The following is a 115,343-nucleotide window of genomic DNA, read 5'->3' as shown; positions in this document are numbered from 1 at the left end:
ACGCTTAAGTAATAAATATTTCAATTCGATCTTTTTTTCAATGTTTTGTACTTAATCTACTGTTAAAAAACAAAAAAAATTACATAAGACGGACGTATTCTTAACATGAAAAATAAAAATTGTGGATTCTCGTTAATTGAAATTAGCGTGGTAATCATTGTAATTGCTGTAATTGCCTCTTTTGCCATACCCTCTTATCATCAATATATGGCTGCACAAGAAGCAAAAAAAGTCCCCAAAACACTCACACTTTACATACAAAAAGCCAAACATGAGTCTTTGTTATTTAGACAAAACATTATTTTGTGTGCCAGCACTAGCTTTAAAGAGTGTAATAACGATTGGAATAATGGTTATATGGTTTTTATCGATAAGAATAAAAATCGAGACTATGACTTAGATGAACCTATATTAGCCTTTGAGAACATGCAATTGAGATACGGCACTCTGTCATGGCGGGGGTTTGGTAATAGAAGAATCATTTTTGAAGGAAACTCAGGACTTCCTTTATCTTCAAATGGTACTTTTCAGTATTGTTCTGATCAATATCATAATCATCGTAAATTAACATTGAGTCGAATGGGACATCCTCGAGATGAACCTTTAGCAAATTGTTAAGAAAACTGTTCAGTCTAGGTTCTGGTCTTTTAAGTCAATTTTCTAGGTCTGCTTTTTTAATATACTTCTTAGAAGAAAATGTAAGCTTTAAATCATTGAGGGAGAAATCATTGTGACTGATATCGTAATTGTAAATGGCGCTCGTACCGCAATGGGTGGATTTCAGGGAGATTTATCTCCTTCGACAGCACCAGAACTAGGCGCAGTCACCATCCGTGAAGCTGTTCAACGCGCAGGCCTACAGCCTACAGATATTCAAGAAGTCATCATGGGGTGTGTATTACCCGCAGGTTTGAAGCAAGGCCCTGCACGCCAAGCGATGCGTCAAGCAGGTTTACCTGACTCAACGGGTGCCGTAACGATCAATAAGTTATGTGGCTCTGGTATGAAAGCAGTAATGCAAGCTACTGATATGATTAAAGCAGGTAGTGCCGAAATCGTAGTGGCGGGCGGTATGGAATCCATGACCAATGCACCTTATATTTTACCTAAAGCTCGAGCAGGTTATCGTATGGGGCATGGTGAAATTAAAGATCATATGTTTTTTGATGGTCTTGAAGATGCAGAAACTGGTCGCTTAATGGGGTCTTTTGCTCAGGATATGGCCAATACACGTGGATACACGCGCGAACAAATGGATGAATTTGCTATTCGCTCACTCAAACGTGCCCAAACTGCCATTACTGAAGGTTATTTTAAAGATGAAATTGTGCCTGTGACGATTTCGTCACGTAAAGGTGACGTTAAGATTGATCAAGATGAACAGCCTTTAAAGGCCAAAATTGACAAAATTCCTTCCTTAAAACCCGCATTTGCCAAAGACGGAACCATTACTGCTGCCAATGCAAGTTCAATTTCTGATGGTGCTTCTGCACTTGTGCTTACTTATAGTGAAATTGCCAAACAGCGTGGTTTACAACCATTAGCTAAAATTGTAGCCACCGCATCAAACTCTCAACATCCATCAGAGTTTACCATTGCTCCTGTAGGCGCAATCGCCAAAGTTCTTAAAAAAGCAGGTTGGGATGCTCAGGATGTAGATCTCTGGGAAATCAATGAAGCTTTTGCAATGGTCACCATGTGCGCTATTGATGATTTCAAACTTGATCCTGAAAAGGTCAATATTCATGGAGGCGCGTGTGCTTTAGGACACCCTGTCGGCTCAACAGGTTCACGGATTATTTTGACGTTGATTCATGCACTAAAACGTACAGGCGGAAAAAAGGGTGTTGCCGCACTATGTATCGGTGGTGGTGAAGCAACAGCAGTTGCTATTGAGTTACTATAATCTATTGTTATTGTATGATGTCACCAATCCCGCTAAGGCGGGATTTTTATAAATATACAAAATAAGACTGTTTTTTATTCAGTTTTAAAATTATAGTCACTCAAGTCACAATAAATAAAAATAACAGGGTTAAATCTTATGCAGTTCAATCATTATCTTAATTTCAACGGTAAAGCCGAAGCAGCATTTACCTTCTACCAATCGATTTTCGGTGGAGAGTTTTCAGTATTGACTCGATATGATGACCTTCCACCTCAGGAAGGAATTGTATTGTCAGATTCACAGAAAAGTCTAATATTGCATGTTTCGCTGCCTATCAACGAATTTACAGTACTCATGGGCTCTGATGTCAATGAGCAATTTTGTAGTCCAGCAAATGCCATCTTAAATAAAGGCAATAATCACTACATTTCCATTAATCTCGAAAATAATGATAACGAAGCCCGCCGCCTATTCAATCTACTTTCCATAGGTGGAGTTATTGAAATGCCGTTACAAAAAACCTTTTGGGGCGTACTGTATGGCGCTTTTAGCGACCAATTTGGAATTAAATGGATGGTTAACTGCCAGCTTCTGGATGAATGAAATCATATGCGTCTCACCTGACCTAAAGCGCAAGTTATAAAAGTTCCTTTTAAAATAAAGATTAGAGCTTTGTTATGAATATATTTTAGATAAAAATAAAAAATCAACATAAATCTTAAAAAATACTTAATAAAACCATCAAAAACCAATTCTTCATTGATAAATCTGGATGAACAAATCCGATTTCGATCAAATCACTCATAATCATCAAAATAAATCTTTGACTGTAGCGTCTAGTTATTTGTTAATTAGAGACAATTAAACATTTAAGACAAATAAATTAATTTATTGAATTATATCATTATTATTTTTAAGCTCTTTTTTAAAACTCAATAAAATTCTGTATCAAATTATTGCTAAAACAGTTTTTTTACTGACTATGCAACATAGAGCATTTACTATTATTTTAATTGTGTTATTTTTGTTGCATGGAGTGAAGATTAATTCCCTGTATGGAACTTACTTCTCCAAAAATTAGAACTGTAATTGCTTGGAAATAAGCAATAAATTACTTTTGTTGTTCAAGGAAAGATTAGAATGAAATTAAAACATTTAACCACAGCCATTATCATGGCATCGCTGCCTGCAACAGGGGTTTTTGCAGCAGCTTTGGATCGTTCAGGTCAATCCATATCGGCATTTCTACAACCTGGTAACTATTTTGAAGCTGGTATCTCAATTCTAGATCCTGATGTTTCTGGCAAAACCAAAGACAATTATCCTAATGCAGCACTGCCATTACTCTCAAACACGAGTACTGGTGAAATGGCAGATGACTATCAATTTTATAATGCAGCATTAAAATTACAGCTTCATCCAAACTTTTCTTTTGGCTTACTTTATGATCAGCCATTTGGAGCTAAAGCCACTTATTCAACTACAACCGCAGCACTACCTACGGTACTGCCTGGAGCCGCGGCTGCTTTAGCTGGTCATGGAGCATTCCATAATGGTAGCGAAGGGACTGAAGTTGATGTAACTACTCAAAATTTGTCGTTTATTCTAGGTTTTCAACCTACTGTAAACTGGAATATTTATGGTGGTGCTGCCTATCAAACCGTTAAAGGTAGCGTCCAATTACGAGGTACAGCTTATGGTGGAAATGCAACATTTGGTGGTTACAATGCCAACATTAAAGAAACGGGTGATGTGGGCTGGCTAGCAGGTGTTGCATTCCAGCTGCCTGAGATTGCGTTAAAAACGTCTTTGACTTATCGTTCTGAAATCGAACACTCAGTCAATGCCAGAGAGACTTTCAATTCTGCGGGAAGCTTTGGTGCATTAAACTTCTTAACACCAAATAAAACCGACATTACCACACCTCAATCAGCAAACTTAGACTTCCAGACAGGAATCATGGCTGACACGGTTGCTTTTGCAAATGTGCGCTGGGTGAACTGGAAAGATTTTTCAATCCGTCCAGATAAATTTGGTAAAGCAAGCCTGATTGCTGGTCAAAGTCCGACAGTTAATAAACCAAATGGTTTTGATCTGGTCGCTTATACAGATGATCAATGGTCTGCAAATGTAGGGGTTGGCCGTAAACTAACAGAGCAATGGGCGGGCAATATTTCAGTAGGCTGGGACTCTGGCGCAGGTAATCCAGTGACAACACTTGGCCCAACAGAAGGTTATTGGAATGTTGGTCTAGGAGCGCAATTTAGTCCAGCGCCAAACTATTTTATTGCAGGTGGTGTAAAATATTTTTGGTTGGGTGATGCCAAAGCACAATCTGGAGCACAATTTGGTACTTCTGAGTATGTCGCTGATTTTACCGATAATCATGCCATCGCTTATGGTTTAAAAATTGGTTACCGCTTCTAAAACTTGATTTAAAATATAATAAAAAAAGCACCCGAGGGTGCTTTTTTTATGAATTGCCCTGCTCTAAAGGTAAACCTGCATCTTTGGCAGCGCGGGTTCCTCCCATCAGAATGACATATTCGCGTGCAGCATCAAAACCATCAAGTAATTCCGCCGCACGTGGTGCTTTACTACCGCCACCGCATAAAATATAAATCGGCTGATCCGCAGCCACCTGAGTCAGACTATCGGACTTTAAATCATTAATAGGTTGATTTATTGCGCCTTTAACATGCCCTTCAGCATATGATTTTGCGTCACGGACATCCCAGATAATGGCATTTTCTGGGAACTCAAATGTCGTAATTTCTTGTTTACGGATCATTGCGCACTCCTTTGATGTAAACAACACTTGGCAAATGAAGAAAACATCCCTAGCATCTCAGATATTCTTTCACTTTGCAAAGGTCTAAGCTATGCCTTCTTTCGATATTGTTTCTGAATTAGAGTTATTTGAAGTTAATCACGCGGTTCAAAATACTCAAAAAGAAATCGCAACACGTTTCGATTTCCGTGGACAAGATGTTTCTATTGAACTGAATGAAAAATCCAAAGAAATTAAAATCAGTACAGAAAGTGATTTTCAGTGCGAACAAGTCTATAACATGCTGGAAAATCATTTCTATAAACGTAAAATTGATGTTCAAGCACTTGATCCGCAAAAAGCCACAGCTTCTGGAAAAAATGTAGTACAAGTAATCAAACTCAAAGATGGACTTGACTCAGATACCGCAAAAAAAATTAATAAAGCCATTAAAGAAAGTGGTATCAAAGTGCAATCTTCTATACAGGGAGACAAAATTCGCGTGACCGATAAAAAACGTGACACTTTACAACAGGTCATGGCTTTTCTAAAGGAACAACAGTTTGGTCTTCCCTTGCAGTTTAATAACTTTAAAGATTAACTTCAGCTCTGTTCTTTTTACACAGGATGCACTATGTCACAGGCCAATCGTTTATCAAAACTGGTGAAAACCACGTCAAAATTTCCGAAAAGTATTCGTAGTACACTCTGGAGTAAAGCCTTTGGTCGGATTGTACCCATGGTCGGAACCGCCAATATTCGTTATCTAGAAGTTGATCAAGACCATGTCGTGGTGCGTCTGGAAAATCAGCGCAATATGCAAAACCACATTAAAGGTGTACATGCTGCTGCGATGGCATTACTCGCTGAAACTGCGACAGGCTTTTTAACAGGGCTGCATGTCCCGGATAATCGAATTTTGCTCATTAAATCACTGCATGTCGATTATTTAAAAGTGGTACAAGGTGGATTAACGGCAACAGCAACTTTATCGCCTGAACAGCAAAAATTTATTGCAGATAATGAAAAAGGTGAATTATTGATTCCTGTGACGGTCATTGACGATGGTTCAAATGAACCGATTCATTGTGAAATGTTATGGGCATGGTTACCTAAACGTCCAAAATAATTTATATAATAACTAAAGCCCAAACATGTATTTGGGCTTTAGTTATTTTGATCTTTATTTTTGATCACTAAATAAAATGCTCTACGATTGCAACGATTTGTTTTAAATATTCAGCATCTACTTCATCAAAGCTATCCAATGTATCGCTATCAATATCCAATACTGCAACACATTTATTCTGCTTCATCACAGGTAAAACAATTTCAGATTTTGAATCAGAGCTACAAGCGATATGCCCTGGAAATTGCTCCACATCTGGCACGATCATAACGTTCTGCTGCTGCCATGCTGTACCGCAAACGCCCCGCCCTTTGGCGATCCGTGTACAGGCGATTGGTCCCTGAAATGGCCCCAAGACTAATTCATTATCCTTAACCAGATAAAATCCAATCCAAAACCAGTTAAATTGTTGCTTTAATGCCGCACAAATATTGGCAAGATTGGCGATCACATCACTTTCATCTGCAACAATGGCCTGAATTTGTGGAATCAGGCTTTGGTATTGTTCAGCTTTATTGCCCTGTTGTAGCGATAATTCTTCTGCCATATCATTGATCCAAATTAAAGTATTGTATCGGATGGAACCCTCCAAGCCTTATCTGTTTATGTGAAAAGTACATAGTTGAATATTTCTAAGTGTAAATAAAACTCATAAAAAAGCTCAGCATCATGCTGAACTTTTTGGAAACTTTAGTTTGTAAATTAAACTGCTAAAAATTTCTGCTTAACTTCTTCAGGAATTTGTCGTTTATTACCTTTTACATCCACCGCCACAAAGGTAAAAATTCCCTCCGTCACTTGTTTGGGTTGACGAGATTCATCGTGACTATCCCAAACTTCAATCTGGATCTGAATTGAAGTATTTCCCACTTTTAGAAGTTTGGTATAACAACTAATCACATCACCAACTTTAACAGGAACAAGGAAAGTCATCTGATTAATTGAAATGGTTGCACAACGTCCTTTACTAAAACGCTCTGCATGAATTGCGCCTGCCAAATCCATCTGCGAGACAATCCAACCGCCAAAAACATCACCACTCCAGTTGGTATCGGCAGGCATTGCAATGGTTTGAAGGGATAAAGTTCCTTCAGGCTTTTTGAGAGACTCTGACACATTAACTCCGAACTTGGGCTTGTAATTGCTGATCCAGCCACTGCTGTAACTCACTGGATCGAAGCGCGCCGCTTATTCTACCAATTTCGTCGGTTTTATTCATCAAAACCAGTGTCGGAATACTACGGACATGAAAAGCCTGACTTAAACGCGGTGAAGCTTCAGTATCAATTTTGGCGAAAATAACATGTGGATTCTGCGCTGCAACCTGAGCAAAATGAGGTGCCATCATCTTGCATGGCCCACACCAATCTGCCCATAAATCGATCAGAATGGGTAAATCACTATTGCTTACATAATGACTGAAGTTTTGCTCATTCAGCTCAATCGGTGCAAGTGGAATCAGCGCGGTATGGCATTGACCACATTTAGGATCTGCATTTAATTTTTCTTCGGCGACCCGATTTTTAGCACCGCAGCTTGGACAAACAATAATCATATTAAGTCACTCCAGTATGTTGATGTAAAAATTCTAATTGGGTTGCTACTGCTTTTTCAAACCATTTGCCATGATAAATATCAAAATGACACATATCCCATTCATGATAAGTCACAAACGGTGCAATATTGGTCGCAGCTTCACGACTCGAATCTATAGGAACCAGACTATCCAGTTTCGCGACAATGAATAAGACTGGAATACTAATATCGCGTACAGATTGAATCGGCCGATAACGAATCAGTTGAAATAATGCGCGGGCAGGAACTTCACCACTCCAATAGTAATCAGGATTTACAATCGATAAGTAGCCCTGATAGCTATCACTGGTTGGAAAAAAGGAAAGCTGTTGTTGTGCCACGACGGGCAAGGTTCGTGGGTTTAATCCAACCTTTGCCCCCATATAATCCTGACTAGATAATTTAAGAGCTTTGGGTAATTGCTGGATCGGATAAATTTTGGCAGTTTCGGCACCATCCACAAAAGGCACCTGTACCATAATGGAAGAAATATTTTTTAATTCACTGGCTAGATTGAGGACATAACCACCACTGAGCCCAGTTCCCCAAAGTACAATACGTCGCTGATCTACCCACTTACAAGCACTTATATATTGAATAACTGTTTTCCAGTCTTCGATCTGATCTTTGAGTGAAATAAGTTCTCTGGGCTTTCCTGTGCTTCCGCCCCAATAGCGATAATCAAATAGCACCACCGCATAGCCCGCCTGAGCAAATTTTTGTGCGTACTGAATCAATTTAAACTGGCGTAATGCGGCAAATTCATGTGCCATGATGATCACAGTAGGTTTCCGATCTGCTTTGGGACGATAGAAGTCAGCAGCTATGGTCTCTTGACCAATGGGTACATACAGCGGCTCAACTGTATAAGCAGGCATACGCGCTCCAATGCGTTATATTTTGGTTATCGGTCGTTATATATTTTAAAAGCACTGTTTAAAGTGACAGGGTGCTTAGTGCTATGATACAGCATAAACGTTTTTTTAAATTTTGGAGTGACGAAATGACGGATAATGTTGGTTTTGCAGGTCAAATTGGCCCAGAACATGTCGAGCAAGTGGTCGAAAAAGGCTTTAAATCCATCATTAATAACCGACCTGATATGGAAGGTGGTCCAGAACAACCGACCAGTGCTCAAATCGAAGAAGCTGCGCGTAATGTAGGACTTGACTATGTGTATCAGCCTGTCATTGCGGGTCAAATTACAGAGTTGGATGTGCGCAATTTTGCCAATCATTATCATGAATTACCAAAACCGATTTTAATGTTCTGTCGTACAGGTAATCGTTCGAATAATTTATATCAGTTGGCTAAACAAATGGACTTACTGGATGACTAAAGTTTTGTGTCTTAGCCTAATATTCTGCTGTATAACATTCACTGCTTGCAGTACTGTAAATGTACGCCCCACAGCCAGTGTGATGGTAGGAACTGGGATATAAAAAACAGCGCCGAAGCGCTGTTTTATGAAATTTATGGGCAAGACCCTGTGTTAATCCCATACGGACTCTTCAAATTAGGCCCATAACTACCATCAGTACTATAATCGGAATTCACTGAAGGTAGCCCTAAATTATAAGTAGTCCGATTTGGCAAAGATGCAACCGTAGTTGATGCTCCAATTTGTACATTTAACCATCGTGCATAGATCTTTGGATATCGAATTACAAAGTCAAATTTACCTTGGGCATCTGTTGTATAAGTAGCAGTAGCCCCGTTACCTCCAACAAATGTTGGAACTTGTACGGGTATACTATTGACCTCATTATTAGTAATCGCATTTAAAGATCCTATTGCACAATCTCTGACTGATGTTGTACTTAAATTAATAACAAAGTCGTCAGAAGTATCATCTGGTGTACTGTTATTATTCAAAGCAACGCCATTTTTGACATATACATTTGCGCTACTTAAATCATAATAATTCTGTCCCGCTGTTATCCATTGAGGCTTACCATCTGTTGTACCTTGTAGAAGTGCATTTCTCCAGACATATTGCCCTTTAGAATAAAAGGTTGGAGTTATATCCATCGTAACAGATTGATTATTCAATGGTTTTCCATCCTTATCAACCACACTTACTGACATATTCCGAGTGTAGTATATACCATCGCTTGAAGTCCCAACTTCAGTTGGATTTACACCAATTACAATCGATGCCACAGGGTTTTGAACAACCGCTTGTACAATATCTATAAGAGAAACTTGTGTTGCATTGGTATAGCCTGTTTCTTTAAAACTCGCACTTAAACGTAAATCATCTGTTGCAAAATTAGTTGCACTGTAGCCTGTATTACGAGCACTTTCATCAACTTTTATTTTAAAGACAGCTTGTCCATTCGCATCTGTAGTAAGCCCAGATGGACCCACTATAATTGCACCATTAACTACAAAGTTATCAATTCCGAGCATTACATATTGATTCGCAACACCACCACCATTTTGATCAACCAAAGTTACAGTAACATCTGAAGTATCATTACGAACATTAAGTGTCGGTTTCGCTGATGAGATACGCAATGAATATCGTGCAGGTAAATCAACGGCAGGTTGTGTTGGCTGTTTAAATGCATCTAAACGAGCAATCTGTTTTGCAATTGCACCATTAGCATCCTGATTACTCGCAGTTAATTCTATACCACTAGCAATAAGTAAATCTCCATCAACAGTTTGCCCATCAACTGCAACTGAAAAAAAAGCATTCCCTTGAGAATCTGTTTTTAATGTTTGCGGTGTACCACTTGTATTTGATGGAGCGCTACTTCCAGGATTACCAATAATAATTCCTGCTGAATTATTAACTGCTAATGTAATATCTTGGTTCTGTACTGGAAGATTATTTTTATCTAATAACGTGACCGTAATAATTGATCTATCACCACTAACGTTCAGGTTACTTTTTGAACTTGAAATTACTAAATGATTCTGATTAAGAACTTCAGCAACTTCAAAATTAATCGTGGTCTCTAATTTTTCCCCTTTAGGATTCGTTATAGCTCCTTTAACCTGAATACCAGAAGACAATAATGCAGATTTTGCTGAATCAGAAATATCTTTAGGAATGATAATTGAAATAGGAACCTCGCCATTTGCAGAAGTTACCACTGAATCGGCACTGAGTTTCACTCCCGCAACAATTGCTTCAGTATTTAAAGATAAATTCACTGGATAACCTGTGTTTGCACCTAATTCGTCTTTAACTGCAACATTGATTTGATAAGTTTTACCTAATTCCAATTCATTTTTGTCAGCAGTTAAACGTAAATTTACTGAATCTTTAGGAATTGTAACTTGAATAATTCCAGTCTGTTGAACACGATCACCATTATTTTGGTTTGTTCCAACAACTGCAAATCCAATTCCATTTTTAATTAGGTTAGCATCATATTGACCTTCAGCAACTTTTACCGTGAAAACAGCCTCACCTTTACTATTGGTCGTGAGTGTCGTATCAGACAAAGAAACACGAGAACCAGCTAAATTTGATAGTGCAATTGCTAGTGCTGTATTTGCAATGGTTTTGCCACTAGCATCTGTAGCAACTACCTTAACTTGAACTTCGCCACCTAATACAGAAACTGTTGGTTCATAAGTAAAGCTAAGGTTAACCAGATCAGGAATAATGATTGGAGGAGTGATTAATTGAACAGAACGTGTCGCAGAAATTGTTGAACCAGAAGCCTGAGCAACAATCGTTAAACCATTTGCAATCAGATTCTCTATTTCTTTAGTATTTTTAGGTGTTACATTAATTGTAAAAATTGCTTGTCCATTTGTATCGGTAACTTGAGTTGCATTTGCAATAACAGCACCATTTTGCAAAGGTGCAGTATTTATGCCCAAACCAATACCTTTATTTGCAAATGCTTTACCATCAGTTCCAATAGCATTTACTTTCACTATTAATGTTGTTGTTTTATTAACTTCTAATGTTTTAATGCCATCAGTATCAATATTTAAGGATTCAAGTGCAATTTCTGATGATGCTGTTGGCTCTTTAAAGTTTAAAGATAGCATTTGTGTTTTCCCATTTGCAGCTGTAGCCAACAGTTTTACACCTGCTAATGCTAATTGCTTTTGTTCATCTGTACCAGCATAGGTATATTTAAATTTAAAGGTTGCATAACCTTCAGCATTTGTTGTCTGTATTAGTGAACCATCCGCTTTTAATCCTAAAGCATCTAGTTGTTGATCAGATAAGCCCATACGTTTTAAAGAAATAGTTTGCCCAGATAGACCACCATCATCCTTGGTTCCATTAGCTTGGACTGTAATCGTAATATTTTGATTTTGTGAATAATCAAATGCTTTTACAGGATCAAATGATAAGTACCTAACCTCATCATCAGCCTGTGCTTTCGCTTTAACTTCAATCTTAATACTTTGACTAATATCGTTATCGGTTTTGAATGTTGCAGTAATGCCAGCTGCAACTAATGCTGCTACGGCTGCATCTGTCTTAGCATTAGTATGTAAAGTGTAAGTAATATATCCTTCGACCGAAGCACTAAAATCTCTTTCAGAACTACCATCAAAACCAACCCCGTTTGCATTTGCTTCGTTATTTAAATTTAAAGTTAGTTTTCCTTTAGTTGCCGCCTCACCCTTGTTATTAATACCTTTAACTCGAATTGTAACGGTATCATTTTGTGCATTAACCGTATATGAAGATGCAATTTCTAAACGTTGCAAAGCCAATTGATCAGTTGCACTGGTATCTGCCGTAATAACGCTGATCGTATCTTGGGCAAAGATTTCAGAGTTATCTGAATATATTGCTTTTAAATTAATGCCCTGTTGAGTTAAAGCAACTGGATAACTTGAATTTGCTTTTAATGTAAATACAGCATAGCCATTTGCATCAGTGACTGCTTCAGTTTGATCAATAGTCACCCCATACGCATCACTTTTATCCGTGAATACAAGTTTAACTTTTTTATTCGCAAGAGCTACATCATTACTGTTTTTGGCACGTACTTTAACAGTCGTTGTTCCATTTTGTGCAACAATTGGAGCATCTGCTTTAATTAACTCAAGTTTTTGGACAACTTGGGAAGTATCCTTAAAAGTAATAGATCCAGAGACTGTTTTTTCTGCTTTATTTTCATCAATCAGTTTAAAGCTTAAAGATTGTGATGTAGATACAAATTTTTGAATATCATCAGAACTCAAGTCAGAATTTGCAACAATGGTAAATTTTGCCTTTCCTTGACTATCTGTACTGATATTAGAGCCAGTTGAGATAGAAAATTTCCCTTGCATTTCTTGTGGAAGTGTTAAAGTGATCGACTCACCTGCTTTTACACCGCCATTTTTATCTGTCACTATTGCAGTAATATCTGCTGAACCTTTAGGTAAATTTAATACTACGCCTTGTTGAATATTAAGATTATAATTACTAACAATAGTACTGGTTTTCTTAATATTTAAGGTATAGCTTTGCTTGATAGTAGTACCATCCACGACAGCCGTTAATTGCACCTTACCAGACGACGCAATGAGAGTCGGAATACTGACTTCAAATATCGCAAAACCGTTGTCACCTGTCGTAACTAAAGAAGTCTTACTGGTAACACCTAGATTATCACTATCTGAAATTGCTAATCTTACCTGCTTATTAGCGATTCCACCTTTATCGGCATTCAGAACCTGCACCGCAATTTGTACAACGGAATTATCATTTGCCTGTTGTATAGTAGCACCACTAGTATCTTTTAACTTAATATCAATACTTTCAGCTACAGTAGAGCTATCAGTTGAGGAATTATTACTATTGTTGTTACTTGAATTATTATTGCTTGAATTGCTGCTTCCACCATAATAACCATCACTACCGCCACCACCACAAGCAACTAATGCTAAAGATGATCCTAAAACTGTCGATTTAACCCCTAATTTTCTCAAATTAGCTAAATAAGTCATAGTATTTTCCATTTTATATAATATATTTTGCCACCAAAAAACATGGATGACCTTTTATACGAAAATTTACTCAAATTAACATAATTTATCAATCTAATCCTGACATAATTTAATAAATCTTTTTATTAAGAAAATTAAAAAAACATGTAATTTTCTTAATATATTATTGCAACTGAAATATTTTAATATAAGACAATACTCAAACGGATTGAATATGTACGATCTCATCATTATCGGTGCAGGTACAGCAGGTATCAGTGCATATAAAGAAGCAGTTAAATATACCCAGAATATTTTAATCGTTAACGATGGCCCATGGGATACGACCTGTGCCCGCGTTGGTTGTATGCCAAGTAAAGTACTCATTTCATCAGCCAATCGAATGTATGATAGTCAACACATTAATCAGGTTGGTATTTCAGTTGAATCCTCATTTGACACTTCCCATGTCATGTCCCATGTTCGCGCATTAAGAGATCGTTTTACTACTGCGACTATAAAAGATGTACAAAGTTGGCCAAAAAACCATCGGCTATCAGGTAAAGCAACTTTTATGAATTCATACACTATCGAAGTCAATGGAAAACACTATCAGGCAAAATCTTTCATACTTGCTGTAGGCTCAAGACCAGCCACTAGTCAGGAATGGAAAGATCTTTTAAAAGAAAAATTTATAACATCAGATGAAATATTTGAGCTTAAAAAACTTCCATGCTCTTTAGCAGTCATCGGTAGTGGCGTCATTGCGATCGAGTTAGCCCAAGCCTTTTCAAGACTCGGTGCTAAAACGGCTATTTTTGCGCGTAGCAAACGCGTTGGTATTCTAACTAGTCCAAATTTACAACAATTGGCACAACAACAACTTTCTACAGAGTTAAATATTTACTTTGAAACATTGCCTAATTCTGTAAAGTTAACTGATCATCAAGTTGAGTTAAATTTCAAATACAATGGAACAGAACAAACAGAAAAGTTTGATTATTTACTTAACGCCACGGGGCGTTCCAGTTTATTAGATTCACTAAATTTGAATAAAATTGATCCACAATTTTCTGATGTGAAAAAACTTCCTATTCATCCAGAAACAAAGCAATTAGGTAAATTACCCATATTTATTGCTGGTGATGCTTATACAGATACCCCTCTTCAACATGAGGCAGCGCATGAAGGGCGGAAATTAGTACATAACTGTCTACACTATCCCAAAACCAAAAATATCAAAAATTTAACGCCCTTAGGTATAGTTTTCTGCTCTCCTGAAATGGCTATTGCTGGGCAAAGCTATCGTCAGTTACAAGATAAAAATATTGATTTTGTGACAGGTTACGTTTCTTATGAGAAACAAGGCCGTGCATTAGTATTAGGGAAAAATAGAGGTGGTGCCGAAGTCTATTTAGATAAAAAAACACAAAAACTACTTGGGGCAGAATTATTTGTACATTCAGCAGAACATTTGGCTCATTTACTTTGCTGGATGATTCAACAGGAAATCACATTAGATGAGATCTTAGAACAACCTTATTATCATCCAACGCTAGAAGAAGGCTTACGTACCGCATTTAAACATGCTCGTCGGCAAATTAAATCAAGCTGAATCAATTTAAAGTATGATCTCTAGCCTGAAAATGCAGGTGCGAACTGGGTAGATGAAACTGTACATCGATGTACCACGGGAGGCTGGGTATTGATTAGCTCACGTAATCCCGATGATATTCCATACTTTAACCAAGCTATCGTTCAGGAATTAACAGCTAATTAAGTTTTTGATTTATATTTATTCTCTTTATAAAAAAAAGCACCCCCTCTGCATAAGCGGAGGGGGTGCCTTAGATTTAAAAGCTGGCGATGACTTACTCTCACATGGCTAACGCCACACTACCATCAGCGCGAAGAGGTTTCACTTCTGAGTTCGGGAAGGGATCAGGTGGTTCACTCTTGCTATTGTCGCCAGCAAACTGTTGTGGTGTTTTGGGGTCTTATTCACATTACTTAATAATGTATGCCTTACTTACGAACCAAAGAATTATTAACGAATTGGAAATTGAGTCGGTATTGTAACTAGTTTATTGACTAAATCAAGTTTTCGTATCGAATTTATCTTGAATACAACAACTGTTTGGGTGTTGTATAGTCAAGCCTCACGAGCAATTAGTATTGGTCAGCTTCACATATCACTATGCTTCCACATCCAACCTATCAACGTCCTAGTCTTGAACGGCTCTTTAGGTGACATATAGTCACAGGGAAATCTTATCTTGAGGTAGGCTTCCCGCTTAGATGCTTTCAGCGGTTATCCCTTCCGAACATAGCTACCCGGCGATGCGACTGGCGTCACAACCGGTACACCAGAGGTTCGTCCACTCTGGTCCTCTCGTACTAGGAGCAGATCCTCTCAAATTTCCAGCGCCCACGGTAGATAGGGACCGAACTGTCTCACGACGTTCTAAACCCAGCTCGCGTACCTCTTTAAATGGCGAACAGCCATACCCTTGGGACCTGCTTCAGCCCCAGGATGAGATGAGCCGACATCGAGGTGCCAAACACCGCCGTCGATATGAACTCTTGGGCGGTATCAGCCTGTTATCCCCAGAGTACCTTTTATCCGTTGAGCGATGGCCCTTCCATACAGAACCACCGGATCACTAAGACCTACTTTCGTACCTGCTCGACTTGTGGGTCTCGCAGTTAAGCGCGCTTTTGCCTTTATACTCTACGCGTGATTTCCGACCACGCTGAGCGCACCTTCGTACTCCTCCGTTACTCTTTAGGAGGAGACCGCCCCAGTCAAACTACCCACCAGACATGGTCCTCGCCCCGGATTACGGGGCAGAGTTAGAACCTCAACATTACCAGGGTGGTATTTCAAGGACGGCTCCAATGCAACTGGCGTCACATCTTCATAGCCTCCCACCTATCCTACACAAGTAAGGTCAAAGTTCAATGTCAAGCTGCAGTAAAGGTTCACGGGGTCTTTCCGTCTAGCCGCGGGTACACTGCATCTTCACAGCGATTTCGATTTCACTGAGCCTCTGCTGGAGACAGCGCCGCCATCATTATGCCATTCGTGCAGGTCGGAACTTACCCGACAAGGAATTTCGCTACCTTAGGACCGTTATAGTTACGGCCGCCGTTTACTGGGGCTTCGATCAAGAGCTTCGCTTACGCTAACCCCATCAATTAACCTTCCAGCACCGGGCAGGCATCACACCCTATACGTCCACTTTCGTGTTTGCAGAGTGCTATGTTTTTAATAAACAGTTGCAGCGGCCTGGTTTCTGCGGCTGCCAACCGCTCAGGGAGCAAGTCCCATCACCGTCAGCAGCGTACCTTCTCCCGAAGTTACGGTACCATTTTGCCTAGTTCCTTCAGCAGAGTTCTCTCAAGCGCCTTGGTCTACTCGACCTGACCACCTGTGTCGGTTTCGGGTACGATTCCTGTGTAACTGTAGCTTAGAGACTTTTCTTGGAAGTATGGTATCAGCCACTTCACTGTACAAGTACAGCTTGATATCGACTCTCAGCATAGAGCACCCCGGATTTGCCTAAGATGCATGCCTACTGTCTTCCACCTGGACTACCAACGCCAGGCTGACTTAACCTTCTCCGTCCTCTCATCGCATTACACAGAAGTATGGGAATATTAACCCATTTCCCATCGACTACGCCTTTCGGCCTCGCCTTAGGGGTCGACTCACCCAGCCCCGATTAACGTTGGACTGGAACCCTTGGTCTTTCGGCGAACGGGTTTTTCACCCGTTTTGTCGTTACTCACGTCAGCATTCGCACTTCTGATACCTCCAGCATACTTCTCAATACACCTTCATCGGCTTACAGAACGCTCCCCTACCACGTAACTTAAAGTTACATCCGCAGCTTCGGCACATAGTTTTAGCCCCGTTACATCTTCCGCGCAGGCCGACTCGACTAGTGAGCTATTACGCTTTCTTTAAAGGGTGGCTGCTTCTAAGCCAACCTCCTAGCTGTCTATGCCTTCCCACATCGTTTCCCACTTAACTATGATTTTGGGGCCTTAGCTGGCGGTCTGGATTGTTTTCCTCTTGACTACGGACGTTAGCACCCGCAGTCTGTCTCCCGGATAGTACTCATAGGTATTCGGAGTTTGCATCGGTTTGGTAAGTCGGGATGACCCCCTAGCCGAAACAGTGCTCTACCCCCTATGGTATTCGTCCGAGGCGCTACCTAAATAGCTTTCGGGGAGAACCAGCTATCACCAGGCTTGATTAGCCTTTCACCCCTATCCACAAGTCATCCCCTGGCTTTTCAACGACAGTGGGTTCGGTCCTCCAGTTAGTGTTACCCAACCTTCAACCTGCTCATGGATAGATCGCCTGGTTTCGGGTCTATACCCAGCAACTAAACGCCCTATTAAGACTCGATTTCTCTACGGCTCCCCTATGCGGTTAACCTTGCTACTGAATATAAGTCGCTGACCCATTATACAAAAGGTACGCAGTCACCGAACAAGTCGGCTCCCACTGCTTGTATGCATGCGGTTTCAGGATCTATTTCACTCCCCTCACAGGGGTTCTTTTCGCCTTTCCCTCACGGTACTGGTTCACTATCGGTCAGTCAGGAGTATTTAGCCTTGGAGGATGGTCCCCCCATATTCAGACAAGGTTTCACGTGCCTCGCCCTACTCGTCATCATGATGTGTGCCCTTTCGTGTACGGGACTATCACCCTCTACGGTCGCACTTCCCAGAGCGTTCCGCTAAAACACACATCACTTAATGGGCTGATCCCCGTTCGCTCGCCGCTACTAAGGGAATCTCAATTGATTTCTTTTCCTAAGGGTACTGAGATGTTTCACTTCCCCTCGTTCGCTTCAATAACCTATGTATTCAGTTATTGATACCTACCTTATAGTAGGTGGGTTCCCCCATTCAGACATCTCCGGATCAATGGATATTTGCCGCCTCCCCGGAGCTTTTCGCAGGCTATCACGTCTTTCTTCGCCTCTGACTGCCAAGGCATCCACCACATGCACTTAATTACTTGACTATACAACCCCAAACAGTCGTTAATACCTACAAGTAGTATTACCAACATTACAGTTTGAAGTACTGTGCACTTAAGCACCGTACAGCTTCAATCTAAATTCATATACCAAAACGCTTGATTCAGTTAATTTGCTAGTTCTCAATTAACTCTAAGATCAGAATGACTTCTTCTCTCTTTGTTATTGAGTGAACAATTTATTTCAGACTCAATTCTCAATCTGTTAATGAATTAATGTAACCTCGTCAGCTACATTAAACTGTGATTAATCACAGAGCTTAATAAATCATTATATTTATTAAGCTCTATAATTTACTCTAGCCCGTACTCTCTTAAGTACGTGGTGGAGACTAGGAGAGTCGAACTCCTGACCTCCTGCGTGCAAAGCAGGCGCTCTACCAACTAAGCTAAGTCCCCAGCTTATATCATTTACGTATCTTTAACTCTGTACTCATTAATCTATTCGTCAGAATGGTGGGTCTGACAAGACTTGAACTTGTGACCCCACGCTTATCAAGCGTGTGCTCTAACCAACTGAGCTACAGACCCTGAGAAATAAAAAAAGAGATTAATAATCTCTTTTTTTATTTCGCAAGACAAGCGCAGCGCGTAGTGCATGACTTATCTCTGAAATTAAAAGAGAAAACTCGTTCCTTTTCTATCTTTCATTCAGATACCAGAAGAACAACTTGTTGTGGATTCTTACCAATCAACCAATCTTTTCGTTAAGGAGGTGATCCAGCCGCAGGTTCCCCTACGGCTACCTTGTTACGACTTCACCCCAGTCATCGGCCACACCGTGGTGAACGTCCTCTTTGCAGTTAGACTATCCACTTCTGGTGCAACAAACTCCCATGGTGTGACGGGCGGTGTGTACAAGGCCCGGGAACGTATTCACCGCGGCATTCTGATCCGCGATTACTAGCGATTCCGACTTCATGGAGTCGAGTTGCAGACTCCAATCCGGACTACGATCGGCTTTTTGAGATTAGCATCCTATCGCTAGGTAGCAACCCTTTGTACCGACCATTGTAGCACGTGTGTAGCCCTGGTCGTAAGGGCCATGATGACTTGACGTCGTCCCCGCCTTCCTCCAGTTTGTCACTGGCAGTATCCTTAAAGTTCCCACCCAAAGTGCTGGCAAATAAGGAAAAGGGTTGCGCTCGTTGCGGGACTTAACCCAACATCTCACGACACGAGCTGACGACAGCCATGCAGCACCTGTATGTAAGTTCCCGAAGGCACCAATCCATCTCTGGAAAGTTCTTACTATGTCAAGACCAGGTAAGGTTCTTCGCGTTGCATCGAATTAAACCACATGCTCCACCGCTTGTGCGGGCCCCCGTCAATTCATTTGAGTTTTAGTCTTGCGACCGTACTCCCCAGGCGGTCTACTTATCGCGTTAGCTGCGCCACTAATCCCTCAAAGAGACCAACGGCTAGTAGACATCGTTTACGGCATGGACTACCAGGGTATCTAATCCTGTTTGCTCCCCATGCTTTCGTACCTCAGCGTCAGTGTTAGGCCAGATGGCTGCCTTCGCCATCGGTATTCCTCCAGATCTCTACGCATTTCACCGCTACACCTGGAATTCTACCATCCTCTCCCACACTCTAGCTAACCAGTATCGAATGCAATTCCCAAGTTAAGCTCGGGGATTTCACATCCGACTCAATTAGCCGCCTACGCACGCTTTACGCCCAGTAAATCCGATTAACGCTCGCACCCTCTGTATTACCGCGGCTGCTGGCACAGAGTTAGCCGGTGCTTATTCTGCGAGTAACGTCCAGTACCTGGTAGTATTAATACCAGTACCCTCCTCCTCGCTTAAAGTGCTTTACAACCATAAGGCCTTCTTCACACACGCGGCATGGCTGGATCAGGGTTCCCCCCATTGTCCAATATTCCCCACTGCTGCCTCCCGTAGGAGTCTGGGCCGTGTCTCAGTCCCAGTGTGGCGGATCATCCTCTCAGACCCGCTACAGATCGTCGCCTTGGTAGGCCTTTACCCCACCAACTAGCTAATCCGACTTAGGCTCATCTATTAGCGCAAGGTCCGAAGATCCCCTGCTTTCTCCCGTAGGACGTATGCGGTATTAGCATCCCTTTCGAAATGTTGTCCCCCACTAATAGCCAGATTCCTAAGTATTACTCACCCGTCCGCCGCTAAGATCAGTAGCAAGCTACCTCTCTCCGCTCGACTTGCATGTGTTAAGCCTGCCGCCAGCGTTCAATCTGAGCCATGATCAAACTCTTCAGTTAAAATCATTTCGCACCTTATTAAAGACAAGGTGCCAATTCTGGCTCATCAATTACTGACAAATTCTCTCAAATAAACTTCGAGTAATTTAAACCAATCAATTAATGATAATATTTCGATCAATCAATTAGTAAAAATCCACACAAGTTGTTCTTCTATATTCTTAATGATCTTCTTCATGCTTCGTCAGCATCAAGCTAGGTCGGCTATATTACTCTCAATCTCTTAAAAGTCAACAGGCAATTTAGATATTTTTAAAACTCATTTTACTCAACCAAAATATCAATCAAATCCCTCAAGACCCAACCAACACCCTGTTTTTCAACAAGTTTTTATCCGCTTCACCGCCGATGAGTGCGCATTCTACAGCATTCTACAACCAACGCAACCCCTTTTTTTAAAGATTTCACTCCTTCGTCTATGTTTTGATCATATTTGACGGGTTTGATTGTTATTTGCACCAATCAGCTTAATTTAGAAAACAATTCAGCATTTTTTATTATTTTCGTTAAAAATATTTAGAACTTTTTTTAAACAGCTAATTTAAGTAGAATTAGACGACGGTTGCATATTTATAAGTTTTATTGACATGTTTTACAGTATAAGAAGAAGTTTAGCTGTTGCTATGGTCATCCTAATGGCCTGTGAAACTGTGCCCGCTGTTTCTGTCCATAATGCTTATAGCCTGACTTTAGCCATTTTAAGTTATAGTAAATGGCCAAATAATATTACACCAACCTTATGTGTCATTGATAATCCTGTTGCAACGGCAGCGTTTCAAAGCCAAGTCAAACAATCTGCTTATGAATATCATATTCAAGGGCTGAGCGCGGTCAATTTTTCGAAATCTCAATGTCAGGCGGTTTATTTTTCTAATCTCACGCCCCAACAACAGCAAAATTTAGTGAATGCTTATCCTCAAAGAAACCTATTATCTTTTAGCAATAATAATCCTGATTGTGAAACCGGAAGCATTTTTTGTTTATACACGCAGCGCGGATTAACCACCTTCAAAGTTAATCTCGATTCTTTAAGTTATTCTCAGGTTCATATTGATCCTCGAGTACTACTTTTAGCTCGCAATGCGGAGTAAGGAGAAATGATTTCAAATCTGTATAAATCTAAGTCTTTACATTCTTTATTCCGCAAATCTCAGGCAACGATTTTTGCCATTACTTTTTTTATCTGTACATTCACGTTTGTTCTTATTTCAATATTTACCATTGAAACTTATGCCAAACAAAATTTGAATATTTTAGGGTTGACCGTGAGTGAACGGATTCAGCCTGCACTGGTTTTTAAAGATCAACTCACATTACAACAAATTTTAAATGAATATACGGAGCAGCATTCGATTCGTACGATTCATATTTATGACAAAAATCATTTAGAATTGGCATCGAGTTCAAAACCCCCTGTTTATTATAGTCAGCTCCAAAGCTTTTTAGATTATGTTTTTCTAAAAGATCCTATTAAATTAACAGTTTATCATCACAACAACAAAATTGGTGAGTTGGTTCTTTTTGGAAGTTCAGAAAAAATTATTCAGTTTATTATTACCATTCTAATTGGCCTTGCGATTGCCATGATTTTTATTGTCATTGCGCTATGGTGGTCAACCAATATGACCTATCGTTATATTATGCAATCCATGCGCCCATTGACTCAGATTGCCCAGGTCGTCAGCGATCAAAAAGCATATAACCTACGCTTTCCAAATAATAATATTAAAGAGTTTCAAGATTTAAATGATGTATTTAATCAATTATTGGAAGAAATTCAAACGTGGCATACACATCTACAAAATGAAAATCATCAATTATCATTTAAAGCACATCATGACCATTTAACCCAGCTCCCAAATCGAAGCTACTTTTATCAAGAACTGGTTGATTTATTTGAAGATCACCAGAAACGGCAGAATTCCGCTTTGATGTTTATTGATAATAATAATTTCAAACAAATCAATGATCAATTTGGACATCTAGCAGGTGATGCCGTGCTAGAAGAAATGGCGAAGCGTTTAAAATCAAAGCTGAGACATCAAGATTTTATTGCACGTTTGGGTGGAGATGAATTTGCCGTCATTCTGCAATCCATTCACCAAGTTGAACACCTGATTACGATTGCTGAAAATTTAATTGCCAGTAGCAAAGCACCGATTTTATTTGAAGGGCAATCTATTGAATTCAGCTTTAGTTTAGGCATCGCATTTTCAAGATTCGCTACTACGCCAGAAGATTTGATCATGCAAGCCGATCAATCGATGTATAAAGCAAAACATTTAACTCACCACTGGTTTATTTATAAACCTTAATTTTGGAATTCTATATGCTTAACCACTCCCTGAAAATTTCATTTTTAGCAATGATTTGTATTGCTCTTTCTGGTTGCTTAAGTTTTGGCCCATTAAAATATAAACAAGTCCGTATGTTAAAAAAGGAAGGATTCGTACTGACCGATGAAGGCTGGACACTCGGTTTACCAGAACGATTGTTATTTGATTTCGATAAAACAGATATTCAACCTGCACATGAGCAGGAAATTTCACGTTTAAGTCGTCAGTTGCAAAAATATGATTTGCAAAAAGTGAAAATCGTTGGACATACCGACAATATTGGAGCTCCTCAATATAATTTGAAGTTATCCCAAGAACGTGCACAGAGCGTTGCTAATATTTTCATAGCGCATGGTTTTAAAGTACAAAATATACAGATTGTTGGTCGCGGTGCTGAACAACCTTTAGTACCCAATACGACTGAAGAAAATCGTGCTGCAAATCGTCGTGTTGCTGTAATTATTATTCCTTAAACTTAAAATTTTCAAATCTCCATGACAATCATGTGGTGGAGATATTTTGAAAGGAAGAAATTTCTGACATAAAAAAACCGCATTTAAGCGGATATTTTATCTATTTTAAAACTTAAGTTTTAAATGGTCGGAGCAGTAGGATTCGAACCTACGACCCCCTGGTCCCAAACCAGGTGCACTACCAGGCTGTGCTATGCTCCGATACTCTCTTTAAAAGAGTGGGGTGAATGACGGGATTCGAACCCGCGACAACTGGAATCACAATCCAGGGCTCTACCAACTGAGCTACATCCACCATAAAATTTGATTCTTAGTACCAAGCTACCGAATGGCGCGCCTGACAGGATTCGAACCTGTGACCATCCGCTTAGAAGGCGGATGCTCTATCCAACTGAGCTACAGGCGCGTAACCGATGATATGTCTATCATGCGATATTTCGCCGAATTTAAAATATCAAATACATCACAATATTTTAAATGGTCGGAGCAGTAGGATTCGAACCTACGACCCCCTGGTCCCAAACCAGGTGCACTACCAGGCTGTGCTATGCTCCGATCTATCTCAGCTTTTGCTATATCGCACATCGTGCGGTACGGTGTGCATTCTAGGCGCGGCGTGTGATTACGTCAACACCTAGAATTAAAAAAAATTAAAAATCCTTATCGAATGTATATTTAAGCAGCATTTTAGCGTTTTAGTGAAGCACTAAACGCCAACATCCGATCCAGAGGAAGTTTAGCCCGTTGTGCCAAAGCAGCGTCGACGTGTATTTCCTGATCGGCATGTTGTAATACATGCAGAATTCCATCCAGCTCATTCATCGCCATCCAAGGGCAATGCGCACAAGAACGACAAGTCGCGCCCTCACCCGCAGTTGGTGCTTCAACTAAAATTTTATCTGGAACCGCTTGTTGCATCTTATAAAAAATACCACGATCCGTAGCGACAATTAAACGCTGATGTGGCAATGTTTGTGCGGCTTTGATCAGTTGCGAAGTACTACCCACAGCATCTGCAATATCCACTACCGATTCTGGAGATTCAGGATGAACCAACACAGCTGCATCTGGATACAGCGCTTTCATATTGGCGATACCACGAGCGCGGAATTCTTCATGTACAATACAGGCCCCATCCCAAAGCAACATATCAGCACCTGTTTTCTTTTGGATATATCGCCCCAAATGTTGATCTGGCGCCCAGATAATTTTTTCACCCAAACTGTCTAAATGCTCAATAATTTCTACGGCACAACTCGATGTTACCACCCAATCAGCACGTGCTTTCACTGCGGCAGAAGTATTGGCATATACCACAACAGTATGATCAGGATGCTGATCACAAAATGCAGTAAATTCATCCACAGGACAGCCTAGATCCAGTGAGCAAGTGGCTTCCAAAGTGGGCATTAAAATGGTTTTTTCTGGAGACAAGATTTTAGCCGTCTCACCCATAAATTTGACACCTGCAACCACCAATGTGCTTGCAGCATGGTCTCGTCCGAAACGTGCCATTTCCAGTGAGTCAGAAACACATCCACCAGTCAGCTCTGCTAGTTCCTGTACATCGGGGTCACAATAATAATGTGCGACAAGTACCGCATTACGTTTTTTGAGTTCTGCTGCAATTTCCGCAAATTTTGCCTGTTTAACATCTGGACTTAAGTGTTGATCTTTCGGCTCACCTAAACGATCTAAATGCGCCTGCACAATGTTTTTTGCGTCGTTCGCAATTAAATTCGCACTACTCATAAACGTCTTCTCATCCTTTTGCATACGGGCTGGCATGCTTGTAACGTTACATCACAAGTTACTGGCTATGATTTGATAACTTGAGAACCAAAAGCGGGCAGTTAAAAAAGCCTCCCAGAGGAGGCCTGATTATAGCTTAAATTATAGCGAAATATTTAAGATCGGTAATCTGCATTGATTTTGACATAATCATAAGACAGATCGCAGGTATACACAGTGTCCTTCGCCTGACCACGCCCTAAATCAACGCGTATGGTAATTTCTTTCTCTGCCATCACCGCAGCACCCATTTCTTCGGTGTAATCAGGATTTGCACCACCATCGAGACAGATTTGCACATCACCCAACCAGACCTGAACTTTGCTGCTATCCAAGTTTTGAATGCCCGCTTTACCAATCGCCATGACAATCCGTCCCCAGTTTGGATCGGAAGCAAATAAAGCGGTTTTGATCAGCGGTGAGTCTGAAATGCTATACGCGACGTCACAACATTCTTGGGTATTGGCTCCACCCTCGACAGTCACAGTGATGAATTTAGTAGCACCCTCGCCATCGCGCACAATCAATTGTGCCAAACGATTCATGATACGGGTGAGTACATCAAGCACCACGGTATAACGAGCATCATCGCTAGACTCTATTACATTTCCACCCGCCTGTGCTGTGGCAACAAAAATGCAAGAGTCATTGGTAGAAGTATCACCATCAATGGTAATGCGGTTAAATGAATGCTCGACTGTGGTCTGCAATAACTGTTGAACCATTGCTTGGCTGATCGGCGCATCGGTTGCAACAAAACTCAGCATGGTTGCCATATTGGGACGAATCATCCCAGCACCTTTACTAATACCAGTCATGGTATAAGTGATACCATCGAGTTCAAACTGTTCAGACGCCCCTTTAGGCACGGTATCCGTGGTCATAATGCCAAAAGCAGCATCTGTCCAACTTGCTTCATCTAATGTGTCCAACGCAGGTTGAATGCCATTTAATAAACGCTCAATCGGAAGCTGTTCACCAATCACGCCTGTTGAAAAAGGTAAAACCTGATGAGGTTGTACATGAGCCAGTTCAGCCAGTTTGGCACAGGTTTTAGTCGCATTTTCTAAACCGAGTTTTCCTGTTGCAGCATTGGCATTACCAGTATTAATAATGAGATAACGCGGCTGTTGTGCGGATGAGCTTTCATTTAAATGTTTTTTGCTGAGTAAAACGGGCGCAGCAGCAAAAGCACTTTGGGTAAAAACACCCGCAACCTGCGAACCTTCAGCAAACTCGAATACCACTAAATCTCGTCGATTGGGATAACGCACATACGCTTGGGTTGAACCAATTTTTACACCCTTTACCACATGCATATGCGGCATTGTTACGTCACCAACAGCCATTTTGAATATCCGATGAATTCGTTATAGAAAAAGAAAAGCTTAGTTCAAAATAACATAAAAATCGAGCGTTCAAACTCACTTTACAGCAATAAAAAAACCAGCAATCTTGCTGGTTTTTAAATTTTGACTTTTTAATTGGCCGCAAGTTGAGCAGATGTCCCCAATAAAGCCTGCTTGGCTTTTTCCTGACTCGCCGCAGAGAGCGCAGGGTTAGTCGCAACAATGCGACTTACATTTGCGGAGTTAGCAGCACTAATCGCCGCTGTTTTAAAAATAATAGGGCGAGTTCCCGTATTACCCAGCGTATAGCGAATTCCTGTTCTTGGACTGACTAAAGTCGTCGTTTGATTCTGAACAGTTGCTTGAGCTGTAGTATTACCTTGTGCAGCCATTACCTTGTCAACAGTCGTGGTTTGGATTGGCTGTGCATTTTCTGTTGCAGCAAATGTAAATGCTGGGATCGTTAAGGCCGTCATTACTAATGTTTTTAATACTTTTTTCATTGTCTTTACCAGTTTTCACTTCAAGATGTGCAAGTAAATACCATTTAATCGAACAAACTGCAAATACTATTCACAGCTTGCAACATCTCGTAAAAAAAGCAGAACATAAATGTTCTGCTTTTTTGAAATCACTCTCTTTTATGGCAAGATCTTTATCTCACGATTAAATACGACCATGACATTGTTTATATTTGAGTCCAGATCCACATGGGCATGGCGCATTACGGCTCGCAGGTGGCGTAATTTGCTGCTGTGGTGCTTGTTCTTCAATCTCGTGATGAGTCACTGTTCCAGTTAAGCCGTCAACTTCATCATGTTCAAAAGATAAGCGCATCGCTTCTGCTTGTTGCTGCTGTTGAGCTTCAAGTTCTGCCAGTTCTTCTGGTGTAGGAATGTGAACGCGAGACAAATCAGTTACGACGTCAGATTTAATAATGCCTAACATATTAATGAACAAGTTAAAGGCTTCTTTTTTATATTCCTGTTCAGGATTTTTCTGAGCATAACCACGTAAATGAATCCCCTGACGCAGATAATCCATCGCCGCCAAATGGTCTTTCCAGTGGCGATCCAGTGAATTCAACATAAAGTGACGTTCAAGCGTAACGGCGGTATCTGTTCCCATTTGGGTGCGACGCGCTCGATAGCGATTAATTACTTCATCAGTAATTCGTTCTACCAACCCTTCTTCATCTAGACGGCGATCATCATTGAGCCATTGTTGAATTGGCAACTCAATACTGAGGTCAACGCGCAAGGCATTTTCCAAACCCTCTACATCCCATTGGTCATGGATCGATTCAGGTGGAATAAAATTCGCAATCATGCCTTTCATGACATCACGATGCATTTCTTCGATATAATCTTGCAGCGTGCTTTCAGCTAAAACTTCATCACGTTGTGAATAGATGATCTTACGTTGTTCGTTATTGACATCGTCATACTTCAATAAGTTTTTACGAATATCAAAGTTACGTGCTTCGACTTTGCGCTGTGCATTTTCAATCGAACGGCTCACCATTTTATGTTCAATGGCTTCATCTTCTTTGAGACCCATGGCACGCATCATACCAACCACACGGTCACCTGCGAAGATACGCATCAAATCATCTTCAAGTGATAAGTAAAAGCGCGATACCCCAGGGTCACCCTGACGGCCAGCACGACCTCGTAACTGGTTATCAATACGGCGTGATTCGTGACGCTCAGAACCCACGATATGTAAACCGCCTGCATTCAGCACGGTTTCATGATCATGTTCCCATTCTGCTTTTAAGCGCGCTTCATCTTCAGGCGTTGGATTTTCAATTTTAGCTAGCTTGGCTTTCCAGTTACCACCCAAAATAATATCCGTACCACGACCAGCCATATTCGTTGCAATCGTGACTGAATCTGGACTACCTGCCTGCGCAATAATATCCGCTTCACGTTCATGTTGTTTCGCGTTAAGGACTTCATGCTTAATGCCTGCCTGAGTCAACTTATGCGATAACACCTCACTGGCTTCAATGGTTGCCGTACCCACCAAAATTGGTGCACGGGTTTCCTGAATACGTTTAATTTCCTGCACAATCGCATCGTATTTACCGTTACGATTCAGGTAAATTAAATCATTTTGATCTAAACGAACCATTGGACGATGGGTTGGGATAATCACCACATCTAGTCCATAAATTTCTTTCATTTCCGCTGCTTCAGTATCAGCAGTACCTGTCATACCTGAAAGCTTTTTGTATAGGCGGAAATAGTTCTGAAAAGTGGTTGTTGCAAGTGTTTGGTTTTCTGGCTGAATTTCCAAACCTTCTTTGGCTTCGACTGCTTGATGCAAACCTTCTGACCAACGACGACCTGGCATGGTACGCCCAGTATGTTCATCGACGATGATCACTTCACCATCATGAATAATATAATGAACATCGCGGTGATATAAGAAATGCGCACGAATTGCGGCAGTCACATGATGCACCAGACTTAAATTACTTGCAGAATATAGGCTTTCACCTTCAGCCAATAAACCCATGGCAATCAGTTCTTGCTCGACAGTTTCAAAACCCACTTCGGTCATTTCAACTGAACGCTGTTTTTCATCAATCCAGAAATGTCCGCCATCGGCCACTTTTTCTTCTTTTTGCGCACGAAGTTTAGGTGGAATGTTATTGATCGCAGCATAAAGTTGAGAAGAATCTTCGCTTTGCCCCGAAATAATCAACGGTGTACGCGCTTCATCAATCAAGATCGAATCGACCTCATCGATAATCGCATAATTCAAACCACGCTGTTTTTTCTCTGGCAGTGAAAACACCATGTTGTCACGCAGATAGTCAAAACCGAATTCATTGTTGGTACCATATGTGATATCCGCTTGATAAGCTTCAGCTTTCTCAACAGGAGACTGCATAGAGTAAATCGTACCAATGCTCAATCCCAAAAACTCAAACAATGGGCGATTGAGTTCAGCATCACGCTGCGCCAAATAGTCATTGACCGTAATAACATGGACGCCTTGTCCACTTAAGGCATTTAAATAACAGGCCAACGTACCCATCAGAGTTTTACCTTCACCTGTACGCATTTCTGCGATTTTACCTTCGTGTAAGGTAATACCACCGATTAATTGCACATCATAATGGCGCATACCCATGACACGTTTTGCCGCTTCGCGACATACGGCAAAAGCTTCTGGCAATAATTTATCCAGACTTTCACCATTGTTATAACGTTCTTTAAATTCTGGAGTTTTTGCAGATAAGTCTGCATCGCTTAGTGCTGATATCGTCGGCTCGAGCGCATTGATTTGATCAACAATTTTACGCATGCGTTTAAGTTCGCGCTCATTTTTTGTACCGAAGATACCTCCGATCAGACTTGCCAACATGAATAAACTCTCTAATCCTGTTTGTTATAAGGTCTGTCAATAGCAACAAACCCTAGGTCGGTTAATTTTTTCTTAGCTGTTATTATGGAGCCACAAATAAGAACTACAAGGGTTTTACGCCCAAACAGCGAAAAAATCTGCTAGATGACTCTAACATTGCTTAACCAAAGAGCGTTAATGTAGCAAATTTGGATTTAACTTACACCGATTTGCATGCGATTTTCTGATCTATTTTTGAATCAAGCCCCCACTCTATATCTTAAAAATTCATAACAACATGCGAAAACAATAATTTTAAATGCAATAAAAAAACTGCATATTTAATGTCATACAACACATCACAATATTATGAGGTTTTAGCAATGAGCTTACGTTTAGGTGATACCGCCCCTAATTTTGAACAACAATCCAGTGAAGGAGAGATTAATTTTTATGAGTTTTTAGGTGATGATTGGGCAATATTATTTTCACATCCTGCGGACTACACGCCTGTGTGTACCACTGAACTTGGCTATACCGCAAAACTTAAAGATGAATTTGAAAAACGTGGAGTCAAAGCGATTGCGCTTTCAGTGGATGATGTTGAATCCCATCAGGGCTGGATTAAAGATATTAATGAAACTCAAAACACCACAGTCAACTTCCCGATCATCGCCGATAAAGATCGTAAGGTTTCAGAGCTGTATGGATTTATTCATCCTAATGCCAGTGAAACCACTACAGTACGCTCGCTTGTGATTATCGATCCCAATAAAAAAGTTCGTTTGATTATTACTTATCCTGCTTCAACAGGTCGTAATTTTAATGAAATATTACGGGTCGTAGATTCATTACAACTGACAGACCATCATAAAGTCGCAACTCCAGCAAACTGGCAACAAGGTGAAGATGTGGTGATTGTGCCTTCACTCAAAGATGAAGAAGAAATCAAACAGCGCTTTCCGAAAGGCTATAAGGCCGTCAAACCTTATCTAAGATTGACACCACAGCCTGAGAAGAATTGAAACATCGTTTCAATTCTTCGCAAGACAAGCAAAGCGCGTAGTCTAAGAACAAAACTCTTAAAGTCTTCAAAAGGAGATGAACAGCTATGCTGTGAGTTAAGAGGTTAAAGCAACGCTTTAATTTTGTTCAAGACAAGCGAAGCGCGTAGTGTTTGAATGTGATACTTCAATTTTTATCAAAACAAGCGCAGCGCATCATTTAAGATAGTAAGTCTTCCATGTTTTACAAGCATGAAGATTGCATTAAATAATAAAAATAAACCTCAAAACAATAACTCATATCACCGTTTCTCCACCCAGTACCCATCGTCATGGTGGGTACTTTTTATAATGAGCAGATTTGGTAAAACTCACGGACTAGGTTATAAAGAAGATAATGTCCTAAAAACAATAAATTTATGATTTATAACATTCATCATTTGCATTGCGGTACGATGTGCCCTGCATGCGCCCCTCTAGTCAGTCAAACAGGCTTACAGGCACATATTATTTGTCATTGTTTATTGCTTGAAACTGATCGTGGGTTGGTGTTGATTGATACAGGTTTAGGTTTACAAGATTATTTACATACTCAGCAACGACTGGGCAGACTGATCCATCAATTTGGAAAAATTGAAATCAATATTCAACTCAGCGCTGTTCAGCAAATTCAACAACTCGGACTTAATCCTAAAGATGTGCAGCATATCTTTGTGAGTCATCTGGATTTTGACCATGCGGGTGGCATTTCTGACTTTCCTCAAGCCACCGTACATGTGTTGGCATCCGAATTTAATGCCACACAATCATTGTCCTTCAAAAATCGTATTCGTTATAAGAACAACCAATTTAAGCAGCATCGTCTTTGGAATTTCATTGAACATATTCAAGGAGAAAGTTGGTTCAATCTGGAAAAAGTGATGGGGTTGCCATTATTTCAGGATGAAATTTTAATGATCCCTTTATTGGGGCATTCAGCTGGACACTGTGGCATTGCGATTAAACAAGCAGAGGGCTGGATGTTATTTTGTGGGGATGCCTATTTTTCACATCAGGAATTAGACTCCAAACAGAAATTGAAAGGACTACATGTATTTGAGAGTATGCTCGCGTATGACAATAAAATGCGTTTAGCCAATCTCAAACAACTCCAATATTTAGCCCAACATGAACCACACCTTGAATTGATTTGTGCGCATGATATTCAAGAATTTTTACGCTATCGACCATTATCATGAAAAAAATCTTATTTTCTCCCGTATTGATCATACTCACTTTAAATCTATCAGGCTGTATTACTCATCCCTCGCTTTCCCCTGAGCAACGACCATCACATTGGGGGAATTTGCTTCACGCAGAGCATAATTTTTATAAAATTAGCCATGATCTATATCGCAGCGAGCAACCTTCACAAGCACTAATACCTGAATTACGACAACAGCAGATTCAGACCATCATAAATATACGCAGTCGTAATGATGATATAAATGTGCTTGATCCACACGAATTTAATTTAGTTCATATCCCGATTCATACATGGGCCATTAATCGAAAAGATTTACTAGAAGTGATGCAACAGATTCAAATCGCAAAACAAAATCATCAAAAGGTTTTATTGCATTGTTATCATGGGTCAGATCGAACAGGTGCTAGTGTGGCAATGTATCGAATTATTTTTGAAAATTGGTCGATAGAAAACGCTGTACAAGAAATGAAATACGGAAGTTACGGCTACCACCCAATCTGGGTGAATATTGAAAAAATATTTACGCCTGAAAATATAAAATGGATTCGGGAGCAACTCGCGAATCCATCTTAAATCATCAGCAAGAATAAAACTGCCAAAAACACTTAACGCTGATCGAGTGGAACCCAGTCGATCACCCAAGCCGATTTCATATTCAAACTGCTATCTGACACAATTTTCTTCCGTGCAGCATCGGCAGTTTCGCGGCTTTTAGATGGCCCCACCATAATTCGAATGCCTTTAGAAGTAGGGCTGGTGGTGACTTTATAGCCTTTGGCACGAAGTTTGGAAACCACTGCATCTGCATTGGCTTGGTTGGCAGCTAATGCTACTTGTACCATCCAGTTTTTATCGCCATTTTCCAACAAATCACGTGCTTTATCAGCTTCTGCTTTTTTCTTGGCGTCTTCTTCGGCTTTATGCTTTTTCTCATCCGCTGCTTTTTTCTCAGCTTCAGCTTTACGTTTATCTTCAGCCGCTTTCTTCGCTGCTTTTTCTGCGTCTAACTGTCTCTGTTTTTCTTCAGTTGCCTTTTTCTCTGCGGCAACGCGCTCTTGCTCAGCTTTACGTTTGGCTTCGGCTTCTTTCTGCTTTTTCAATTGTTCGGCTTTCTGCTGTTCAGCCAGCTTTTGAGCATCAGCTTGTTTTTTCTGTTCAGCCAATCTTTTCTCTGCATCAAGTTTTTGCTGTTCAGACTTTTTTTGGTCATTGGCTTTTTGTGCAGTATTTTTTGTTTGATCCGTGATTTCTGGCGGAATATTGTCTGAACTTTCCTGAGCAGCATTACGACGCGCATTAATCGCTGCATATTCTTCTGCGGCTTTACGTGCGGCTGCGGCTTCAGCCTGTTGTTGTTGCGCTAGAAAGTCTGCGGCACGAGCTTCTTGTTCTGCCACGGCTTTTTCACGCGCACGGCGCTGCTCTTCAAGTAAACGCTTTTCCGTTTCAACATCAACTGCGAGCGGTTGTAACTGAACCATTTCGCCCGCCTGATTTGAACGATTATTGTCCTTTGCAGGTTGTTCGACTTTTGGTTGAGTTTGAACTTGCGTTTGGTGTATTTCTTCTTTTCCTTTCAGGAGTAATGCAGCCAATAAAACACCACCACCTAATAAAACAACACCGCCCATCCAGCGCTGTTTGTTATTCATTGACATTATTCCAAATACTCCCACACCGCTTCTAATGTATGAAACGAACCACAGACTAAAATTAGCTGATTATTGTTGGTTTGCTCAAGTGCTAATTTAAACGCCTCTTGGATACTTTCAAAGCTGTCTACTGTCTCACCTTGTAATGCATCCATCAATTGAAATAAGGGTGCAGCACGAGGAACATTTAACGGCGCAATTTTCCAATTCAAAACAGTGGGTTTTAATCGCTCTACCACTGATTTTATATCTTTATCGGCCAACATTGAAAATACAGCAACAACTTCTGTGTACTGTTTATTGTATTCCAAGAAATTTCGCAATTGCTTTAACAAAAATTCTACACCATGTGCATTATGACCAGCATCAAAAATAACGGTTTTATTTGCGATGACTCGCTGTTCAAAACGACCCGCCAATTGTGCTTTTTTGATTCCGCTGCTCAATGCTGCCTGAGAAATATCTAAGCCACTTAACAGTACAGCCGCAACCGCAGTCGAAATATTTTCCAGTGCTAAGGAACTCAGCGGAAGTTTTAATGTGGTTCCTGATGATGCAAAATTCCAACTCTGACCATCACCCGCAGCTTGATAAAAATAATCTTGTTGTGCCACGTATAATTTGGCGTTGACTTGATTGGCCTGAGTTTGAATCGCTTGTGGTAAATCTTGTAGACCAGCAAAAATGACAGGAATATCTGGGCGCATAATCCCTGCTTTTTCAAACGCAATTTTTTCAATGGTATCGCCCAGCCAATCGGTATGATCCAGACCAATATTGGTAATCACAGCAATATCGGGATCAATCACATTGACCACATCCAGACGACCGCCCAAACCAACTTCAAGTACCCAGACATCACATTGTTTTTGTTTAAAAATAACAAAAGCCGCTAAAGTCGTGGCTTCAAAAAAGGAGAGGCTTAATTCACACTGACGGCGCGCTTGATCAACTTCTACAAAAGCATGAATTAAAGTTTGGTCATCAACTTCCTGACCCTTTAATTTAACCCGCTCGTTAAAACGATAAATATGGGGCGATTGATAAAGACCAACCTGATAACCCTGTTCATTTAAAATAGAGGCCAACGTGGTTGTCGTTGATCCTTTACCATTGGTTCCAGCCACGGTAAATACTTTGGCTTGTGGTTGCATGACACCCAAAGCCTCAGCCACTGGAATCACACGTTCCAGACCTAAATCAATCCCTGTAACGTGAACATGGCCCCAATAATCGAGCCATGTATCTAAATCATCTGTTATTTTTGGAGCATCAGGTTTCAAGGTAAGTTCATCAATTTCGCCACGATACGGGATACAGTATCACGTAATGCATGTCGATGAACAATTTGATCGATTACCCCATGATCAAGCAAATATTCGGCGCGTTGAAACGGTTCATCCAGTTTTTCACGTACCGTTTGTTCGATCACTCGCTTACCCGCAAAACCAATCATGGCCTTAGGTTCAGCAATATGTACATCACCTAGCATTGCCAAAGATGCTGTGACACCGCCATAGACAGGATGAGTCAAAACTACAATGTAGGGTAAATGCGCATCTTTCATTTTCTGAATCGCAGCAGATGTCCGCGCCATTTGCATCAGCGACAACATGCCTTCCTGCATACGCGCGCCGCCTGATGCAGCAAAACAGATCAAAGGCTGTTTTTGCGCAATCGCACGTTCAGCCGCTTGAACAAAGCGATCGCCCACAACCGTTCCCATTGAACCGCCCATGAAATCAAATTCAAAGGCACAAGCAACCATTGGGATATGATTTAAACTGCCCTGCATCACCACTAAAGCTTCTGTTTCACCCGTTTTGCTTTGTGCTTCACGCATACGCTCAGGATAAGGTTTACTATCGACAAATTTAAGTGGATCTTTGGCTGCAAATTCCTGACCAAGCTCGGTTTGGATCTGATCAAAAAACCATGTTAGACGATCACGTGCTTTCATACGCAAATGTTCATCACATTGTGGACAAACATAGGCATTGAATGCGATTGCAGTACGTGTCACCAATGCATGACATTCAGGGCATTCAATCGTTGGCTCAGTAAATGTTGCCTTAAGCACTTGTTGCTCATCAGGCGTGTGGATGCCAGGAACATGACGTTCAGTCCACGGTGTCGATGGGCTAAGAATTTTCCCTGATTTCACTTCTTGATTCATACTAACTCGTCGAGCGCAGCTCGAAGCTCCTTGATTTTATTGACCGTTTGATCAACCGCTTGGTCGATTGCCAATGTAGCAAAAGGTTTAACTAAAGCACTTCCCACAATTACCGCATCGGCAACCTGCCCCATAGCCTTTGCAGATGCTGCATCACTAATCCCAAAACCCACACCCACAGGTACGTTAGTATGTGTTTTGATCTTGGCAATACGTGCAGCAGCTTCAGCCGTGTCTAGGGTTGCTGCACCTGTTACGCCTTTAAGTGATACATAGTAAATAAAGCCACTGGCTTGTTTTACGACATGTTGAATACGCTCATCGGTTGAGGTTGGTGCGAGCAAAAAGATTTGATCCATATCGTGCTGCTTTAATACAGCATCCAAATCTTTGGCTTCTTCAGGCGGCATATCCACCAAAAGAATGCCATCTACACCAGATTCTTTCGCAGTTGATACAAATTTTTCATAACCAATGACTTCAACGGGATTTAAATATCCCATCAAAACTACAGGCGTTTCGGTATCATTTTGACGAAATTCCTTGACCATATTCAGTGCATCAAGCGTATTGGTTCCACCCGCTAACGCGCGTTCAGCCGCAAGTGCAATCACTGGCCCATCTGCCATTGGGTCGGAAAAGGGTAAGCCCAGTTCAATCACATCCACACCTGCATCGACCATTTTATGTAACAGTGATACTGTGACCTGTGGCTCAGGATCGCCCGCCATCACATAAGAAACCAACGCTTTACGTTGTTGGGATTTAAGCTGTTCGAAACGAGTGGCGAGACGTGACATAGGGTTGTGCTTTCCTTGATTTTATAAACTGAGGAGTTGTTTGTAGAAATACAGAACACCGCATTGTAACGCTATTTTTTGTCCATTGAACAGTCTTCACGTTGCTATGTACGCTGTTGTTGTGATTCCCTACAACCCAGAGCGTACATTTATCAATATTTTGCTGTTTTTCTCAATGATCAAAGCTTCCTATTTTTTAGTGTTATTTCAAACAATAAAATATGAAATTAAATTAAAATTAATTCTAAAAATGATCTAAAAAACAAAAATATAAACAACATCAGCAGACCATTGCAGCGATTTCTGGCTTTATAAAAAACATGGCAGTTTGATATATCTGTTATAAAAACAGATAATGAAATCAAGTTCTTTTGCAGTTGTCTACGTAAAAAATAGTTCATTCTCAGGGTGTTTATTTGATTCAGCGCGACTTATTCATCACCTTACAGTTGTTTTAAAAACTGTTTTGGGGTTTGCCCCGTCCAACGTTTAAAGGCGCGGCCAAATGCGCTTTGATCGGCATAACCCAACAATGCCGCAATTTCGACCAGTGAACGTCCTTGTTTTAAATAAGTTTGACTTAAATTTAGACGATATTCGTCCAGAATATCCTGAAAATTAAGCTGATAAGATTTGAGCTGCCGTTGTAAAGTACGTTCAGAATAATGCATTTGTCTGGCGACATAATCCTGAATGACTTCATTTTGTTGTTTTAATGCCTGTTCAATAAAACCCCAGACCTTTTGTTTTAATAACTGCTGTCGGTGCTCAAACGTATCTGCCTGTTGTAAGGACTGTTTAGCTTGAGTGGATAACACCTGATTGAGTTGTTGATCGGCAGCAAAACTTCGTGCTTGTAGTACCTGTTGATCAAAACAGATTTTATATTGCCCCACATACAGCTGAATTTTACAGCCAAAAAACTGCTCATAATGGCTTAATGATAAATGCGGGGGCAGTCCTAACTGAATCAAACGAGGCGGGATCAATTGCTCCTGCGCAATCAGTTTCGAAATTCTAAAGATTAATGACAAATTCAGTTCATAAATTTCACGGTAATCCTGATAATTTGCGCTCCACATGATCTGAATCTGTTGATCCTGCTCCACAATTTTGAGCTGTTCCAGATTGGTTTGTTGAAACAATAAGGGATAATATTGCTCAAGCAAATACATCGCCTGTTGTAAATTTAAACTGGTGGATGCCAGATAGCCCATCATTCCCGCGTCCTGCAAACTGGCTTGTTCAGCCATAACCAAACTAATCGGACGTTTAAAATACCGCTGGAGTTGCTTCATCAACTGTAGATAAACTGTTAAATCGAACCCCTGTTCAGCATCGTTGTTCAATGCATCAGTCAATTGTTGCCATTGCGACTGTTGTTCTGAACCACTCAGCAGAGATTCCAGTTGATAATGCTGCAAGACGCGATGCAGAAGGCGTACATATCCCACTATGATTTTTACTGACATTGCGACATCCTTTTTGTCTCATGTCGCTATTTGTATAAAATATGGCAACAACTGTCAAAACAAAACGGATGATTGTCGCCATACTAAAATCATTGTTTCAACCGAGAATTAAAACAAATGAATGCCCATGTACAATATCAGGTCGATCCTGTGGTGCGCAGCAAACTGGACTTTAAACTTGAAGATGTTCCTCGTTTTTGGTTTGCAGGTGATCCATTTCGAACTCGAGTTTTTGATGCACTGAGTCTGACTTTTCCAGATGGCGAACGTTATTTTATCGAGTGCGTCCGATTATTTCGTGACAAGATTCAGGATCCTGACTTACAGGCACGAGTGGCTGACTTTATCAAACAGGAAGCTCAGCATGGCATTGCCCATGACAAAATGAATCAACTCATGAAAGAGCAAGGTATGCCCGTTGAGCAATTTACGACCACGCTCAAAAAGATTTTCCGCTTTGAGCTCACCAAACGCTCACCGCAATACAATATCGCCATGACTGCGGCGGCAGAACATTTGACTGCATTGATGGCAGAAACATTTTATAGCAAAAGAGCAACGCTGCAAGAGGTACATCCTTATGTTCGGGCTTTGTTGGCATGGCATTCGATTGAAGAAATGGAGCATCGTGATGTGGCTTTTGACGTGATGCAACAGGTCGGAGAAGTGCCCGAGGCCACACGTAAATTTGCGCTGGCAATCACCACCGCTTTGATGCTCGGCTTCACCTTATATCGTGCCAATGTCATGTTACGCTGTGACGGCTTTAATGGTCGGCAGCGTTTGCAATTGTTCCGTAAAGGCTTACCGTGGTTTTTAGGGCGCAAGGGAATTTTAACGACGATGAAAAAGGAATATCTGGACTGGTATAAATCTGACTTTCATCCCAGCCAGCATCCTGTAATTCATCAATACGATGTCTGGGTCAAAACCTATGAAGAAACTGGTGATCCTATTTTAGCAGGTCAAGCGTTTTGGGAAGCAGGCTATTAAAGCCTGCTGTTAACTCGAAACATTACCATTTGGCATAATGCTGTTCGAGCAAGGCATATTCAGCATTGAGCTTAATCACACTCCCCTGTTCGAGTTGAATCTGCCCAGTAACGTTAGCTTGCCATTGGCTAAACTGACTGCCCACCATTCTCAGATTAATATTTTCATAACGTCGCCAACCCGTTTCAACTTCAAGTTGCAACTTTTCATCCAGAGAACGTATACGCCAGCGATTTTCCTGTAGGCGCTCAAACAAGACATCGCTGAGCGGATAAAGACGACCATTGACCCACAGACAGTTTTCATTTCCAAAACTTTCATTCACCCCAGAGGCCAGATTAATTCCAATACGCTGTCCATGAGCATCCCAAAAATTACAGGACAGCCAAAACCACGCAGTTTCGGGACGCAAAAATCCACAGGTATCATCTAAAGCAGCAAAAGTTTTATCATTAAACTCAATCAGTTGATTTTGTTTATTGATAAAATATCCTTCAACGGCCAAAGTCGTTTTCTTTTGGGTATAAGTCCAACCATTAATACCATTGGGTTAACATAAACTTAAAGGCTCGGTTCCCGCACAGAAAATTCGCGCGCTGAGTTTAATTTCGCCATATTTGGTCACACGTACATAGCGCACACCATTGGCATGTTGCATTTCAATTTCAAACGGTGCTTTGTAAAAATAACTTTGGTTAAATTGTGGTTGCTCATCGACATGCGTTTTACGCGCCAAAGGCTGAATGGCATTCCACTCCAGCACTTGTTGGGTTAAATGATCATAAATATAAAAAAAACCATGCCCTGCCCACGCAATATCGGCAATGGCAAGCCCAATTGAATAATGTTCGTGCTGAATACTACAAAATTTAAATTTCTTATATTTCAGTTTACGTCCCCACCCCTTTTCTATTTTGCCAAAAGGCGATTGATAGACATAACGACTGAGGCTAATCGCACTCGGAATTTCCTTAAAACGACCATAACGTGGTTGGCCACTTTCTTGTATTAAATCCATTTTCAGTTATCCGTTTAAATGATCCATTTAAAAATCAGGACACGCGTGCAAATTTTACACAATTTTCACTTATAGATGAAAAACATATTGTTTTTCTACACGATTATTTTGAAATCCGAACATTTAAACCAAAGTGAGATAGGTATTTTCCCAATGATTCGGAGCAAATGAGCCTTGAACTAAATGAATATAACGTCCATGCACACAATCAATCGCCAAACAATCATCCACCTCAAGCACCCGATCGGTATGGGCTTTTTGCCATTTTTGATCGATATAAGCTTTACCGCGTTGTTTGGCAATCACCGCATCGGGGGCAACCACCAAAACATAACGATGTAATTCGCCAAATTCACGTGCATCGTAGCCACCCAGATTAATCAAATATAGCTTTTGATCCTGTGCAGATGGTGCAACATGAGAGAAATAGACTTGATAAGATACGCCTTCTGATTCCACACCATTTACCTTCATCCATGCATCGATGTGTAGGCCTTTTAGCTCGCCAAACCATGCTTGTTTCAGTTGCGGCGTGATGTCTTCTAGCGAAGATCCGAGGGCAAAGACCACATCATGCACTTCGGTATTGGCACGGGCATGACGACCACCGAGCATGACCACAAATAGATTTGACATTTTATTCTCTTTTGTTGAAGAAAAAGGCCACCTGATCGGCAGCCTAAATCCTGAAAATAAATAAGTTGAAGATTACATTTCAACCATTTCAACGCCATCGACACGGGCAACCGTCATCAAGTCTTTATCACCACGACCTGAAACTGTCGCAATAATAATTTGATCTTTCAACATGGTTGGTGCCAGTTTAGTGACATAAGCCATTGCGTGAGAGCTTTCGAGTGCAGGAATAATTCCTTCAATCTGGGTCAAATCACGGAAGCCCTGTAAGGCTTCGTCATCGTTGATTGGCACATATTGCACACGTTGCATATCTTTTAAGAAACTATGTTCTGGGCCTACACCCGGATAATCTAAACCTGCTGAAATACTATGCGTTTCTATAATTTGACCTTGAGCATCACTCATCAAATAAGTCCGATTACCATGCAGCACACCAATATGGCCTGCATTGAGTGGTGCCGAGTGTTTACCTGTTTCGACACCATAACCTGCCGCTTCAACACCATACATTTTGACGTCATAGTCATTCAAAAATGGATAGAATAAGCCCATCGCATTCGAACCACCACCGACACAAGCCACTAGAGCATCGGGTAGGCGACCGGCCTGCTGCTGAATTTGCTGACGTGCTTCACGACCAATAATCGATTGGAAATCACGTACCAATTGTGGATACGGATGCGGCCCAGCCACGGTTCCAATCACATAATAGGTGCTGTCAACATTGGTGACCCAGTCACGCATGGCTTCATTCATGGCATCTTTTAAGGTTTTTGAGCCACTTTGCACAGGCACCACCGTTGCACCGAGCAAACGCATACGATAAACATTCATGGCCTGACGTTTGACATCTTCAGCACCCATGTAAACCACACATTCCATGCCCAAACGCGCGGCAATCGTTGCAGTAGCAACACCATGCTGACCTGCACCTGTTTCAGCAATAATCCGCTTTTTACCTGAAAGTTTCGCCAATAATGCCTGACCAATGGTGTTGTTCACTTTGTGTGAACCTGTATGGTTCAAGTCTTCACGTTTTAAATAAATCTGTGCACCGCCCAAGTGTTTCGACCATCGCTCTGCATGATATAGCGGACTCGGACGTCCGACATAAAAAGCCAGATCACGGTCGAATTCTGCCAAAAATTGCTCGTCATTTTTCATACGGTTATAAAGACTTTCTAAATCTTCCAAAGCCGCCATGAGCGTTTCTGACACAAAACGTCCGCCATGAATACCAAAATGCCCACGAGCATCTGGATATTGCGTATAGTCAACCATCTGACCGTTTTGACTAGCGTTTTGCTGATCCACGTTGGACTCCTTGCATAAATCTTTCTATAAGTTGTTGGTCTTTGATACCTTTGGCAGATTCTACACCGCCACTCACATCTACCGCGTAAGCATGTGTTATTTCAATCGCATCTTCGACATTCTCAGGCGTTAGGCCTCCTGCCAAAATCAGAGGAATATCTATTTGAGGAAACTTCGACCAGTCAAATTGATGACCCGTTCCACCTTTGAGTTCAGGATGCCATGCATCGAGTAAAATTGCACTGGCCCCCGCAGCCTGATAACGCTGAATTTCACCCACGACATCCAGATCAGGTTTGACTTGAAGCGCTTTATACCAACGGCGTTTACAGACGCTCGCTATCTGCTGGCATTGCTCAGGCGTTTCATCACCGTGAAACTGTATGATATCTAATGCGACATGCTCAAGTGTTGTCTGAATCTGTTCTGCACTGGCATTCACAAATAAACCCACTGTTTGTACATACGGCGGAATATGTTCGATGAGCTGCTGTGCTTGCGCTGGGCTAACATAACGCGGACTTGGTGGAAAAAATACAAAGCCTATGGCGTCAGCACCTGCCTGAACGACCGATAAAATATCTTGAGAACGGGTAATACCGCAAATTTTTGCGCGCGTTCGCATAAGGACATGGCTCTTGGTTGCCTGATCTATAGCCATCTATAAATCATAAAAAGAAAGCTATTGTAATGCAATTTCTCTCTGTTGCGGAAAAACTTAGTGTGAATAGATCGTATTCAGATTGTTTAATTCACAGCCAGACTTTATACTTCGCCCAAATGGCAACAAGTCAAAGCAATCGCCATAGGGAAGCTGGTGAAACTCCAGCACTGCCCCCGCAACGGTAACAATGTAAAGCATATTTTTTAGGCTAATTTGGGCTTAACACCACTGCATGATCAGATGTGGGAAGGTGAATATGTGAATACCCTGATAGGTATAATATTGAAGTCCGGAGACCTGCTTGTTGCATCCGCCAACTCAATCATTCACGTGGGGTGAATGTATGGAGAACATCATGTCTATTTCTTTACAACCTACTCGTTTAGTGGGTGCTATCGCTATTGCGATGGGGTTTTCATCTGTTGCATTTGCAGATGAATCAACGAATGCCACCAAACTTGATCCTATTGTCGTTACAGCTTCTAAAAGTGCAGAGAAAGTGAGTGAAGTCCCTGCGCGGATTTCAGTGATTGATCGAGAAACGATAGAGCAATCACCAATTGCAGACTTAGGTCAACTTCTGCGCCGTGAAGCAGGTTTGAATATCATACAAAGTGGTGGTGTTGGTCAACTGACTTCTGCTTTTATTCGTGGTACTAATTCAACCCACGCCTTATTCCTAAAAGATGGTGCCAGTCTGAATACTGCTTTGGGTGGTGGTGCAAGTATTCCATATATTGACCTTAGCGATGCAGCTCAAATTGAAATTTTAAAAGGCCCTGCATCTGTGCAATATGGTACAGATGCAATTGGTGGTGTGATCAATGTCGTCACCAAAGCACCAACTCAACAAAGGCTCTTTGTCACCACTGAAGCGGGTGAAGATAAAACCTATAAATCTGTGATTGGTGCAGATCTAGTGAGCACACAAGGTTTTTATGCACAATTACGTGGTCAGCGTATGGAAAGTGATGGCACCCCTGTCACGAATAAAACAGATGAACGTTCAAGCTACGACCAAATTGGTTATAGTGCTAAAGTCGGTTATGAACAGACACAGTATGCTGCCAATGTCGAAATAAACGAAAATAAAGGCACTAATATCTACTACGGCGGTGCGCATGACATTTTTAATCGCCTCATCAATGCCAATGGTCGTTATAACATTCTCCCCAATTTAATCTTGAATGCACGCTATTCAAACTTTAAGGATGAACTGACAGGTAAAAGTTATACTGGTTATTTCAATACTGAAAGAAATGAAGGTGATCTAAACTTACGCTGGAAGTTCACAGATCATCAAAATATTTTGCTCGGTGCTTCAATTAATAATGCAGATGTCGATAGTCTCTCGATACTTGGCAATAAAAAAAGTTTAGATTCAACAGGCTATTATCTACAACATCAGTACCAAAATAATGGCGTAAGTACTCAGGCAGGTATTCGTGTTGAAGACAATGATCAATTTGGCACACACACTGTAGGGCAACTCGCAGGTCGTTATCAAATTGCACCATTGACTAGCATTTATGCCAATGTGGGAACTGCATTTAAGGCACCTACAGGAAACCAACTGTATTATTTTTATGAAGATCCTGTATGGGGTAACACCTACGGTAATCCGAACCTAAAGCCAGAAGAAAGTCTTTCTTATGAAATTGGGATAGATCAGAAACTTGCCTATGGTCTTTCTACTTACGCTTCGGTCTATCAAACCAAAGTCAAGAATTTGATCGAATATGTATCTGGCTATCCTGACTCAACTTATGCAAACGTCAGTAAAGCTAAAATGACAGGTGGTGAAGTTGGTTTTAAATGGAAAGAGAATGATTTATTCCTTAGCTCTGAATATGCCTATGTTAAAACAGAAAATGAAGAGACTAAACTCGAATTAATTCGACGTCCACGTCAAAGCTTGAGCATTACGACAGGTTTGGAAAATGAAGTGTATGGCTTGAGTGCGGCTGTAGTGGCAAAATCGACATCAAAAATCTCTAACTCTGCAAATTCAGCAAAGACTCCAGGCTATACCACTGTAGATTTGCACGGATACTGGAATTTAAATCCGAATGTGAAACTATTTGCCAATATTAAAAATGTCGGGGATGTAAAATACAAAACTGCAAATTATTATGGCGATGAGTTTTACATCAACGGCGGTCGTCTTGCTTCAGCAGGAGTAACGCTTTCGTATTAAACAAAAATAGATAAAAATATTTTAAACAGCGCAGTTTAAGGATAATGTAATGACCGACATTATCCTTTTTTTGAAGGAAAATTTATGGGACACCGTTTAAGTAAAATATATACACGCACTGGCGATGCAGGCACCACAGGTTTGGGCGATGGCTCTCGCGTTTCCAAAGATGATCTGCGTATTGCAGCACTCGGTGAAGTGGACGAGTTGAACGCAATTTTAGGGGTATTACGTGCTCAAATTGCCCATTCAGATTCGACCCAAAAAGAAAAATGGGAAAAACATTTAAGTCTGATTCAACACTGGCTGTTTGATTTAGGCGGTGAGGTCTGTATCCCCAACTATACCTTATTGCAAGATGCCAGCATTGAGTACTTAGAACAAAGTATTGACCAGATGAATGAGCAGCTTCCAATGCTTAAAGAGTTTATTCTGCCTTCTGGTAGCTTGGCCTGTAGTTATGCACATCAAGCTCGTGCGGTATGCCGCCGTGCAGAACGCAGTTTGATTACGGTCCAGCAACGTGATCAAAATATTCAAACCACCTCATTACAATTATTGAATCGTTTGTCAGATTGGTTATTTGTGGCATCTCGGACCTTACAGCGTGAAAGTGGTGGCTCAGAAGTGTTATGGCAACGTAATATTAATGACACGATTTAAATTTTAAAATCACAAGGTCATATTCTGGATAACTCAACTATGCAAATCATTGGTCATCGTGGCGCACGGGGCGAAGCACCTGAAAATACACTGGGTGGTTTTCAGTATTTAAGAGACTTAGGCATTCGCGCTGTTGAGTTTGATATTCGTCAACTCAGCAATGATCAACTTATGATTATTCACGATGATAATTTTTTGCGGACCACAGGTGTTTCTGGCTCGGTATATGATCAGGATATTGATCTACAACAATTTGACCACCGTCACAACTGGAAAAATTGGCCTCAAGCTGAATACACGCCTTCACTTACACAGGTTTTAAATCTATTACATGATTTTGATCATATCGAAGTTGAGGTTAAAGCAGTGAATAATCAAGCTGATGCTGAACAACTTACCCAAAGCTTAACTCAATATTTACAAGGCTTTGAACAACAAGTCACCATCACCAGTTTTGATGAAAAAATTCTGCATTCTCTACAACAACAAAACAGCAACTTTAAGCGCGGTTTTTTGATTGAAGAAGATATAAAGGCTCAAGCCATTGAAATAGCTCAAAAGCTAGGATGTTGTCATATTGGCTGGATGGATCAGCTGGCCACCCACGACATGCTACAACTTTCCCAGCAAGCAGAGTTAAACATTAGTGTTTGGACAGTCAATGATATCGACCGTGCCAAACAACTCAGGGATGAAGGCGTTCAGGGCCTAATTACGGATTATCCAAAGCAAATGCTGGCAGCACTTTAAGATCATTAAATCTTCACTGATCCAAACTGGTTTATTTCTTTTGGGCTTGAACTAAAATTTGCCCACTTTGATCCAACAACAATATCTGATTACCTTGCAACTTAAATCGTTTCACACGTTGCAAGACATCCATCAATTCAGCTTCTTGTGCCAATGCACCATCGCAACTTTGGTGGCCTGCCCGAACATCCAGATCAAGTTGCTGTAAGGCAAAGTTATAGGTATAACGACCATAAATCATATTACAACCCGTATTGCCTTGAACGGTTTGCACAGCTGAGTTCAATGTCAGAAAAGGCATTTGATTAAAAAATTTAGCGCGTTTTTGCAGGACAGATGTAATCTGCCAAGTCACATCTTGTACACCATCGATACTTTTACGCGAAGGCTGAACAGATGACTGTTTGAGATGGTGGGCGCTTAACGCTGGTTTGCCGTTATTTTTTTGTATGGGTGCTGTTGTACTTTGACAGGCCACCAAAGCGAAAGCCACACTTAAAAACAGTAAGTTGCGTAAAGAATATCTCACAAAATGCCTACCCTATTGATTGCATCGTTTATCTTTCATAAACATGATGGATCTTGCGATAAAATCAATAAGCACATTGTTGAATTCTGTTACTGTTTTGATCAATACACTTGTACAATATTGCTAGTGAACATGTGTTCGCTCATGTTAATATGATGAATTCGTAGCCCGTCATGTTCGTTATAATTTCAGGGCCAGATAGTACTATTTTAACCTTTCACAAAAAGGTTTCCAGGAGCGCTGATGGAGATGAATACTCCCGCAACTCAAGCCCCAATCAACTGGATTGCAATTTTTGCTTTAGTTTTTTTACCGATTGTCGCGGTTATTGCGATCCCACTTTACGCTTATCACCATGATTTTAGCTTGGCATCATGGGTGAGTATGTTTGTACTTTTAGGTATGAGCAGTCTAGGTATTACGGCTGGTTATCATCGCCTGTGGGCACATCGCGCCTATGAAGCGACTTTACCGTTAAAAATCATCCTGATGATTATGGGAACCTTTGCGGTTCAAAACAGTATCCTTTTCTGGGCTTCAGGACACCGTACCCATCATCGCCATGTAGACGATATTGAAAAAGATCCATATTCCATCAAAAAAGGCTTCTGGTACGCACATCTTGGCTGGATGTTACGTGACTATCCAGCAGCAGAACCAAATTTCAAAAATGCACCAGATCTACTCAATGACAAACTGGTGATGTTCCAACACAAATATTACATTCCACTGGTCATTGCGGTTCATGTCGTCATTCTGGGCGCTGTGGGCTGGGCTGTCGGTGATGTTTGGGGCGTCATGCTGTTAGGTGGTCTGGTTCGTTTAATTTTGAGCCATCACGTGACGTTCTTTATTAACTCACTGTGTCATATGTGGGGCAAACGTCCTTATACGGATGAAAATACAGCGCGCGACAACTTCTGGCTTGCAATCGCGACTTGGGGTGAGGGTTATCATAACTACCATCATATCTTCCAATACGATTATCGTAATGGGGTGAAATGGTGGCAATATGACCCGACCAAATGGTTGATCTGGTCGTGTTCAAAACTGGGCTTAGCGAAAAACTTGCGCCGTATTCCGAGCTTTAATATTCAAAAGGCTGAATTGGCAATGCGTTTTAAATATGCTGAACAGGATTTGGCAATTTACGGTCATGATGTCAACACTGACCTTGCTCAAATGAAGCAGCGTATTGCTCAAGAGTATGAGGCATTTACCCTGACACTTAATGACTGGGCCAAGTTGAAAGAACAAGAGTTGCATGCTAAAAAAGCCGCAATGGCAGAAAAGATTCATCAAATGGATCATAAACTTAAAGTCGATTTTCAATTACTCGAACATCGTTTAAGCCACCATCGCGAATGTCTGGAAACTTTGATGCGTAATGTCAAAAAACGCAATGTCGTTTCTGAATAATGATCATCATCAGATGCTGATCTAACTCTTCAGCATCTTCTCCTTATTCATAAAGAAGCCCATCTATTTAAGATGGGCTTCTTTGTTTTTGATGGTTTCAGATATGAATTTTAATTACCCTGTACCAAGCGACGGGCGCTAATGATTCCAGGTTGTTGCTCCAAACGTGCCAGCAAGCGAGATAACTGTGCCAAGCCTTTGACTTCAATCAACAGCTTCATATTCGCAATCCCATCAGCTTCAGAGATGGTATTGACCTGACGAATATTGATTTGATCTGAAAAAATCACTTGTGTCAGATCTTTAAGCAATCCACGACGATCATAGGCATCAATCACAATCTGCACACTTTGACCACGAGTCGGCTGCATTTCCCAGTCTGCTTCAACAGCGCGTTCAGGCTCATTCTTAATCATGCGCAAATAATCTGGGCAAGCTACTTTATGAATGCTCACGCCACGATTCAACGTAATATAACCACCAATGGATTCACCATGTACAGGCTGGCAGCACTGGGCAATATGAAGTTCGACATTATCCAGACCGTCAATCAAAATACCATGTGCAGACAGAGTATGACTAGCACGCGGATTCAGTGTCGGTTTAAGTACCAGTTCAGGTTCGTCATTATCCAGATGCATTTGACGATTAACCTGATTAATCAAGGCATGCAGACTAATGTCGCCGCTGACCAGTGCAACCAATATGTCATCACCTGTTTTCAGGTTAAAGTGTGATGAATAATCGTTGAGATCAATACTTTTTGGATGAATCGCCAAACGTGCCAATTCTTTATTCAGAATTTCACGACCGACTTCCAGATTTTTACTACGATCCTGCTGTCTAAACCAATGGCGTAACTTATCACGCGCACGAGCAGTTTTAATATAACCCAGAGAGTTCACCAACCAGTCACGGTTCGGCTCACGATCTTTTTTGGTTAAAATCTCAACCTGCTCACCTGTTTTTAAGGCATATGTGAGCGGTACGTAACGCTGATTCACCCGCGCGGCATAACACTTGTTACCCACTTCGGTATGTACATGATAGGCAAAGTCTAAAACGGTAGAACCGCGTGGTAATTCCTTAATATCCCCATCACGACTAAACACATAAATCTTTTCAAAGTCTTCAAAATTTTGAAGATCTTCTAAATTTTCTGATTCATCATCATGCTTATGGACATTACTTTCATTACGTTCCTGATAATGCTCCAACACCGCTCTAAGAGAATGTAATCGATGATTAAAAGAATGATCTGTGGTTTTAGAGCCTTCTTTATAATTAAAGTGCGAACATACCCCTAGCTCAGCTTCTTCATGCATTTCATAGGTACGAATTTGCACTTCCAGTGATTTATTTTCAGCAATCACCGCGGTATGCAAAGAACGATAACCATTGGCTTTCGGGTTGGTAATATAGTCATCAAATTGATGCGGAATATGCCGCCAGATTTGATGAACAATCCCCAATGAGTGATAGCATTCTGGAATGCTTTTGACTAAAACACGTAACGCGCGAATATCATACAATTGATCGAAACTTAAGTTTTTACTCTTCATTTTCCGATAAATTGAATAAATATGTTTAACCCGCCCTGTAATCTCAGACTCAATCCCATGTTCCGCAAGCTCGGTTTTGAGCTTATCAATCACAAACTGAATGTATTGCTCACGCTCAAGACGTTTCTCATTGAGTAAAGATGCAATTTCTTTATAACGATCTGGCGCTAAATAGCGAAATGCTAAATCTTCCAGTTCCCATTTCAGTTGGGCAATTCCCAGACGATGTGCCAAAGGAGAATAAATGGTTAAAATTTCACGTGCTACACGTTCCTGACGTTCACGCGATGACGTTGCCAGTTCACGCAGAGCTAAGGTTCGTTCAGCTAATTTGATCAATACAACACGGACATCTTCAGTCACTGAAATCAGCATCTTATAAATGCCACTTAAATGTTCGCGCTGATTATTATTAAAGTGATCTTCAAGACGTTTGTTTTTTTCAATTAATTCAGACAGTTTACCCATCGCCAAAGTGCCTTTGACGAGGTTATAAACCTGCTCTCCAAATTTTTTCTGAATTTCTTCCAGTGTAATGACATTTTCACGGACACAACGATACAGCATCGCTGCACACAGGGTATCTTCGTCGACATGTAAATGTGCCAAAATATCAGCCATTCCAATGCCTGTTGAAAAGGTATTGGATGAATGGTGGGTATTTAGGGTCAACTCTTTTTGTAAAATAAGATAAGCAATTTCTTCAAGCTTGGTTAGCTCTGCCCCGTCTAAAATATCACGAACGCGATCCAGCCATGCTGCCAGTTCACGTTGTGCTTCTTCGGCATGTTCTACAGTCGTTTCATCTGACAACTCAATTAGTCGTTCAGGTAGCTGTTCACGTACTGTGACCATACCATTCTCCTATGGTGATACTCATTTTTAATCGTTTAGCTCTTTCATTTTTTCAAATAAAGCAATAGATTCAACATGACCCGTATGAGTAAACATGTCCATCACCCCTGCTTTTTTTAATTGGTAACCATGCTCAGCCAGTACACTTGCATCCCTTGCCAGTGTTGCTGGATTACACGATACATAAACGATTCTTTTTGCTCCAAAGTTCGGAATGTACTGCATAACTTCATATGCACCCGCACGTGGAGGGTCTATCAATAATGCATCAAATCCCTGTTTTGCCCAAGAATGATGCGAAAAATCTTTTGTTAAATCTTGTGAATAGAACTCAACTTGTGAAATTTCATTACGTTTCGCATTTTCTGTTCCACGTTGTACCATGTCCTCACTACCTTCTACTCCCACCACTCGCCCAGTTGTTCCAACACAACGTGCCAGCGGCAAAGTAAAGTTACCCAAACCACAGAATAAATCGAGCACGCGCTCACCCTGTCGTAGCTGTAGCAATTCACATGCCAATTGTACCATCTGTTGGTTTACACTTGGGTTAACTTGCGTAAAATCAAGCGGCGAAAACGCAAAATTTAAGTCGAATTCAGGCAAGCTGTAATGCAGACGCATCTCTGCTTGTTCATCCACGCGTTTTAAACTGCTCGCAAAGCTTTTAGGTTGCAGATAAAGCTGCCAGCCTTTTTGTTTTGCAAAACCCAGTAGTTGATCTATATCTTTATGGGCGAGCGGCTCGACATGGCGAACCAAAAGTGCAATCTCTGAATCTCCCATCGCCAACTCTATATGACCAATACTGCCTTTGCCTTTTAGACTTTGCAGTAATTGTTTTAATTCAGGTAAAGCCTCTGACAACCGTACTTGCAGAATTGGACAAGTACCAATCGAGATTAAACGATTACTTTGATGCTCCCGAAAACCCATTATTAACTGCTTTTTGGCAGGCAAATAACGCACACCGATACGCGCCCGATGTCGGTAATCCTGCTGCGCTGAACGCAAAGGAGTCAACCACTGCGTCGCTTGCAATCCACCAAAATGTTGCAAATGTGACTTCAATACATTCTGTTTTAACTGAATCTGTTCATTCGGATCTATATGCTGCATGTTACAACCGCCACAAATGCCATAATGAGGACAAATCGGGGCTACGCGCAATGGAGAAGGTTCACTCAACAATTCGAGCATTTCCCCTTCTTCCAGACGTTTGGTTTCATGCGTGATTTTGGCGCGAACGATTTCACTCGGCAGCGCATAGCGGATAAAAACTTTTTTACCCGTTTTGGCTTCAGGATGTTCTACATCAGTTCCAAAATGCGCAATACCACGCCCCTCATGCGATAAGGACTCGACCTGAAAAGTGTACACAGGAGATTGAGCAGAAGGTTTAGTGGCGTGTTTCAAGAGATGACCTAATGATTTGATGAGTTGGGTGATGAGTCGTGAGAATTTGAAGAAAAATAATGTTGCGTGAATGGAGTATGATGACTGGTCTGTTGCCAGACCTGTAAAAACTCATGGTGTTGCGATTGTTGCTGTAAGTAATGAATGGTCGCCTGAATCCACTGTTCATGATCCTGTGGCAACAATTGACCCTTGAGTAACAACCAACGTAGATAAATCAGCCAGGTATTGAGTACATCCCCTTCACAGTAACTGGTCAGTTTCAGCCATTGTTCATGTTGAACATAACTTGGTATATGATAACCTGATTCTCCACGTTTTCCGGGAAAGCCAAGCAAACATGCAATATCGTCCAATTTCTGAAAATTGCGACCATTAAACATTGCCATGACATCCATCACATCGATATGCCGATGATGATAACGATTCTGGTAGTTATTATAACGCTTCTGGGTATCTAACTCACCCTGATCAAATAAACTGGGTGCAGACAAACCATGATACATGGCACGAAACAGAATCACAGGCAAGTCAAATTGTGAACCATTCCAACTGACTAAGTTCGGATGGCGTTTATCAAAAATAGAAAGAAATTTGGCTAAAATCTCAGCTTCAGAATAATGTTCCTGACTAAAGGAAAAGAGCTTCAACCCTTGCTCATCCACCCATAAACCAGAAATACAGACGATTTCATGTAAGGGCAAACGCTGAAAATCCATGCCAGATTCCTGACGGAGAATTTTGCTCAGCGCCTGTTCCAGATCATCATCAGGCAGATCCAAATGATATAAATGCGCCCCCGCCTTTAAATCAGTCAAGGTTTCAATATCAAAAACCAGTGTCGGAAAGCGCATAATAATCTCTAAATAGTACTCGTTAAAATGTTTATTCAGGATCTTGCACAGAGAACAGACCTGTTGATAAATAACGATCGCCACGGTCACAAATAATGCAGACAATCACAGCATCAGGTTGTTCTTCTGCAATTTTGAGCGATGCCCAAACCGCGCCACCCGATGATGTTCCTGCACTAATGCCTTCTTCACGCGCTAGACGACGCATGGTTTTTTCAGCTTCAATCTGTGGAATATCGATAATACGATCTACGCGAGATGCATCAAAAATTGTCGGCAAATATTCTTTTGGCCAACGGCGGATTCCCGCAATACTAGAACCCTCAGAAGGCTGTAAACCCACGATTTGAATCTCTGGATTTTGCTCTTTTAAATACTTGGATACGCCCATAATGGTACCCGTGGTTCCCATCGAGCTGACAAAATGGGTAATTTTGCCGCCTGTTTGTTCCCAGATTTCAGGGCCAGTGGTTAAGTAATGTGCTTCCACATTATCAGGATTACCAAATTGATTTAAGACTAAACCCTGACCTTCGGTCTGCATCTGCAAAGCTAAATCACGTGCGCCTTCCATGCCTTGTTGCTGAGTCACTTCAATTAACTCCGCACCATAAGCCAGCATCGCATCTTTACGTTCCTGACTCATGTTATTGGGCATAATTAATTTCATTTTATAGCCGCGCATCGCGGCAACCATCGCCAGTGCAATTCCGGTATTGCCACTGGTGGCTTCAATCAAAGTGTCGCCAGGTTGAATCTGACCGCGTTTTTCAGCCTGCATAATCATATTATAAGCAGGTCGGTCTTTCACAGAACCAGCGGGATTATTGCCCTCGAGTTTTGCCAATACTGTCGTTCGGCTATTTTTGGCTAAACGCTGTAAACGAACCAGAGGCGTTTTACCTACATAGTGATCCAGTAAAAATTCATCGGCAAAAAAATTAGGTTCTGTATTACTCATGATCTACACCTAAATCGAGGTGCGGCTATTGTATGAAAAAATGACCTTTACTGCACCCATTTCGCAGGCTTTTTCTTGAAAATGCTGAAAGCCTCGCCAGTTTATGACAAAGCCGTGTTAATATGCCGATCAAAGAGATAGATCTGATCGGGCTATGTCAAATTTCAATAAAAAGTTATCCAAACGCTTACGTCTGAATCATGCTTATGGTCAACTCATTGCCTTGATTTTTGTCCCGATCATGGTATTGACAGGCGTTGGCACTGTGCTGGTGTTAAATGAAACCAGTAATTCAGCCAAATTACAGCAACGTCATGCCGCAGCCGCATTATTAACCCGTTATCAGCGTACATCCGAAGATTTATTAAAACTGGTCACATTGCGTCCAGATCAATACGATCATGCCCAGTCCATTATGCAAAGCATGTTTGCTGAACGGAATTTACAACGCGCAGCCATTATTGATGCCCAAGGACAAGTGCAACTCAGCATCGGTTATCGTGATACCCGTTTTTGGCCAAGCATTCCAGACTTGGTTTTTTTTGGCCCCATCAAACATAATCATAATAGTATTTATGGGCTTAAACTTCAGAGTGCACAGCAACCCACTTGGCTTGTGGTTGAAATGGACAATCAACCTTTGCAACTGGCACGTTATCGCGTGTTTACCGTACTGGTGATTACAGGGCTGATTACTCTGCTATTGTTGCTGTTATGTCTCAATTTTTACTCGCGACGCTGGATCGCGCCGATGTATGAAATTCGGATGCAGCTACAACGTCTCAATGCCGATACACTTGATCAACACATGGTGATTAATAGTACAGGCGAATTACGACTGTTACAGCGTGATATTGCCAATATGGTGAAACGCCTGCATTTCAGCTTTTTAGAACTTAAAGAACATACCGAACAAACTGAAGATGATTTAAGACGTACACTGGATACACTTGAAGTTCAAAATATTACCTATCGACAAGCACGTGATCAGGCGATTTCAGCCAATCAGGCCAAATCGGTTTTTCTTGCCAATATCAGCCATGAACTACGCACGCCATTAAATAGTATTGATGGTTTTATTCATTTAATGTTGCGCCAACAAAATCTAAATAATGAGCAAAGCCTGTATTTACAAACCATTCGTAAATCGTCTGCACATTTACTGGCTTTGATTAATGATGTACTGGATTTTTCCAAAATCGATGCCGGCAAGCTTGAGCTTGAAACCGCGTCGTTTGATCTGGAAGAAGCGATTTTTGATGTCATGGATATGTTGTCGCCTTTGGCGGCGCAAAAGCATATCGATATGGCATTTTATTTTGATGACCAGATTCCACCCCATGTGATTGGGGATGTATTACGTTTTAAACAGATTCTGACCAACCTAATTTCTAACGCGATTAAATTTACCCCTGATGGTGAAATTATTGTTCGGGTAAGACTCGAACATGATGATATTGGACAATGTCTGATTCACTTTAGCGTACAAGACAGCGGGATTGGTCTGAGCGGAACTGACCGTAAAAAACTATTTGAGTCTTTCTCTCAAGGCGATGCTTCCGTCACCCGCCAGTTTGGTGGCACTGGACTTGGGCTGGCAATTTCTAAACAACTTGTCCATCTCATGCACGGTCAAATTGGGTTTGAAGACAATCAGGAACGCGCGCCCACTGAAAAAGGCTCAACATTTTGGTTTACCGCCTTGTTCCAAGTGGATGAAGATCACCAAATTGTGCATCCTCAATTTAAACATTTACATGTGGTGTCTTTTCTGGCGCATCCTGCAACTGCAAATATCCTACGCCATTATCTTGAAAACTATCAGGTACAACATACCGAAGCACAATCTATTCTCGATCTATTTAGTCGCTTGAACAGCTTAAAAACCGCAGATAATACGTGGTTGATTGTTGATCATAGTGGCGATACAGAAGCCTTGCTCAAAGAAATTCGCAGTCGCTATACAGGTAATCTCGCAGTCTATGGTTATCAAATGGCGCTTGAGCCAAATATGCTGCATGAATATCGAGCTAGACCACTGTATCAGCCGCTGAGTCGTGCTGCCTTGATTCAACTGTTGAGCAATCAGCCTATTTTTGAACCTGAGCATGAGCAATTTAATGGTCAGGGCTTACATGTACTGGCGGTGGATGATCATTTACCCAATTTGATTGTACTCGAAGCATTACTGGGTGAACTCAACGTGAAAACCACCAAAGCGCTTAGTGGTCAGGAAGCCTTGAGTATTATTGAAAACCGTCTTGAGCGTGATGAAAAACCATTTGATATTGTGTTTATGGATATTCAAATGCCTGTCATGTCAGGGATTGATACTACTCGCGCGATTCGCTCATTGGAATCGACATTAGATGGCAAAATGCGCTTACCGATTATTGCTTTAACTGCACATGCTCTATCCGATGAAAAACAAAAATTGCTGAAAGTCGGGATGGATGATTACGTCACTAAACCGATTCAGATTGAACAAATTATTCAAATCCTGAATGAATGGACTAAAAATAATTTTGCCAGCAATACCAGACCTGAAAACACTATTTTGATGGATGCGCTTGATCCCACAATTTTAGATTGGCAGCAAAGCTTACAACTTGCAGCCAATAAAGAAGATCTGGCGCAAGACTTACTTAGAATGCTCGTGGATAGCTTTGATACTGAACTCAATGAAATGCAACAGTTGATCGAACTGGAAGACTTCCCGCAACTGGAACATGTGTTGCATCGTCTTTATGGTGCAACCCGCTATGTTGGCACACCAAAATTACAACATGTCACTGGCGACTTTGAACAATTCGTTTCAACCTTGAGAAAAGAACGCCGTCGTGCCGATGATACTTTTATTCAGGAAGTCTTAAATCGTTTTGAGGAACTTCAACTCAGTATTCGTGAAGTTGAGAGTGCAGCACAACAAATTTTAAATATCACGTCTTAGCACAGCGGTTTTCAATGTGACTGAGCTGTCATTTTTCCATGATTGGCTCATGTTATGCTGCGTACATAAATAAAAATCAAAGGAATACACATGGCGCTTCTCAATGTCAGCAATCAAAATGGTATCGTCACAGTTCGTCTGAATCGACCAGAAAAACGCAATGCCATGAGCTTTGCTTTACTGCGTGAACTGGTCAGCACCGCAAAAAAAATTGAAAAAGACCGTCGTGTACGCTGTGTCATTTTAACTGGTGAAGCACAAGTCTTTAGCGCAGGTATTGATCTGGCTGACTTAAACGCACCTAAAAACAGCCTGTATGCTGCATGGGAGCTAATAAAACCCGGACAAAGCCTCTTTCAAAAAGCCTTTCTGGTATGGCAGAACCTACCTGTTCCTGTGATTGCAGCAATCGAAGGTTATTGCTTTGGGGCAGGTATGCAACTGGCGCTTGCCGCAGATATTCGTATTGCACAGCCAGAAACCAAAATGTCGATTATGGAAAGTCGTTGGGGGCTTGTTCCAGATATGGGTTTAACCCGTACCATTAAAGGTTTGGTCGGCATAGATTTAGCAAAAGAATTAACCCTGACCGCACGTATTTTTGATGCAGATTATGCCAAAGAAATTGGTTTGGTTACCCATCTTTCTGAAAATCCAATTGAACGTGCAAATCAGTTAGCACTTGAACTATTACAGCGTTCTCCTGATGCATTAACGGCAGCAAAACGGGTTTTAGATGCGATGGAACACGAACCCAAAAAAGCACTACGCTTGGAAAAACTTTGGCAGCTTAAATTGATTCTCGGTAAAAATAGCCGTTTGGCACGTCAAAAGGACAAACATCCTGAAACTGAATTTTTGCCGCGCCAATACAAATAGATGGATATACATGTCAATAAGGAAGCCAATATGAGAGTTGATGTAAATACGCCAATTGCATTTTTGGGTATGGGTTTAATGGGCAGTCGGATGGCAGGCCGTTTAATAAAAGCAGGGTTTAAAGTTTCAGTCTGGAATAGAACTGAAGCCGCCTGTGAACCATTAATGACAATGGGCGCTACATCTTTACAACTTAAAAATATTGGCGATTATCCTGTCATTTTGACTTGTCTGGCGGATGATCATGCGGTGAGTCATGTATTTGGGCAAATTAAGACTTATTTAAAACCAGAACAGATCATTGTCGATTTTTCCAGTTTGTCTGTAGAAACGACCTTAGACCTTGCCAAGCAAAGCGCACAACAGCAAGTCGACTGGATTGATTCGCCTGTTTCTGGTGGCACAGCGGGTGCAGAACAAGGTACACTGGTGATCTTTGCAGGTGGCGATGCAAAAATCATTGATGAACTAGCTCCTATTTATCAAGTTCTATCCCAACGTGTGACGCGTATGGGAGAAAATGGCACTGGGCAAGCCACCAAAATTTGTAATCAATTAATTGTAGCAGCCAATAGCGCATTAATTGCAGAAGCTATCGCATTGGCGAATTTAGCTGGTGTAGATATCACTTTGCTCGCACCCGCACTAGCAGGCGGTTTTGCAGACTCCAAACCGTTTCAGATCTTAGCTCCACGCATGGCAACGCATAACTTTGAACCTGTGCAATGGAAAGTACAAACCTTATCGAAAGATTTAAACAACGCAGTACAATTGGCGAAAAATTTTAACCTCAATATTCCTGTGGCTAACCAAGCTTTAACTCAGTTACAAGCGCACCAACAAAAAGGCTTTGCCGAGCAAGATTTAGCGACTATGATCAAACAGATAGAAAATAAATCTTAAAGGATGAAGATCATGAGTCAGTTAGCAGTGAATCTTTCCCTTATTTTTACTGAAGTTCCTTTAATTGAACGCTTTGCACTGGCACGTCAATATGGCTTTCAACATGTAGAGATTCAATTTCCTTACGAACTCAGCATTCACCAGATTCGTGAACAACTCGAACAACATCACTTAAGTCTGTGTCTGATTAATGTTCCTACGGGTGATCTGATGCAAGGTGGCAATGGTCTGGCAGGCATTCCTGGCAAAGAAATTGAATTTCATCAGGCGCTGGAACAAGCGATTCAGTACGCGAGTGCGCTAGATGTGCCTCGAATCAATATTTTAGCTGGTAAACAGCCGCTGGATGCAGATTTACTGCCCTGTCTAAATACACTGGCCAGCAACCTTAAACTGGCGTGTCACCTGATGACTGAACATGGGATTGAACCTGTATTTGAAATGATCAATGGCACTGATATGCCGCGCTTTTTAGTGCAAAATATTGCTCAGGCTCAGGAAATGCTTGAAGCGGTACAACATCCTGCTTTAAAAATGCAATATGACTGTTATCACATGGCAATGATGGGTGAAGATGTACTCGAAGGTTTAAAAGAAAATATCGACCAGATTGGACACATCCAGTTTGCAGACTGCCCAGGTCGTCATGAACCTGATACAGCCGAACTGAACTTTGCACAGATTTTTCAGTGGTTACAGCACAGTCAGTACCAAGGATACATTGCAGCAGAATATAAACCTCAATACACATCTGCGCAGTCTTTCGAATGGAAAAACAAATATTTTTCTAATGACGTAAATACATAATGTGTTACAGCGAGGGTTTGAAATTTAGTCAAAACTTCGCTATATTAGATCCTGAGTAATTGTCAGGAAATTATACCCTTTATGAATTTAGAACCATCGCCCAGCGCTTCTAATTCTCACGATCTCGCAATGAATTCAACGCCGCATAATGTAGAAGCTTGTCTAAAAGTTGTACATGATGCACTTACCGATGTAAAAGCAAAAGATATTTTAGAACTTGATGTAAGCAGCATTAGCAATGTCGCCGACGCGATTGTTATTGCAAGCGGTACATCTACCCGCCATGTTAAAGCCCTTGCTGATAATGTTGCCGATGAAGCACGTAAAGCAGGTTTTCGCCCGATTGGGGTTGAAGGTGAACGTGATGCCGAATGGATCTTGATCGATCTCGGTTTTGTTGTTGTCCATGTGATGTTACCAACCGCTCGTAAGTTTTACGATCTTGAAAGCTTATGGCGCGATGCTCCAGAGGCAACTGCCTAAAAATATAAGAGCAAGAAGAGCGACCCATATGGCCGCTCTTTTTATATCAAAACTATATTTTTTTCTATTAGAAAATAATTTAAATTGAATAATAATAGGAATTTAGACAATGGAATTAGAAAAAAAACCAGCCCCTCATGATATCTCTATAGCTAAAACAGTAACTTATCTCCTCTTAGGCATTCCAGCGAGCATGTGTATTGGGGCTATTTTCGCTCAAGTTTCCACCATGTATATGGATAAACTTGAAGGGGCTGCAGGACAAGCTGCAATCACTATATTTATCATCATTAGTGTAGTGTGCTACCTCATCAGCTTAATCTTGCTTCCTATTTTTTCCAAAAAAAACCAGAGGTTCTATCAGCTACACTTAATATATTTGGTTTGCTAACCTTCATTTTTTTAATGATTGTTTTAACAATCTAGCCCAACTCATTTTTTGGGAATTAAACCGTTCATTTTACACAAAGACAATTAAGAGTATTTCCATTCAACATGAATCACATTAGATCTTCTAAAAAACCACAAATCAAAGCTTAAAAAGATGACTATTGAGTTAAACTAAGAGCGCTCTTATTTTTCATTACTTTTAATTTTTATAATATTCAAGGCTTGATCATGACTGTCCAGCAACTTATAAAACGCCTTTCCATTAGTTTATGCCTTACTTGCATTAGCACCAGTATTTTTGCCTCACCTGCAAAACTCAGCACAGTGAAAGAGCTCATGCAAGTGAGTCAAATTGACTATTTATTACGTCAATCACTCATTGAATTAAAGCCCTATTATGACAAACAGGCCGAACAAATTATTTTAAATACAACAGGCTCAAAACAACTCAATGACAAAGAAAGACAAGCAGCGAATCAACTCAGTCAACTTTTAAAAGACTATAGTACGCAGATCATTAGTAATCCAAACACCCAAAAAACCATCGAAGAAATTTATTTAAAAACCTATAGTGAAGAAGAATTACAAGCCAGTATTAAATTTCTAAATACGCCAGAAGGACAGTCAATTACACGGAAAAATGCCAAAATGATGGGTGAGCTTTCCGAATATATGATGCGCTTGGGTCAAGAAATGTTCAATGATGATCAAACACGTGAAAATTTTCAGGAAAAAATGATGGCGATTATTGCGCCTCTTATTGTCGAAAAAAATAAAAATCAAGAAAAACCGTAATTTATCATCATTTTTTAAAGTTTTTTTAAGCTGTATAAATGCAGATTCGGCTGTAGCGGGATACCCCCTCAGCCGAATCAAGCTTACCACGTCATTGGATTCCAGATTTTAAATGGCTTAACCAACAACACATCTGATTTTTCATCATATTTTGCAGGTTTTAATTCTTGCGGTTTATGTCGAATCTTGCCTGAAGTATCTTGTGCTACAAAGTTATAGCTCGATGATTTCAAACGAGTAAATGCAATTTCATTACGCCCTATTTTTTCCTGCATAATCAAAAATGGTCCTGTGCGTTCTTTACGTGCAGGATTTTCTTCATCATATTTCAGATAATAGCTTTGTCCTGCATCTACCGTCATATCAATGTATTTCGGTTCTTGAAAATGAAAAACTGTTAAAGGACGACTGGTCGAAATCCGATAAGTTCCCGCAGGCAATTCCACCCAATAATAATGATTATTTAATAAACTCGGAATCCGCTTTCCATTAATAAAAATATTGGCAGCAGCAATTTCCTGTTGATTCCAGCGTGAGTCTGGGCGATATAAATACACGACGGCAGCTTGGGGATTTTGTGGTTGAATCGGCTGGAAATATTGTCCTAGTTTTTGGTTAACCCAACCACCGACAGAAAACCCACCCACATGATATTGATCTAATATTCCAGGCTCTTGATTGACATCGACTTTTGGCAAAGTTGAGGTTAAGGTTTCAGGCTCAGATTTTAACTGGGAAGTACTATGACAGGCTGTCAACGCCCCAACGCAACACAGTGATAATAATAAATAACGCATGATATCCCTCAAGGCGTTTTATTTCATTTATTTTACGGCGCAAAACTATGCGTATTTCGCCTCAAGATTAACACCTCATTTTTTATTTGCAAATAAAAAAGCATGAAATGCCTGAGCAGATCATACTTTTCAGATAAGTATCAGATGATTGAACTTATGTAAAACTTATGCAGATTTAGAATCAACCACTTTCAAATCAACTTGTTCAACCGTATCATGATTTTTGTGCGGTAAGCGTTCCTTTTGGAAAACTGGTTGCGCTCCTTCTGTAATCACTGCTTCATTGATGATGACAGTGCCGACATCATCACGACTTGGCAGCTCATACATAGTTTCAAGCAACACATTTTCCAGTATCGAACGCAAACCACGCGCCCCTGTATTGCGCTCTAAGGCTTTTTTAGCAACTGCACGCAATGCTGCATCTTCAAATACCAGATCAACATCTTCCATATTAAATAGATATTGATACTGACGAGTCAACGCATTTTTCGGCTCAGTCAAAATCTGCATGAGCGCCGCTTCATCCAGTTCTTCAAGCGTTGCAATCACAGGCAAACGACCAATAAACTCTGGAATTAAACCAAATTTCACCAAATCAGTCGGTTCAACCTGACGGAACAATTCAGCTAGTTTTTTGCTTTCATCTTTATTTTTGACTTCCGCAGTAAAACCAATGCCGCCTTTTTCCTGACGTTGCTGCACGATTTTTTCAAGTCCAGAAAACGCACCACCACAGATAAACAGGATATTCGCAGTATCAATCTGAATAAATTCCTGTTGTGGATGCTTACGTCCACCTTGCGGCGGAATCGAAGCCACTGTGCCTTCAATCATTTTCAGTAAGGCTTGTTGTACCCCTTCACCCGATACATCACGGGTAATCGATGGATTTTCAGACTTACGGGTAATTTTATCGATCTCATCGATATAGATAATGCCCTTTTGTGCTTTCTCTACATCATAATCGGCTTTTTGTAACAGCTTTTGCACGATGTTTTCGACATCTTCACCCACATATCCAGCTTCGGTTAAGGTCGTCGCATCTGCCATAGCAAATGGAACATCCAATAACCGCGCTAAAGTCTGTGCAAGCAAGGTTTTACCTGAACCTGTCGGCCCAATCAGCAAGATATTACTTTTGGCAATTTCAATATCCTGATTGGCTTTATGTCCAGATTGACCGACTTTCAAACGTTTGTAATGGTTATAAACCGCTACAGATAAGGTTTTTTTCGCAATATCCTGACCAATCACATATTGGTCCAAAGCTTTACGAATTTCTTGCGGTTTAGGTAGCTCACGACTTGCCCAATCTCCAGCTTCAACTTGTTGACTGGTTTGCACGAGATCAAGACACACGTCCACACATTCATTACAGATATATGCGTCCTCACCTGCAATCAGTTTCCCGACTTCAGACTGCGTTTTACCGCAAAATGAACAATGTTTTTGTCCTTGAGGATGTTCGGACATAATTACTCCAACTTAAATCTTAACTTTTAGGGACGTTTAGATAAAACTTGATCCACTAAACCATATTCTTTGGCTGCTTGCGCAGTCATGAAATTATCACGATCCGTATCACGGGCAACGGTTTCGTAGTCTTGACCACTATGTTCTGCCATTAAACGATTCAAACGCTCTTTGATAAATAAAATTTCACGCGCATGAATCTCAATATCAGAAGCCTGACCACGGAAACCACCGAGTGGCTGGTGGATCATGACACGGGCATTTTCAAGACAGTAACGTTTGCCTTTAGCGCCCGCGTTCAACAAGAACGCTCCCATAGAAGCTGCCTGCCCCATACAATAAGTCACCACATCAGGTTTAATAAACTGCATGGTATCGTAAATTGCCATACCTGCGGTCACTGAACCACCTGGTGAATTAATATAGAGGTGTATATCTTTATCTGGGTTCTCTGCTTCTAAAAACAACATCTGAGCGACAATTAAATTCGCCATGTTATCTTCCACTTCACCCGTTAGAAAAATTACACGCTCGCGTAGTAGACGTGAAAAAATATCAAAAGAACGCTCACCACGTGAAGACTGTTCAACGACAACAGGAACTAAAGCATTTTCAATTGTTGGAACATACATACGATTATTTATTCCTAAATTTTTGTAACTTAACTCATTCCCACAATATGAGGGATAATCATTAAAATTGCAAAAGCATTCCTTTCAAAATATCGTTTTATTTCTGTATAAAACGCGCATTTCTGTCGGAATATCAGAAAAGAACAGATTCATAAAAAAAGGCGCTTTCGCGCCTTTTCTCAATCTATATGAAAGATTAACGAGCTTGGCGCGCTTGTTGTTCTTTCAATAAGTCTTCATAACTCACATCAGTATTGGTTACTTTTGCAGCAGCCAAAATATGATCAACCACTTGATCTTCTAACACAACCGCTTCGATTTGAGCACGTTGCTGTTTGTCATTTTTGAAGTATTCGATCACTTCAGTTGGATCTTCATAAGAAGATGCCATATCTTCGATATAAGCATCTACACGGCTTTGATCCACTTCAAGTTTCGCATCAGCAAGTACTTTACTTACCAATACACCCAATTTTACTGATTTTTCAGCTTGTTCTTTGAACAATTCATCTGGAAGCATGCTCTTGTCAAATGCTTGAGCACCAGCACCACCAAACTGTTGGGTGAACTGTTGAATCATTTGTTCGCGTTGACGATCGATTTCCTGAGCAACCATCGCAGCAGGAACTTCGATTTCGTTTGCAGCAACAAGTGCATCAAACGCCGCTTGTTTTACTTGGTTACGTAAACCGTTACGAACTTCACGCTCCATGTTCTTACGAACATCAGCTTTAAGTTTTTCAACGCCTTCTTCTTCAGTCAAACCAAAGATTTTAAGGAATTCTGCATCAATCTCTGGAAGTTTTGATTTTTCAACTTGCTTCACAGTGATTTTGAATTGCGCTTGTTTACCCGCAAGATTTTCAGCTTGGTAATCTTCGGGGAAAGTGACATCGATAACTTTCTCTTCGCCTGCTTTCATGCCCACGATCCCATCTTCAAAACCAGGAATCATACGGCCAGAACCCAATACTAGTTTAAAGTCTTCAGCAGAACCGCCTTCAAACTTTTCACCATCAATCGAACCTTCAAAGTCGAAAGTCACTTGCATGTCTTTTTTCGCCATACCTTTGGTTACAGCCCAAGTTTGACGTTGTTTTTGCAAGTTTTCGATCATTTGATCAACGTCTTTATCGTTGATTTCAGTTGATTTACGCTCAACTTCTAAGTCATTGAATGCTTTCACTTCAACTTCTGGATACACTTCAACAGTCGCTTCGTAGACTAAAGCGTCATCTTTATGTTCCACTTTTTCGATGTTTGGCATGCCAACGGCATTGATTTTTTCTTGTTGAATCGCTTCAAAAACGCTATCACGAATAATGTCGTTCACCACTTCCTGATAAATACCAGGACCGAAATCAGAACGTACACGTGACATAGGCACTTTGCCCGGACGGAAGCCGTTGATCTTCACAGTTTTGGCAGTGCGTTTTAAACGAGCTTCAAATTGCTCATTAATACGGCTCGTCGGTACAGAAACATTTAAACGACGGGCAACGCCCGAAACCGCTTCAGTCGTTACTTGCATGGCTTCCTCGATAATTAGTTAGTAGTAACAATTTTTAAAAGTGCCACATTATATGACAACTTTGCCGATATACAAAACGGATGATGAAAAAGGAGTAATTTTTAGGGTTTTATGAGCTTTTTCGTAAAATAAAGTTTCTTAAAATAATCTTAATTTTTGTTTAGTAATCAGTAAAAACAATTAAAAAAAAATTTTATATTTTTTTTCCCATAAAAAATTATTACAAATGTAAATAATATAGATACTAATAAGAATAATTATTACTTAGAATTGCACAGCTTAAACAAACCTCCACTTTTCCTTCATCATTTTATGGACTGGAACAACATGGCTAAGTCTTCTTGCTTAAAAAAGAAAAGAGTGAAAACCGTCGCTCTTGCGATTGCTTTACCTAATTTAGCATTTGCTGCATCGGATGATAGCGTAACTCAGCTACCAACAATTCAGGCTAAAGCAGAACAAGCAACAGATTCTTACCATGCCAAAAACAGCTCCTCGACCAAACATACTGAATCTTTACTCAATACCGCAAAGACAGTACAGGTCTTGACTGAAAAAGCGCTAAAAGATCAGGGATTGGTTTCTTTGCAAGAAGCATTAGCGACCACACCTGGTATCAGTTTCGGCGCAGGTGAAGGCGGCGGCGGTTATGGCGACAAAATTAACCTTCGTGGTTATGATGCCACCTACAATACGACAATTGATGGCTTACGCGACGCAGCTTTGACTAATCGTTCAGATTTATTCAATTATGAAGCAGTCGAAATTACAAAAGGTGCAAACTCTGTTGAAAATGGCGTTGGCCAAGTCAGTGGTGGTGTCAACCTTGTTTCCAAAGCCCCAAAAAATAAAGACTTTAATGAGGTGACTTTGGGTGTAGGAACAGATGACTACAAACGCTTTACTGGTGATTTTAATAAAGTCCTAAGTGATGATGTAGCATTCCGTTTAAATGTGATGGGTCATGACAATACCTATGCAGGTCGCGATGAAGAAATGAAACGCTGGGGTATTGCACCGTCAATTACTTTTGGAATCAATGACAAAACAAAAGCAACGCTCTCTTATTTTTATCAGGAAGATGAAAATGATCCTCAATATGGCGTACCGTACTATAATGGCAAGGCCGTACCAGGTATTTCAAATAAAAATAGCTATGGTTATAGCAACTTAGACCAACAAAATACGACTAATAATGTTGCAACATTAAAAATTGAAAGCGAAATTAATGATGCAATGAAACTCAACTCGATCACGCGTTATAGTGATATCGAGCAAGAAACGACGATCTCAGCTCCACAAGGTACTTTCTGTCTTGCCAACGGTACTGCCCCAACAGCATATACCAATGCAAACCAAACAGGATATACAACGTGCACCACACCAGGACAATATGTTGTGAGTGGCCCACGTGGTTATTATCGCGACACTGAAAATAAACAGTTTGCGCATGACACCAATTTGACAACTAAGTTTAAAACTGGATTCATTGATCATGCTTTAGTGACTGGTATTGGTTTTAGCCGTGAAGACTACACCATTACAACAGGGGGCTACCTATATAATGCGGATGGTAGCGCAGCCACCAAACCTAATATGGATGTTTATAATCCTGATAATTTCTGGCATGGCCCAACCAATTTCCGCAAAACAGGTTATGCAGAAGGCAGTCTAGATGTTTATTCAGCGTATATTTTCGATACACTTAAATTCAACGATCAATGGTTACTTAATTTAGGTGTTCGTGACGACTATACAAAAGGACAATATCGTTCAGATACAATATTGGCGACCACTGGGGCTGTAACCACAGGTAAAACGTATGGTCAGTCTGATAACCTATTTTCTTACAATGTTGGCTTAACTTTTAAACCAACGCCAGCAACCAGTATTTATGCTGCTTACTCAAATGCCGAAAAACCAACTCAAAACACTGCAAATGGTGGCTGCTCTCAAACCGTAACCAACAATGTGATTACTGCCAACACGTGTAATACTGATCCAGAACATGCGATTAGCTATGAAGTTGGCGCAAAATGGGAAGTCAATCCAAACCTACTATTAACTGGGGCGGTATTTCGTAACGAACAAGATAAAGTACGTGTGACCAGTGACATTGCAGGCCAACCTGATGCAACTATAGATGGCCAAAACTACGTACAAGGTGTTGAGTTAGGTTTAGCTGGAAATATTCTCCCACAATGGGCAATTACCGCAAGTCTTGCCTACATGGAAGGCGAATACGATCAAACCAAAGCCAATGGATCACCAAATATTGATTTCCAGAAAGGCGATAAGCTTGTTAACGTACCAAAAGTATCTGGTAGCTTATGGACAACCTACGATATCGATCCTCAATGGCAAGTGGGCTATGGTTTAACTTATCAAGGTGAAATGTATTTAACTACACACTCTTCAAATACCAACAACCTTGTTCCACAAGTTAAATCTGATGATTATTTCATCCACAATGCTTCCGTAACTTATAAATATAGTAAAGATCTAAGCTTCCAGTTAATCGGACAAAACCTCGCTGATGAGAAATACTATACACATATTCGCAGCAATGGCTGGGCAATGCCAGGAGAAGGTCGTAAAGCGATTTTCAATGTAAATTATAAGTTTTAATCAATTCACTGTAATTCAGTTATGATAAGAAGCACTTGTATTTTCAAGTGCTTCTTTAATTTCTAATGACGAGATAAATGATGTTATTACAGATTCCCAATTTACTCAGTTTGGAACAGGTCAACCATTGTAGACAATTATTACAAACTGCTCCGTGGATTGATGGGAAAGTAACAACAGGACACCAATCCGCGCATTTAAAAAATAACTTACAACTCCCAATGGACTGTGATGAAGCAGTTAAAATGGGAAAAATAATTGAACAAGCAATTCTAAAAAACGCTTTAGCTTTCAGTGCTGCTTTACCAAAAAAGATTCTGCCACCGATGTTCAACTGCTATCAACATCATGGGCATTTTGGTGTGCATGTTGATAATGCCATTCGCAAACACCCAGAGACAAATGAATATCTAAGAACAGATATATCTTGTACGGTTTTTTTTACCAACCCAGATGAATATGAAGGTGGCGAACTCATCATTGAAGATACGTTCGGCTCTCAACAAATCAAACTCAATGCAGGTGATGCAATTTTATATCCATCCACCAGTTTGCATCAGGTCACTCCCGTCACTCAAGGCGCACGTATTGCCTCCTTTTTTTGGATTCAAAGTCTGATTGCATCGGATGCGCAAAGACGTATTTTATTTGAGCTGGATCAGAATATTCAGAAACTCAGTCAAACGCTAGACGCAACACATGCACAAGTCATTTCCTTAACTGGGATTTATCATAATTTATTAAGAGAATGGAGCGATGTTTAAATCGCCTCATCTAGTTTGCTTTGAGGTTTTGTATGGATTCTCAACAACCCACGCTTTTAAAACCGTTCACGACCATTCCTGCTCATTTACAAACCATCGCAGATTACGAGCAACAAGCCAGATTACATTTATCTGCTGCGACTTGGGAATATTTACAAGGCGGTGCAATGGATGAAATCAGTATCAGAGAAAATCGTGAGCAATTTGAGCAAATCAAACTGATCCCTCGACATCTAAAAGATTTAACTCAAGGTCAGACCCAACTCTCTTTATTTGGACAAAACTACCCTCACCCTATTTTTATGGCTCCGATTGGCCATCAAAGCTTATTTCATCCACAAGCAGAAAAAGCCAGTGCAATGGCGGCTGAGGTACTGCAAAGTAATTTCATATTAAGTACCTTTACCAATACAGATTTAGGTGAACTTCATCCAGAAAATCCTTACAAATGGTTTCAACTCTACTGGCAGGCAGATCGTCAAAAATCCTTAGAACTGGTTAAACTAGCAGAACAACAGCATTTCAAAGCCTTGGTCGTTACCATTGATTCACCGCATACGGGAATTCGTGATCGTGAACGCAAAGCTTTTTTTCAACTCCCCGAAAACATGCAACACCCCCACACACCTGCTCATTTCATGGCATCAGATGTTGCCCCTGATCAACATCCATTATTTCAAGGTCTGATGCATATGGCACCTCAATGGAATGATATTGAATGGCTAATCCAAAACACCGCTCTGCCCGTGATCCTTAAAGGTGTACTCCATCCTGCCGATGCAAAACAGGCAATTGAGATTGGCGCACAAGGCTTGATTATTTCCAATCATGGTGGTCGTGTATTAGATACAACTATTTCTCCACTCACTGCGTTACAGATGATAAAAGCGACTGTTGATCCTGAGTTTCCATTATTATTGGATGGAGGTATACGTCGTGGTAGTGATATTTTTAAAGCAATCGCTTTAGGTGCTTCTGCCGTACTGATTGGTCGTCCTTATATTTATGGCCTAGCGGTTGCAGGTGCATTAGGTGTCGCACATACCCTGAAAATCTTAAAAGAAGAATTTGAAGTCACCATGGCTTTAATGGGAACAGCCACATTAAAAGACATTAATCGAGATTATATTTACCCTTAATACGCATTTAAGTGGAAATTCTTTCCGCATAAAAAACAAATTACGCAAAAAACAGGGAAATATTTTCCACTTATTCAAATTAAAATTTAGGATATGATTTTGCATACGCGGCGTTTTTCACCTACACTCCAATGAGTCGTAAAATCTTTTACGCAGGTGAAACCACTAAGCTTATTTAATGGTATACGGAAATGAAATACGTTTTTGCTTTTTCCAAGTCTACAACTGATTTGACAGCACTCCTGATGCTGCGCCAAGCGCGCATACTCTCTTTTTGCCTCTAAACTGGCCACAAAATTTTTATATCATTTTCTTTAAATTATTGTATTTAGACACCATATATAAAGTAGTAAGCTGCCTAAAAAATATTGAGCAAGCGCTACGACAAGGAGTTATCTCATGATGTTGGCAGACCCAAGCAAAAAATACCGCCGTATGTACCAGCGAGTCGATTTACCTGACCGCCAATGGCCGAATAACGAAATTACCAAAGCACCGATCTGGATGAGTACCGACTTGCGTGACGGTAATCAAGCCATTTTTGAACCAATGGACATCGATCAAAAATTTAAAATGTTCCAAATGTTGGTCAAAATTGGTTTCAAACACATTGAAATTGGTTTTCCATCGGCGTCTCAAGTAGATTTTGACTTCACTCGTAAATTGATTGAAGAAAACCACATTCCAGATGATGTCTATATTGAAGTGTTGGTACAAGCACGTGATCATTTGATTGAACGTACCTTTGAGTCTTTGGTCGGTGCGAAACGCGCTATTGTGCATATCTATAATGCTAATTCACCGACCTTCCGTCAAAAAGTATTGAATGTTGATGCCAATGGCTCTAAAGCTTTAGCGGTTAATGCTGCTAAAAAAATTAAAGAAATTGCAGCACAATATCCTGAAACTGAATGGGTATTTCAGTACAGCCCAGAATGTTTTTCTGCTACAGAATTAGAAGTCGCTAAAGACGTTTGCGATGCTGTGACTGAAATCTGGGAAGCATCAGCAGAGAATAAAGTGATTTTGAACTTGCCTGCAACGGTCGAAGTTTCAACACCAAATGTTTATGCAGACCAAATCGAATGGATGCACCGTAATCTTGCTCGTCGTGATGGGGTGATCATTTCTGTTCACTGTCATAATGACCGTGGCTGTGGGATTGCAGCGTCTGAACTTGCGATTATGGCAGGAGCAGACCGTGTTGAAGGTTGCGTATTTGGTAATGGTGAACGTACAGGTAATGTTGATGTCGCAGCAATTGCCTTAAATATGTATACCCAAGGTGTGGCACCCGAGTTAGATTTCTCCAATATCAATGAAGTGATTGCCATCATTGAAGAATGTACAGGCTTACCTGTGCATCCACGTCATCCTTATGCGGGTGACTTGGTCTTCACAGCATTCTCAGGATCACATCAGGATGCCATCAAAAAAGGCTTTGAATTCCAGAAAAACGAAGAAATCTGGGATATGCCTTACTTGCCAATCGATCCAAAAGACTTGGGTCGTGACTACGATGCGGTCATTCGTGTCAATAGCCAGTCGGGTAAAGGTGGGATTGCTTACTTGTTAGAATCTCACTACAACGTGGTATTGCCGCGTCGTTTACAGATTGAATTTTCACAAATTGTGCAACAACACACCGACAGCAATGGTACGGAAATTAGTGCAACTGAAATCTGGAATTTGTTCCAAGATACTTACGTGAATGCTAAACAGCAGCACTATACCGCAAAAAACTATCGCCTTTCTGACGTAAATGGCACGCAGGCAATTGAACTCGAAGTGGATATTGATGGTGAAATCCAACAATTACGTGGCGAAGGCAATGGTCCAATTTCGGCTTTCTTAAATGCGCTTCAATTGCCGATTGATGTATTGAACTATGAAGAACGTAGCATTAGCTCTGGTGCCAACGCCAAAGCCTTGACCTTGATTGAAATTCAAGTCAAAGGAACAGGTAAGAGTGCGTTTGGAGCAGGAATCCATGACAACACCGTGACCTCATCCATTGAAGCGATTTTGGCCTCAACCAATCGTTTAATTGAACAAGGTGTCTTGAGCACAGAACAAGTGGCCGCTGCCGCTGTATAAACTACGTAAAACACTCTTTTTGAAAGGATACCTATGGTATCCTTTCTTTATTATTGGTTTAAAGATAGAAGGCGAATCGCTCCCGTGTCTTTTGCATCTGACTCCGTGGGTTTGGTCACTCCACAAAAGTTTCAATTTGAACACCCTCTACATTTAGAATGTGGCCGCAGCTTACCGCGTTTCGAACTGATGGTTGAAACCTATGGTACTTTAAATGCAGATCAATCTAACGCGATTTTGATTTGTCATGCGCTTTCTGGGCATCATCATGCGGCGGGTTATCATCACGAAGATGACAAAAAATCAGGTTGGTGGGATGCCTGTATTGGCCCAGGCAAAGCGATTGATACCAATCATTTTTTTGTGGTTGCACTGAATAATATTGGCGGATGTAATGGCTCGACTGGCCCAACTTCGCCCAATCCTGAAAATGAAAATCGTCCTTACGGCCCGGATTTTCCTTTGGTGACTGTACGTGACTGGGTCAAAACCCAAACTATGCTTTCAGATCGATTGGGCATTGATGTTTGGTATGCGGTGATTGGTGGGTCATTGGGCGGCATGCAGGCTTTGCAATGGTCAGTGGATTATCCAGATCGTTTAAAAAACTGTGTGATCATCGCTAGCGCACCCAAACTTTCGGCACAAAATATCGCCTTTAACGAAGTCGCGCGCCAATCCATCCTGTCTGATCCTGATTTTTATCATGGACGTTATCTGGAAAATGATAGCTATCCAAAACGCGGATTGATTTTGGCACGGATGGTGGGTCACATCACCTATTTATCTGAAGAAGCGATGAAACAAAAATTTGGTCGTGATTTAAAATCGGGCAAATTTATGTACGGCTTTGATGTCGAATTTCAGGTGGAAAGCTATCTGCGCTATCAGGGTGAACAATTTAGCCGAAATTTTGATGCCAATACCTATTTGATTATGACCAAGGCACTGGATTATTTTGATCCATCACGTGAGTATGAGCAGTCATTGACTAAAGCGATGGCGCAAACCCAATGTCGTTTCCTTGTGATTTCCTTTACTACGGACTGGCGTTTTGCCCCAGGACGCTCTCAGGAAATTGTCGATGCACTCATTACCAATCATAAACCTGTGACTTATCTGGATATCGATGCTGAACAAGGTCATGATTCATTTTTATTTCCTATTCCACTCTATGTAAAAACGCTACGAGCTTTTTTAGGCGGTGAAGCGCTTTTAAAATCTACCCCACACGTGGAGGCGATCTGATGCGTATCGACCAACAACTTGCGGAAAAGTGGATTAAACCGGGTTCCAGTGTGCTGGATTTAGGCTGTGGCGATGGCGAATTGTTGGCTCATATGAGCAAAAAACATCAAATTCATGCTTATGGGCTAGAAATTGATCAAGAAAAGATTGCAATTGCGGTCAGTCGCGGGTTAAATATTATTCAGCAAGACTTGAATCTTGGCTTGAGCCGTTTTGCCGACCAGTCTTTTGACAATGTCGTCATGGCGCAGGCTTTGCAGGCTGTAGATGCACCAGACGTTTTATTACGTGACATGGTGCGAGTGGGCAAACAAGCCATCATTACTTTTCCAAACTTTGCGCACTGGAAGACGCGCTCGTTTTTGGCTTTGAAAGGAATGATGCCTGTTTCAGATGCATTACCTTATATGTGGTATAACACGCCCAATATTCATTTATGTACTTTCCGAGATTTTGAAGCACTGTGTGCAGAAAATCAGATTCGGATTATTAATCGACTTGCCGTCAATGGGAATCAGCAAGGGAGCTTTTTAAGTAAGCATGTCCCTAATTTGTTTGGTGAAGTCGCAATATATCGAGTGAGCGCTCTATGAAAAAAACATTATTCAGCACACTAGTAGTTGGACTTTTAAGTATTCACGCACATGCTGATTACGTTGCCCAACCACAATCTATTGCAGCACAAGCTGCACATTATTCTACAATGGGGATTACCGATCTGATGAAAGCTGCTAAAGCAGGTCAGGCGGGTGCACAATTTTATTTAGGTTCGCATTACCAATACGGTAAAGATGTGGCCAAAGATGATAAACAAGCTTTTACATGGTTTAAAGCAGCCGCAGATCAGGGATTATCCCCTGCTCAGCTCAATGTCGGCCGTATGTATGCAGATGGCGTTGGCGTTGCTAAAAATGAAGCGATGGCGCGTAAATACTTTGAAAAAGCAGCCAGTAATGGTGACAACCGTGCTAGTTATAATCTCGCCATGATGGAAGAGCAAAAGAAAAACTATCAGGGCGCGTATCAATGGTACGAGTTATCAACTCGTGATGGTATGTTGGATAATAAAGTGATTAACATGTCACAAAGCAAAAAAACGGCGTTGGCTGCCAATTTAACCCAAGATCAGATTCGCCAAGCGGTTGATCGTGCGGACAAATGGATTCAGGCGCAGTAAGTTCTTCAAATTTTAAAGCACCTTCGGGTGCTTTTTGTTTTTTAATTTTCTCTTTTTATTCAGGTTTTGATTATGTCTGCACCGCATTGGCTCTCTCAAGGTACTTTAGTTTTAGCCAGTAACAACAAAGGTAAAATTACCGAGTTTGAAAAACTATTTGCAGAGCTGAAACTGCCTGTTGATGTTATTCCACAGGGGCAACTGAATATTCCAGATGCGATTGAAGATGGACTGAGCTTTATTGAAAATGCCATTATTAAAGCACGACATGCGTCCAAAATTTCAGGTAAACCTGCGATTGCCGATGATTCTGGTATCTGTGTTTCTGTATTAGACGGCGCACCAGGCATCTACTCAGCACGTTATGCGGGTAATCATGGCAATGATGCGGCCAATAATGAAAAATTACTCAATGACCTCAAACCATTTCGTCAAAATGGGCAAGTGATTGAAGGGATGTTTGTCTGTGTATTGGCTTTGGTTGAACATGCAGAAGATCCTCTTCCACAAATCTTTCAGGGTTTCTGGCATGGTGAGATTTTAGAAGCCGCGCGTGGTGAACATGGCTTTGGCTATGACCCTTTATTCTGGCTACCTGAACTGGGGATCAGTAGTGCGGAAATGAGCAAGGAAGAAAAAAATAAAATCAGCCATCGTGGACAAGCAATGCAACGTTTTCGTGAGAGTTTGATGACTAGAAAGTGAATTAAAGTTGAATAAAATTAGATACGCGAAAACGTCGTTCGCAACTGTTCGAGACAAACCATAATCTGCAATATATTGTTTCTGCGATATATTATTATGTAATGCAAGATAACGAGTTTTGCGAACGACAATGGTTTTGCCTACTTTTGCCAAATGAGAAACATCGTTTCGCAAGGTAGGTCGAACCGAAGGTTAAATCTGCTTTCAAGTCTTAATGGTCAAACACTGTTCTGAAATAACAACATAACGGATTAAATTCTATTGCGCTTCGACCATTTAGACTTAAAAATAAAAATGCAGCAACATTCCATAAACTGCAATCACCACACAACTGACAATCGTACCCGACGCAATATACTTCGCTGAAACCCCAGTCGCCTGATAATGCGTTTCAAGCGCCACAATATTTGCCGCAGGCGGTAAACAGAACAATAAAAACATGACACCAATATACTGCTGAACATGTGGAATCGGTAGATAGAAATAAGCAATACTACACAATGCTATACCACAAATGATTTTAAGCGCTAAAATCATGCTACTTCGTTTTAAATCATCCACACTGACTTTGGTTCGTCGTAACCACATGCCCAATACACACATTCCTGCAAAGGTCATTCCGATCTTACTGGCACTATAAACGTGATCAACCCAATAGGTTTCTTGGATATTTTGCAGCCCCATCAACCTAAATAATCCAGCTAAAACCAAAGCCACAAAAGGTGGAGATTGCATTACTTTTTTTACAATGACCGATTTTGGCTGTGGCTCCGAAGACACCGCAGTGACTGCCCAAATATTGCCAAAAATAGACCCGCCAATATATAAAGCCACCATAGCAGAGCTAATCTCAGGGCCAAATAAAGCAATCGCGAATGGAAAACCCAACCACGCCATATTGACATAGCTAAAGCATAATGCGCCTAAACGATCTTTAAAGCATTGCATAAACAACGCATACAGCAAAACTGCGGAGACGAAACTAAAGAGCATCAGACTTAAACTACCCGTCTGATAAAACACCATATTGTAAATAATCACAATCGGAATAAAGACACGGGCCAATAAAGTCGCAAATGCAGGTTTGAGACCAACAGCGAATCGCGTTTGAGCCAGTATCCATCCAACAACAAAGGCGATCAGTGGGAGAATAAGATTCACAACACGCTCTAAAATAAAGTTTCAATCATCACGTGGAATACTAGCATTTTTCTAAAGCTAAAATTGAATTGTCTTAAAAATGAAATATTTCTGTCACTGCACTGTCACTACAGACTGTTGAAATATCCACAAACTTTTGGAGGATACAAAAATGGCAGGCTTATCGATTTGGCATGTAGTGATTTTCTTGATTGTCGTGGTGCTTTTATTTGGTACCTCAAAGCTTAAAAATTTGGGTAAAGATGTGGGTGGTGCAGTCAAAGACTTTAAAAAGTCAATTCGTGAAGACGAAGAAAAGTCTGCGCTTAATCAACCTAAAACGATCGATGCAGATGTGAAAAATTCTGAACCTGTATCATCTGTAAAAGGCTAAGGAACGTCCCTCATGTTGAATATTGGAATGACCGAAATTCTGTGTTTTGCAGTCATCGCCATACTGGTTTTGGGCCCTGACAAGCTGCCTGAAGCGGCACGTTTTGCAGGACGCTGGTATGCCAGAATTAAACGTCATATCAGCAATATTCAAAATGAAATTGACCGTGAACTCAAAATTTCTGAATTCCGTAAAGAAATGCAGGATGAGTTAAATCGAATTGAAGCACTCGAACGCAAAGTACAATCTCAACTGGAAGAAATAGAAAAGAGAAAACTTTCCGAATTAGAACAAACGCCTCAAAATCATCAGGAACAACAAAAAATTGTTCGAGTGTATTCATTTATTTCAACCGCAAGCTATGTTCCCTTTAAAAACTGGCAGCAAAAAGAAAAGACGGTTGATGGTCTACACACCACATTGCAACCGACCGCCCCTATTGAACTGAAGATTGCCGTATGAACCAGCTACCCTCAAATACGCTCAATACAGCAGCCGAAACACTTGAGCAAATGCCATTGACCAATCATTTGGTGGTATTACGCAAGCATTTATTTAGAATCGTGGGAGTAACGCTGTTTTTATTTTTTTGCTTACTTCCGTTTCGTAATTATACCTATCAATGGCTATCTGAACCTTTGCGCATGCAGTTGCCTGCATCATCCTCTATGATTGCAACGGATGTTACTGCCACATTTATGGCTCCATTTAAGTTGAATTTATTTGTGGCGATAGTTCTCGCCATGCCGTTTATTTTGTATCAACTCTGGTTATTCATTAAACCTGCGCTCTACGCCAGAGAACGATATTTGGCATTGCCTTTACTTGTAGGCAGTATCGTTTTGTTTTTTGCAGGCATTGCCTTTGCTTATTTCATCACCCTGCCTGCTATCTTGCATTTTTTCATTAGCGTTTCACCTGAAACAGTCGCACCAATGACCGATATCAATAGTTATCTTGAGTTCTGTCTTAAATTATTTCTGGTATTTGGTTTTACTTTTGAAATTCCTATTGTGACTTTACTCCTCATTTTGATTGGCGTGGTGAGCACTCAAAGCCTCGCTGAAAAACGACGTTTTATTATTGTCGGCTGTTTCTTTATTTCCATGTTTATTACTCCACCAGATGCTATTTCGATGGTGATGTTGGCTGTGCCGATGTGGCTATTATTTGAGATGGGATTATTTTTTGGGAAACTACTAGAAAAACCAGCACATTAAAACTTTAAAATTAAAAACAACAACATCTTTTAAAGCTTGAATATTCAATATATTCAGGCTTTATTTTTATAAAATTAATTATTTGATTTTACAAAAAATATTGTCTTTAAATTGACTTAAAACCGTAAAAAAAATGTCATCTAAGTTGCCTAGAATCAATGCCACAAATATACCCACAAACGTTATGGATTTATTATGACATCGGCAAGCAATCATCCTACCCGTCGTGATTTACTAAAATGGTTCAGCGGAATTCCTTTTTTACCATTGGGGGCAATGGCAACTGCGGCAACATTAGCGGGCTGCAATGACAGTGATAATGACAGCTCTACAACACCAGTTAAACCTGCTAATTTTAAAAATGCAACGTTTACCCCAATGACAGCGCCGACATTGGCTGATCCAGCAGCAATGGCAACCACGTCTGTCGGTTCAAAATTGAGTATCTCTTGGGATGATGGCTCAAAAACAGACTATCAACTTGGATACAGTTCATTCTTTAAAACAGGTGAAAGCGTTCCTGCGTTAAATGGCGGTACGATCGTTGCTGGTGGTTATTTTGATGTCAATGGCAACCCAATCAAAGATACGTCTGTTGCAGGTTCAGAGCGCCAATTTTTCTCTGACTGTCCAGATGGCTCATCTTTGATCCAAATTGAAGGCGCTTCTGTTGCAGGTGTTACCAATCCTGTGTTCCATGTGGTTCAATTTGAATACACGACTAAAAATTTGGCAGGAACCAGCATGTATGGTCAACTGCCATCGCCTATCGCTATTTTGACGCTTGATCAAGATCAAAAAACAGGTCATTTAACGCTTAAAAAATATTTTAACGTGGATATGTCCAAAGTTCATGGCTTATGGATTACCTGTGGTGCGAGTCTTTCTCCGTGGAATACCCACCTTTCTAGCGAAGAATATGAACCAGATGCATTTAAACAAGGGATTGGTGGCCCAAGTGCGGATGGTATCGGGACATACTATTTTGGCGATGCCTCAAAAGCAAATCCTTATAACTATGGGCATTTACCAGAAATTGTGGTGAATAAAGACGGTTCAGGTACAGCAAAAAAACATTTCTGTTTAGGCCGTATTTCACATGAATTGATTCAAGTGATGCCAGATAATCGTACTGCGATTATGGGCGATGACTATACCAATGGCGGTTTCTTTATGTTCGTGGCAGATAAAGAAAAAGATTTATCTGCGGGAACACTCTATGTTGCCAAATATCTGGATGTATTAACCGAATCGACAACAGCGCGTATTCAATGGATTAAACTGGGATCAACCAACAGTAAAACCATTGAAGATCTGGTCAATGTTCGTGGTATTAAACCTGAAAACATTATGGAAAGTTTAACCACTGATCCAAATGATGCAAGTTATACCCCGATTGTTCTTGCCAAGAAAAAACTTTGGGTCAAACTCAAAGCTGCCAACAACGGCTTTACGGATGCAGAAATTCAACTTGCTGCCGCTTTCCTTGAAACACATCGTTATGCTGCACTCAAAGGCGCAAGTATGGCCTTTACTAAAATGGAAGGCACCACAGTCAACATCAAAGACAAAGTTGGCTATTCCGCACTGGCCAACATTCAAGACTCTATGGTGAAAGGAGCTTCTGGATGGGTTGAAAGCAATAACGTATCCTTTAGCAAAACCATCAAAGCGGGCGGTGTATTGGCGCATGATCTCGCATCTGGTCAAGTCGATAGTACTGGCGCAGTCATCAATAGTAGCTGGGCAGCAAAACAAAGCCATATGCTGATTATGGGTGTTGATACCAGCATGGATAATCTAGGTAATACAGCCGATCCAAACAATATCGCAAGCCCAGATAACCTCAAATATTCAGAAACATTGCGTACGCTGTTTATTGGTGAAGACAGTGGTAATCACCTTAATAACTTCTTATGGGCATATAATGTCGATACTAAACAGTTGATTCGATTACTTTCAGCACCAGCAGGCGCCGAGTCAACAGGTTTACATGCAGTTGATAACGTCAATGGCTGGACGTATATCATGAGTAACTTCCAGCATGCGGGCGATGAATGGGATCGTTTCTATAAAGTAGATAGCAAAACAGGCGTACGCACTGGTTTAAGTGAAAATGACCAAAAAGTACTGACTGATGCCATCAATAAAAACTATAACAATGGCTTTGCTGCATCAGTGGGTTACATTACCGCAGATCCAATCGCACCTTCTGTTGTTAAAAAATAATTTTAGTGATTTCAAACAAAGCTGACTTCGGTCAGCTTTGTTGGTTTAAGGGAATATTCAAATCTATGATTTGATCTTTTAATTCACCAGCTTGAGTTTTTTCCAGCCAATTCCATTGTTGATTTCTCATGTTTAAAAAATTAGAACAACGTGTGCCGTATACAGGGCTTTGAATAAATGTAGACGATAAAAGTTGTTCCATTTCAGGGCTTATTCCAGTTGCGGGTAAAAGCTCTGGAATCACCTTTCGTTCATCCTCTAAGATATCCCACGCTGCATTTTCAATATCATCTTGATTCGCATTGTCTTGCAACATCGGTAAAAATTCTTGCGTAAACCGTTTACGCAGATGCGCTGTTTTTTCCCAATGCTCTGACATTAAACCATTAGAAACCACGTACACACCCTTGGCTAATACTTGTGGTGCTTCCCCGCGATTACTCATATAAACCGCCTGAGCTTGATCTCCCATAAATAAATTAAAACCTGCATATTGTTGCTGTTTTTGCTCAAGCTGTTGGGCAAAACGAATCGGCGTTAAATCTGACAACAAGAAATCTTCGACCAATGCACCTCTCGATGTGTCATACGTTTTTTTATCCTGACCATCACGAAAATTTGTGACAATCGCCCAACGCCCTGAAGCAGTCACGCCCATCCATGTGCCACCCGACTGTAGATCCTGACCTGCAATAATCGGCGTGTTTTCCCACAGATGTAATTGAATCGTGGGGCGTGCATAAAACTCATCCCGATTTGATAATAAGCAGATCGGTGTCTGTTCTAAAACTTGCCAAGCCAATGAGACAATACACATGAATTTTTTCTCGTCATCTTTTACACATTGAATGTACAACATTTTTCTTTTATTCCGTTAGAATCTCACGAAGATAAAAAATCAAGGAATAGGAATGCTGACCTACCCGAATATTGACCCTGTTGCACTGTCGCTCGGGCCATTGAAAGTCCATTGGTATGGGCTAATGTATCTCTTGGCTTTTTTATGCGCTTGGGGACTTGCTTCTTATCGCGCTAAACAACGTGATGGCTGGACAGCCGACATGGTTTCCGATCTTGTGTTCTACGGAGCGCTTGGCGTGGTACTGGGTGGGCGTATTGGCTATGTGCTGTTTTATGAGTTTGATAAGTTTCTGGCGAACCCAATCTGGCTGTTTCAGGTCTGGACGGGCGGCATGAGTTTTCACGGGGGGTTTATCGGGGTCATGCTGGCCATGATTCTCTGGTGCCGCAAATACCAAAAAACATGGTTTGAAACACTGGACTTTATTGCGCCCTGTGTTCCGACAGGCTTGATGTTCGGTCGTATTGGTAATTTTATCGGTGGCGAATTATATGGTCGTGCCGTTCAGGATCCGAATTATCCATTTGGCATGATTTTTCCAACAGATCCTTTGCATCTGGTCCGTCATCCATCGCAAATCTATCAAGCCATCTGTGAAGGTCTGATTCTATTTTTAGTGCTGTGGTGGTTTAGTAGTAAGCCGCGTCCACGCATGGCTGTTTCTGCGTTGTTCCTGATTGGCTATGGCATCGCTCGTTTTAGCATGGAGTTCTTCCGTGAGCCCGACGCTGATCAAGGCTTCATTTTATTGGGTTGGATGACCAAAGGTCAGATTTTAACTGTTCCGATGATTTTGATTGGCCTCTGGATGCTTTGGTACGCTTATCAACGTAAAATTTATGATTGGGGTCCTTTAAAAAATCGTTCAACCTGATTTTTAAAGTCATCTTTATTTTCGGTTTGGTTGGGAATCAAACCGAAAATTCAAAAAATTTTCATCAAGACAGCGAAACGATACAAAATTATTTAAACAATTTTAAATCTAAGTTGATCACTCCTACTTGTAAAATAATTTTAATTTTCCAATACATAAAATAAAAAACATCATCAATCCCACCAATCAAAACCCTCTCTTTTTATTGATTCGACCTTCCAGTGATAGATTTGTATGTTACATTTTCAGGGTTTCCATTCTGATCCAATCAATATGCTTGAATTCTGGTTTAGTTCTGATATTTCGCGTTCGAAAAAATTTTTGATTTTGATCATTACGCTACTGATTGCACTTGGCTTATATCGTTATCATCCATTGCCTTTAGACGTGATTTTAATGTTTGCTGGAACGGGTATCATTTTTTTAATCTGTCGCTATTTAAAACAACATTTTGCTCAAAATAATCCAACTGGCTTGCTTTATCGTTTATTGACATGGATTCCAATCGCCCTGTTATTGGCTCTGCTTTTTATGAAAACCATGAATAATTTGATGTGGTGGGGTATTCAGGGCATTGCTTTTATGGCACTTGCAGTCTTTGTCTTTTCCCCACAGTTTTTACTTAAAGCGCCACCGATCAACTCATCGAAAGATCATTAACATGTTAGATTTTTGGTATTCTGAGCGTTGTACACGTGGTATCAAACTGGGGATTTGCATTGCCACGTGTGTCATCATTTACCTCAGTTCCACCATTGAAAAATTACCAGCGCTTTTTGTTGTCATGAGTCTGTTACTGGGAATGATCCATCATTTTTTACAGCAAAAAATAAGTCGTATTCAAGCTGATAACCCCTATACAGAAGGGTTTTCAATCATTGGTTTTGTTTTTCCCATTATGGCGCTTATTACCCTCTTTTCTTTTTTGCCTCAGCCACATCAATGGATCTTAGCCATACAGGTCATCGGCTTCAGTGCTTTAGGTTTATTTATTGTTTCGATTTATCAAAATCGCGCACCACGTTAAAACGTGATGAGATCTGCTGTGCTGTTCATTCTGCGTAAAAGCAGTTAAGATTTAGCATCGATTTTTTAATATTTGATCGGTAATGAACCGACTAATATCCATCCAGATTAGAGAGCATCATGCGCGCGTATTTAGATCTTTTACAACATATCCTCGACAATGGCGGTGACAAAGGTGACCGTACAGGAACAGGAACACGTTCAGTATTCGGTCATCAAATGCGTTTTGATTTATCTAAAGGTTTCCCTTTACTCACCACCAAGAAAGTCCATTTCCGTTCGATTGTGATTGAACTCTTGTGGTTTTTAAAAGGCGATACCAACGTCCAATATCTCAAAGACAATAAAGTCAGCATTTGGGATGAGTGGTCGACCGCTGAACAAACGGCTCGTTTCGGTCGCCCTGAAGGTGAGCTTGGTCCAGTGTATGGTCATCAATGGCGTAACTTTGGCGCAACCCAAAAAGCAGATGGTAGCTACAACTCTGATGGATTTGATCAAATCAAATGGCTCATCAATGAAATTAAAACCAATCCAAATTCTCGTCGTCTGATTGTATCTGGTTGGAACCCAAATGAAGCGGGACAGGTTGCATTACCACCCTGCCATACTTTGTTCCAGTTTTTTGTTCAAGATGGCAAACTTTCCTGTCAGCTTTACCAACGTAGCGCCGATGTATTTTTAGGTGTGCCGTTTAACATTGCCAGTTATGCTTTGCTCACCCATATGATTGCGCAAGTTTGTGAATTAGGCGTTGGTGATTTTGTCTGGACAGGTGGTGATACTCATCTCTATGCCAATCATTTTGAACAAGCACAGTTGCAAGTTACTCGTGAACCACTGGCGTTATGTCAATTAAGATTAAATCCAGACATTCATGATCTTTTTGATTTTAAATTTGAAGATATCGAGATTGTAGATTATCAATCGCATCCTGCAATTAAAGCCCCTGTCGCAGTATAAGGTTAAGGAATTTCACAATGGCTTTTCAAGACCTAGAAGTGGTCCATGTGGTCGCTATGGATCAGCAACAATGCATTGGTAAAGGCAATGCTTTGCCGTGGCATATCTCCGCTGACTTGAAACATTTTAAGGAAATTACACAAGGCGGTATCGTGATCATGGGTCGTAAAACCCTTGAATCGATGGGGCGCACCTTGCCCAACCGTGTCAATTGGGTAATTACTCGTGATCCTAGTTGGCACTTTGATGGAACTAAAGTAGCTCATAGTATCGAAGCGGCTTTAATCGGTGCAGCACAAGATGCAAAACAATCCAATCAAACCGCGCTATTTATTATAGGTGGCGGTGAAATTTTTAGTCAGACTCTTGAGATTGCTGATCGTCTGGAACTTACTCATGTTGAACTCGATGTACAGGGAGATGCGCATTACCCTGCCATTCCAGTCAGTTTTAACAAGATAGCCAGTGAACAACATACTGATGACAAAACTGGTATTGCTTTTGAATTCGCAACTTATCATAAATAGTACATAACAATAGAATTAGCGCAAACTTATGCAGCACATTGGAAAAAAAGAATTTTTAACTGCTCTAGGCAAAGGACTGATTCTGGCAGCCTTTGGCTTGTTTATTATTTTTTCCAGTATATGGGTATGCATGGCTATCTGGATTCAACAACCCTTAGGCTGGCTTTTCAGTCGTGTGCTGATTGGCGTCTGGATCGTTTTTGCCTTAAGTATTTTAGGGATTTATGTCACTCAACATTTGATTAGCCGACGGGTCGATTTGGCGATTTATTTGGTGGCTTTTATTGCAGTACTGATCTGGTACTTTTCAATCCCAGCCTTACAAAATCGTGACTGGAATCCTGAAGTCGCTAAAATTTTATCCTATGAACGTACAGGGAATTTGGTCACCTTGCACAATATTCGCAACTTTGACTGGAAACCTGATGGAAGTTATACCGAACGCTGGGAAACCCGACATCTCAATCTGGATAAAATTAGTGGGGTTAATATCGTAACTTCTTACTGGATGGGTCCACAAATTGCCCATACCTTGGTCAGTTTTAATTTTAGTGATCAAGCCCCTCTAGTTTTTTCTATTGAAATTCGTAAGGAAAAGAATGAGAACTTTTCAGCAGTCGGCGGTTTTTTTAGACAGTTTGAACTGAGTCTGGTTGCAGCGGATGAAAAAGATATTATTTATACACGTAGTAATGTGCGTAAAGAGCAAGTCTATTTATTTCCAATCAAGATGACCAATACACAGGCTAAAGCGCTGTTTAATGAATATTTAAAAACAGTCGATGAACTTCAAAAAGAAGCACGCTGGTATAATACGCTGACCAGTAATTGCACCACACTGGTGTTTGATATGGTGCAAGCCATCAATCCAAATGAATTGCCGAAAGATTATCGTCTAATCGTGTCTGGTTATTTACCTAATTATCTTTATGATTTGAACGTGCTCAGTCATCGCTATACGGTACCTGAGTGGTATCAAATGGCATATATCAATGCACGTTCAGCCGAGTACGAAACATTTAAATATAAAAGCAGTGCCAACTTTTCCGCGGCCATCCGTGAAGGCTTGCCACAGCCCAATCAACAGGCTCACTAAATTGTGAAGATAATGTGAGAGCACACTAAAAATTAACTACACAATTTCACGTTTTTTCACTGCGTTTTGAGTGTTTTTTTGCTCTTATATCTAGCAATTGCGTCCGTATATTAAGGGTTATTTTCATGCTCAAGCATTGGATAATTTCAACTGGTCTTATTTCTTGCCTGACCATCACAGGTTGTGCCGCTACCACTTCAGCGCCCACTGCATCTGTAGCCAAAGTAACATCCAGCGCCTCATCTCAATCTCAGCAACCTACGCTGTTATATCAGCAACACTGGGTCGCTACCGAAATTAATGGTTTTCAGGTGGAATCTTCTGAAAAAACGCCTCAAATCCAGTTTGATTCAAGCTCTAAACGTTTTAGCGGTTCAGATGGCTGCAACCAGATTATGGGCAGTTTTAACACGACAGATGACCATTTAAGCTTTGGTCAAATCGCAAGTACCAAAATGATGTGTCCAGATGCAAATAGTCTTACCGCCACTCAATATCAACAAGCATTGGCAAAAGTTACGAGTTATCGTGCCAGTTCACAACTACTGGTCTTATTTGATCAAAATGGACAAACCCTCATTGCCTTTAAAAAGGCAGATACATAAACGCATGATTCAGACCAATACATTTAATTTTATGAATAAATTGTGCTAACACTATAGTATTAAGTGATGAGCAATAAAGAAAGGGATCAGGATATGCAGCAAGCTTTATTTGGTGGAGGATGCTTTTGGTGTACCGAAGCGGTATTCTTGCAAATTCAGGGTGTCATTAAAGTCGTTAGCGGTTATGCAGGTGGAGACATTCCTAACCCTAACTACGAAGCTGTGTGTACGGGGCAAACCCAGCATGCAGAAGTGATTTTAATTGACTTCGATGAACAACGGGTTAGCTATACACAATTGCTTCATGTGTTTTTTGCCACACATGATCCAACTACACTGAATCGTCAAGGGAATGATGTCGGCACTCAATATCGCTCTGTTATTTATTATTTTGATGAAACCCAGAAACAGCAAGCTGAGCAACTCATTGTAGAGTTAAAACAGGAAGGTATCGATATCGTCACCGAACTCAGTCCTGTGCCAACTTTCTATCCAGCAGAAGATTATCATCAAAACTTTTATGCCAAAAATCCGTCACAGGGCTATTGTAACTTTGCAATCCCGCCTAAGCTGTCAAAGCTTAGAGGAAAGTTTCAAGATTTACTAAAAACTGAGTGAATAAAATTTTGAGATAAAAAAAGCAACTCACCTGAGTTGCTTTTTTTACAGCATGACTAAAAATCAGTTTTCGCTCACAAAGGCAATATCACTGAGTCCGGCTTCACTCGCACGTGACATAACTTGCGCCACCGTATCATAACGTGATTCTTTATCTGCACGTAATTGAACAGTTGGCTTTTGAGCGGATTGACCTGCTTCATTAAAACGTTTTTGTAGTTCATCCAGCGTAATGCTTTCTTGTCCCCATGCAATACCACCATCAGCATTGATGCTAATCGTAATCGGTTTATCGGGAGGTGGCTGAATTTCAGCCGTTGTTTTTGGTAACGTTAATGGCACTGATGGGTTGGCGACCGTCGCGGTGACAAGGAAAATGATCATCAATACCAACATAATGTCAATTAACGGAATGAGGTTCATCTCATTCATGCCACTGTCGTGGTCTTCACCCAATTGAAAAGCCATTAAGCCTGACCTCCAACATAGCTTTGTGAAGTTGCTTTCACGTCTGCTTTTGCTTCTGTAGAGTCTTGTAATAACATGGTGTCGATCAATAAGCTATGTGCCTGATCCTGTAAATCATGCGCTAAACCACGATTAAAACGCACACAAATGTTGTAAGCCAGTACCGCTGGGATCGCAACAGCCAAACCCAAACCAGTCATGATCAGTGCTTCACCGACTGGGGTGGCAACCTGAGCCAAACCTGCCTGACCACTTTTACCGACGGCAACCAAAGCATGGAAAATACCCCATACTGTACCAAATAAGCCGACGAAAGGTGCAATCGAAGCAATAGTACCCAAAACTGCCACACCTTTTTCTGCATTAGATTTTTCAGCAGAAATTTGACGTAGCAACGCTTGTTCCGCTACCGCCTTACGCTGATCAAATGGCAAATGTATAAATTTTGCTTTTAAGCTAGATAATGCTTTAGACAGTTGAGCATAAGCTTGTTGTTTTAATTGGCGGGTTCCCATCAAACGCAAGATGAAAATCGTCCAGGTTGCAATCGACATTGCCAAAAGCACAAAATACAGTGTTTTGCTGACTGCATCTGCATGTTGCCAATAAACTGAAAAGTTCATACTCGAACTCCTGAAAATGTTAGCCGTTAGGATTCAATGTTAATTCAAATGGTTGTTCTGCCCGAATTGGGTAAGCCACACCATTTTCTTTATACGGTTTGAATTTTGCACTGCGCACTGCGCGTAAAATCTTGTCATCGAGTGACGCAACACCACTACTACGCGTCACACGCGCATTGGTTATTTTGCCACTTTCATCTGCTTCAATCATGACCACTACAGTACGGGTTTCGCCTTGTAGATCACGATTAGTATATGAAGGACGTGGAGAACGACTCCACTGTACACCTGAACCCCCAATCGATACGCTTTTTGGCGATGGATCGCGCTGCGGTTCTGCCGCAGGCTGAGGAGCAGGTTTTGCCTTTTCAACCACTTTTTCAGTCACTGTCGTGGTGGTCGTTAATGGTTTCATGTCAACCTTAGGTTCAGCTTTAACGACTTCTTTAGGGGTTTCCGCTTTTTTTACCTGCTGCACTTTTTCCACTTTTTTTGGTGGTGGTGCAACTTTTTCTACCACCTTGACCTCTTTCACCTCTTTTTTCGGTTTTGGCTGTTCTTTCTTTGGTTCAGCCTTTGGCTTAGGAGGTAATGGAGGTGGTGCCTGAATTTTAACAAACCGAACGTTTAACGGTTGTTTCTCAATCGGTTTGAGCTCAGGAGTTTTAAGATGACTCACCGCCCATAACACTCCCGCATGACCAATCACAACCGCAACCAGTGCAGCGATGACCTTTTTTTTCATCGGATGAGGAGAATTCGGAGGAGTAGAATTCAAAGTTATTGCAGGAGATTGACTCATGTGAATCTAATTACCTTGTTGAAAACCAAATGTCCGTAACAATATGTTGGAACGATTTAGCTCATCGGTTCAAACAATTAAAGTAACGCAATAATAAATGAGAAGTGTTTTCATTTGCAACCGTTATTTTATAGAACTGTAACTACCACAATAAAATTATTTATATTTCATATAGATAAATTATAAATTTAAGTATAGAAAATTTCTTCATAAATTTAAATCGTGATCGGAAATAATTATTATGATATATCATAACACTTACTCTGGATAAAAAAGCATGCGCTTTGGCATGCTTAAATCTACGACTTAATTATTGAAACACTACCGTCTTATTTCCATCGACAATAATACGGTCTTCCAGATGCCATTTAACAGCTCTTGCCAAGACATTACGTTCCACATCCTGTCCAAGTTCGCGCAACTGTTCTACAGTAAAATCATGGCTCACGCGTTCTACGTCTTGTTCAATGATCGGTCCTTGATCCAAATCAGCCGTCACATAATGTGCCGTTGCACCAATCAATTTAACGCCTTTTTCATAAGCTTGTTTATATGGATTTGCACCCACAAATGCTGGAAGGAAGGAATGATGGATATTAATCACTTTCATTTCCCAATGTCTTACAAACTCTTCATCCAGAATTTGCATATAACGCGCTAACACTAATAAATCATTGCCTTGCATGAGTTCATCAATTTGCGCATATGCTTCGCGTTTATTTTCTTTATTCACAGGTACAACTTCGAATGGAATACCAAAGTTTTCCACCGCTTCACGTAAATCTTCGTGATTTGACACCACTTTAGTAATTTCACAAGCCAGACCACCGCGGGCATGTCGCCATAAGAGCTCAAGTAGGGCATGATCCACTTTAGAAACTAAAATCCCGACTTTTTTCAGTTCATTGACAAAGGCCAAACGCCATTGCATGTTGTAGCGCTCAGCGACGTTTGCCGCAAAAGTCTGAATCAATGTATCTTTACGGCTTTGTAAATGCTCCAGCTCAAATTCCACACGCATAAAATAACGTCCGCCCTGAGCTTCTGTGGCGTATTGATCAAGTGCGGTAATATTTGCTCCCTGATGATACAAAAAGCTCGATACAGCTTGCACGATGCCCGGTTTGTCTTCACAGGTGATAAGTAAACGTGCTGTATTGGCGGTGGTCGTGTTCATTTGATTAATATCACTTATAAGTCAATTTTAAAAAATAAGCCGAGTATTCTAGCGCTTTTTTGCAAGAGACTGAAACAGTTTCAATTGACAAGATTGAACCCATCCTTGCAACGCCCTAAATTACTGGTTTTTTGCAGATAAACTTGCAAACAGCTCTGAACTACCAAAACTTTCAAGTAAGCTTTCATAGGTTTGACGGCTTTCCCCCATCAAATATGGTCCTTCTAAAAACACCATCTGACGCAAGGCTTGCCAAATCCATTTTTCTTCTAGGTGACTACTGTCACTGATATGTCCTGACATATAAAGGAAATTGGTCCAGTTGGTTAACACGATCCACAGATTAATGACCAATGCTTCAATTTCTGAATTGGTCATTTTCATCAGACCTGCATCCACAAATGCCTGATAGATTTTTTGTCCCTGCTGCATCACCTTGCCTGCGAATCGCGGATAAATCTTTTTGAAGTCATCATTACTTTCAACTAAATGATAAACATCGCGATGCAAAAAACGATAAGCCCAAAGCTGATTACTCAAGACCTGAAAATAACGGATTTTATCATTGGCATTGACCAGACGGTCATCTGGCAATGCCAGCATCTTTAATGTTTCATGCTGGTACTGTTCTGCCAGTTCTTTAATGATTTCCTGTTTATTGCGGAAGTGATAATACAGATTGCCAGGACTGATCCCGAGCTCGGCAGCAATATGATTGGTGGTCACTGAGCGTTCACCGCGCTCATTGAATAATTGCAAACTGATTTGCAAAATACGATCTTTGGTTTTGACTGTTTTACTGAGAGACATTATTTAATAACCGTACCTAAATTCAAAAAGTTAAAACGCGGACACATAAACCAGCTTGACTATTTAGAGTATTTACTCTAAAAATTACTATATATCGCAAATTTTAGTTATGGAAGCGTGTCATGAACAGTCAAACAAAAACAATGTCGATGACTCCTCATTCATTTAATGTCCAACATCTCAAAGAGATTTTGGAACATCAAAAGCTAGCATACCAGCGTTATCCTGTTCCAACAGCAAAAGATCGTATTGATAGATTAGCCCGACTAAAACAGGTTTTAGTCAAATATCAGGATCAGATGGTTGAAGCCATCAATGCCGATTATGGTAATCGCTCTGTGGGCGAAACCAAAATTGGCGAGTTACTCACCTGTATTGAACAGGTAGGCTATTATAGCAAGCATTTGACCGAATGGATGAAGCCATCCAAACGTCATGTCAGTCTCATTCACCAACCCGCCAAAGCTTGGGTTCAATATCAGCCGCTCGGTGTTGTAGGTATTATTGCACCTTGGAACTACCCTTTACTCCTTTCTGTCGGGCCACTCATCTGTGCACTGGCAGCGGGTAATCATGCCATGATCAAAATTTCAAGTGCCTCGGCGCACTTTGGACAAGTCTTGGAAAACGCGCTTTCTGAAGCCTTTCCGCAAGAACTTGTAACAGTGATTAATGGGGGTGGTGCAATTTCTGATGCTTTTAGCCATTTGCCTTTCGACAAAATTATTTTCACTGGCTCAACCAGTGTGGGTAAAACTGTGATGGCGGCGGCAGCTGAAAATCTAGTTCCAGTGATCTTAGAGCTCGGTGGAAAATCTCCTGCCATTATCCATCCATCCATGGACATGAAAGATGCAGCACAACGTTTAGCGGTTGGAAAACTCTGGAATGCAGGTCAAACCTGTGTTGCACCAGACTATTTATTTTTACCCAAAGGCCGTGCAGCCGAGTTTATTGAAAACTTTAAAACCATTGTGAAAGGGATGTATCCTTATTATCATGATAATCAAGACTATACGTCGATTATCAATGATAAACAGTATAATCGTTTGCAAAACTATCTGGAAGATGCCCGCACTCAAGGTGCCCGAATCATTGAAATTAATCCAGAACAAGAACAGCTAGAAGATGTTCGTAAAATTGCACCTACCTTATTAACAGGTGTAACCACAGAAATGGAGATCATGAAAAATGAGATCTTTGGTCCAATTTTACCGATCTTTGAATATGATCATATTGAGGATGTGATTGAGTTTATTAATCGCCGTCCTCGTCCACTTGCGCTATACTATTTCGACTTTGATCAATCACGTGCCGATTATGTCGCCGAACGTACACATTCGGGACATTTTGGTCAAAATACCGTGTTAACTCACGTTGCACAGGACGACCTTCCTTTTGGTGGTGTCGGTGCATCTGGAATGGGTAAATATCACGGTCCAGAAGGTTTTTTCAATCTGTCTCATGGACGGTCAATGATGTCGAATCCTAAGCTGTATAGCTTAAAATATATTCTGCCACCATTTAATAAGCCGATTCACAGATTACTTTACAAAACGCTTCTACGTTAGGATGATCAAGGCATGATCTATCACACCAGATCATGCTGCGTTTTTACCAAATTCGCTTGTCTTTTAATCGTATTTTTGGTATAAAACGCCCCTTGAATAAATTCAATCTGTTTATTTGTATGACTGGCCACAGATTTGCTGTTGGCTAAATCAATGGAGTTCCACCATGTCTAAGGTTTGCCAAGTTACCGGCAAGCGTCCAGTCGTTGGTAACAACGTCTCACACGCCAACAACAAAACCAAGCGCCGGTTCGAGCCGAACCTGCACCACCACCGTTTCTGGTTAGAAAGCGAAAAACGTTTTGTACGTCTTCGTTTAACCACTAAAGGTATGCGTATTATCGACAAATTGGGCATTGAAAAGGTTGTTGCTGATCTTCGTGCTCAAGGCCAAAAGATCTAAGGAGTCCTTGCAATGCGTGACAAGATTCGCCTAGTTTCTTCAGCTGGTACAGGTTATTTCTACACTACCACTAAGAACAAACGTACTATGCCGGAAAAAATGGAAATCAAAAAATTTGATCCAAAAATCCGTCAACACGTCATCTTCAAAGAAGCTAAAATCAAATAATTTTAGATTCTTTAAAAAACGACTTCAAATGAAGTCGTTTTTTTTTGCATTCTTTTTATGCAGCTTGTTAAACTTTTCATCATTTTAAGATTGGCATTAATTATGCTTATTTACTTTACTTCAAGCTTAAGGAGTACCGAGTGCCACATGACGTAGATCTGATTATATTACTCGCTGTCGGATTTGGTATTGCCCTGATTTTTGGTTATATCGCCGCACGTCTACGCCTTCCTCCATTGATTGGTTATCTCATCGCGGGCATTATCATCAGTCCCAATACACCTGGTATCGTGGCAGATATGGCGCTCGCTAATCAGCTTGCAGAACTTGGTGTGATGTTCCTCATGTTTGGTGTGGGAATGCATTTTTCCCTGAGTGACTTACTTCAGGTACGTCGTATTGCCCTACCAGGTGCGATTTTGCAGATCGCTGTAGCGACTTTGCTTGGTGTGGGGGTTTCCATGTGGTGGGGCTGGAGTTTTGGCTCAGCCCTCGTGTTTGGTTTGAGTCTTTCTTGTGCAAGTACCGTGGTATTACTCAAGGCTTTAGGCGATCGTGGTTTATTAGATTCAGTCAATGGCAAAATTGCTGTCGGCTGGCTGCTGGTCGAAGACTTAGTGATGGTGCTCGTGTTGGTGTTATTACCTGCCACAGCCGTCTTACTGGGCGGCAAACCATTAGCACATGCTGCAACGGATCAGAGTATATGGATCACATTAGGCATTACCTTACTTAAAGTGGCTGGCTTTATTGCCTTTATGCTGATTATTGGTAAACGTCTCGTACCGATGATTATGCAATTCGTGGCGCGCTTAGGTTCACGTGAGTTATTCACGCTTACCGTTGTTGCCGCAGCGGTATCCATCGCCTATGGCTCTTATGCCATTTTTGGGGTTTCCATGGCACTGGGAGCGTTCTTTGCAGGAATGGTGGTAAAAGAGTCTGACTTTAGTCATCGGGCCGAAGAAGAAACGCTACCTTTACGTGAAATTTTTTCAATTCTGTTTTTCGTCTCTGTCGGCATGCTCTTTGACCCACGTATTTTGGTCGAACAACCCTTACATATTTTGGCAGTGATCGCGATTATTATGGTCGGGAAAACGCTGGCGGCTATGGCACTGGTGTTATTCTTCCGTTATCCGATTAATACAGCTCTGACTGTTGGCGCGAGTTTGGCTCAAATTGGTGAGTTTTCTTTTATTTTGGCCACCCTCGGCGTCTCATTAGGATTACTAACGCTAGATGCACAAAACCTGATTTTAGCAGGCGCTCTATTTTCCATTACACTGAATTCATTTGTTTTTTCAGCCATTGAACCCATTCAGCGCTGGATCCGTGAACGTTCACATTTGGCACGTTTACTGGAACGTAGCGGCGATCCATTAGCTATGTTGCCAGATGAAGTCGATCAAGACTATTTACGTGATCAGGTGGTCATGGTGGGTTATGGTGAAGTTGGGCGAAGAATCACCAAAACTTTGATGGAACAGGATATTCGTGTGGTGATCGCAGAAGAAAATCGTGAAATAGTCGAAAATCTGCGTAAGAAAGGCATTCCAGCAGTAAGTGGTGAAGCCACGGAGCCAAGTGTGCTGATTCAGGCTCATATCATGCATGCGCGGTTATTAGTATTATCACCCATGGATATTATCGATATTCATCGTATTGTTGATATCGCCAAACAACTGAATCCTCGAATTGAAGTGCTTTGCTGTGCAGAAAGTCATGAAGAAGCTGAGGTCATTCGGCAGGATAATGTCGGGTTAGTGTTCTATGCCAAAGAAGAAATGGCGAAGAATATGAGTCAGCATATTTTGCATCAAATTGAATTGGCACATCATACAACTACCAGCAACCATTAAAGCTGATCAAAACAACCATAAAAAAAAAAAGCGTACTCTGGGTACGCTTTTTTAGCTTAAATGTTGGGGTTGTTCATCCACTACCTCAGCCTGCCATTGATTCATTTGTTTTTCCAACAAACCAAATAACGCAGCCTGAATCATATGCTGGGCAACCATGGGAGTTTGGTCTCCAAGAAGTGCTTTGACTTCATCATTAAACTGAATCTTAACCAAAGGTTCCTGTTCTGAATCAGCATTTCGCAGTGCCAATTCACCACCTTCAAGTTGAACCAGTTCCAGAATAGCTTCCTGGCTACCAAATAATTCTTTCAACTGTTGAATAGACATAAATCCTCCATGTTCAACATGGTGGCAAAGGGCAACTGCACTTTGCACTGTATGAGATTTATATATAGGAACTCTTGTAGCAGATTTCAAGTTCTCTATAGGAATTGAGTTTAAAACTCGACCATTTCATTGCGAAAGCCATCAATCAGATGACTTAACTCACGATGCCATTCACGTAGAATTTTGACATCAGGCAACCATGATTGCGGGCCTTGCGTGACTTTGATGATCAAGTGAGAAGACGTTTCTTCTTCAGGCGTTGGTTCGGTGGGTTCAGGTGCGTATTGGCACATCCGATAAGCGCGCTTAAGTTCCGCAATAAAGCCATCTTTCGCGAGTTGCTGAAGAACCAGGACTTCAGGTGAAACCTGTCCTTTCTCCGCCATTTTATCTTCAATTGACTTTAGGGTCGGTTGCATATCTGTTAAGCGATAGTAACGTACTAGCTCCTGTAAAAAAGCCAGCACTGCACCGTGTAAATGAAACACTGCGGTTTCTCGATACGCTTGTGCCTGTTGTACGTGTTCAATTTGCTCGGCTTGTTGACACGCCAGACGTGCAAAATACAACTTTTGATTGGTACGATCGGCATGATAACGAGCAACACGAGACATGATTTTTCCTTAACTGAACTCAACGAATGCTATACATTAGCTTAACTGGATATGGGGCAATTCGACAACTTTTTCAAATCGAAAAGACATGCGCCAAACAATAAAAATTTAAAAAATTATCAGGTCTCTGCTGCTTTGACTCGAATCCCAGCACCTTTAACTTTAAAGGTATTCAAACCTTTAATTGCTTTTATGGCTTCACGCGCATGCGGCATTTCCACAAAACCAAAGCCTTTGGATTTGCCTGAGGCTGGATCTAGGACCAATACACAGGACTCTACTTGCCCAAAAGGTTGAAACAACTCGAGCAGTTCCTGTTCAGTAATGGAACGTTCGAGATTACGGACGAGGATTTTCATGATTTAACCTTTTAGACAGCGTGAATTACGCATTGAAATTTTGAATATATGAAACAGTTTAATCGAGATCGATCCCAAAACTAAATCGTTTCTGCCGAACTTGCGTTTTTTGTGGAAATCTAGGAACGATTTGATGAATTTCTGCCTTTACCAGTGTTTGCGGTAAATCATTCAGAAAATAACTCTCAATTTTACGACCTTGTTCATCGTATTGATCTTGTGCCCACGTATTATAGTTTTGCTTGGTAATAATCAACTCATTTTCAGCACGGGTTAGAGCAACATAAAGGACACGGCGCTCTTCTTCTACTTCGTCAAAATCGCCCTGCGCCCGCGCATGCGGATAAGAGTTGGGAGAAACATGCGGTACATAACAAACTTTCTGTTCAGCGCCTTTGGCTGAATGAATGGTGATGATCGTCACCAAGTCCTGATCACCTGCGCGTTCAATTTCAGACACAGAAATTGGTTCTAACACATATTCTTCCAAAAATTCGGACAATGCACCGTGCTTACGCCCCAATTGCTTGACCAGATCAAAATCTTTGACGCGACGCGACCAATCCTGTGTTTTATAGTTTTGCTCTAACTGCTCAGATAAAGCCTCCAATGCTAACGCAATTGAGGCTTCAACATGTTGTTGCAGTACATCCAGTTGTTTTAAAATTAAAATTGCCGATGTTGCTACTTTGCCGTGACGCTCCAAGCGTTCACAGCGGGCTTCAATATCTGGCAAGGCAATAAGTTCATGCGCCAGTTTACTGGCTCCTACATCACCGACACCGTTCCAAAGCGTTAGAAATCGCATCCACGCGATATCATCCTGTGGATTAATCACCACACGCAACATACTCAAAACGTCTTTGACATGTGCCGATTCAAGCAGTTTTACGCCACCGATAAAACGATAGGGAATATTGCTGGAGATAAAAGCCCCTTCGAGATAGCGCGCCGAAAAACCCGAACGTACCAGAAGCATATGCTCATTCCAGTTTGCGCCCTGCTGTTGACGTGCCATCAAGTCCTGAGCAATCCAGTTGGCTTCTTCAAATTCGTTATTAAAAATATGTAACTGTGGCTTTAAACCATAGCCACGATGCGCTTTGAGTTGTTTATCATAATGAATCGGACTATGTGCCAAAAGCCAGTTAGACAGATCCAGAATTTCCTGAGTTGAACGATAGTTTTCTTCTAAGGTTAGAATTTCTGCCTCTGGAATGCGCTCTTTAAAGTGATGAATATTTTCAAAATCTGCACCGCGAAATCCATAAATTGACTGCGCATCATCGCCTACACAGAATAAGCTGACATGCTCAATCAAAGGTTGCAAAATGGCCCATTGCAGCGGATTGGTATCCTGCATCTCATCAACCAGAAGCACTTTGCAAAATTTGGCAACCCACTGCACCAGTTCAGGTGAGTTTTGCAGATTCACCGCCACGATCGCCAAAATATCGTCATAATCCAGAAAATGGCGTTCCTGTTTACGCGCTTCATAGGTCTGCATCAACTCTGCAATCTGAGCTTTATGCTCCATTGCTTCAGGCAGTTGTTTGATTAAGGCATCGGATAGTTTTGATTGGGTATTACGTGCATAAGAATACACATCACAAAGCTGCGCCGCTTTGGGTAAGACATTGTCTTTATCTTTACCGCGCAGTAACCGAAACATCAGCATTTGATCATCTCGATCAATAATCGTGAAATGTCCAAGTCCAAAAGCTTGCGGATTACGGCGCAATAAGTACATGCAAAAAGTATGAAATGTTGAAGCGCGCAGCCCTTTTGCAGGTGCGCCCAAATGCTGCTCGACACGAGTCACAATTTCACTGGCAGCACGTCGGGTAAAGGTCAAAATCTGGATTTGATCGGCCGCTGTACCTGTATGAATTAAATGAGCAGCTCTTGCAACGATCGTTTTGGTTTTACCACAGCCAGCACCCGCCAATATCAGACAATGCTGTGCATCCGTCGTAGCGGCTCGATACTGTTGAGGATTTAACTCACCAATTAACTGCTCAAAACTCATAAGACCAAATATAAAAAAGAATAGACCCTAGTGTAGCAGAGTCTATTCTTTTACGCTTACATCTGTCTTTTCGTTGGTTTTCATCAAACTCAAGCTGCTGTAGATGAACTATTTGGTAAGTGCTTGATCGCAGAAGCCAAAGTCAAATAGTTAATCCCTTGAAACAGAATATCGACTGCTAAAAATAAGCCAAGCACCCAAAATGGCGCATCAGGTGACATTAAAATCAGTACGCCTGTTACAAAAGTCAAAATTCCTGAAAATAATGTCCAGCCCCAACCTGGGATTGGTTTCAAAACAAAGGCGTTGACCGTGCGAAAGATTCCAGCGATAACCAGAAATATAGCCAGCAAGCTCGTCAGAACAATCGCTGTCGTTACTGGGGTTTTAAACGCATAATAACCCGCCAATAGATACAATACGCCAAATAATGCCCAAAGCCAGCGGCTACCACCTTCAAAAAATTTAAATGCCGCAATAAGATGCAACACACCACCAATCATCATCAATGCGCCAAACAGCAAAATGACAGAGAAAGTCGCGATAGAAAGTGAACCCAGTAAAATGATCCCAAAAATGATCAATAGAATGCCAAATAAAAGATACCATTTTCGTTGTTGATGCAGCTCGTTTCGAATTAAGTCATTACCCACTGTTTTCATAATTTAGTCTCGTTATAATGAATACATAGTTATATTGAGTAAATTTCAAGCATTTGTCTGTATAAAAACTGCATTCAAATCGCACTTTTTTGTGGATAAAATCAATGTTATCCACAAAAAATTCAGCAACTAAGTCAAAGTTAGTCGTTATTGAAGAAATTGCACCTGATTACGTCCTTGAGATTTTGCCAAATACAGCAGTTCATCTGCCGACTTTAAAAAAGTAGTCGCATCTAGATAATTTTTTTCTGTATCCAGTGTATTTACACCAATACTCACCGTAACTTTGGAAAAAATATTTTCTGCTTTACACGGAATATTCAGTTCAAAAATCTGACATCGACATTTTTCAGCCATTTGAATCGCATCTTGTAAACAGGTTTCAGGTAGAAGAATCACAAACTCTTCCCCACCAAAGCGCGCTACAAAATCAGAAGCACGACTAAACATACTCCTCAACTGACCTGCAATCGTGATAAGGCACACATCGCCCTGAAGATGGCCATAACGATCATTATAATCCTTAAAAAAATCGACATCGATAAATAAGACTGACAAAGGACGCTGGTAACGGAGTGAACGACTAAATTCATATTCAATTTGTTCACTTAAGGCTTTGCGATTAGCAACACCTGTCAATGCATCTAGTAATAGCAACTGCTGATTTTTTTGATTCAGTGATTCTAGTTCCAGCTCCAATTTTTTACGTTCAGAAATATCGAACATAAAACCAATAATCGCGACAGTTTCCCCTTCCTCTATCTCGGCATAAACCACATCCCGAATCCAGATGTAGTCACCACTTGGCGTTAACGCGCGATAATCTGCTTCATGATCTGTCCCTTGATTGGAGAGATTGACACAATACGATACCGTTTTTTCACGGTCTTCTTCATGAATGCGATCTATCCAGTCCTGTGCAGTTTTCCAACTATCTTGAGGCCATCCCAAAACGCTTTCAATTTGTGGCCCAATATAGCTGAACTCTTTGGTTCGCCAATCAATTTTCCACGGGATAGCACGGGTGGATTCCAACAAGGTTTTATAAAATTGATAGTCTTGACAATCGATCATATCTGCCCCGATGTCTGTTTTGAAAATGGATGATTCTTGGTTAAATATATGGATATTGATTTTGTTTTAAATGTGATTTAGATCACAAGTTATTTATTTATTCAAATTATCAGTCTTTCAGTATAAATGTCAATAGGCTTTGTTGCACAAAGATTTAAAAGATAACACTCTGCTCATTTGAACAGAATTCAAGTGACAACTTGGGTATGAGGACGACCTAATTCTGTAAATTTGTTCAATACGGCTATGCGTGCATGAATCTCATTCACCTGACTAGAAAAACTCCTTGCTGTTAATTTATCACCTAATAGTTTGATGCAATGCATCTTGGTTTCAACTAAACTTCGACGATGATAACCAGACCATTTTTTCCAAAGCGTTCTTCCTAAACGTTTAACTGTTTTCAGTAACTCATTCCGCTCTAAAGATCTCAATTTCTGATCTTTCCATGGTTTTGCATTTTTTCTTGGCGGAATGAGCGCATGTGCATCTCGATCTAGAATGACTTGTCTGCAGTGCTTCGTGTCATAAGCACCATCGGTATAGACCGAATCAATTCGTTCATCTAAGGGAATTTGAGCAAGTAAATCACCGAGTACTTGCGAATCGCTCACATTATTTGTAGTAAGCTGTACTGCACGTATTTGCAAGGTTTCAGCATCGATGCCAATATGAAGCTTACGCCATTGGCGACGATATTCAGGTCCATGTTTCTTACGTTTCCACTCACCTTCACCTAGAAACTTTAAGCCAGTTGAGTCGACGAGTAGATGTAGCCCATCACTACTTTTTTGATAGCTAATCGCAATATCAATATGTTTTTGTCTTCGACAAAGCGTACTGTAATCTGGTGCGGTCCAATTTAATCCACAAAGTTTAATCAGACTTTGAACAAAACCTGTGACCATGCGTAAAGAGAGTCTAAATAAAGATTTGATCATTAAACAGCATTGAATAGCCGTATCGGAGTAAGTTTGATTTCGACCTTGCTTGTTTTGTGGTTGTGCATACCACTGAGTGTTTGGATCAAACCAAATGGAAATGTTGCCCCGATTAATGAGAGCGCGATTATAGGAAGACCAGTTGGTTGTACGATAAGTTTTAGGAGTAGGTTTATTCATTTTGAAATTATAGGACTGAATAAACCTTATAGGCTCTAGGTTTGTGCAACAAAGCCATGTCAATATCTATTTAAAAACATCAATTTATGTAAAAATAAAATGAAAAATAATGTTTTTAATCTTTAAATTAGACAAAAAGTTTCATCTATTTTAACCAACCCACTTCTTGAGCAGTTAAATGATTCAATATGGTTTGGTTTAAGTGTTCAGGCATTTTATTTTCATGATCTGAAACAGGAATTTTCCCCGCCATTAGTTCAGCCTGTTTTTGCGGATAGCGAGGTTGCTGTTCAGGCTTAGCATAACCGATTGGATAAATCGGTTGCCCTGTTTGTAAATCGTACTTATCTGTTGCTCCAAATGCATGTAGTAATTCATGTGTCAGGACAATATTATTTTGTGAATCTTGTTTTTTTGATGCAAATAAATTAACTGATCCAATTCGTCCTTTTTCCAAAGCAGTCGAATGCTTAAGCTGATTGATGTATTGAGGATCATAATAGTTCAGATATAAGGTCACAGATGCATGCTGATCTTCAGATTTTCGTTGTTGCCACGCATAAAACCTAAATTTAAGACTCCACCACATGACGTTTAAAATGGATGATTCTTCGGGAACTCGTGGTGGTTTGGCAGTTAAGGTTCGCCCTATTTTCATGATCACGAAAATAGGCTGTCGATAATTGGCAGACTGTTGTTCTAAATAGCTTTTTACTTCGACAAACTGGCTCAACTGGAGTTGTTGGATATATTGTGATGTAGAGGCGTGACCATCTGCATTCACTGGGTGCAATAACACCACAATTGGCCGATTCCAGTTTTGATTCTGGTCACGCCAGTTATTGATTAGCACCACCAATAAAATCAAGAGTAAGATGGCGATACGAATATTTTTCCAAAATGAAGCTTTTTTGGGTGATGCCATACATATCCTTGAAACTATGGCATTAGCCTAGCGACTTTTACTTTATCATTTTTTTCAGAGAATACGATCCATCCACTATGAATGGACTTTATAGCTTCTTCATAATTTCTAATATTAAAGTCAGAAGTTTCAAGAATTTTTACAAGACTAGAAATCTTAGCCCACCCATGAATATCTGCATGTTGAGCAATGGCTTTCTGTACGAATTTCACAAAAGTGCTAAAACTACGTTTTCTTAAATACATTTGGCTGCCTTGCATCTTAGTTTCAAATAAATCCAAAGCTTGTATTAAACCGGATAGTTTTGCATATCCATAATTCCGAGTATCAAAATCTGGCTTAACAGTTGAAATATAAGTTCCTACTGTTCCTAAATATGCCCAACCACTATCATCAGAATTATCTTTTACTGCTTTATAAATAAGATTTAATGTCGCTACGTCAATTTGATGTTTAATTACTACTTTTTCATCAGTTCCTTGTTTAATATCTTTAATATCCTCTTTTTTTACTAAATTGTCCTCTTGCTTAGCGTCATTCAAAATAAGATTTTCGACATAGATAAACTTATCACAGGCTTTACGAAATGCTTCGGGTGTTTTGTTACGACCAAAACCATAAACGGTTAGGCCGCTTTCTCTGATTCTGGAAGCCAGTGGAGTAAAGTCACTGTCACTTGATACGATACAGAATCCATCTAAAGCCCCCCCATAGAGCAAATCCATTGCATCAATAATTAAAATCATGTCTGTAGCATCTTTGCCAGATGTATAGGCAAACTGCTGGACAGGTGTAATGGCATGCGGAAGCAAAACATCGCGCCATTTTTTTAAAGACTCACTACTCCAATCTCCATATACCCGCTTTACGCTCGCAATACCATATTTGGCAACTTCCTCAAGAATCGACTCTATAGAATTCACTGAAGAATTATCAGCATCAATTAGAACCGCTAATTTTTTTATTTTAATGTCCATTTCTATCTCAGAATATTTTACTTTAGATATGATAAAGGCGAATTTTATTCGCCTTTATCACTCATTTATTGACTATTTAAGCCTCAGCCCATTTCCCATCTTGATACAGCAGACTCCATTTAGTCTGTTTACCTTCTGGCGTCTCAGAACCAATGTATTGTGCCTGATTTTTACGGCTAAACTTGATCAACGTCGGATTACCTTCTGGATCAACATCAGGAGCTTGAAGCAAATATTGATACTTTGGATCAAGTTGATCTGCAACAGTACGTAGTTCTGCAACTTTCGGCGCACGAGTTTCACGAATTTTCGGGAACTTGCTGGCTGCTAGAAACAAACCTGCTGCTCCATCACGCAACACAAAATAATCATCATGTTTAGTCGAACGCAAGTGTTCCATTTTAATCGGATCAACACGCGGTGGTGCAGGTTGTCCATTTTTCAAAACTTTACGTGTATTGTCACAACTGGTACAGGCAAAGTATGGGCCAAAGCGGCCTGTCTTTAATTGCATTTCACCATCACATTTGTCACATGGAATGGTTGGACCATCATAGCCCTTGATTTTGAATTCGCCTTCTTCGACTTCATAGCCATCACAGTCTGGATTATTACCACAAACATGTAATTTGCGACCGCCATCAATCACATAACTATCCATCGCGGTACCACATTTTGCACAGCGATGCTTAGACATCAGATCAGCAGTTTCCGCCGAATCATCATCGGAAAAGGCAGCTAATGATTCGACTGGTGTCAGATTCAGGGTGCCTTTACAACGTTCTTTTGGTGGAAGATTATAGCCAGAACAACCTAAAAATACGCCTGTAGTACCTGTACGAATCTGCATGGGTCGTCCACATAACTGACAGGCAACACTAGGAACTTCAACAGGTTGATTACGGCGCATACCTTCTGCACTAGCCGCGGTATTTAAACGATTTTTAAAGTCACCGTAAAAACTATCGAGCAACTCTTTCCAATTACGATCTCCTGTTGCCACACGGTCAAGTTGACCTTCCAGATCTGCGGTAAAAGCATAATTCATCAGATTATTAAAGCTTTCATCCAGACGATCGGTGACAATTTCACCCATTTTTTCAGCAAATAGGCGACGATTTTCCAGTTTCACATAACCACGATCTTGAATGGTTGAAATAATCGCAGCATAAGTCGATGGACGACCAATTCCGCGTTTTTCAAGTTCTTTGACCAGTGAGGCTTCGGTAAATCGTGCAGGGGGTTTGGTAAAATGCTGACTTGGATCAAGCTTTTCAAGCTTAAGAATTTCACCCACTTTTACTGCTGGGAGTAATACATCATCATCCGATTTATTGGCACCACGAACTCTGGTGAAACCATCAAATACCAAAGTACGTCCTTTGGCACGTAACTCGACATTGTTGGCTTCTACCGTCAGGGTTGAAGATAAATATTCAGCAGGTGTCATTTGACAAGCAACAAATTGTCGCCAAATCAAATCATATAACCGCTGTGCATCTCGCTCCATTCCTGCAAGTTGATCTCCTGTTAGCGCGACACTTGAAGGTCGAATCGCCTCATGCGCCTCTTGCGCACCCGCTTTATTCCCATAACGGTTTGGCTTGGCAGGAACATATTTATCGCCAAAATTTTGCTGAATATGATCGCGTACCATATTCACCGCATCATCACTTAAAAAAGTGGAGTCGGTACGCATATACGTGATAAAGCCGCCTTCATACAGACGTTGTGCCAACATCATGGTCTTTTTCACTGAAAAGCCAAGACGAGTACTCGCTGCTTGTTGCAAGGTCGACGTAATATACGGCGCACTTGGATTAACCTTGGTTGGCTTATCTTCACGCTGCGCGACTTTATATTCTGCATCTTTCAGAAGATGAAGAACTGCATCTGTTTCAGCTTTATTGCGTAGCTTTAAGGTTTTTCCCGCTTGCTTAAAGGCTTCCAGACGAATGTCATCTTTTTTCGAAGTGGTGTCCGCAAAAATCTGCCAGTATTCTTCAGGTATAAAAGCACGAATTTCACGTTCACGCTCAACCACCAATTTAACGGCTACCGATTGAACACGTCCTGCTGATAAACCACGGGCGATTTTTTCCCAAAGGAGTGGAGAAATCATAAAGCCTACGACACGATCTAGAAAACGACGTGCCTGTTGTGCATTGACTTTATTGGTATCGAGACGTGAAGGATGCTTAAAAGCTTCCTGAATGGCATTTTTAGTGATTTCATTAAACACCACACGTTGATAACGACTGTCATCACCGCCAATCACCTCTTTTAAATGCCAAGCAATGGCTTCTCCTTCACGGTCCAAGTCCGTTGCGAGATAAACTTCATCGACCTGAGAAGCCAGTTTTTTAAGCTCTGCAACTACGTGTTCCTTGCCTGGTAGCACTTCATAATGTGCTTTCCAGTCATGTTCAGGATCTACACCCATACGATTAATCAATGCCGTTTGTGCTTTTTGCTCTTTTTCTTCGGCAGTCAATTTGGCACGTGTTGCTGGTTTTTTTTCACTAGATTTGGCTGAACCACCTGTCGGCAAATCACGCACGTGACCCACCGAAGACTTCACAATGTATTGTGAACCTAAATATTTGTTGATGGTTTTCGCTTTTGCAGGCGACTCCACAATCACTAAGGCACGTTTGTTTGCAGCAGACTCAGAAGATGCTGTCGTGCTTTTTTTGCTTGTGGATCGAGGGGCATTCGCCATAATAAACTGTTATTCCTGTTGGTAAATAAAGAGTTAGACCGTAGCGAGTTGTAATAAATACGCTTTCATGTCTTCAAGTTGTGTGGCTTTAATATCCGTTTCTTCATCCCAATACAAGCCCACACAGTTTGCCTGCATATCAATAGCATAAATCCCTTTTAATGCAATGGGAGAATCATTAAATTTCTGATCGCCTTCAATCACATTGAGATGACCATCCACAACACGAGCACGCATTAATGGTAATCGAGCCTCTGGAATAAGAACGCTATAGTAAGCGACCATACTGGCACGGTTCTCAGTGGCTTTCGGGATTTTTGTCCATTCAGGTGCCGCAACCAAGCGCGGGTGTAGCCCCATCTTACGTGCTTTGTCTCGCATCAATCCTAAAGCTTTTTCACGTGGGCTGACACGCAAGCCAAAAATTGAGCCTAAAACAAAAACGACGATAATGATCGTCACCCATAAACCTAAATGTTCCATACCTAACCCTATCGTGTTCTATTATTAGATTTGCATAAGCTCAATATAAAACGCAAGTTTTTCATGCTTCATGCTACTTTTATCATGCAAAATCAATGGATCACCATTTGCGCAGTATAATGTAACTGGTCATCATCAAGTTGAATATAGCCTTTATCCAGCAAAGATTTCATCAGCATTTGAATATCGGCTTTGGGAAACCAGTCCTGTAATCGATCTCTTAAACTAAAAATATCTTTAGGACGATCATGCTGAAGTTCATCCAGTTTTTGTAATACTTGCCATTGCAACTCATCCAGCTCTGGGGGAAATGGGCCTTCTACGACAGGTTGCTGTTGTTGTAAAAATTGCATAATCGTGTCTACATCACCCACCACCACTTGTGGCATTGCTAGCGCTGAATTTTTTTCTTGTGTGACGGATTCAGTCATTTGAGTTGGAAGTTTCGCTTTACGGTTTTCATGCTGATTTAAATCAAGACTAATCCATTGTTTTAAAATTTTCTTACGGAAACTCAATTGAGAAGTGTCACGTCGAATAATTTTTAAGTGAATTAACATGGCAACCATCTGTGAAACTTGCTCGTCTGAAACCTGCAAAATATTGCCAATTGAATTGTGTAATCCTTCAAGAGTTGCTGGTAAACCTTTCGTATTGGCCAGCGCATCGCAATATTTTTTGACTTGTAACAACATGGGTTGTGCCTGAAAACTAGCCGCTGTCGGTAACTGATATTCGGTTTTATCATTATTTTTATACGCTGTTTGTAATACCACCTTTCGCCCTGAATTTTGCAAGATTTCAATCAATAAATGAATCTCTCTCATAGTCGAAATCAGTTCAATTTCAATATGTTCTTCGGTTAAAGCCAGTAATTGTCCAGCAAGCATGGCATAAGCCAATTCTTTTTTGGAAATAGGAGGCACATCCAACATCATGACCATGCCAGAAGTCACCCAACCTGCAAGCTCGGTCATATCTTCCAAAGCATAGTCAAATTGACCCGTTAAATTAAATAGATAAACCAATTGATCATGTTCAATGTAAGCACGTAGCGTTTTGGCTTGGAGTGGATTTTTTTCAAGATCAATGAGAACAACATTTTTCATGGTACAAATCACTTTGCTTCAATATTTAATAAAAACGATATACACATTAGTAATGCGGTGGTTTATTACTTAAAGGGTCAAATGGCGCAATACCTTCTGATAAATCTGCCGATTCAACACGTTGATACAAAAGCTGCATTTGTTTTTTTAAATCAGCAATTTCTTTAGACTGAACTGCCAATTGCGTATTGAGCTGATCAACTAAATCGTCTAAAAATGCAATTCGGACTTGCAAATCTTCAATGGGTGCGGAAAATGACGCATGATCATCATAATCTGTTGGTTTAGTCATTTAACTCTCCTCATTTGGGATTTTGGAAAACATTATGGCCTATATTACTTTAAGGGATGTCCAACTGGCATTTGGTGGACCCGCCCTCCTCGACGGCGCGAACTTTGTATTGGAGCGCGGCGAACGAGTGTGTTTGATCGGTCGTAATGGCGAAGGCAAGTCTACTTTACTTAAGCTGATTGAGGGAAGTTTATTACCTGATCGCGGCGAAGTTTCTATTCAAAATGGCCTCACCGTTTCGATGTTGGCACAAGACGTACCCATGGATTCAGGCAAAGTTGCCGATATTGTCGCAGATGGCGCGGGTGAAGCGGCCATTGTACTCAAAGCATATCATGAAGCCAGTGATGCCTGTGTATTGGGCGATATGGATGCTTGTGACCGCATGGGGCATTTACAGCATAAACTGGATCAAGTTGATGGCTGGGCACTCGAAAATAAAGTCAATACTATTTTAGGGAAAATGGGGCTTGATCCAGATGCAGATCTTGCTGACCTGTCAGGTGGTCGTAAACGTCGTGTATTACTTGCACGCGCACTCCTGACCCAACCTGATATTTTATTGCTTGATGAGCCGACTAACCACTTGGATGTTGAAAGTATTGAATGGCTAGAAAAATTCTTACTGGAACAGAATAATTTAACCTTATTATTTATCTCGCATGACCGTTCGTTTGTAGATCGTTTAGCGACCCGTATTGTGGAACTGGATCGAGGGATCTTGCGTAGCTATGAAGGTAATTATTCACGTTATTTAGATTTAAAAGCACAGCAACTCGAAGCTGAAGAAAAACAAAATGCCCTGTTTGAGAAGAAACTGGCAGAAGAAGAAGCATGGATCCGTCAAGGCATTAAAGCACGTCGTACCCGTAATGAAGGCCGCGTTCGTGCCCTAAAAGCTTTGCGTGAAGAATCCAAAGCCCGCCGCTTCCAGCAGGGCAAAGTCAATATGGGCGTTCAGGATGCTCAGCGTTCAGGTAAGCTGGTGTTTGATATTGAACATTTAAGTGTCAGCTACGATAACAACCTCTTGATTCGCGACTTCTCTGCGGTGGTGTTACGCGGTGACCGTATTGGTCTGGTCGGTGATAATGGTGTCGGCAAAACTACCTTGATTAAAGCGATTTTGGGTGAAATTGTACACACAGGTATAGTGAAAACAGGTACCCAGCTTGAAGTCGCTTATTTTGATCAATTGCGCAATCAGCTTGAGCTCGAAAAATCTGTGATGGCGAATGTCTCGGAAGGTTCGGACTTTGTCGATGTAAACGGTCAACGCCGTCATATTTATAGCTATTTACAAGACTTTCTGTTTTCACCTGAGCGTGCACGTACCCCTGTCAAAGCGCTGTCGGGCGGTGAGCGGAATCGTGTGCTATTGGCGAAATTATTGCTTAAACCATCAAATCTGATCGTGATGGACGAACCAACTAATGATCTGGATATGGTGACTTTAGAGCTTCTTGAGGAAATGTTGGCAGATTATAAAGGGACATTGCTGTTGATTAGCCATGACCGTGCCTTTATGGATAATGTTGTGACCTCAACTTGGGTATTTGATGGTAAAGGCGGTATCGAAGAATATGTTGGCGGTTATCAGGACTATCTGTTGCAACGCCCGAATCAAACCGTAGTTGATCAAAAATCTGATGTTAAAAAAGCGCAGGCCAAAGCAGAAGCCAACAAAGTTGTTGCTCCTACCAAAAAAATAAAATTGAGTTTTAAAGACCAACGTGAATTGGAACAACTGCCTGCCGAGATTGAAAAACTGGAAGCCGAGCAAAGCACCTTATCTGATCAACTTGCCGACGGTTCATGGTTTGTTAAAGATGCCGCAGCAGCCACTCAGGCGAGTCAGCGTTTAGCCGAAATTGAAGAGCAATTGCTTGAAAAACTGGAACGTTGGGATGAACTGGAAAATTTAAGTAAAGGGAATACCTAATACTGGGACTCCCCTTTTCATTTTGAAATGGGGAGAAACTTTAGCTAATCTAAAATTCAACGATTGGAACTCATCTACTTAACTGACTTTGTACCAAGTTTGATTACGACCCAATGCTGAAATTCCCATATAGCCACGTAAATCTAGTCGGGTTCCATTATTGGTTAATTTGCCTTTCAGCGAATAACTTTTTCCTGTTTGAGGGTCAATAATGGTTCCGCCCTCATATTCATTTCCACCCGTGTTTTTTAGGTTACGAATCACTGTCACTCCGACAAGAGGCTTATTTTTAAACGTTCCGGTACATTTTGTACACTTTTCAGCCTGATCTACAACCAAAACCTTCTGTACCGTTGCTGTTAAATACCCCGATTTATCTTCCCTAAATTTGACAATACTTCTGGCTTCATGTGTCTGGTCATCAATGGTTTTCCATGAGGTACCATTGAGTGGATCTTGTGCATATACAGCAGATGAAAGTAAAACTATCGAACTTATAAATAATATATTTTTCACAACTTAGGCTCTCACACATCAAATAATAACCAGTATAGTATTTTTGAATTCTACGATGTGTATTCAAATTTTATAATGATTGGTGATGAAATGTTCCGTAAGGCTCATTTAGAAAATTTAAATTTTTTGCTTTTTAATAACATTTTTTGCTTTTTAATAACTGTGCTGACTAACGCTTACAGATCTATGATCTTTGGAACTAAGCTACAAGTTAAAAATCAGTTCATGTTACACTGCCTCAAACTTTTTAATATTTGACTTTATCCAGAACAAGATGAGCCAACAACATCCCTACACACCGGGCGAGTTTCAATGGTCTTTTTTGCTACCAAAATATTGGGGCATTTGGATTGCGATTGTTTTTTTAATGCTGCTTGCGATTTTGCCGTGGGCCATTCAATGGCGTTTGGCGCAAGCTATGGGTCATTTAGCTTGGAAATATTTAAAGTCACGACGCAAAACCACGATTCGTAATCTCGAAGTCTGTTTTCCTGAATGGTCTCAACAAGAAGTTGAATGCCAAGGTCGACAGGTTTTTGTCGATATGATGCTCGGCGTGTTTGAAACGCTCAACGCATGGTATTCACCGCAATGGTTTAAAGGCCGCTCTAGTGTTGAAGGTCTTGAACATATCACCCATGCGCAAGCTCAAGGTCAGGGTGTGTTATTACTTGGAACGCATAGCACCTTGCTGGATGCTGGCGGCTATATTTGCTCGCAATATTTTGAGCCTGATGTGGTCTATCGACCACAAAACAACCCCCTACTGGATATGTTGATTTATCGTTGTCGCGCCACGATTTATAAACATCAGATTGATCATGATGATATGCGTGGCCTGATTCGCAAACTCAAAGATACCGATGCCATCTGGTATAGTCCCGATCAGGATTTTGGCCTTAAACAAGGCGTTATGGCACCTTTTTTTGGCGTACCCGCCGCAACGGTCACTGCACATCGTCGCTTATTAAAAATTTCCAAAGCCGCCGCCGTGCCTTTGTATTTTTATCGTCACGGCGATATTCGTGATCCCAAATATCATGTTTTAATTGAAGCAGCCGTTGAAAATATGCCAAGTGATAATGAAATTGATGATGCCACCCGTATCAATAAAATCATTGAAAATCAGCTTCGTATTGCACCAACGCAATATATGTGGTTTCATCGCCGCTTTAAAACTCGTCCAGATGGATACGAGAAAATTTACTAATATTTAAAAATGAAAAAAGTTGAGACCTGAGCATGAAAGTGATGCAGTTGCTTCCCGAACTGAACAGTGGTGGCGTTGAACGTGGCACGCTGGAAATCGCACGTGCTTTGGTGAGCCAAGGTCATCAATCCCTTGTTGTGTCCAATGGTGGACGTTTGGTTCCTCAACTTGAAGCTGATGGTTCTACACATCTGCAACTGCCGATTCATAAGAAATCTTTGTCTAGTCTTTGGCAGATTCGTCCATTACGTCAACTAATCAGGACACATCAACCTGATATTGTGCATGTCCGTTCACGTGTGCCTGCATGGTTAACACATTTTGCCTTACGTGGTATTCCTGCTCAGCAACGTCCACATCTGATCAGTACCGTACACGGTTTTTATTCAGTGAATCGTTATAGCGCGATTATGACGCAAGCTGAAAAAGTCATTGCAGTTTCAGATAGTGTGGTCAAATACATTAGCGATCATTATAAAAACTGTCCTCCTGAGGATATTGTTCGGATTTATCGTGGTATTGATCCCAAAGCATTTCCGCATGGCTATCAACCATCTGGGCAATGGATTAATCATCAATACACCTTATTTCCACAACTGGAAAATAAGTTTTTGCTGTGTTTGCCAGGTCGCATCACTCGTCTTAAAGGACATGAAACATTGATAGAATTGATAGAGCGACTACAGACAGAGCATCCCAATATTCATGCGATTGTCGTGGGCGGTGCAGATCCCAAAAAAGCAGCTTATCTGGATGAACTCGAAGCGACCATTCAAAATCGTGGATTGCGTGATCAGATCACCTTTGTCGGACATACTTCAGAAATTCGGGAATGGCTGGCATTAAGTGATATTGTGCTCTCTTTATCCAATCAGGCTGAAACTTTTGGACGAACTGCACTGGAAGCACTATCCGTTGGAACACCTGTCATTGGCTGGAATCGCGGCGGTGTGGCTGAAATCTTATCTCGGCTTTATCCACAAGGTCTGATTGAGGTCGATGATCGCGAAGCACTACTTAATTGTGTGAAGCATCATATTGATCATCGCCAACAGGTTGAACCCGTCACTCAATTTAGTCTGGATGAGATGTGTAATCAAACCATCCAACTGTATCAATACATGTTGAATCAAACTACAGGCAAATAAAAAGGAAGCATTCGCGCTTCCTTCTTTGGTGTATCAGCCGACAGATGCTTAACTGGCTTCTGACTGATTTAAACTGGCTTCATACGCTTTGGCTTTATCTACATCGTAGACTTTTTCCCACTTACTAATCACCAGTATCGCCAGCGCATTACCTACGACATTCAGAGCAGTACGTGCCATATCTAAAATACGGTCAACACCCGCAATAAATGCCAAACCTTCAAGTGGAATGCCGACACTACCTAGCGTTGCCAATAACACGACAAAAGAAACACCAGGTACCCCCGCGATTCCCTTAGAGGTAATCATTAGGGTAATCACTAAAATCACCTGTTGATATAAAGACAGATCAATCCCATAGAGCTGTGCAATAAAGATGGCGGCAATACTCTGATACAGCGTTGAACCATCCAGATTAAATGAATAACCTGTCGGAATCACGAAACTGGTAATCGCTTTCGGAGCACCATAAGCTTCCATCTTTTGCATAATACGTGGCAAAACGGTTTCGGAACTGGCAGTGGAATACGCCAAAATCAATTCATCTTTGAGAATTCTCATCAAGGTTAAGATATTAATACCGCATAATTTTGCAGTAATACCTAACACGACAAAAGCAAAAAAGAAAATAGTGGCATATACCAAAACAACCAACTTAGCCAAAGGAATCAGAGAGGTAAAACCGAAATTCGCTACCGTGACAGCAATGAGACCAAACACCCCGATTGGTGCATATTTCATAATAATATGCGTCACACGGAACATGGTTTCAGAGACCGCATGAAATACATGCAACAAAGGCTCTTTGGTAGTGGTTGGTAATGATGACAAACCAATACCGAACAATACTGCAAAGAAAATCACAGGCAGCATTTCACCATGTGCCATAGAACTAATAATATTCGTTGGAATTAACGATAAAATCGTCTGGATAATCCCATGAGAATGCGATTCAACTTCTTGCGTAGTATGTTGATATTGAGAAATATCTGTTTTCACCAACACTGACATATCCACACCAGCACCTGGCTGGAAGATATTGGCGGCAACTAAACCGACAATAATCGCAATCGTGGTAATGATTTCAAAATACAAAATTGTTTTAAAGCCAAGTCTTCCCAGACTTTTTGTGGAACCAACACCTGCAATACCCAAAATGAGCGTAGAAAAAACGATTGGAATCACAATCATTTTAATCAAGCTAATAAAAATCTGACCTAAAGGTTTCAACACATTATTAACCGCGGCGTCTTTTATTTCAGGTTGGTTGTGCAAAATAGCCCCGACAACCACACCAAGGATCAAAGCAATTAAAATTTGCCATGCAAGGCTAATTTTAAAGTTCTTCATAAGACAATCCTTTATGCTCAAAAAGCACGATATAAGAACAGGAGAGTAGATGCGCTCTATAACAAACAATACGTTCGTAAAATTCCTTTTCGATCCGAGATGAGGTCTAGCCCTTGACCCATCAGCTCAAGATTTGGGTTTCTACGGACAACGAGCGATAAATAAGCGGCACATTCTAGAGAGATTTTATTATTTAACAATACTAAACCAGCAGAAAATCAGCCAACCCTCTCTTAATAAAAAATATATTTATAACTTTTATATAGTTAACAAAAATTAACCGTTTAAAAATAGATCAAAAATCAAATAAAAAATCAAAAATCAGGCTCATTTTGTAGTTTTATTAATCAAAACTTGTTTATTTAAAAACCAATACTGCGATAACAAAATAAATGAGTGAACAAAGAACAGGCAAATACCCTCGTAAAGGATCTAAATTTTTTCTATTTCAAAAGTTTAAATTTTGCGATAAGCCATAATACCAAAGGCCAAAATATCGTATTCAGAATATCGTGCAAACTTGCATCAAACCGCCAATATCCATAGTTAATCAAATCGTCTCTGGCATCAAGCAATTCTGCGCTAATTGCAATCAAAACCACTGCAAATAAAGCCCAAATGGATTTTAATTGGCGTTTATCTAAAAAAGCCACGCAGAAAAAAACCAACAAACCTGCATAAATATGCAAAGCATCGCGTGTCAAATCAGTCAAATTGACGATATAGATTTTAAATTCTTGAAATTTTGAGTGATACATACGTCTAGAAAAGATTTGAGCAATTGAAATGATACATCAAAAAAATCATAACCCGAGTTCTGCATCCTGCAAAACTCGGGCAAATGAGGTTGTGCTTTCAGTCTTTTTTGTTATTGTAAGAGTTGCTTCCCTAGCGTCATCAAATCCTTGATGCTCATCCTTCAGCTTAGTCTTCCATAGTCGGGATATTCCATTCCCTATTCCTGTGCTGATAGATATAGAATACCTTCTGGGAACTTGACTGCCTATTCGCTCAAGACCGCATTTAGTGTAAGTAATTGCTTACACCGATATTGTGGTGGCAGCTTAACTTTTATAAGCCTGTGCGATGTCAGCCGTCACAATTTTTTCCTCTTTCTCTGCTTTACTAATCCCTTCCTGAATCGCGTCCTGAGCGGCCTCATGATCATCTTGCGTTTCTGGCAATTCTTCTTGGATTTGCTCAAAAATCCGTCCCGTTTGTAACACGACATACACAGGAAAGTGATCTGAGCCAATATTCGGTAATCGATTCATTTTAACTAAGGCAAAATCGGTACTATGGAAAATATGATCCAGAGACCAGCGCAACAAAGGATAGTTGGCATGAAAGGTATTAATGAAATGCCGCCCAACTCGCGGATCAAGCAAACCACTAATTCGCTGAAACAGACGTGTGGTTCGTGACCATGCTACATCGTTGAGATCGCCCATCACAATACAGCTTTCATCCAGATCCTTGATTTGATCACCCACCATTAGCAACTCAGCATCGCGCAAAGTTGAATCTTTTGCTTCGGTTGGACTTGGTGGTTTGGGATGCAGACAATAAAGTTGCACGGCCAAGCCG

Annotated in this window: 104 protein-coding genes, 6 tRNA genes, 3 rRNA genes, 2 pseudogenes and 1 riboswitch (1 of these 116 cut by a window edge); of the genes and pseudogenes, 54 read left to right on the top strand and 61 right to left on the bottom strand. The window is 40.8% G+C overall.

All coding sequences use genetic code 11. The features are described 5' to 3' along the window. Positions 1-105 precede the first annotated feature (105 nt). From I6L31_RS13375 to I6L31_RS13360, 4 genes are all read left to right on the top strand, one after another. Positions 106-618, top strand: coding sequence for a GspH/FimT family protein (locus I6L31_RS13375; protein WP_004991208.1), 513 nt, complete (start codon positions 106-108; stop codon positions 616-618). A 112-nt stretch (positions 619-730) separates the two neighbouring features. Then, positions 731-1,906 carry a thiolase family protein gene (locus I6L31_RS13370; RefSeq protein WP_004991210.1) on the top strand — a complete coding sequence of 392 codons (1,176 nt, stop codon included), beginning with the start codon at positions 731-733 and terminating at the stop codon, positions 1,904-1,906. A gap of 138 nt (positions 1,907-2,044) precedes the next feature. Further along, the gene (locus I6L31_RS13365; protein ID WP_004991211.1) at positions 2,045-2,491 is read left to right on the top strand and encodes a VOC family protein; all 447 of its coding nucleotides are present in this window, start codon (positions 2,045-2,047) and stop codon (positions 2,489-2,491) included. Positions 2,492-3,028: 537 nt separating this feature from the next. Further along, positions 3,029-4,315, top strand: a complete 1,287-nt coding sequence (locus I6L31_RS13360; protein ID WP_005002709.1) for an OmpP1/FadL family transporter — start codon at positions 3,029-3,031, stop codon at positions 4,313-4,315. 46 nt (positions 4,316-4,361) lie between these two features. Here I6L31_RS13360 and I6L31_RS13355 read toward each other — a convergent pair whose 3' ends face one another. Continuing rightward, positions 4,362-4,679: a rhodanese-like domain-containing protein gene (locus tag I6L31_RS13355; RefSeq protein ID WP_004991214.1), complete on the bottom strand. Its 318-nt coding sequence runs from the start codon at positions 4,677-4,679 to the stop codon at positions 4,362-4,364. 91 nt (positions 4,680-4,770) lie between these two features. Here I6L31_RS13355 and I6L31_RS13350 point away from each other — a divergent pair, with 91 nt between their 5' ends. Together I6L31_RS13350 and I6L31_RS13345 are read left to right on the top strand one after the other, a co-directional pair. Then, positions 4,771-5,259: a YajQ family cyclic di-GMP-binding protein gene (locus I6L31_RS13350; protein ID WP_004991216.1), complete on the top strand. Its 489-nt coding sequence runs from the start codon at positions 4,771-4,773 to the stop codon at positions 5,257-5,259. A 33-nt stretch (positions 5,260-5,292) separates the two neighbouring features. Beyond that, positions 5,293-5,787 (top strand): DUF4442 domain-containing protein, encoded by a 495-nt coding sequence (locus tag I6L31_RS13345; RefSeq protein ID WP_004991219.1) that lies wholly within the window; start codon positions 5,293-5,295, stop codon positions 5,785-5,787. A 67-nt stretch (positions 5,788-5,854) separates the two neighbouring features. Here the strand turns inward: I6L31_RS13345 and I6L31_RS13340 are convergent, their stop codons facing one another. From I6L31_RS13340 to I6L31_RS13325, 4 genes are all read right to left on the bottom strand, one after another. Then, the gene (locus tag I6L31_RS13340) at positions 5,855-6,334 is read right to left on the bottom strand and encodes a GAF domain-containing protein (RefSeq protein WP_005002707.1); all 480 of its coding nucleotides are present in this window, start codon (positions 6,332-6,334) and stop codon (positions 5,855-5,857) included. A 155-nt stretch (positions 6,335-6,489) separates the two neighbouring features. Beyond that, positions 6,490-6,903 carry an acyl-CoA thioesterase gene (locus tag I6L31_RS13335; protein WP_004991224.1) on the bottom strand — a complete coding sequence of 138 codons (414 nt, stop codon included), beginning with the start codon at positions 6,901-6,903 and terminating at the stop codon, positions 6,490-6,492. A 1-nt stretch (position 6,904) separates the two neighbouring features. Beyond that, complete coding sequence (gene trxC, locus I6L31_RS13330; protein WP_004991225.1) at positions 6,905-7,342, bottom strand: thioredoxin TrxC; 438 nt, start codon at positions 7,340-7,342, stop codon at positions 6,905-6,907. A 1-nt stretch (position 7,343) separates the two neighbouring features. Then, positions 7,344-8,240, bottom strand: coding sequence for an alpha/beta hydrolase (locus I6L31_RS13325; protein WP_005002704.1), 897 nt, complete (start codon positions 8,238-8,240; stop codon positions 7,344-7,346). Between the two features lie 125 nt (positions 8,241-8,365). Between I6L31_RS13325 and I6L31_RS13320 the strand changes: the two genes are divergently transcribed. Then, entirely contained in the window at positions 8,366-8,701 is a 336-nt protein-coding gene (locus tag I6L31_RS13320; RefSeq protein WP_004991228.1) for a TIGR01244 family sulfur transferase, read from the top strand. A 134-nt stretch (positions 8,702-8,835) separates the two neighbouring features. Here the strand turns inward: I6L31_RS13320 and I6L31_RS13315 are convergent, their stop codons facing one another. After that, positions 8,836-13,284: an Ig-like domain-containing protein gene (locus I6L31_RS13315; protein ID WP_005002699.1), complete on the bottom strand. Its 4,449-nt coding sequence runs from the start codon at positions 13,282-13,284 to the stop codon at positions 8,836-8,838. Positions 13,285-13,498: 214 nt separating this feature from the next. On the opposite strand from I6L31_RS13315, the gene I6L31_RS13310 reads away from it, so the two are divergent. Together I6L31_RS13310 and I6L31_RS18585 are read left to right on the top strand one after the other, a co-directional pair. Beyond that, positions 13,499-14,878: a dihydrolipoyl dehydrogenase gene (locus tag I6L31_RS13310; RefSeq protein WP_004991237.1), complete on the top strand. Its 1,380-nt coding sequence runs from the start codon at positions 13,499-13,501 to the stop codon at positions 14,876-14,878. A gap of 27 nt (positions 14,879-14,905) precedes the next feature. Beyond that, a pseudogene (locus I6L31_RS18585) lies at positions 14,906-15,043 on the top strand (protease); the annotation flags it as partial. A gap of 78 nt (positions 15,044-15,121) precedes the next feature. Here the strand turns inward: I6L31_RS18585 and rrf are convergent. The 5 genes from rrf to I6L31_RS13285 all read right to left on the bottom strand — a co-directional run bounded on the left by rrf (position 15,122) and on the right by I6L31_RS13285 (position 20,564). Further along, a 5S ribosomal RNA gene (gene rrf, locus I6L31_RS13305) occupies positions 15,122-15,236 on the bottom strand. A gap of 175 nt (positions 15,237-15,411) precedes the next feature. Beyond that, a 23S ribosomal RNA gene (locus I6L31_RS13300) occupies positions 15,412-18,304 on the bottom strand. 338 nt (positions 18,305-18,642) lie between these two features. Continuing rightward, a tRNA-Ala gene (locus tag I6L31_RS13295) sits at positions 18,643-18,718 on the bottom strand. A gap of 55 nt (positions 18,719-18,773) precedes the next feature. Beyond that, a tRNA-Ile gene (locus I6L31_RS13290) sits at positions 18,774-18,850 on the bottom strand. A gap of 177 nt (positions 18,851-19,027) precedes the next feature. After that, a 16S ribosomal RNA gene (locus tag I6L31_RS13285) occupies positions 19,028-20,564 on the bottom strand. Together the 16S, 23S and 5S rRNA genes with 2 tRNA genes alongside form the textbook arrangement of a ribosomal RNA operon. 623 nt (positions 20,565-21,187) lie before the next feature. Between I6L31_RS13285 and I6L31_RS13280 the strand changes: the two genes are divergently transcribed. The 3 genes from I6L31_RS13280 to I6L31_RS13270 are packed head-to-tail and all read left to right on the top strand — an operon-like array spanning position 21,188 to position 23,373. Continuing rightward, a complete protein-coding gene (locus I6L31_RS13280; RefSeq protein ID WP_004993942.1) occupies positions 21,188-21,655 on the top strand; it encodes a YfiR family protein in 468 nt (155 codons plus the stop codon). Between the two features lie 6 nt (positions 21,656-21,661). Further along, the gene (locus I6L31_RS13275) at positions 21,662-22,879 is read left to right on the top strand and encodes a sensor domain-containing diguanylate cyclase (RefSeq protein WP_004991241.1); all 1,218 of its coding nucleotides are present in this window, start codon (positions 21,662-21,664) and stop codon (positions 22,877-22,879) included. Positions 22,880-22,893: 14 nt separating this feature from the next. Next, positions 22,894-23,373, top strand: coding sequence for an OmpA family protein (locus tag I6L31_RS13270; protein WP_004991242.1), 480 nt, complete (start codon positions 22,894-22,896; stop codon positions 23,371-23,373). A gap of 124 nt (positions 23,374-23,497) precedes the next feature. Here the strand turns inward: I6L31_RS13270 and I6L31_RS13265 are convergent. From I6L31_RS13265 to secA, 8 genes are all read right to left on the bottom strand, one after another. After that, a tRNA-Pro gene (locus I6L31_RS13265) sits at positions 23,498-23,574 on the bottom strand. A gap of 18 nt (positions 23,575-23,592) precedes the next feature. Then, positions 23,593-23,668 (bottom strand) — tRNA-His (locus I6L31_RS13260). Between the two features lie 34 nt (positions 23,669-23,702). Further along, positions 23,703-23,779 (bottom strand) — tRNA-Arg (locus tag I6L31_RS13255). 72 nt (positions 23,780-23,851) lie between these two features. Beyond that, a tRNA-Pro gene (locus I6L31_RS13250) sits at positions 23,852-23,928 on the bottom strand. A 132-nt stretch (positions 23,929-24,060) separates the two neighbouring features. After that, a complete protein-coding gene (gene nadA, locus I6L31_RS13245) occupies positions 24,061-25,125 on the bottom strand; it encodes a quinolinate synthase NadA (protein ID WP_004991243.1) in 1,065 nt (354 codons plus the stop codon). Between the two features lie 155 nt (positions 25,126-25,280). After that, positions 25,281-26,513 carry a bifunctional glutamate N-acetyltransferase/amino-acid acetyltransferase ArgJ gene (gene argJ / locus I6L31_RS13240; protein WP_004991244.1) on the bottom strand — a complete coding sequence of 411 codons (1,233 nt, stop codon included), beginning with the start codon at positions 26,511-26,513 and terminating at the stop codon, positions 25,281-25,283. A gap of 131 nt (positions 26,514-26,644) precedes the next feature. Next, entirely contained in the window at positions 26,645-27,016 is a 372-nt protein-coding gene (locus I6L31_RS13235) for a hypothetical protein (RefSeq protein ID WP_004991245.1), read from the bottom strand. A 163-nt stretch (positions 27,017-27,179) separates the two neighbouring features. Continuing rightward, on the bottom strand, positions 27,180-29,891 hold the full coding sequence (gene secA / locus I6L31_RS13230; protein WP_004991246.1) for a preprotein translocase subunit SecA: 2,712 nt from the start codon (positions 29,889-29,891) through the stop codon (positions 27,180-27,182). Positions 29,892-30,253: 362 nt separating this feature from the next. On the opposite strand from secA, the gene I6L31_RS13225 reads away from it, so the two are divergent. The 3 genes from I6L31_RS13225 to I6L31_RS13215 all read left to right on the top strand — a co-directional run bounded on the left by I6L31_RS13225 (position 30,254) and on the right by I6L31_RS13215 (position 32,693). After that, positions 30,254-30,895, top strand: coding sequence for a peroxiredoxin (locus I6L31_RS13225; RefSeq protein ID WP_004993944.1), 642 nt, complete (start codon positions 30,254-30,256; stop codon positions 30,893-30,895). 398 nt (positions 30,896-31,293) lie between these two features. Then, the gene (locus tag I6L31_RS13220) at positions 31,294-32,112 is read left to right on the top strand and encodes an MBL fold metallo-hydrolase (RefSeq protein ID WP_005001445.1); all 819 of its coding nucleotides are present in this window, start codon (positions 31,294-31,296) and stop codon (positions 32,110-32,112) included. Beyond that, positions 32,109-32,693: a dual specificity protein phosphatase family protein gene (locus I6L31_RS13215; RefSeq protein WP_005001443.1), complete on the top strand. Its 585-nt coding sequence runs from the start codon at positions 32,109-32,111 to the stop codon at positions 32,691-32,693. Before I6L31_RS13220 ends, I6L31_RS13215 begins: the two co-directional genes overlap by 4 nt. Before the next feature lie 32 nt (positions 32,694-32,725). On the opposite strand, the gene I6L31_RS13210 is transcribed toward I6L31_RS13215, so the two are convergent. From I6L31_RS13210 to I6L31_RS13190, 5 genes are all read right to left on the bottom strand, one after another. After that, entirely contained in the window at positions 32,726-33,778 is a 1,053-nt protein-coding gene (locus I6L31_RS13210) for an SPOR domain-containing protein (protein ID WP_005001441.1), read from the bottom strand. Further along, entirely contained in the window at positions 33,778-35,055 is a 1,278-nt protein-coding gene (gene folC, locus I6L31_RS13205) for a bifunctional tetrahydrofolate synthase/dihydrofolate synthase (RefSeq protein ID WP_005001440.1), read from the bottom strand. Before folC ends, I6L31_RS13210 begins: the two co-directional genes overlap by 1 nt. Beyond that, on the bottom strand, positions 35,052-35,948 hold the full coding sequence (gene accD, locus I6L31_RS13200) for an acetyl-CoA carboxylase, carboxyltransferase subunit beta (protein WP_005001439.1): 897 nt from the start codon (positions 35,946-35,948) through the stop codon (positions 35,052-35,054). Before accD ends, folC begins: the two co-directional genes overlap by 4 nt. Continuing rightward, on the bottom strand, positions 35,945-36,748 hold the full coding sequence (gene trpA / locus I6L31_RS13195; RefSeq protein ID WP_005001438.1) for a tryptophan synthase subunit alpha: 804 nt from the start codon (positions 36,746-36,748) through the stop codon (positions 35,945-35,947). The genes accD and trpA overlap by 4 nt, the downstream gene beginning before the upstream one ends. 443 nt (positions 36,749-37,191) lie before the next feature. After that, positions 37,192-38,220 carry an AraC family transcriptional regulator gene (locus tag I6L31_RS13190; protein ID WP_005001437.1) on the bottom strand — a complete coding sequence of 343 codons (1,029 nt, stop codon included), beginning with the start codon at positions 38,218-38,220 and terminating at the stop codon, positions 37,192-37,194. 117 nt (positions 38,221-38,337) lie between these two features. On the opposite strand from I6L31_RS13190, the gene I6L31_RS13185 reads away from it, so the two are divergent. Then, positions 38,338-39,213 carry a metal-dependent hydrolase gene (locus tag I6L31_RS13185; RefSeq protein WP_005001436.1) on the top strand — a complete coding sequence of 292 codons (876 nt, stop codon included), beginning with the start codon at positions 38,338-38,340 and terminating at the stop codon, positions 39,211-39,213. Between the two features lie 22 nt (positions 39,214-39,235). On the opposite strand, the pseudogene I6L31_RS13180 reads toward I6L31_RS13185, so the two are convergent. The 4 genes and pseudogenes from I6L31_RS13180 to I6L31_RS13165 all read right to left on the bottom strand — a co-directional run bounded on the left by I6L31_RS13180 (position 39,236) and on the right by I6L31_RS13165 (position 42,809). Further along, a pseudogene (locus I6L31_RS13180) lies at positions 39,236-40,231 on the bottom strand (DUF2804 domain-containing protein). Positions 40,232-40,354: 123 nt separating this feature from the next. Then, positions 40,355-40,867 carry a DUF1543 domain-containing protein gene (locus tag I6L31_RS13175; protein ID WP_005001433.1) on the bottom strand — a complete coding sequence of 171 codons (513 nt, stop codon included), beginning with the start codon at positions 40,865-40,867 and terminating at the stop codon, positions 40,355-40,357. A gap of 72 nt (positions 40,868-40,939) precedes the next feature. After that, positions 40,940-42,151, bottom strand: a complete 1,212-nt coding sequence (trpB, locus tag I6L31_RS13170; protein ID WP_171064962.1) for a tryptophan synthase subunit beta — start codon at positions 42,149-42,151, stop codon at positions 40,940-40,942. A gap of 13 nt (positions 42,152-42,164) precedes the next feature. Beyond that, positions 42,165-42,809, bottom strand: a complete 645-nt coding sequence (locus tag I6L31_RS13165) for a phosphoribosylanthranilate isomerase (protein WP_005001430.1) — start codon at positions 42,807-42,809, stop codon at positions 42,165-42,167. A gap of 146 nt (positions 42,810-42,955) precedes the next feature. Further along, positions 42,956-43,167, top strand: a riboswitch (cobalamin riboswitch). 36 nt (positions 43,168-43,203) lie between these two features. On the opposite strand from I6L31_RS13165, the gene I6L31_RS13160 reads away from it, so the two are divergent. The 3 genes from I6L31_RS13160 (at position 43,204) to I6L31_RS13150 (ending at position 46,458) form a co-directional block, all read left to right on the top strand. Further along, positions 43,204-45,045, top strand: coding sequence for a TonB-dependent receptor plug domain-containing protein (locus I6L31_RS13160; RefSeq protein ID WP_005001428.1), 1,842 nt, complete (start codon positions 43,204-43,206; stop codon positions 45,043-45,045). An 84-nt stretch (positions 45,046-45,129) separates the two neighbouring features. Next, entirely contained in the window at positions 45,130-45,708 is a 579-nt protein-coding gene (locus I6L31_RS13155) for a cob(I)yrinic acid a,c-diamide adenosyltransferase (RefSeq protein WP_004991281.1), read from the top strand. Between the two features lie 39 nt (positions 45,709-45,747). Beyond that, positions 45,748-46,458, top strand: coding sequence for a glycerophosphodiester phosphodiesterase (locus I6L31_RS13150; RefSeq protein ID WP_005001426.1), 711 nt, complete (start codon positions 45,748-45,750; stop codon positions 46,456-46,458). Positions 46,459-46,489: 31 nt separating this feature from the next. On the opposite strand, the gene I6L31_RS13145 is transcribed toward I6L31_RS13150, so the two are convergent. Continuing rightward, positions 46,490-46,987: an META domain-containing protein gene (locus tag I6L31_RS13145; protein WP_005001425.1), complete on the bottom strand. Its 498-nt coding sequence runs from the start codon at positions 46,985-46,987 to the stop codon at positions 46,490-46,492. Positions 46,988-47,236: 249 nt separating this feature from the next. On the opposite strand from I6L31_RS13145, the gene I6L31_RS13140 reads away from it, so the two are divergent. Next, complete coding sequence (locus I6L31_RS13140) at positions 47,237-48,406, top strand: acyl-CoA desaturase (RefSeq protein ID WP_035271691.1); 1,170 nt, start codon at positions 47,237-47,239, stop codon at positions 48,404-48,406. 110 nt (positions 48,407-48,516) lie between these two features. Here I6L31_RS13140 and I6L31_RS13135 read toward each other — a convergent pair whose 3' ends face one another. Genes I6L31_RS13135 through cysM form a run of 4 tightly spaced genes read right to left on the bottom strand, consistent with a single transcriptional unit; the run spans position 48,517 to position 54,054 of the window. Further along, entirely contained in the window at positions 48,517-50,823 is a 2,307-nt protein-coding gene (locus I6L31_RS13135) for a RelA/SpoT family protein (protein ID WP_005001421.1), read from the bottom strand. A gap of 27 nt (positions 50,824-50,850) precedes the next feature. Beyond that, entirely contained in the window at positions 50,851-52,239 is a 1,389-nt protein-coding gene (rlmD, locus tag I6L31_RS13130; RefSeq protein ID WP_005001419.1) for a 23S rRNA (uracil(1939)-C(5))-methyltransferase RlmD, read from the bottom strand. 8 nt (positions 52,240-52,247) lie between these two features. After that, positions 52,248-53,093 carry a 3'-5' exonuclease gene (locus I6L31_RS13125; RefSeq protein ID WP_005001417.1) on the bottom strand — a complete coding sequence of 282 codons (846 nt, stop codon included), beginning with the start codon at positions 53,091-53,093 and terminating at the stop codon, positions 52,248-52,250. Between the two features lie 31 nt (positions 53,094-53,124). Further along, positions 53,125-54,054, bottom strand: a complete 930-nt coding sequence (cysM, locus tag I6L31_RS13120; RefSeq protein ID WP_005001414.1) for a cysteine synthase CysM — start codon at positions 54,052-54,054, stop codon at positions 53,125-53,127. Between the two features lie 154 nt (positions 54,055-54,208). On the opposite strand from cysM, the gene I6L31_RS13115 reads away from it, so the two are divergent. From I6L31_RS13115 to I6L31_RS13085, 7 genes are all read left to right on the top strand, one after another. After that, on the top strand, positions 54,209-57,004 hold the full coding sequence (locus I6L31_RS13115; RefSeq protein WP_005001413.1) for a GacS-like sensor histidine kinase: 2,796 nt from the start codon (positions 54,209-54,211) through the stop codon (positions 57,002-57,004). A 90-nt stretch (positions 57,005-57,094) separates the two neighbouring features. Continuing rightward, positions 57,095-57,883 carry a crotonase/enoyl-CoA hydratase family protein gene (locus I6L31_RS13110; protein WP_005001412.1) on the top strand — a complete coding sequence of 263 codons (789 nt, stop codon included), beginning with the start codon at positions 57,095-57,097 and terminating at the stop codon, positions 57,881-57,883. A gap of 30 nt (positions 57,884-57,913) precedes the next feature. Further along, positions 57,914-58,786, top strand: a complete 873-nt coding sequence (locus I6L31_RS13105) for an NAD(P)-dependent oxidoreductase (RefSeq protein WP_005001407.1) — start codon at positions 57,914-57,916, stop codon at positions 58,784-58,786. A gap of 12 nt (positions 58,787-58,798) precedes the next feature. Continuing rightward, a complete protein-coding gene (locus I6L31_RS13100) occupies positions 58,799-59,593 on the top strand; it encodes a hydroxypyruvate isomerase family protein (protein WP_005001403.1) in 795 nt (264 codons plus the stop codon). An 81-nt stretch (positions 59,594-59,674) separates the two neighbouring features. Then, the gene (rsfS, locus tag I6L31_RS13095; RefSeq protein ID WP_005001401.1) at positions 59,675-60,076 is read left to right on the top strand and encodes a ribosome silencing factor; all 402 of its coding nucleotides are present in this window, start codon (positions 59,675-59,677) and stop codon (positions 60,074-60,076) included. A gap of 109 nt (positions 60,077-60,185) precedes the next feature. Next, positions 60,186-60,467, top strand: coding sequence for a hypothetical protein (locus I6L31_RS13090; RefSeq protein WP_005001399.1), 282 nt, complete (start codon positions 60,186-60,188; stop codon positions 60,465-60,467). A 227-nt stretch (positions 60,468-60,694) separates the two neighbouring features. Further along, entirely contained in the window at positions 60,695-61,261 is a 567-nt protein-coding gene (locus I6L31_RS13085) for a DUF2059 domain-containing protein (RefSeq protein WP_005001395.1), read from the top strand. 83 nt (positions 61,262-61,344) lie between these two features. Here I6L31_RS13085 and I6L31_RS13080 read toward each other — a convergent pair whose 3' ends face one another. The 4 genes from I6L31_RS13080 to tig form a co-directional block, all read right to left on the bottom strand. Next, complete coding sequence (locus I6L31_RS13080; RefSeq protein WP_005001394.1) at positions 61,345-62,058, bottom strand: DUF2846 domain-containing protein; 714 nt, start codon at positions 62,056-62,058, stop codon at positions 61,345-61,347. Between the two features lie 165 nt (positions 62,059-62,223). Next, positions 62,224-63,534: an ATP-dependent Clp protease ATP-binding subunit ClpX gene (clpX, locus tag I6L31_RS13075; protein WP_005001393.1), complete on the bottom strand. Its 1,311-nt coding sequence runs from the start codon at positions 63,532-63,534 to the stop codon at positions 62,224-62,226. Positions 63,535-63,560: 26 nt separating this feature from the next. Continuing rightward, positions 63,561-64,166: an ATP-dependent Clp endopeptidase proteolytic subunit ClpP gene (clpP, locus tag I6L31_RS13070; protein ID WP_004991313.1), complete on the bottom strand. Its 606-nt coding sequence runs from the start codon at positions 64,164-64,166 to the stop codon at positions 63,561-63,563. A gap of 196 nt (positions 64,167-64,362) precedes the next feature. Continuing rightward, a complete protein-coding gene (tig, locus tag I6L31_RS13065) occupies positions 64,363-65,697 on the bottom strand; it encodes a trigger factor (RefSeq protein WP_004991314.1) in 1,335 nt (444 codons plus the stop codon). A gap of 327 nt (positions 65,698-66,024) precedes the next feature. Between tig and I6L31_RS13060 the strand changes: the two genes are divergently transcribed. The 8 genes from I6L31_RS13060 to rdgB all read left to right on the top strand — a co-directional run bounded on the left by I6L31_RS13060 (position 66,025) and on the right by rdgB (position 75,455). Next, the gene (locus tag I6L31_RS13060; RefSeq protein ID WP_005001391.1) at positions 66,025-68,325 is read left to right on the top strand and encodes a TonB-dependent receptor; all 2,301 of its coding nucleotides are present in this window, start codon (positions 66,025-66,027) and stop codon (positions 68,323-68,325) included. Positions 68,326-68,405: 80 nt separating this feature from the next. Further along, on the top strand, positions 68,406-69,089 hold the full coding sequence (locus I6L31_RS13055) for a Fe2+-dependent dioxygenase (protein ID WP_005001389.1): 684 nt from the start codon (positions 68,406-68,408) through the stop codon (positions 69,087-69,089). Between the two features lie 32 nt (positions 69,090-69,121). Next, positions 69,122-70,228, top strand: coding sequence for an alpha-hydroxy acid oxidase (locus I6L31_RS13050; RefSeq protein WP_005001386.1), 1,107 nt, complete (start codon positions 69,122-69,124; stop codon positions 70,226-70,228). A gap of 399 nt (positions 70,229-70,627) precedes the next feature. Continuing rightward, complete coding sequence (gene leuA, locus I6L31_RS13045) at positions 70,628-72,325, top strand: 2-isopropylmalate synthase (protein ID WP_005001385.1); 1,698 nt, start codon at positions 70,628-70,630, stop codon at positions 72,323-72,325. An 84-nt stretch (positions 72,326-72,409) separates the two neighbouring features. After that, positions 72,410-73,573 carry a homoserine O-succinyltransferase MetX gene (gene metX / locus I6L31_RS13040; RefSeq protein ID WP_035271613.1) on the top strand — a complete coding sequence of 388 codons (1,164 nt, stop codon included), beginning with the start codon at positions 72,410-72,412 and terminating at the stop codon, positions 73,571-73,573. Then, the gene (metW, locus tag I6L31_RS13035; RefSeq protein WP_004991325.1) at positions 73,573-74,166 is read left to right on the top strand and encodes a methionine biosynthesis protein MetW; all 594 of its coding nucleotides are present in this window, start codon (positions 73,573-73,575) and stop codon (positions 74,164-74,166) included. Before metX ends, metW begins: the two co-directional genes overlap by 1 nt. Beyond that, positions 74,163-74,750 (top strand): tetratricopeptide repeat protein, encoded by a 588-nt coding sequence (locus I6L31_RS13030; RefSeq protein ID WP_004991327.1) that lies wholly within the window; start codon positions 74,163-74,165, stop codon positions 74,748-74,750. The genes metW and I6L31_RS13030 overlap by 4 nt, the downstream gene beginning before the upstream one ends. Positions 74,751-74,822: 72 nt before the next feature. After that, entirely contained in the window at positions 74,823-75,455 is a 633-nt protein-coding gene (rdgB, locus tag I6L31_RS13025; RefSeq protein WP_005001379.1) for an RdgB/HAM1 family non-canonical purine NTP pyrophosphatase, read from the top strand. Between the two features lie 282 nt (positions 75,456-75,737). Here rdgB and I6L31_RS13020 read toward each other — a convergent pair whose 3' ends face one another. Further along, positions 75,738-76,616: an AEC family transporter gene (locus tag I6L31_RS13020; RefSeq protein ID WP_005001378.1), complete on the bottom strand. Its 879-nt coding sequence runs from the start codon at positions 76,614-76,616 to the stop codon at positions 75,738-75,740. A gap of 151 nt (positions 76,617-76,767) precedes the next feature. Here I6L31_RS13020 and tatA point away from each other — a divergent pair, with 151 nt between their 5' ends. The 4 genes from tatA to I6L31_RS13000 all read left to right on the top strand — a co-directional run bounded on the left by tatA (position 76,768) and on the right by I6L31_RS13000 (position 80,438). Further along, complete coding sequence (gene tatA, locus I6L31_RS13015) at positions 76,768-76,989, top strand: Sec-independent protein translocase subunit TatA (RefSeq protein WP_004991333.1); 222 nt, start codon at positions 76,768-76,770, stop codon at positions 76,987-76,989. Positions 76,990-77,001: 12 nt separating this feature from the next. Continuing rightward, positions 77,002-77,451, top strand: coding sequence for a Sec-independent protein translocase protein TatB (gene tatB / locus I6L31_RS13010; RefSeq protein ID WP_005001377.1), 450 nt, complete (start codon positions 77,002-77,004; stop codon positions 77,449-77,451). Further along, complete coding sequence (gene tatC / locus I6L31_RS13005) at positions 77,448-78,209, top strand: twin-arginine translocase subunit TatC (RefSeq protein WP_004991337.1); 762 nt, start codon at positions 77,448-77,450, stop codon at positions 78,207-78,209. The genes tatB and tatC overlap by 4 nt, the downstream gene beginning before the upstream one ends. A 195-nt stretch (positions 78,210-78,404) precedes the next feature. Beyond that, positions 78,405-80,438 (top strand): PhoX family protein, encoded by a 2,034-nt coding sequence (locus I6L31_RS13000; protein WP_005001376.1) that lies wholly within the window; start codon positions 78,405-78,407, stop codon positions 80,436-80,438. Between the two features lie 31 nt (positions 80,439-80,469). On the opposite strand, the gene I6L31_RS12995 is transcribed toward I6L31_RS13000, so the two are convergent. Continuing rightward, a complete protein-coding gene (locus I6L31_RS12995; protein WP_005001372.1) occupies positions 80,470-81,255 on the bottom strand; it encodes an NRDE family protein in 786 nt (261 codons plus the stop codon). A 94-nt stretch (positions 81,256-81,349) separates the two neighbouring features. Between I6L31_RS12995 and lgt the strand changes: the two genes are divergently transcribed. The 8 genes from lgt to msrA all read left to right on the top strand — a co-directional run bounded on the left by lgt (position 81,350) and on the right by msrA (position 87,009). Next, the gene (gene lgt, locus I6L31_RS12990; RefSeq protein WP_004993972.1) at positions 81,350-82,174 is read left to right on the top strand and encodes a prolipoprotein diacylglyceryl transferase; all 825 of its coding nucleotides are present in this window, start codon (positions 81,350-81,352) and stop codon (positions 82,172-82,174) included. A 273-nt stretch (positions 82,175-82,447) separates the two neighbouring features. Beyond that, the gene (locus tag I6L31_RS12985; RefSeq protein ID WP_035271688.1) at positions 82,448-82,834 is read left to right on the top strand and encodes a hypothetical protein; all 387 of its coding nucleotides are present in this window, start codon (positions 82,448-82,450) and stop codon (positions 82,832-82,834) included. 1 nt (position 82,835) lies between these two features. Beyond that, the gene (locus I6L31_RS12980) at positions 82,836-83,201 is read left to right on the top strand and encodes a hypothetical protein (protein WP_005001368.1); all 366 of its coding nucleotides are present in this window, start codon (positions 82,836-82,838) and stop codon (positions 83,199-83,201) included. 119 nt (positions 83,202-83,320) lie between these two features. Next, complete coding sequence (gene thyA / locus I6L31_RS12975) at positions 83,321-84,163, top strand: thymidylate synthase (protein ID WP_005001367.1); 843 nt, start codon at positions 83,321-83,323, stop codon at positions 84,161-84,163. Positions 84,164-84,180: 17 nt separating this feature from the next. Further along, positions 84,181-84,690 carry a dihydrofolate reductase gene (locus I6L31_RS12970; RefSeq protein ID WP_004991347.1) on the top strand — a complete coding sequence of 170 codons (510 nt, stop codon included), beginning with the start codon at positions 84,181-84,183 and terminating at the stop codon, positions 84,688-84,690. 28 nt (positions 84,691-84,718) lie between these two features. After that, positions 84,719-85,786: an Lnb N-terminal periplasmic domain-containing protein gene (locus I6L31_RS12965; RefSeq protein WP_004991348.1), complete on the top strand. Its 1,068-nt coding sequence runs from the start codon at positions 84,719-84,721 to the stop codon at positions 85,784-85,786. A 125-nt stretch (positions 85,787-85,911) separates the two neighbouring features. Next, positions 85,912-86,391: an META domain-containing protein gene (locus I6L31_RS12960; RefSeq protein ID WP_005001364.1), complete on the top strand. Its 480-nt coding sequence runs from the start codon at positions 85,912-85,914 to the stop codon at positions 86,389-86,391. A gap of 93 nt (positions 86,392-86,484) precedes the next feature. Continuing rightward, positions 86,485-87,009 carry a peptide-methionine (S)-S-oxide reductase MsrA gene (gene msrA, locus I6L31_RS12955; protein ID WP_005001363.1) on the top strand — a complete coding sequence of 175 codons (525 nt, stop codon included), beginning with the start codon at positions 86,485-86,487 and terminating at the stop codon, positions 87,007-87,009. Between the two features lie 63 nt (positions 87,010-87,072). Here msrA and I6L31_RS12950 read toward each other — a convergent pair whose 3' ends face one another. From I6L31_RS12950 to I6L31_RS12930, 5 genes are all read right to left on the bottom strand, one after another. Then, on the bottom strand, positions 87,073-87,477 hold the full coding sequence (locus I6L31_RS12950; protein WP_004991351.1) for an ExbD/TolR family protein: 405 nt from the start codon (positions 87,475-87,477) through the stop codon (positions 87,073-87,075). Beyond that, positions 87,477-88,100: a MotA/TolQ/ExbB proton channel family protein gene (locus I6L31_RS12945; protein WP_004991352.1), complete on the bottom strand. Its 624-nt coding sequence runs from the start codon at positions 88,098-88,100 to the stop codon at positions 87,477-87,479. Before I6L31_RS12945 ends, I6L31_RS12950 begins: the two co-directional genes overlap by 1 nt. Positions 88,101-88,119: 19 nt before the next feature. Continuing rightward, positions 88,120-88,902: an energy transducer TonB family protein gene (locus tag I6L31_RS12940; RefSeq protein ID WP_004991354.1), complete on the bottom strand. Its 783-nt coding sequence runs from the start codon at positions 88,900-88,902 to the stop codon at positions 88,120-88,122. A 310-nt stretch (positions 88,903-89,212) separates the two neighbouring features. Next, complete coding sequence (gene purU, locus I6L31_RS12935; RefSeq protein WP_004991356.1) at positions 89,213-90,079, bottom strand: formyltetrahydrofolate deformylase; 867 nt, start codon at positions 90,077-90,079, stop codon at positions 89,213-89,215. Between the two features lie 120 nt (positions 90,080-90,199). Beyond that, complete coding sequence (locus I6L31_RS12930; RefSeq protein ID WP_005001360.1) at positions 90,200-90,889, bottom strand: TetR/AcrR family transcriptional regulator; 690 nt, start codon at positions 90,887-90,889, stop codon at positions 90,200-90,202. A gap of 122 nt (positions 90,890-91,011) precedes the next feature. On the opposite strand from I6L31_RS12930, the gene I6L31_RS12925 reads away from it, so the two are divergent. The 4 genes from I6L31_RS12925 (at position 91,012) to I6L31_RS12910 (ending at position 94,893) form a co-directional block, all read left to right on the top strand. Then, positions 91,012-92,460: a coniferyl aldehyde dehydrogenase gene (locus I6L31_RS12925; protein WP_005001359.1), complete on the top strand. Its 1,449-nt coding sequence runs from the start codon at positions 91,012-91,014 to the stop codon at positions 92,458-92,460. Between the two features lie 166 nt (positions 92,461-92,626). Beyond that, positions 92,627-92,863: a 50S ribosomal protein L28 gene (gene rpmB / locus I6L31_RS12920; protein ID WP_000048256.1), complete on the top strand. Its 237-nt coding sequence runs from the start codon at positions 92,627-92,629 to the stop codon at positions 92,861-92,863. Between the two features lie 12 nt (positions 92,864-92,875). Further along, complete coding sequence (gene rpmG / locus I6L31_RS12915; protein ID WP_001205031.1) at positions 92,876-93,031, top strand: 50S ribosomal protein L33; 156 nt, start codon at positions 92,876-92,878, stop codon at positions 93,029-93,031. Between the two features lie 140 nt (positions 93,032-93,171). Continuing rightward, positions 93,172-94,893, top strand: coding sequence for a cation:proton antiporter (locus I6L31_RS12910; RefSeq protein ID WP_004993987.1), 1,722 nt, complete (start codon positions 93,172-93,174; stop codon positions 94,891-94,893). Between the two features lie 51 nt (positions 94,894-94,944). Here the strand turns inward: I6L31_RS12910 and I6L31_RS12905 are convergent, their stop codons facing one another. The 13 genes from I6L31_RS12905 to I6L31_RS12845 all read right to left on the bottom strand — a co-directional run bounded on the left by I6L31_RS12905 (position 94,945) and on the right by I6L31_RS12845 (position 107,590). Further along, positions 94,945-95,223 (bottom strand): hypothetical protein, encoded by a 279-nt coding sequence (locus I6L31_RS12905; protein WP_004991363.1) that lies wholly within the window; start codon positions 95,221-95,223, stop codon positions 94,945-94,947. Between the two features lie 110 nt (positions 95,224-95,333). After that, positions 95,334-95,837, bottom strand: coding sequence for a DUF6586 family protein (locus tag I6L31_RS12900; protein WP_004991364.1), 504 nt, complete (start codon positions 95,835-95,837; stop codon positions 95,334-95,336). Between the two features lie 119 nt (positions 95,838-95,956). Continuing rightward, positions 95,957-96,196 (bottom strand): RNA recognition motif domain-containing protein, encoded by a 240-nt coding sequence (locus tag I6L31_RS12895; protein ID WP_004991365.1) that lies wholly within the window; start codon positions 96,194-96,196, stop codon positions 95,957-95,959. 58 nt (positions 96,197-96,254) lie between these two features. Beyond that, a complete protein-coding gene (locus tag I6L31_RS12890) occupies positions 96,255-98,225 on the bottom strand; it encodes an ATP-dependent helicase (protein WP_005001356.1) in 1,971 nt (656 codons plus the stop codon). A gap of 89 nt (positions 98,226-98,314) precedes the next feature. Then, positions 98,315-98,887, bottom strand: a complete 573-nt coding sequence (locus I6L31_RS12885; protein ID WP_005001354.1) for an HdeD family acid-resistance protein — start codon at positions 98,885-98,887, stop codon at positions 98,315-98,317. 147 nt (positions 98,888-99,034) lie between these two features. Further along, positions 99,035-99,961, bottom strand: coding sequence for a sensor domain-containing diguanylate cyclase (locus I6L31_RS12880; protein WP_005001352.1), 927 nt, complete (start codon positions 99,959-99,961; stop codon positions 99,035-99,037). Between the two features lie 188 nt (positions 99,962-100,149). Beyond that, positions 100,150-101,082 (bottom strand): IS5-like element ISAha2 family transposase, encoded by a 933-nt coding sequence (locus I6L31_RS12875; RefSeq protein WP_001040037.1) that lies wholly within the window; start codon positions 101,080-101,082, stop codon positions 100,150-100,152. A gap of 145 nt (positions 101,083-101,227) precedes the next feature. Then, positions 101,228-102,007, bottom strand: coding sequence for a hypothetical protein (locus tag I6L31_RS12870; RefSeq protein ID WP_005001351.1), 780 nt, complete (start codon positions 102,005-102,007; stop codon positions 101,228-101,230). Between the two features lie 14 nt (positions 102,008-102,021). Further along, positions 102,022-102,984, bottom strand: coding sequence for an NYN domain-containing protein (locus I6L31_RS12865; RefSeq protein ID WP_004991375.1), 963 nt, complete (start codon positions 102,982-102,984; stop codon positions 102,022-102,024). A gap of 76 nt (positions 102,985-103,060) precedes the next feature. Further along, positions 103,061-105,706 carry a type I DNA topoisomerase gene (gene topA, locus I6L31_RS12860; RefSeq protein WP_005001350.1) on the bottom strand — a complete coding sequence of 882 codons (2,646 nt, stop codon included), beginning with the start codon at positions 105,704-105,706 and terminating at the stop codon, positions 103,061-103,063. A 33-nt stretch (positions 105,707-105,739) separates the two neighbouring features. Then, positions 105,740-106,189, bottom strand: coding sequence for a hypothetical protein (locus tag I6L31_RS12855; RefSeq protein WP_005001349.1), 450 nt, complete (start codon positions 106,187-106,189; stop codon positions 105,740-105,742). A gap of 92 nt (positions 106,190-106,281) precedes the next feature. Then, a complete protein-coding gene (locus I6L31_RS12850) occupies positions 106,282-107,298 on the bottom strand; it encodes a hypothetical protein (protein WP_005001348.1) in 1,017 nt (338 codons plus the stop codon). A gap of 46 nt (positions 107,299-107,344) precedes the next feature. After that, positions 107,345-107,590 carry a SlyX family protein gene (locus tag I6L31_RS12845; protein WP_004991383.1) on the bottom strand — a complete coding sequence of 82 codons (246 nt, stop codon included), beginning with the start codon at positions 107,588-107,590 and terminating at the stop codon, positions 107,345-107,347. Between the two features lie 34 nt (positions 107,591-107,624). On the opposite strand from I6L31_RS12845, the gene I6L31_RS12840 reads away from it, so the two are divergent. Next, on the top strand, positions 107,625-109,532 hold the full coding sequence (locus I6L31_RS12840) for an ATP-binding cassette domain-containing protein (protein ID WP_005001347.1): 1,908 nt from the start codon (positions 107,625-107,627) through the stop codon (positions 109,530-109,532). A 78-nt stretch (positions 109,533-109,610) separates the two neighbouring features. Here I6L31_RS12840 and I6L31_RS12835 read toward each other — a convergent pair whose 3' ends face one another. Beyond that, positions 109,611-110,048: a DUF2147 domain-containing protein gene (locus I6L31_RS12835; RefSeq protein WP_004991387.1), complete on the bottom strand. Its 438-nt coding sequence runs from the start codon at positions 110,046-110,048 to the stop codon at positions 109,611-109,613. A 274-nt stretch (positions 110,049-110,322) separates the two neighbouring features. Between I6L31_RS12835 and I6L31_RS12830 the strand changes: the two genes are divergently transcribed. Both I6L31_RS12830 and I6L31_RS12825 read left to right on the top strand, forming a co-directional pair. Beyond that, positions 110,323-111,258, top strand: a complete 936-nt coding sequence (locus I6L31_RS12830; RefSeq protein ID WP_005001345.1) for an LpxL/LpxP family acyltransferase — start codon at positions 110,323-110,325, stop codon at positions 111,256-111,258. Between the two features lie 32 nt (positions 111,259-111,290). After that, positions 111,291-112,406: a glycosyltransferase family 4 protein gene (locus tag I6L31_RS12825; protein WP_004991398.1), complete on the top strand. Its 1,116-nt coding sequence runs from the start codon at positions 111,291-111,293 to the stop codon at positions 112,404-112,406. A 48-nt stretch (positions 112,407-112,454) separates the two neighbouring features. Here the strand turns inward: I6L31_RS12825 and gltP are convergent, their stop codons facing one another. From gltP to I6L31_RS12810, 3 genes are all read right to left on the bottom strand, one after another. Next, entirely contained in the window at positions 112,455-113,756 is a 1,302-nt protein-coding gene (gltP, locus tag I6L31_RS12820) for a glutamate/aspartate:proton symporter GltP (protein WP_004991400.1), read from the bottom strand. A gap of 443 nt (positions 113,757-114,199) precedes the next feature. After that, complete coding sequence (locus I6L31_RS12815; protein WP_004991403.1) at positions 114,200-114,514, bottom strand: hypothetical protein; 315 nt, start codon at positions 114,512-114,514, stop codon at positions 114,200-114,202. Positions 114,515-114,820: 306 nt separating this feature from the next. Beyond that, positions 114,821-115,343, bottom strand: partial view of an endonuclease/exonuclease/phosphatase family protein gene (locus tag I6L31_RS12810; protein ID WP_005001344.1) — the 3' portion only. 593 nt of this gene lie beyond the right edge of the window; 523 of the gene's 1,116 nt are visible here — the last part of the coding sequence; its start codon lies off the right edge, out of view; the stop codon is at positions 114,821-114,823.

Source organism: Acinetobacter septicus (assembly GCF_019355975.1).
GTDB lineage: Bacteria > Pseudomonadota > Gammaproteobacteria > Pseudomonadales > Moraxellaceae > Acinetobacter > Acinetobacter ursingii.
The sequence above is the reverse complement of the archived record's forward strand: the minus strand, read 5'-3'. Positions and strand labels throughout refer to the sequence as shown.

Coding starts and splice junctions, on each gene's coding strand:
- accD (WP_005001439.1), bottom strand. CDS start 35,948: ATGAATCAAGAAGTGAAATCAGGGAAAATTCTTAGCCCATCGACACCG.
- I6L31_RS13105 (WP_005001407.1), top strand. CDS start 57,914: ATGAGAGTTGATGTAAATACGCCAATTGCATTTTTGGGTATGGGTTTA.
- I6L31_RS13150 (WP_005001426.1), top strand. CDS start 45,748: ATGCAAATCATTGGTCATCGTGGCGCACGGGGCGAAGCACCTGAAAAT.
- gltP (WP_004991400.1), bottom strand. CDS start 113,756: ATGAAGAACTTTAAAATTAGCCTTGCATGGCAAATTTTAATTGCTTTG.
- I6L31_RS13115 (WP_005001413.1), top strand. CDS start 54,209: ATGTCAAATTTCAATAAAAAGTTATCCAAACGCTTACGTCTGAATCAT.
- purU (WP_004991356.1), bottom strand. CDS start 90,079: ATGAACACGACCACCGCCAATACAGCACGTTTACTTATCACCTGTGAA.
- topA (WP_005001350.1), bottom strand. CDS start 105,706: ATGGCGAATGCCCCTCGATCCACAAGCAAAAAAAGCACGACAGCATCT.
- I6L31_RS12855 (WP_005001349.1), bottom strand. CDS start 106,189: ATGGAACATTTAGGTTTATGGGTGACGATCATTATCGTCGTTTTTGTT.
- I6L31_RS12865 (WP_004991375.1), bottom strand. CDS start 102,984: ATGGACATTAAAATAAAAAAATTAGCGGTTCTAATTGATGCTGATAAT.
- I6L31_RS12875 (WP_001040037.1), bottom strand. CDS start 101,082: ATGAATAAACCTACTCCTAAAACTTATCGTACAACCAACTGGTCTTCC.
- I6L31_RS12840 (WP_005001347.1), top strand. CDS start 107,625: ATGGCCTATATTACTTTAAGGGATGTCCAACTGGCATTTGGTGGACCC.
- I6L31_RS13030 (WP_004991327.1), top strand. CDS start 74,163: ATGAAAAAAACATTATTCAGCACACTAGTAGTTGGACTTTTAAGTATT.
- I6L31_RS12925 (WP_005001359.1), top strand. CDS start 91,012: ATGAACAGTCAAACAAAAACAATGTCGATGACTCCTCATTCATTTAAT.
- rdgB (WP_005001379.1), top strand. CDS start 74,823: ATGTCTGCACCGCATTGGCTCTCTCAAGGTACTTTAGTTTTAGCCAGT.
- I6L31_RS12825 (WP_004991398.1), top strand. CDS start 111,291: ATGAAAGTGATGCAGTTGCTTCCCGAACTGAACAGTGGTGGCGTTGAA.
- I6L31_RS13165 (WP_005001430.1), bottom strand. CDS start 42,809: ATGCGAACGCGCGCAAAAATTTGCGGTATTACCCGTTCTCAAGATATT.
- leuA (WP_005001385.1), top strand. CDS start 70,628: ATGATGTTGGCAGACCCAAGCAAAAAATACCGCCGTATGTACCAGCGA.
- I6L31_RS13280 (WP_004993942.1), top strand. CDS start 21,188: ATGGTCATCCTAATGGCCTGTGAAACTGTGCCCGCTGTTTCTGTCCAT.
- I6L31_RS13310 (WP_004991237.1), top strand. CDS start 13,499: ATGTACGATCTCATCATTATCGGTGCAGGTACAGCAGGTATCAGTGCA.
- tatC (WP_004991337.1), top strand. CDS start 77,448: ATGAACCAGCTACCCTCAAATACGCTCAATACAGCAGCCGAAACACTT.
- I6L31_RS13325 (WP_005002704.1), bottom strand. CDS start 8,240: ATGCCTGCTTATACAGTTGAGCCGCTGTATGTACCCATTGGTCAAGAG.
- I6L31_RS13125 (WP_005001417.1), bottom strand. CDS start 53,093: ATGCGCTTTCCGACACTGGTTTTTGATATTGAAACCTTGACTGATTTA.
- I6L31_RS12980 (WP_005001368.1), top strand. CDS start 82,836: ATGTTAGATTTTTGGTATTCTGAGCGTTGTACACGTGGTATCAAACTG.
- I6L31_RS13060 (WP_005001391.1), top strand. CDS start 66,025: ATGGCTAAGTCTTCTTGCTTAAAAAAGAAAAGAGTGAAAACCGTCGCT.
- I6L31_RS13110 (WP_005001412.1), top strand. CDS start 57,095: ATGGCGCTTCTCAATGTCAGCAATCAAAATGGTATCGTCACAGTTCGT.
- I6L31_RS13320 (WP_004991228.1), top strand. CDS start 8,366: ATGACGGATAATGTTGGTTTTGCAGGTCAAATTGGCCCAGAACATGTC.
- msrA (WP_005001363.1), top strand. CDS start 86,485: ATGCAGCAAGCTTTATTTGGTGGAGGATGCTTTTGGTGTACCGAAGCG.
- I6L31_RS13175 (WP_005001433.1), bottom strand. CDS start 40,867: ATGTCAAATCTATTTGTGGTCATGCTCGGTGGTCGTCATGCCCGTGCC.
- I6L31_RS13315 (WP_005002699.1), bottom strand. CDS start 13,284: ATGACTTATTTAGCTAATTTGAGAAAATTAGGGGTTAAATCGACAGTT.
- clpX (WP_005001393.1), bottom strand. CDS start 63,534: ATGTCCGAACATCCTCAAGGACAAAAACATTGTTCATTTTGCGGTAAA.
- I6L31_RS12815 (WP_004991403.1), bottom strand. CDS start 114,514: ATGTATCACTCAAAATTTCAAGAATTTAAAATCTATATCGTCAATTTG.
- lgt (WP_004993972.1), top strand. CDS start 81,350: ATGCTGACCTACCCGAATATTGACCCTGTTGCACTGTCGCTCGGGCCA.
- I6L31_RS13355 (WP_004991214.1), bottom strand. CDS start 4,679: ATGATCCGTAAACAAGAAATTACGACATTTGAGTTCCCAGAAAATGCC.
- I6L31_RS12880 (WP_005001352.1), bottom strand. CDS start 99,961: ATGATCGATTGTCAAGACTATCAATTTTATAAAACCTTGTTGGAATCC.
- I6L31_RS13350 (WP_004991216.1), top strand. CDS start 4,771: ATGCCTTCTTTCGATATTGTTTCTGAATTAGAGTTATTTGAAGTTAAT.
- I6L31_RS13215 (WP_005001443.1), top strand. CDS start 32,109: ATGAAAAAAATCTTATTTTCTCCCGTATTGATCATACTCACTTTAAAT.
- rpmB (WP_000048256.1), top strand. CDS start 92,627: ATGTCTAAGGTTTGCCAAGTTACCGGCAAGCGTCCAGTCGTTGGTAAC.
- I6L31_RS13080 (WP_005001394.1), bottom strand. CDS start 62,058: ATGCGTTATTTATTATTATCACTGTGTTGCGTTGGGGCGTTGACAGCC.
- I6L31_RS13340 (WP_005002707.1), bottom strand. CDS start 6,334: ATGGCAGAAGAATTATCGCTACAACAGGGCAATAAAGCTGAACAATAC.
- I6L31_RS12970 (WP_004991347.1), top strand. CDS start 84,181: ATGGCTTTTCAAGACCTAGAAGTGGTCCATGTGGTCGCTATGGATCAG.
- rpmG (WP_001205031.1), top strand. CDS start 92,876: ATGCGTGACAAGATTCGCCTAGTTTCTTCAGCTGGTACAGGTTATTTC.
- I6L31_RS13225 (WP_004993944.1), top strand. CDS start 30,254: ATGAGCTTACGTTTAGGTGATACCGCCCCTAATTTTGAACAACAATCC.
- thyA (WP_005001367.1), top strand. CDS start 83,321: ATGCGCGCGTATTTAGATCTTTTACAACATATCCTCGACAATGGCGGT.
- I6L31_RS13190 (WP_005001437.1), bottom strand. CDS start 38,220: ATGTCAGTAAAAATCATAGTGGGATATGTACGCCTTCTGCATCGCGTC.
- I6L31_RS12895 (WP_004991365.1), bottom strand. CDS start 96,196: ATGAAAATCCTCGTCCGTAATCTCGAACGTTCCATTACTGAACAGGAA.
- secA (WP_004991246.1), bottom strand. CDS start 29,891: ATGTTGGCAAGTCTGATCGGAGGTATCTTCGGTACAAAAAATGAGCGC.
- tatB (WP_005001377.1), top strand. CDS start 77,002: ATGTTGAATATTGGAATGACCGAAATTCTGTGTTTTGCAGTCATCGCC.
- I6L31_RS13050 (WP_005001386.1), top strand. CDS start 69,122: ATGGATTCTCAACAACCCACGCTTTTAAAACCGTTCACGACCATTCCT.
- I6L31_RS13135 (WP_005001421.1), bottom strand. CDS start 50,823: ATGGTCACAGTACGTGAACAGCTACCTGAACGACTAATTGAGTTGTCA.
- I6L31_RS13155 (WP_004991281.1), top strand. CDS start 45,130: ATGGGACACCGTTTAAGTAAAATATATACACGCACTGGCGATGCAGGC.
- I6L31_RS12850 (WP_005001348.1), bottom strand. CDS start 107,298: ATGAAAAATGTTGTTCTCATTGATCTTGAAAAAAATCCACTCCAAGCC.
- I6L31_RS12945 (WP_004991352.1), bottom strand. CDS start 88,100: ATGAACTTTTCAGTTTATTGGCAACATGCAGATGCAGTCAGCAAAACA.
- I6L31_RS13220 (WP_005001445.1), top strand. CDS start 31,294: ATGATTTATAACATTCATCATTTGCATTGCGGTACGATGTGCCCTGCA.
- trpB (WP_171064962.1), bottom strand. CDS start 42,151: ATGGTTGACTATACGCAATATCCAGATGCTCGTGGGCATTTTGGTATT.
- metW (WP_004991325.1), top strand. CDS start 73,573: ATGCGTATCGACCAACAACTTGCGGAAAAGTGGATTAAACCGGGTTCC.
- I6L31_RS12965 (WP_004991348.1), top strand. CDS start 84,719: ATGCAGCACATTGGAAAAAAAGAATTTTTAACTGCTCTAGGCAAAGGA.
- I6L31_RS13360 (WP_005002709.1), top strand. CDS start 3,029: ATGAAATTAAAACATTTAACCACAGCCATTATCATGGCATCGCTGCCT.
- I6L31_RS12950 (WP_004991351.1), bottom strand. CDS start 87,477: ATGGCTTTTCAATTGGGTGAAGACCACGACAGTGGCATGAATGAGATG.
- rsfS (WP_005001401.1), top strand. CDS start 59,675: ATGAATTTAGAACCATCGCCCAGCGCTTCTAATTCTCACGATCTCGCA.
- I6L31_RS13085 (WP_005001395.1), top strand. CDS start 60,695: ATGACTGTCCAGCAACTTATAAAACGCCTTTCCATTAGTTTATGCCTT.
- I6L31_RS12900 (WP_004991364.1), bottom strand. CDS start 95,837: ATGTCTCGTGTTGCTCGTTATCATGCCGATCGTACCAATCAAAAGTTG.
- I6L31_RS13000 (WP_005001376.1), top strand. CDS start 78,405: ATGACATCGGCAAGCAATCATCCTACCCGTCGTGATTTACTAAAATGG.
- I6L31_RS12985 (WP_035271688.1), top strand. CDS start 82,448: ATGCTTGAATTCTGGTTTAGTTCTGATATTTCGCGTTCGAAAAAATTT.
- I6L31_RS12830 (WP_005001345.1), top strand. CDS start 110,323: ATGAGCCAACAACATCCCTACACACCGGGCGAGTTTCAATGGTCTTTT.
- I6L31_RS12930 (WP_005001360.1), bottom strand. CDS start 90,889: ATGTCTCTCAGTAAAACAGTCAAAACCAAAGATCGTATTTTGCAAATC.
- I6L31_RS13270 (WP_004991242.1), top strand. CDS start 22,894: ATGCTTAACCACTCCCTGAAAATTTCATTTTTAGCAATGATTTGTATT.
- I6L31_RS12890 (WP_005001356.1), bottom strand. CDS start 98,225: ATGAGTTTTGAGCAGTTAATTGGTGAGTTAAATCCTCAACAGTATCGA.
- I6L31_RS12885 (WP_005001354.1), bottom strand. CDS start 98,887: ATGAAAACAGTGGGTAATGACTTAATTCGAAACGAGCTGCATCAACAA.
- I6L31_RS13345 (WP_004991219.1), top strand. CDS start 5,293: ATGTCACAGGCCAATCGTTTATCAAAACTGGTGAAAACCACGTCAAAA.
- I6L31_RS13160 (WP_005001428.1), top strand. CDS start 43,204: ATGTCTATTTCTTTACAACCTACTCGTTTAGTGGGTGCTATCGCTATT.
- I6L31_RS13375 (WP_004991208.1), top strand. CDS start 106: ATGAAAAATAAAAATTGTGGATTCTCGTTAATTGAAATTAGCGTGGTA.
- I6L31_RS12905 (WP_004991363.1), bottom strand. CDS start 95,223: ATGTCTATTCAACAGTTGAAAGAATTATTTGGTAGCCAGGAAGCTATT.
- I6L31_RS13140 (WP_035271691.1), top strand. CDS start 47,237: ATGAATACTCCCGCAACTCAAGCCCCAATCAACTGGATTGCAATTTTT.
- I6L31_RS12940 (WP_004991354.1), bottom strand. CDS start 88,902: ATGAGTCAATCTCCTGCAATAACTTTGAATTCTACTCCTCCGAATTCT.
- trpA (WP_005001438.1), bottom strand. CDS start 36,748: ATGTCACGTCTCGCCACTCGTTTCGAACAGCTTAAATCCCAACAACGT.
- I6L31_RS13090 (WP_005001399.1), top strand. CDS start 60,186: ATGGAATTAGAAAAAAAACCAGCCCCTCATGATATCTCTATAGCTAAA.
- I6L31_RS12995 (WP_005001372.1), bottom strand. CDS start 81,255: ATGTGTATTGTCTCATTGGCTTGGCAAGTTTTAGAACAGACACCGATC.
- I6L31_RS13210 (WP_005001441.1), bottom strand. CDS start 33,778: ATGTCAATGAATAACAAACAGCGCTGGATGGGCGGTGTTGTTTTATTA.
- I6L31_RS13275 (WP_004991241.1), top strand. CDS start 21,662: ATGATTTCAAATCTGTATAAATCTAAGTCTTTACATTCTTTATTCCGC.
- I6L31_RS12845 (WP_004991383.1), bottom strand. CDS start 107,590: ATGACTAAACCAACAGATTATGATGATCATGCGTCATTTTCCGCACCC.
- nadA (WP_004991243.1), bottom strand. CDS start 25,125: ATGAGTAGTGCGAATTTAATTGCGAACGACGCAAAAAACATTGTGCAG.
- I6L31_RS13365 (WP_004991211.1), top strand. CDS start 2,045: ATGCAGTTCAATCATTATCTTAATTTCAACGGTAAAGCCGAAGCAGCA.
- cysM (WP_005001414.1), bottom strand. CDS start 54,054: ATGAGTAATACAGAACCTAATTTTTTTGCCGATGAATTTTTACTGGAT.
- argJ (WP_004991244.1), bottom strand. CDS start 26,513: ATGGCTGTTGGTGACGTAACAATGCCGCATATGCATGTGGTAAAGGGT.
- I6L31_RS13235 (WP_004991245.1), bottom strand. CDS start 27,016: ATGAAAAAAGTATTAAAAACATTAGTAATGACGGCCTTAACGATCCCA.
- tig (WP_004991314.1), bottom strand. CDS start 65,697: ATGCAAGTAACGACTGAAGCGGTTTCGGGCGTTGCCCGTCGTTTAAAT.
- I6L31_RS13100 (WP_005001403.1), top strand. CDS start 58,799: ATGAGTCAGTTAGCAGTGAATCTTTCCCTTATTTTTACTGAAGTTCCT.
- I6L31_RS12870 (WP_005001351.1), bottom strand. CDS start 102,007: ATGGCATCACCCAAAAAAGCTTCATTTTGGAAAAATATTCGTATCGCC.
- I6L31_RS13055 (WP_005001389.1), top strand. CDS start 68,406: ATGTTATTACAGATTCCCAATTTACTCAGTTTGGAACAGGTCAACCAT.
- trxC (WP_004991225.1), bottom strand. CDS start 7,342: ATGATTATTGTTTGTCCAAGCTGCGGTGCTAAAAATCGGGTCGCCGAA.
- I6L31_RS12960 (WP_005001364.1), top strand. CDS start 85,912: ATGCTCAAGCATTGGATAATTTCAACTGGTCTTATTTCTTGCCTGACC.
- I6L31_RS13185 (WP_005001436.1), top strand. CDS start 38,338: ATGAATGCCCATGTACAATATCAGGTCGATCCTGTGGTGCGCAGCAAA.
- tatA (WP_004991333.1), top strand. CDS start 76,768: ATGGCAGGCTTATCGATTTGGCATGTAGTGATTTTCTTGATTGTCGTG.
- clpP (WP_004991313.1), bottom strand. CDS start 64,166: ATGTATGTTCCAACAATTGAAAATGCTTTAGTTCCTGTTGTCGTTGAA.